Raw genomic sequence first — 115343 nt, 5'->3', positions numbered from 1 at the left:
CCCCGGGACCAAGTCACCGCAGCCGAGCTGGTCGACCTCGGTTTAAAACGTATTGACCAAGTCGCCGGCAGCGATGAGGAACTGAAACTTGAGCTTCTCATAACTGTGTCAAATATATACTACAATATGTCTCAATACGATAAGAAGCTTATGATTATTAAGAGGGTGGTTGATGAGGAAAGTAAGTATCACGGCGAGAGGTCGCCAGAATATTTATACGCTGCACTGGAATTGTTTGCTGCGCTTAATTTGGTAGGTCAAGCTGACGCCGCCAAGGCCTTGCTCGATGATCTGGATGGAGCCATCACCCGTGCTGGTCTGGACCATACGGAACTGCGGGCGATCTGGTGGAGTCATAAGGGGGCTGAACTGGTCTATTCCGCCAACAGCCCTGTGGAGGGGGCGGCCGCTTACGAGAAGGCGATCGCCCTATTTGCCGAGGTGGCGCCCCATAGTGACGCCTATCCCGACGCGCTCAACAACGTGGCGGCGCGCCGCAGCCTTAAGGGTGATTATCGGGGGGCGTTGGAATTGAGCCAGCGTAGCCTGTCCTTATTAAAGCAGCCGAATGTCCAGGAAGGGATTCCTGGTGCCTTGGCCCAGGTCTACAACATGATAGGCAACGAACAAAGAATGCTCGGGAGAATCCCGGAGGCCAATGCCGCTTATCAGGAATCGGCGAAGCGGGCGCTGGAAGTCGAGGGAAGCTCCAGCCGTAAGTATTGGTCGGCGCTTACGCGCCAGGCTGAAACACTGCATTTCTCCGGTGATCGCGAGAAAGCCGCGGCCCTATTCGAGAGCATACTTCCCCTTCTTTCCCGAAACCCCGACGAGGCCGCCATTGAAAGAATGGCTTATGGCCAATGCCTGGTGAATGAAGGGAACGCCCCTCAGGCGGTACCTATCCTGGAGGCCGTTCTGACGACCCTACGGAATAAGCATCTCAATAATCCAATTCTGTTCCGGGCCGAACTTGCCCTGGGTGACGCCTATGATCATGCCGGCCGCGCGGCGGATGCGCGCGGCCTGTTGGAGCACAGCAACAGCATCTTCCAGTCCGGAATGCCGGATACGATGGACGCAGTGCGCAGCGGTGAGCGCTGGGCCCGCTTCCTGTTGGATCAAGGGGAGCCGGTCGCCGCGGCTCCCTTCCTCGACCGTGTCATCGCCGTCCAGGACCATTGGGGGGATACGCAGACGGCACCCGCGCTGGCATGGGGTGGACGGGCGCGCGTGGCCCTGGCCGCCGGCGACGTCGCCCAGGCGGTCAAGGCCGGCGATGCCGCGCTGGCGGCTTATGACAAGGTCGTGGCCTATCACAATGTCCGCGACCACGCCTATCTGCTGCTGATCCATAGCCGGGTGATGCTGGCGGCGGGGAACCTTGACCAGGCGGCCAAGGACGCCGAGGCCGCCCTCACCGACAGTCGACGGACGGACGTACCGGAAAGCCCGGCCATCAAGGCGGCGGAGGCGGCTTTGGCCGCGGCGCGAGACGCCGGCCAAAAATAAAATTCAAAGGATGCTTCGGATCGGCGCGGAGCCGGGTAGAACACCTGACCCCAAGCGCGATTTGAGCCGCGATGGGGGCGTGGCTCACCAGATGAGAAGGGGTGATCGTGGTGTATGTGGCCGAAAAGCTGTCCGGCGAGTGGTCTGAGGTGGAGGCGCTATTCGACCGCCTTCTGGATCTTCCCCTGTCCGAGCGTACCACGATGCTGCGCGGTATCGCGCGCGTAAGCGCGCGGATGAGTGAGGAGTTGGCGGAACTGCTGGCCGCCGCCGGACAGGACGGCACGCCGCTGGACCAGCCGGCCTACGGCACGACCCCGGTGGCGGCCCCGCTGGGCATGGCGGCAGGGCTCCAGGTCGGTGCCTATCGCATTGTCTCGGTGCTGGGCCAGGGCGGCATGGGCGAGGTCTATTTGGCCGAGCGTGCCGATGGGCAGTTCGACCAGCAAGTGGCGCTGAAGATCATCCGGGCGGATGCGGTGGAGAACCTGGCGCGCTTCCAGTTCGAACGCCAGACGCTGGCGCGCCTCGACCATCCCAACATCACCCGCATCTATGACGGTGGCGTGCTGGCGGATGGCCGTCCCTACATGGTGATGGAACTGGTGGCGGGCGTGCCCATCACCGCCTGGTGCCGTGACCATGCCAGCTCCTTGGCCCAGCGGCTGGATTTGTTCCTGGCTGTCTGCCGGGCGGTGGCGCATGCCCACCGTAACCTGGTGGTCCACCGCGATCTCAAGCCCGGTAACGTGCTGGTGACGGGCGACGGCACGGTGAAGGTGCTGGACTTCGGCATCGCCAAGCAGATCACCGATGGCGCTTACCTGGAAACCCAGGTGGCGCCGGTGACCCCGGCCTACGCGGCGCCGGAGCAATTGACGGGGGCGCCCATCAGCACGGCCACCGATACCTACGCACTGGGCATGCTGTTATACGAGCTGCTGGTGGACCAGCGTCCGCTGCACGTGGACGGTATGCCGTTGCTGGCGATCATAGACAGGATCGTCAGTCAGCCTTTGCCGGCATTATCCAAATTCGCGGCCGGCCTGTCGTCTCCACCCATCGCGCCCAAGGCCCTGGCGGGCGACCTCGACGCCATCGTCGCCAAGGCCCTGCGCAAGGAACCGGAGCGCCGCTACCAGACGGTGGAGGCCCTGGTCGACGATCTTCAGCGCCATCTTGACGGACAGCCTGTGGCGGCCCGGGGCGGCGCGCGCGGCTATGTGCTGGGCCGCTTCATCCGCCGCCACCGGCTGCCCATCGCCGCCGCCACGGTAACGCTGGGCGCCATCCTGGCCGGCTTGGGCGGCATCAGCCTGCAATATGTGCGGGCGGAAAGTGAGGCCAAGCGGGCCATGGCCATCAAGACCTTCCTGCAGGACATGTTCAGCGACGCCGATCCCAATTTCCCGGCCAACAAGCCACGGGATCAGGTCACCGCGACCGAACTGGTCGATTTGGGCTTTCACCGCATTGACCGTATTGCCGGTGATGATGTGGCTCTAAAAACCGAGCTGATTAAGGCGGTGTCGTCCATATATTTCAATTTGTCTGAATATGATAAAGGGAAAGTGGCTAGTGAAAAGGGGGTGGAAGAAGCGAGAAAATATTACGGCCCTCTTTCCAAAGAATATCTGGACGCCATGATAGAGTTGGCGAGTTGGCTGAATACAGGCAATGATGCCGAGAGTTTTAAGAAGGCACTCAAAGATCTGGACGGGGAGATCAGTCAAGCGGGTTTGGATCGCTCAGAAATTCGAGCGAAATGGTGGGATCTCAAAGGGCAGGAGTTGAGGGACGTCTCCAATAATTTCGAGGCGTCCGTTTCCGCCTTCGACAAAGCGATCGCCCTGTTCGCCGACGTTGCCCCCCGTAGCGAAGGTTATTACTCGGCATTGAATAACGCCGCCGGCATGCACCTTCTTCAAGGGGATTATCAAGGGGCGTTGGCGCTGAACCAGCGTAGCTTGGCCATTCTGAAGGACCCTAAAACTTCAGTCGTGATTCCAAGAGCTATAGTTCAGTCATATACGATGATCGCGAATGAACAACGAATGCTCGGAAGGATATCCGAAGCCGATTCATCTTATCAGCAAGCGGCGAAAGCCGCGCTCGAATTTACAGGCGTTGGCAATCTTGATTATTGGATCGCAGTTGGTAATCGAGCCGTAATGGCGCATTCCATGGGGGATCGCGATAAGGCCATGACCTTGTTCGCGACTTATATTCCTTACCTACCTGATGACCTGAACGCGAACCTGATGGCCGCGACCCAGAAGATGAATTACGCCTTTTGTCTGGCTGACGAGGGCCGGGCGCCGCTGGCGGTGCCCATCCTGGAAGCGGTTGTCGCGGCGATACGCGCCAATCATATGGAAAATACCCTCGCATATCGGGCGGAGCTCTATTTGGGTGACGCCTATGACCGTGTCGGCCGCACGGAAGACGCGCGGGCGCTGCTGGAACACAGCAGCACTATCTTTCAAACCAAGATGTCGAGCACGATGGATGCCGTCCGCAGCGGCGAGCGGTGGGCGCGCTTCCTGCTGGACCGGGGGAAACCGCCGCCGCCGCGCCCATCCTCGACCGGGTCATCGCCGCGCAGGACCATTGGGGGGAGACCCAGAACGCGCCGGCGCTGGCATGGGGCGGACGGGCGCGCATCGCGTTGGCGGCGGGCGATATTCCCCAGGCGGCCGCGGCCAGCGATGCCGCGCTGGCGGCGTATGACAAGGTTGTCGCCTATCACAACGTCCGCGACCACGCCTATCTGCTGCTGATCCATAGCCGGGTGATGCTGGTGGCGGGGAACAGGGCCCAGGCGATCAAGGATGCGGAGACGGCCCTGGCGGACAGCCGCCGGACCGACGTGCCGGAAAGCCCGGCCATCAAGGCGGCGGAGGCGGCGTTGGCGGAGGCGCGGGACGGCGGTCGCAAATAAATCGCCGGGCGATGTCCGGATCCAGGCCGAAACCGGGTTATGGGAGTGAGCCGGCAGAATGGCGCGGGCTCACCGACACCGGATCCCTGGACCGTGGAGCACGCGATGACCTTGGCAGAACATTCCCTATATGATTGGCCCTCTGACTGGCAGGGCGGGCCGGCTGGTGCTGGCCGCACCTCCGCGATGGCGGAGGAACCCTTGCGCTTCGACGGCTTCCAGCTGTTCCCCCGCGCGCGCCTGCTGCTGGACGGCGGGCAGCGCGTGCGCATCGGCGACCGGGCGCTGGACATCCTGATCGCCCTGGTGCGGCAGGCTGGCACCGTGGTGTCGAAGGCCGACCTGATGGCCGACGTCTGGCGCAACGTGCGGGTGGATGAGGGGGCGCTGCGCGTTCACCTTGTCGCCTTGCGCCGTGTGCTGCGGGATGGCGAGCGGGGGCGGCGCCTGATCGTGAACATCATGGGCCGGGGCTACGTCTTCGTGGGCATCCTGCTCGACAATCCCCAAAATTTCCGATGACCCCGATGATGATGGCAAGGCGCGGTGCGCTGGCCTTCGCGCTTACCGTGGCGTGCGGGGGCGAACACTAGCGGCCCTGTCCGCCAACTGGCCCAGGGCGTCACTACGCCCGACCGGCGGCGGTGGTTCGCCATCGCCGAGGAAAAGGACGGCGCGCCGGCCCAGGTGGTGCAGGTGCAGCGGCCTTAGGGCTGGGGGGCGGACAGCGCGCAGCGTGCCGCTGTCGCCGCCGCCGCATTCCAGGCCGGATATCCCGGAAGGGGGCGGCGAGGGTGGACGGCACCTGGCCGGCGGTCAGCCGATCCAGCGCGCATCTGGGGCAGCCACCGCGCCGAAAAGATGATATGAACCCTTCTGCCCAAGTAAAGATTGGCTGGCGGAAGCCTTGAATTACCTGGGAACGGGCAGGCGCCAGGGTTTGGTCAAGTAACATAAGAATTTTCGGAAGAGGGATTTTAATGTTTTGTGATCAAGCCGCCGGCGGTGCCGCGTGAGCGAAGTGTCGGAAGGGCTGGTTCGCGGCCTCAAGAACCGTCATGTGCAGATGATCGCACTGGGCGGCGCCATCGGGTCGGGATTGTTCCTAGGATCGGCGCAGGCCATCCACAAGGCCGGTCCCAGCCTGCTGCTGGCCTATGCGCTGGGCGGCATGGCGGTGTTCTTCATGGCGCGGGCGCTGGGGGAGCTGCTGCTCTACCGCCCCGTGGCGGGTTCCTTCGCCACCTACGCCCAGGAATTCGTGGGCCCCTGGGCCGGCTTCGTCTCCGGCTGGTCCTACTGGTTCCTGTGGGTGATGGTCGGTATCGCCGAACTGACGGCGGTTGGCGTCTATATCCGTTACTGGTTCCCCACCCTGCCGCAATGGGTGCCGGTTCTGGCCATGCTGGGCGTGCTGCTGGCGGCCAACCTGCGCAGCGTCAAGGTGTTCGGCGAGTTCGAGTTCTGGTTCGCCCTGATCAAGGTGCTGGCGGTCGTCGCCCTGCTGATCTTCGGCGTGGCGGTGTTGGGCTTCGACGCCGGCGGCCTCGGCACCCACGCCAGCGTCTCCAACCTGTGGACCCACGGCAGCGTCTTCGCCAACGGCACCATGGCGACCCTGCTGGTCTTCCCCGCCGCCCTGTTCGCCTTCGGCGGCATCGAGCTGATCGGCGTGACGGCGGGCGAGGCGGAGGATCCGGGCAAGACCCTGCCGCGCGCCATCAACGGCGCCTTGCTGCGCATCCTGGTGTTCTACATCGGCGCCATCGTGGTGATCATGTCGCTGGTGCCGTGGGACCAGATCTCCCCGGATTTCAGCCCCTTCGTCACGGTGTTCGACCATTTCGGCATCCCCGCCGCCGCGGGTGTGATCAATTTCGTCGTGCTGACGGCCGCCGCCTCGGCCTGCAACAGCGGCATCTTCTCCTGCGGCCGCATGCTGCATACCCTGGCGAACGCGAAAGAGGCGCCGGCCTATTTCGCCACGCTCAGTGATCAGCGTGTGCCTACGCGCGGCATCGTTGCTTCGGTGGTCTTCATGCTGGCCGGCGTGCTGGTGAACTACGTGGCGCCCGAGCAGGCCTTCATCTATGTGATGAGCACGGTGGTGGTGATTCAGCTCTGGACCTGGTCCATCATCATCATCTCCCACCTGTTCTATCGCCGCGCCGTGGCGGCGGGCCGGGTGGCGCCCTCGCCCTATCGCATGCCCGGCGCACCGTGGACCGGGTATCTGACGCTGACCTTCTTCGCGCTGACTCTGGTGCTGCTGGCGTTTGACGACAACACCCGCCTGGCCGTCTACGTCGCGCCCGCCTGGGTGGTGGCGATGGTCATCGGCTGGCAGGTGGCCAAGAGGGGATGACCGCCGGGCGGGAAGCCCGGTCCCCTCAGGGTCGGGCTTTTCCCCGTCGCCGCACGTTCTTGCCGATGATGGCGGCGATGATCAGCGAAAAGGCCACCAGCCGCAGGCCGAACGCCCACAGGTATTCCCCCTGCGCCACATCGGCGAAGGTGGTGATCGCCTGGTTGATGGCCAGCAGCCCGAAGGCGGTGGCGAAAGCCAGGAACAGCGTGTCCCGCACCCGGACCCAGAACCGCAGGAAGAAAAGGCTGACCAGGAAATAGCCCAGCGTCACGCCGCCGGACAGGTAGCTCAGTATCTTGACGGACTCTTCCACCCCCGCGGCCATCACTCCGTCTCCCAGATAAGTCCGACCAGAAGGATGCCGACGGAAACCAGGGCGGTCACGGTGCGCAGCGGACGCAGGTCGGTGTCGGGCAGCACGACGAAATCCAGGAACAGCAGGAAGTTGTTGATCGCCAGGCCGGTGAAGCAAAGCGCGCTCCACAGCAGCAGGCGCGACCGATCCTGCAGGTATTTGCGGATCAGGAGAACCATGCACAGGAAGCTGGTGGCCCCACACAATAGGTAAACGGCCGCTGCGAGCATGGGCATGGCCTCAATCCTTGCTCAGTTTGAAGGCGTCGGCGAATGACTTGATACGCGAGTTCGGGGTCGAGAGGATGGCTTTGATGATGGACAGCGGCTGTTCGGCATAGGCGGTTTCAAGATCGCGCACGAAGGCTTCCAGGAGAGGCCCGGCCGGCTGGAACCTGTGGGCGTCGTCTTCGGCGACAACCAGGCCCGCTTGGGCCAGGGGCGCCAGCGCCCCCTCGATCGCGGCGGCGCTGCTGCGCAGGTGCAGGACCAGTTCGGGCACCGTCCACGCCCGGTCACGTCCCCGGTACAGGAACAAGAGGGTCTCCAGCGCCCAGACGGAGGGGATGGAGAGACGCAAGAGCTGAAGGTGCCGTTCGGAGAGCATGGCCGTTACCGTCTAGTCCCCGGTGGACAGTGGCCGCCCGCGGCGTCGCCGCAGGCCCGGGGTCAGCCTCCAATGATGGGGGTGGAAATGTCAGGCGAGACTGGCGACCTGCCCGGTGGCGAAGACACGCATAGGGGGTGACGCGGCCGGGCCGACGAGCGTCAGCAGGGCGCGTTCCAGGTCGGACAGCCGCACTGGCTTCTGCAGCACCGGCGCGCCCTGATAGCGGCCATCCATCGTCACCTTGTCGTACCCGGTGAGGAAGATGAAGGGCACGCCCGCGTCGGCCAGCAGATCGGCCACCGGGTAGATCGGCGCGCCCTGCAGGTTGACGTCCAGGATGGCGCAATCGATGCCGCCGGCCTTGGCCAGCACCAAGGCCTGGGGCAGGGTGCCGACGGGGCCGGCCACCGTCATGCCCAGATCCACCAGCGCCTGCTCAATCATCATGGCCACCATGGCCTCGTCATCCACCACCATGACCCGCAGCCCGGGGGGAAGGTGGCTGGCCGGGGCGGCGGGCCCCGGCGCTGGTGTCGCGATGGGGGCGGCGTCATCGACCACCAGCTTCCCCACCTCGCTCATGGGAATGCTGAAGGTGCAGACCAGGCCGGTGGGCAGCCAGTTCATCTCGACCCGGCCGGACAGTTGCCGTTCCACGCTCTCGGTGATGGCGCGGATGCCGAAACCGCGCGACCGCGGCGCCGTCGCCGAGGGGCCGCCGGTTTCCCGCCACGTCAGGGTCAGGACGTCCGCCCGGCTGTGCCACGTCAGCCGGACGCTGCCGGTGGGTACGGACAGGGATCCGTATTTGGCGGCGTTGGTGGCCAGCTCATGGATGCTCAGCGCCAGGGACTGGGCGGTGGCGGGCAGCAGCATCACGTCCGGGCCGTCGAACACCACGCGCGGCGTGTCGCCGGACTGATAGGGGGCCATCTCCTCCCGTACCAGCCGCACCAGTTCGGCGCCCTGCCAGCGGGAATTCGACAGCAGCGTGTGCACCCAGGCGATGGCGCCGATGCGACCCTCGACCAATTCCACGAATTCAGGCACGGACGGCGCCCGCGTCAGGCGCAGCACCGACTGGACGACGGCCAGGGCGTTCTTGGCCCGATGGTCGACCTCGCGCGCCAGCATCATCTGCCGGGCCTCGGCGTCCTTGCGCTCGGTGATGTCGAAGGTGACGCCGCTCAGCCGGCGGGAGCGGCCATCCGTGTCGCCGGTGGCGGCGGCGGCCGCGAAGCACCAGCGGATGGCGCCGTCGGGCCGGATGATGCGGAACTCCTCGCCATAGCGCTGGCCGGTGGTGGCGGCCTGGCGGATGGCCTGGATCTGCGCCTCCCGGTCCTCGGGATGGAACAGGGCCCAGGCGCTGGCGGCGGTGACGGCGAAGCGGGCGGGGTCGGTGCCGAAGATGCGGTGCTGGGCGTCGTCCCACATCAGTTCATCGGTATCGGCGTTCCAGTCCCAGGACCCCATGCCGCCGGCGGCCAAGGCCAGGCTGCGCCGCCGCTCGCTCTGTTGCAGGCGGGCGGCCGTGTGCTCCAGGTCGGCAGTGCGCTCCGCCACACGGCGCTCCAGCTCCGCGTTCAGCTGCTCCAGCTGGCGGGTCTTGCGGTGCAACTCGACGAAGACGCGGACCTTGGCGCGCAGCACCTCCGGCACCACCGGCACGGGCACGTAGTCGACCGCCCCCGCCTCATAGCCGCGCAGCCGGTCGACATCCGACATCATGACCGCCGAGATGAAGATCATGGCGGTCTTCTCGAAGCGGGGATGGTTGCGGATCATCTCGGCCAGCTGGAATCCGTCCAGGTCCGGCATGCAGACATCGACCAGGATGACGGCGATGTCCTGCCGCAGCAGATGCTCCAGCGCCTCGCGGGCGGAGCCGGCCTTGATCAGGTTCTCCCCCAGTTCGCTCAGGATCACCTCATAGCTCAGCAGCTTGGCCGGCTGGTCATCCACCAGGAGTATGTTGGCCTTGGGCGTGGCGTCCATGGTGAAGCGTCCCCTCAGCGATGCAGCCACATGCGCAACGCCGACAGCAATTGCTCGGTGTTGACCGGTTTGGCCAGGTAATCAGAGGCGCCCGCTTCCAGGCATTTCTCACGATCGCCCTTCATCGCCTTGGCCGTCAAGGCGACGATGGGCAGCCGACGGAAGGCCGGGTTGGCGCGGATGACGCCCATGGTCTGGTACCCGTCCATCTCCGGCATCATGATGTCCATCAGCACGATGGCGATGTCGGGCGTCTGCTCGATCAGGGTGATGGCCTCCCGTCCCGTGGTGGCCGCCAGCACGCGCATGCCCCGGCGCTCCAGCACGCTGGACAGGGCGAAGATGTTGCGGGCGTCGTCGTCCACCAGCAGCACGGTGCTGCCCACCAGATCCTCGTCCGAGCCGTGCAGCCGTTCCAGCATGCGGCGCTTGTCCGCCGGCAGGTCGGCCACCACCCGGTGCAGGAACAGCGACGTCTCGTCCAGCAGCCGCTCCGGCGATTCCACGCCCTTGACCACGATGCTGCGCGCCATGGCGTGCAGCTTGGCGTCTTCTTCCGCCGACAGCTCGCGCCCTGTGAAGACGATCACCGGCACGTCGCACAGGTTGCTGTCGGCGCTGATGACCTCCAGCACCTCGAACCCAGTCATGTCGGGCAGCCGCAGGTCCAGGACGACGCAGTCGCACGGCTTCTCGCGCAGGGTCCGCAGCGCCTCCGCCCCGGTTCCCGCGGCCAGCACCTCGATGTCGTCGTGGCCCAGCAGCTCGGTGATGCTCATCAGCTCGGCGGCGTTGTCCTCCACCACCAGCAGGCGCTTGCGCCGCGGCTGGGCGTATTCCTTGATCCGGTCCAGCGCGCTGTCCAGCACCTCCGGCGAGGTCGGCTTGGACATGAAGGAGAAGGCGCCCCGCGCCAGCCCGTGCTGCCGGTCCTCATCCAGGGTGATGATCTGCACCGGGATGTGGCGGGTGGCGGGGTTGTGCTTCAGCTGGCTCAGCACCGTCCAGCCCAGCATGTCAGGCAGGAACACGTCCAGCGACACCGCTGTCGGCTGGTACTGGCGCGCCAGGTCCAGGGCGTCGATGCCGCGCATGGCCACCAGCACCTTGAACCCCTTGTCGCGGGCCAGGTCGACCATCACCCGGCTGTAGTGCGGGTCATCCTCGACGATCAGCAGGACGGCGTCGCCGGGGTGGATGTCCAGCCGGTCATCCACCACCTGCTCCAGCGCCCGCTCCGGCAGGCCGGCGGCATGGCGCCAGTTGGCGTCGGCCGGCACCAGGGCCGGGCGATGGTCGTTGGCGACCACGGTGCGGGCGGTATGGACGGGGGCCAGATAGGTGGCCGGGATGTAGAGGGTGAAGGTGCTGCCGGTGCCGGGCGTGCTGCGCAGGTGGATTTCACCGCCCAGCAGGTTGGCCAGCTCGCGGCTGATGGCCAGGCCCAGGCCGGTGCCGCCGTACTTGCGGCTGGTGCTGGCGTCGGCCTGCTGGAAGGCCTCGAAGATGATCTTCTGCTTCTCGGCGGGAATGCCGATGCCGGTGTCGCTGACCTCGAAGGCCACCACCTTGGGCGACTGCTTCAGGATGGGATGGTCCGACGACCAGCCGTTGGCCGGCGCCGAGACGGTGAGACGCACGCCGCCCGTCTCCGTGAACTTGAAGGCGTTGGACAGCAAATTCTTTAGCACCTGCTGCAGACGCTTGCTGTCGGTAGTGAGCGTCCGGCCCAGCGTCGGGTCCAGCTGCACGTCGAAGGCCAGGCGGCGGTTTTCCGCCTCGTGCCGGAAGGGCCGCGCCACGGTGTCCAGCAGGTTGCTGAAGAAGATCTCCTCCGCCTCCACCGAGACGGTGCCGGACTCGATCTTCGACAGGTCCAGGATGTCGCTGATCAGGTTCAGCAGGTCGGTGCCGGCGCCATGGATGGTGCGGGAGAATTCCACCTGCTTGGGCGTCAGGTTGCCGTCGGGGTTCTCGCTCAGCTGCTGGCCCAGGATGAGGATGGAGTTCAGCGGCGTGCGCAGCTCGTGGCTCATGTTGGCCAGGAACTCGGACTTGTATTTCGAGGTCAGGGACAGTTCCGTCGCCTTTTCCTCCAGCGCGCGGCGGGCCTGTTCGATCTCCTGGTTCTTGCGCTCCACCTCGACATTGCGCTCGGCCAGCTGCTGCGCCTTCTGTTCCAGCTGTTCATTGGTCTGCTGCAGCTCGCCCTGCTGGGCCTGCAGTTCGGCGGCCAGCTGTTGCGATTGCTTCAGCAGGCCTTCCGTCTGCATCGTCGCCTCGATGCTGTTCAGCACGATGCCGATGCTGGCGGTCAACTGTTCCAGGAAGGTCATCTGCAGGCCGGTGAACGCCGTCATGGACGCCAGTTCGATGACCGCCTTCACCTGGCCTTCGAACTGCACGGGCAGGACGACGACGCTTTGCGGGATGGCCTTGAACAGGCCGGAGGAGATGGGCACGACGTTGGCCGGCATCTCCGTGATCAGGATGCGGCGCTTGTCGGCGGCGCATTGGCCGATCAACCCCTCGCCGATCTGCAGGCGCTGCGGGTGGCCGTGGGTGGCGTCGTCGGCATAGCCGGAGACCAGCTTCAGGCTGCGCGGGCCCTCCTCATCCATCTGGTAGATCACGCCCTGGTGGGCGCCGACCAGGGGCGTCAGCTCGGTCAGCAGCATGCGGCCCACGGTCGATAGGTCGCGCTGGCCCTGCAGCATGTTGGTGAAGCGGGCCAGGTTGGTCTTCAGCCAGTCCTGTTCCGTGTTGCGGTCGGTGGTCAGCCGCAAGTTGTCGATCATCGTGTTGATGTTGTCTTTCAGCTCCGCCACCTCGCCGCGAGCGTCCACCTGGATCGACCGGGTCAGGTCGCCCTTGGTCACGGCGGTCGCCACCTCGGCGATGGCGCGCACCTGGGTCGTCAGGTTGGCGGCCAGCAGGTTGACGTTGCCGGTCAGGTCCTTCCAGGTGCCCGCCGCGCCCGGCACGTTGGCCTGGCCACCCAGGCGCCCTTCCACGCCCACCTCGCGCGCCACGGTCGTCACCTGGTCGGCGAAGGTGGCCAGGGTGTTGGTCATGTTGTTGATGGTTTCGGCCAGGGCCGCCACCTCGCCCTTGGACTTCACCGCCAGGTTCTGCTTCAGGTCGCCGTTGGCGACGGCGGTCACCACCTTCACGATGCCGCGCACCTGTTCCGTCAGGTTGGCGGCCATGACGTTCACGGTGTCGGTCAGGTCCTTCCAGGTGCCGGCGACGCCGGGCACCTGGGCCTGGCCGCCCAGCTTGCCTTCGGTGCCGACCTCGCGGGCCACGCGGGTCACCTCGCCGGCGAAGGCGTTCAGCTGGTCCACCATCGTGTTGATGGTGTTTTTCAGCTCCAGGATTTCGCCCTTCACGTCCACGGTGATCTTGCGCGACAGGTCGCCGCGCGCCACGGCCGTGGTCACCTCCGCGATGTTGCGCACCTGGGTGGTCAGGTTGGCGGCCAGCAGGTTGACGTTGTCGGTCAGGTCCTTCCAGGTGCCGCCCACTCCGGGCACCACCGCCTGGCCGCCCAGGCGCCCCTCGGTGCCGACCTCGCGGGCCACGCGCGTCACCTCCGCCGCGAAGGAGCGCAACTGCTCCACCATCGTGTTCAACGTTTCCTTCAGCAGCAGGATCTCGCCGCGCACGTCCACGGTGATCTTCTTGGACAGGTCGCCGTTGGCGATGGCGGTGGCCACCTCGGCGATGTTGCGCACCTGGGCCGTCAGGTTGCCGGCCATGAAGTTCACGCTGTCGGTCAAATCCTTCCAGGTGCCGGCGACGCCGGACACCTGGGCCTGTCCGCCCAGCTTGCCCTCGGTGCCCACCTCGCGCGCCACGCGCGTCACCTCGGCGGCGAAGGCGTTCAGCTGGTCCACCATGGTGTTGATGGTGTTCTTCAGCTCCAGGATTTCGCCCTTCACGTCCACGGTGATCTTGCGCGACAGGTCGCCGCGCGCCACCGCCGTGGTCACCTCGGCGATGTTGCGCACCTGGTCGGTGAGGTTGGAGGCCATGAAATTGACGCTGTCGGTCAAATCCTTCCAGGTGCCGGCGACGCCGGGCACCTGGGCCTGGCCGCCCAGGCGCCCTTCGGTGCCGACCTCGCGGGCCACGCGCGTCACCTCGCCGGCGAAGCGGTTCAACTGGTCCACCATGGTGTTCAGCGTTTCCTTCAGCTGAAGGATCTCGCCGCGCACGTCCACGGTGATCTTGCGCGACAGGTCGCCGTTGGCGATGGCGGTGGCGACCTCGGCGATGTTGCGCACCTGGCCGGTCAGGTTGCCGGCCATGGAGTTGACGCTGTCGGTCAGGTCCTTCCAGGTGCCGGCGACGCCAGGCACCTGGGCCTGTCCGCCCAGCTTGCCGTCGGTGCCGACCTCGCGCGCCACGCGCGTCACCTCGGCGGCGAAGGCGTTAAGCTGGTCCACCATCGTGTTGATGGTTTCCTTCAGCTGCAGGATTTCACCGCTGACGTTCACGGTGATCTTCTTGGACAGGTCGCCCTGGGCCACGGCGGTGGCGACCTCGGCGATGTTGCGCACCTGGCCGGTCAGGTTGCCGGCCATGGAGTTGACGTTGTCGGTCAGGTCCTTCCAGGTGCCGGCGACGCCGGGCACCTGCGCCTGTCCGCCCAGCTTGCCTTCGGTGCCGACCTCGCGCGCCACGCGGGTCACCTCGGCGGCGAAGGCGTTTAGCTGGTCCACCATGGTGTTCAGCGTTTCCTTCAGCTGAAGGATCTCGCCTTTCACGTCCACGGTGATCTTGCGCGACAGGTCGCCGTTGGCCACGGCGGTGGCGACCTCGGCGATGTTGCGCACCTGGTCGGTCAGGTTGCCGGCCATGGAGTTCACGCTGTCGGTCAGGTCCTTCCACGTGCCGGCCACGCCGCGCACCATGGCCTGTCCGCCCAGCTTGCCCTCGGTGCCGACCTCGCGCGCCACGCGGGTCACCTCGCCGGCGAAGGCGTTCAGCTGGTCCACCATCGTGTTGATGGTTTCCTTCAGCTGCAGGATTTCACCGCTGACGTTCACGGTGATCTTCTTGGACAGGTCGCCGTTGGCGATGGCGGTGGACACCTCCGCGATGTTGCGCACCTGGGCCGTCAGGTTGCCGGCCATGAAGTTCACGTTGTCGGTCAGGTCCTTCCAGGTGCCGCCCACGCCTGGCACCACCGCCTGTCCGCCCAGCTTGCCCTCGGTGCCGACCTCGCGGGCCACGCGGGTCACCTCGCCGGCGAAGGCGTTCAGCTGGTCCACCATGGTGTTGATGGTGTTCTTCAGCTCCAGGATTTCGCCGCGCACGTCCACGGTGATCTTGCGCGACAGGTCGCCGCGCGCCACCGCCGTCGTCACCTGGGCGATGTTGCGCACCTGGTCGGTCAGGTTGCCGCACATGGCGTTGACCGAGTCCGTCAGGTCCTTCCAGGTGCCGGCGACGCCGGGCACGATGGCCTGTCCGCCCAGCTTGCCGTCGGTGCCGACCTCGCGCGCCACGCGCGTCACTTCCGACGCGAAGGACCGCAGCTGGTCCACCATGGTGTTGATGGCTTCCTTCAGCTGCAGAATCTCACCGCGCACGTCGACGGTGATCTTCTTGGACAGGTCGCCGTTGGCCACGGCGATGGTCACTTCGGCGATGTTGCGCACCTGGGCCGTCAGGTTGGACGCCATGGAGTTCACGGACTCCGTCAGGTCCTTCCACACGCCCGTCACCTCACGCACCTGGGCCTGGCCGCCCAGCTTGCCGTCGGTGCCGACCTCGCGCGCCACGCGTGTCACTTCCGAGGTGAAGACGTTCAACTGCTTGATCATGGTGTTGACGATGGTGGCGGAGCGCAGGAACTCGCCCTGCAGCGGCCGGCCGTCGACATCCAGCGGCACCGTCTGCAGCAGGTCGCCGCGCGCCACGGCCGTGATGGCGCGGGTCACTTCCGTCGTCGGCCACAGCAGGTCGTCGATCAGCGAATTGACCGACCCCTCCATATCGCCCCATGAGCCGTTGGACAGGTTGAACTTCACGCGCTGGCGCGTCTTTCCCTCGCGCCCCACCACCTGGCCCACCCGTTCCAGCTGCTGCGCCATCCGTTCATTGGCGGCGACGATCTCGTTGAAGGTGTCGGCGATCTTGCCCAGGACGCCGCCATGGTTGCCGGACATGCGGACGGAGAAGTCACCGACCCTCACCGCCTGCAAGGCCTCCAGCAACTGGTACAGCTCCGCCCCGCCGGGGGAGGGCTGTCCAACGCCACGGTCGAGACGGGGACGGCGTCAGCGGTGTCGTGCTGGAGCTGCAAGGAAGCCTCCCGGCGTGGGCCCGGCTGGGCCACGGATTGATGACGCTCGGCCCCGGGGGTGGCCGGGGCCCTGTTCTTCCCTGAGGGAGCGCCGCATCCGTTCCTGCCGTGGAGTCGCCGACCGGAGCACCCCTATTGGGCTGATTTCACAAGTACGGATAGTTCACGGGTGTGGTTTGGCATGTCGTTCTATTCATATGGTCTAGCAGTTCCCAAGAGTTCGATACAGCTTCTGTCCGTCTATGCCGCCCTATAACTTAGGTAAGTGGGGTAATGCGGGAATATATATCTGTTTTGAGTACGCCTTCGGGGGTTCGGCGACGTCATGGCGGACGCCGCAGATCCGGGCGCGCGGCGTCCCGGCCCCTGTTCAAAGGGCTCCCGCGCCATCCGGCGCCGTGTCGCCATGGTGCTCAGCGCGGCCCGGCTGGGCCCTTTATCCCAGGCGGCGGCCGGGCACGACGTTCCGCTGATGGGCGCGGCGCCAGACGCCCGGGGACTGCCCGCACAGGCGGGAAAAGACCTGGGTGAAGTGGCTCTGGTCGGAGAAGCCGCAGCGCAGGGCGATGTCGGCCAGGGGCAATTCGCCCGCCGTCAGCAGTGCTTTGGCCAATTCCACCCGCCGACGGGTAAGCCAGCGGTGCGGCGGTTCCCCCACCGATTGGCGGAAGGCGCGGGCGAAGTGCGCCGCCGACAGGCCGCAGGCGTCCGCCAGCTGCTTCAATGTCACCGGCGATCGCAGGTCCGCCTCCATCATCTCCTTCGCCCGGCGTTCCTGCCACAGGGCCAGGCCGCCCCTGCGCCAGCCGTCGGGCAGCTCCCGGCCCATGATGCGCACCAGATAGGTGCAGAAGGCGTTCAGGATATAGTCGACGAACAGGGCCGGGGCCCGGCCGGGCGTGGCCAGCGGCGCCATCAGCGCCAGGCCGAAATGGGTGATGACGTCGTCGATCATCGTCAGGCCGGATTCGTATTCCAGCCCGTGGAAGCCGCGCAGCCCCGCGTCCTGGGCCCAATGGTTCATGGCGCCGCGCGGCAGCTCGAAACTGATGATGTCCACGGGGTGGACGATGCGCCAGACGCAGGGGTCGCGCATGTCGCGGAAGGAGCATTCCATGGGCGCCCGGGGCGCCAGCTGCAGCATGCGCCGGCCCTGCCGCATGGTGCAGGCGGGGGTGGGCTGCAGGTAAAGCCGCGCCAGATGGGCGTCGATGCCGCCGTAAGCCATTTCCACATCCGGCAGCGCGCCACAGGTGGTGCGCCGGACGCTCAGCCGTTCGCCCTCATCCGTCAGTTGCGAGTGCAGGATGGTCGCGGAAATGAAATTCGCTTCCGCCACGTTGCGGGCGTTGGAGGCGGAGGACGCGGACAGGGCGGGCGGCTGCATCTCCAATTTCCCCTCGGCAGGATGGGCACCGGTCCAATTACGGTTCGGAACGGTGGCAGGGTAGCAGCCAAGGGTCTAGAAATATTATCGAATTTAACCCGATGGAGCGCGGTGGGCGATGGCGCTCCCTCTCGCGGCCACCATACGGGGCGGCCGGGGCGCGGTCTCACCTCACCGCGCTGTCGCTGCCGGGGGCCGCCATTCCGGCGCTGGCCAGTTCGCGTTCGGATTGGATGAAGGCGTGGGCGGGAACGAGGTCGCCGGCGCGGTCGGACAGGGCGTCCCAATGGGACACCACGGCCTCCGCCGCGCCGTCGCCGTCGCCGATGTGGCGGCCGATGGTCAAGGTGATGTGCGCGCGGGCGAAGTGGCCGGCGCCGGCGCACAGGATGGCGCGGGTGGGGGCGTCATCGCCCACCAGGGCCAGCAGCCCAGGGCTGACCAAGGCGGGGTCCAGCCGCGCCAGGCTGGCCTCGGCCATGACGCCGTGCGTCATGGCCGTCGCGGCGGTCGGCGCCAGGCAGTTGACGCGGATGCCATGCTTCTCCCCCTCGATGGCCAGCGTCTGCATCAGACCCACCAGCGCCATCTTGGCGGCGCCATAGTTGGCCTGGCCGAAATTGCCGTAGAGACCCGAGGATGAGGTGGTCATGACGATGCGGCCGTGGCGCTGCGCCCGCATGATCTCCCACACCGCCTTGGTGCAGATGACGGCCCCTATCAGGTGGACGTCCACCACCAGGCGGAAATCGTCCAGGGTCATCTTGGCGAAGCTCTTGTCACGCAGGATGCCGGCGTTGTTGACCAGGATGTCGATGCGGCCCCACGCATTCATGGTGCGCGTCGCCAGGGTGGCTATCGCCGCTTCGTCCGTCACCGACGCGGCCAGCGCCAGGGCGTCACCGCCGGTCGCCGTGATCTCCGCCGCCACGGCGTCCGCCGCGTCGACGCTCAAGTCATTGACGACGACCTTGGCGCCCTGGCGGGCCAGGAACAGGGCATGCTGCCGGCCCAGGCCGGCGCCTGCCCCGGTCACGATCGCGACACGTCCCGTCAACGGCATGTCAGCAACCCTCCGCATGCGGGGGCAGCACGGGCGACACGATGCCCGTGTTCCAGTTCCAGGGCAGGTTGCCCGCCGCCCGCCGGCGGCACACGGTGGCCTCGTGCAACGCGTACATGCCCTGCATCACCTTGCGCCCCGGTTGCGCCGTGTCGGTGAACGCCATGTAGCCCTCATCCGTGCCGAAGACCGGCCAGGCGGGCAGGCCCGCCGCCACCGGCTTCCCATCGCGGGCGAAGCTGGCCCAATAGTCACTCATGGCGGCGGTCAGGCGGCGCTCGACCGGACTGTCCGGCGCCTTGGGCCAATAGGATGGGGTGTGCGCCATGGTACCGAAGACATAGGGGATTTCCGAGGCGTGGAAGCTGTGCAGCCCCTTGTCGTCCATGGTCGGATAGCCATGGTCGAACAGGTAGAGATAGCCCTGTTGTCCCAGCTTGGTCTGGTCCCGCACCAGCCGCTCCGCCGTCCAGCCGTACAGCGCGTCGCGGGTGGCCGCCAACTCGGCCTCCTCCAGCTTGCCGCTGGCGGGATAGAGCCGCAGGAATTCATCGGCCAGGTCGCCGTAGCGTTCGCGGATCATCGCCTCATAGGCCTTGGCGTCGGCCGGCGGCGGGGCGATCAGCCAAGGCAGGGACCGGATCTCCCCGCTGTTGAACCCGGCCAGGATGGGGACGGGCGCCTGCTCCCCCTTGTCGAACACATCGACCAGCTGCCCGGTCAGCACCTTGCCATCCACCGTGCCCAGAGGGAAGTAGTTGACCTTGGCCGCCGCCTGCACCAGCGTTTCCGCGTCCATGGCGCGCAGCGCCGCCACATCTGCCGCCCCCACCTGGCCGGCGATGTAGGATCCGATGGCCTCCGCCGCGAACTCGCCGTGGTTGGGTTGCTTCAACTCGGGCATGGAGATCATGTAGCCGCTTTCCACCACCGCCTTGGCGAACAGGCCCTTCGCCTTGGGCGACGCCATCAGGTACATGACCGACAGCGCGCCGGCGGACTCGCCCGACACCGTGACATTGGCCGGGTCACCGCCGAAGGCGGCGATGTTGTCGCGGATCCAGCGCAGGGCGGCGATCTGGTCCAGCAGGCCATAGTTGCCGGAAACGCCGTCGGGATTTTCCGCGCTCAAGCCGGGATGGGCCATATAGCCCAGGACGCTCAGCCGGTAATTGATGGACACGACAATGACCCCGCGCCGGGCCAGGGCGGCGCCGTCATACATCTCGTTGAAGCCATAGCCGTTGAGCAGCGTGCCGCCATGGATCCAGACCAGGACGGGGGCGTTCCTCGCCCGCTTCGGCGCCGTGATGTTCAGCGTCAGGCAATCCTCGCCCATCGCCGGGGGCGGGTTGGTGTAGATGGTGGTGCTGGCCGCCCTGGGTTGCACGCAGGCCAGGCCCGGCGCCCCGGCGTCGCGCACGCCCGTCCACGACGGCAGCGCTTCCGGCGCCTTCCAGCGTAGCGGGCCCACCGGAGGCTTGGCGTAGGGAATGCCCTTGAAGACGTTCAGGTCGCCGTCGCTACGGCCCGCCACGGTTCCGGCCGGCGCCCGCACCGTGGGATTGTCCTCGGCCATGGCGCCGAAGGATAACAAGGCGGCCGCGGCGCAAACGCCCAGGCGTAGGAAAAGACGCATCAGTGACCTCCGGTCCGGTTGGCTTCCCCCTTCAGCACCCGCGCCAGCGCCAGGAACAGCGCGATGGCCAGGAAATAGAAGGGGACAAGGGTGTAGAAGGCGAGTTGCAGGGAATTGCCGGGATGGACGGCCCGGAAGTGATCGCTGGCGGCGCCCAGGTAGGTGGGGCCGAAACCCAGGCCGATCAGGTTCATGACCAGCAGCAGCAGGGCGCCGGAAAGGACGCGCTGGTTGGGCCGTACCTCCTCCTGCACCAGGGTGACGGCGGGGGAGAGGAAGAAGTAGTTGAGGATGGTCGGGCCGACCAGCAGCAGCAGCGCCAACGGCCAACCCGGCGCCCAGACGAAGCCCACGAAGAAGGGCACGGCGCCCGCCAGGCCCAGCGCCGGCACCAGGGCGTAGGCCTGCTTGGATCGGCGGGTGAACCGGTCGATCAGCCGGCCCGAGACGTACATGCCGATGGAAATGCCGATGCCGATCAGCAGGGCGTAGTACAGCGCCACCTGCTGCAGGCTCATGCCCTTTTCCCGCATCAGGAACAGGACGGTGAAATTCATGACGGCATAGGTGACGAACTGCGTCGCCCCGCAGGCCAATGCCATCAGCAGCAGGGCCGGCCGCCGGAAGAACATGGCGACGGTCTCAAGGAATCCGGCCTTGGCCGGGGCGGGCTCGGTCGGGTGGGCGCCGGCCGGCACTGCATCCAGACCGCCGCGCTTGGGCTCCCGGATGGTCGTCCAGACGATCAGCGCCGCGGCGACACCGAACATACCCAGCACCAGGAAGGCGCGGCGCCAGCTGTAGGCGGCGGCGATGGAGGCGCCGAAGGCCACGCCCAACGCCTGGCCCAGCGGCGGGCCCAGGTTGAACAGGCCCAGGGCGGCCCCCCGTCGCCCGGGTGGGAAATAATCGGTGATGATGGCATAGGAGGGCGGTACCCCGCCGGCTTCGCCCACGCCCACCGTCATGCGGGCGATGACCAGCTGCGGATACGTGGCGGAAAGGCCGCAGGCCACCGTGGCCGCACTCCACAGGGCGCAGGCGATGGACAGTACCCGCACCCGGTTGCCGCGGTCGGCCAGCCAGGCCACGGGGATGGAGATGAAGCAATAGAACAGGGCGAAGTACAGCCCGCTGATCAGGCCCAGTTGGCCGTCGGTGACACCCAGATCATCCTGGATGGGCTTGGCCAGGATGGACAGCAACTGCCGGTCCAGGAAATTCAGCACATAGACGAAGCACAGCGCCGCCAGCACGTACCAGGCGCGGGCATCGGGCGGCGGCGCCGTGCCCAGGGGCGAAGTCGACACCGGCTTTGGCGCCGGGGAAACGATGGTCATGTCTTATACCTGTGACTGGTGCCGATGCCCGACGCCGCCCTGCGATGTCGCCGCGGGGCCGGCCTGCGGCGACGTCAGGAGCGCGACCCACTGCCTAGAAGCCTTTTCTTATATTGAGGGCGACGAAGCGGCCGATGGGATTGTAGTTGCTGCCGATGCCGTCCGTCGCGGGGAAGTAGGGCGGCCGCTTGTCCAAGAGGTCGTTGATCTGCAGGGCCAGTTCGGTCTTTGAGGTCATGCCGCTGTCAGGCAGGGTCCAGGTGACGCGCAGATCGACCGTCGTGTACGGGTCGGCGCTGTACACACCGGTGCCGGTGGGGGTGGCGAAGCTGTTGGTCACGCCGTCCTGGTAATTGACGAAGGTGACCACGCTGATCGCGCCGACGGTGGCGCCCAGCGAGGCGCGAAAGGTCCACTGCGGCAGGCCCAGCCGCAGACTGTCCGACACCGGGGCGGCGGGCGACAGCTGCGTGTCGAACTTCAGGATGTAGTTACCGGCCAGGCCCGCGAACACGGTGCCGAAGCCCACGTCCCGGTGATAGCCGAAGTCGAAGTCCAGGCCGTTGGTGGCGCGGATGCCGAAGTTGCCCAGCCGCTCGTCCAGCAGGTTGCCGATGGGTGGCAGGGGGGTGGGCAGGTTGACCGGTGTCGCCACGCCCAGCAGCTTGGCCAATTGCGCCGGGGTTGGGTTGCGGTAGACGACGGAGGCGAACGTCGGGTCGGTGAAGACCAGCGACGACGGCGGCGTGCCGATCGCGCCGTCGAACTTGATGTCGTAGAAGGTGGCGCTGGCACGGAAGTCCGGCAGGAAGTGCGGCTGCCAGTCCACGCCGATGGAATAGGTGCGTGCCGTCTCTGGCTGCAGGTCGCGGTTGCCGCCCAGCAGATAGACCGTGTTGACCTGCGCCGCCCCTCGCGACGGGTCGCGGGCCAGGACGGCTGCGCTGGCGGCATCGAGATAGTAGGCGCCGACGGTGGCGCCCACCTGGCGCATGCCCGGCGCCCGGAAGGACTTGCCGTATGATCCGCGGATCGTCAAATCCTCCACCGGGTCCCAGTTGATGCCGACCTTGGGGTTGCTGGTCGATCCGAAGTCGCTGTAGTGGTCGTAGCGGCCGGACACCGACAGCGACAGGCGGTGCAACAGCGGCGCCTCGTTGCCGGCACCCACGATGGGCGCGAAGATTTCGCCAAAGGCGGAATAAATGTCCCGGTCCAGATCCTCCGGCACCGGGGCGGCGCCGACGAAGCCCCGCTGGGTGAAAGTCTCGTTCCGGAACTCCGCGCCCGTGGCGAATTTCAGCGGCCCGCCCGGCAGGTCGAACAGCGGGCCGTCCAGCTTGATGGCGCCCAGGTTGGTGCCCTGCTTGACGGTGACGCTGGTGGGGTAGGTGGTGATGGCGGCGGCGACGGCGGGGGCGGTGCGCTGGCCGAACGGGTCCAGGGCCGTGGCTGTCGTCGTTCCCGCCGCCGCGACCGCGAGGGCCACGGGGTTGACGCCGGGGATGAAGGCGTCGTTCGTCGCCCAGTCGAAGGTGCCGTAGACGCTCAAATTCAGGTCGGCGGGCAGCTGCACGTCAACGCCCACCGACGCATTGCCGACCCGGGTGTTGTCGGTGTTGTTCAGATGGTCGGCGCCGAAGAGGTTGTCGGTACGGAACAGCACGGTTTCCACCGTCGCCCCGGTGCCGGGCGGTTGCACGAAAAATGGGTTCGCCCGGGTGATGGTCAGCGTTTCGACCGGCGGGGCCGCCTGGATGATGTCCTTGCGGTCCGAATACAGCAGGTCGGCCCACACGGTGACACGCTCGCCCAGTTCCTGCCGGCCGGTCAGGAAGCCGCTGTGCAGGCGTGATCGGGGAACCAGGTCGACCGCCGCGTTGTTGTCGCAGTAATTGATCGTACCCGGCGCGAAGTTGGGCGCCGCGTAGGTCAGCGCACCGGTCTGCGGGATCACCACGTTGGCGGAAGGGCAGTTGTACGACCGCGTGTCGACACCGCCGGACGGCCGGAAGTCCTGGACACGATAGTCCCGTTCACCGCCGGTGATGTTGGTGTTCCGCATGAACTCGTAGGCAGCCAGGAAGGAGCCGGTGGCCCAGGTCCGCCCGATCACCCCGCTGGCCGATACCGAGTGATATCCATCGGACATGCCGTAGCGGATATCGGCCTCCGCGCCCGAGTAATGCTGGCGGGTGATGAAGTTGACCACGCCAGCGATGGCGTCCGACCCGTAGACCGATGACGCGCCGTCCGGGACGACCTCCACCCGTTCCAGCGCCAGGCTGGGGATGTTGGGGTAGTCGGGGCCTGTGTCGTTCGCTGCGGCGCTGGCCAGCCGGTGGCCGTTCATCAGCGTCAGCGTGGCGCTGGAGGGCAGGCCGCGCAGGCCTGGCGCGAAGGTGCCGAACCCGGCGCTGCTGGCGCGCGGGGCGGTGTTGAAGCTGTTCAACTGCGGCACGGTGGCCAGCAGGTCCGCCGTCGTCGTGGCGCCGATGGTCTTGATGTCGTCGTTCGAGACGCTGATCAGGTTCGAGCCCACGGGCGGGACGCCGCGAATTCTGGACCCGGTGACGATGATCTCTTCCAACTCGCCGCCCGACGTCGCGGCCGTCTCCGCCGACGTCTGGGCCCATGCTGGGCCGGCCGCGAAAAGCATGACGGTAAAGAGTGATGTGCTGGTCAGCGCGGCGCGCCTCGCGGGTTTCCAGGTCCCAGGCATGCGTTCCCCTCCCTTATTTAATTATAGGTTTCTCAAAGCGATATCTGATGGCCCGTGGGCCGTCAAGTTCATTCATTTAGTGGTAAATGAAAAAGTTTGGCGGATCACGTCACCGCTTGACCAGACAGGGCGGGCACCCCATCGTCCCTGCCGAATGAAGGGGTGGATGGCGTCTTTTCCCGACGCGTCCAATCAGGAAGGCCGGAGAATATGGCAGCAGAGCCGAAGCCTACGGGCCGCCGCACGCGGGCGGAGCAGCGGGCCGCGACCGTGAAGTTAATCCTCGATACCAGCGAGGACCTGTTCGCCCAACTCGGGTACTTCGGGGTGACGATCAAGGATGTCGCCGACAGGATGGGCATCCATCCGGCGCTGATTCACTATTACTTCGATGGCAAGAAGGCCTTGTTCGACGCCGTCTTTGAACGCCGCGTGCAATATGCGGTCACCACCCGCACCGCGGCGCTGGACGCTTATGAGGCGGCGGCTGGGGACCACCCCACCGTCGAGGGGATACTGCGCGCCTATTATGAAGGGGCGTTCGACATCTACATCAGCGGGGGCGACGGCTGGCGCCACTTCGGACGGATCTTCGCGCAGGTGAACAATGCGCCGGGCTATGGCGCGGAGTTGATGGACACCTATTTCGACCCCCTGGCGCTACGGCTCATCAGCCTTCTGCAGAAGGCCTTGCCCGACGCCACGCCGGAAGATCTCTTCTGGAGTTTCCAGTTCACCTCCGGCGCCTACACGCTGATCCTGTCACGCACCGGCCGTATCGACCGCCTGTCGGACAATTTGTGCACGTCCGAGGATTTCGAGGCTGCCCGTCATCGCTTCGTGACCTTCATGGCGGGCGGCTTCGAGGCCCTGTACAAGCGCGCGAAGTAGGCTGGTCAAGACGGGGAGGGCGTTTCCCCCAGCCGGGCGTCGCGAAGGGCGGCCCGGCGCACCTTCCCTGCCTCATCCCGCAAGGGTTCGCTGGTGAACTCGATGCTCTTGGGCAGCTTGAAGCGCGCCAGCCGCTCGGCCACGAATTCCAGAAGGTCCGCGTGGTTCAGCGCCGCGCCCTCGACCGGTTGGACGATGGCGTGGACGCGGGCGCCCCAGTCCTCGTCGGGCAGCCCGACCACCGCGCTGGTCCGCACCGCCGGATGCGCGTCCAATGCCGCCTCAACCTCCGCCGGATAGATGTTGGCACCGCCGGAGATGATCAGGTCGTTGCGGCGGTCGGACAGGTAAAGATAGCCGTCCTGGTCCACGGACCCAAGGTCGCCGGTCGACTCCCAATCACCGATGCGCCGGGAGGGACTGCCCAGATAATGGTAGGTCGACCCGGGGCCGCCTTGTGGCCGGAAATAGATTTCGCCCACCTCGCCCGGACGGCGGCGGTGCCCGTCGGCATCCAGGATGGCAAGCTCATATCCCTCGCGCACCTGGCCGACCGAACCGCGATGCGCCAGCCAGTCCGTGCCGGAGATCATGGTCGATCCGATGCCCTCGGTCGTGCCGTAAAATTCCCAGACCCGCTCGCTGCCCAGCCAGCCGATCCACGCCTCTTTCAGCCAGCCGGCGCAGGGGGCGGCCATGTGCAGCATCATGCGCAGGCTGGGCAGGGTGAAGCGCGACAGGGTTTCCGGGCCCAGGCGCCAGATGCGGTGCATCATGGTGGGTACCATGGTCACCCAGGTCACGCCGTGGGCCTCAATAAGCTCCAGCGCACGCAGCGCGTCGAACCGCCCCATCTCGACGATGGTACCGCCGACGAACAGGCCAGTGAAAATGCAGTGGAAGGGGGCATTATGGTAGAGCGGCCCGGGGTTCAGGATGGTGTCGCCGGGATGTTGGCATAGAAAGCCTTCTTCCGGTTTCCAGCGTGCCGGCATCGCATCCACGATCACCTTGGGGCGCCCGGTGGACCCGCCGCTGGTCATCGCCTTCCAATGGGGTGAAACCACCTCCGGCAACGGATCAGCCGAATATTGGCCCAGCGCCGCCGCTTGGTCAGGGGGCAGCACCGGGCTCCCGGCCTGGGGCAAATGGCCGACGATCAGCCGGGGGCGGACGATGTCGAGGATCGCATCCATTTCCAACCGTGGAAGCTTGGCCGACACGATGTTGGGGATGGCGCCCAGTTTCCAGATCGCGAAGGTGGTCTCGTAGAAGTCGAGGCCATTGGGCAGCGCCACCGTGACGAAGTCGCCGGGGCCCACGCCCCGCGCCGCCAGCAGGCGCGCGCGCGCGTTCGAGCGCGCATCCAGTTCGTCATAGGGAATGGAGACGCCTTCAATGACCAGCGCCGCCCTGCCGGGCGACCAGCGCGCGTGGTGGGTCAGAATGGAACTGAGTGCAATACCATCGTTCGACATAGCGACAACGCCTCTTGGGAAGCCCTTTCCCCAACCCCTCCTCGTCTTTGATGCGCTCGAATGGGGTTGGGAATGAGAACCACCTACCGCGCGGGCGCCGGCGGGTCAAGTTCATTCACTTACTGCTAAATGAAAATTATATATCGGGCCGTAACCCGCACCCTAATCCAGCCCCTGACGCGACCGCCGTGGTTCAACGCGACAACAGGCGGGCCGTGCGGGAAAGGGGCGATGTTCACGGCCCGACCAGGCAATTGACGACAAGCCTGACGCGCTCGGCCCGTGCGCCCTGTCTGATCCGGCCGGAACGCTCCAGATCCGCCAACCCATGGAGCGCCGCCCAGAACGTCTCGGTCGCGACCTCGACATCGGTCCTCGCGGGCCCGACAGCCGCGGCCAGCGCCGCGAAGGCATCCTTCAACTCGGGTCGGGTATCCGCTTCCGCGAAGCGCAGGCCGGTCGCCATGGTGAACATCGCCTCGTATAGGGCTGGGTGCGCGCGCGCGAAGGCCAGATAGGCCATGGCGACGCTCTCAAGCGCGCCTTGATGATCGATCGATTCATGCGCGGCCTGGCGGAGCGCCGCCGCCAGTTCGCCAAACCCCTCGACGGCGACTGCCGCCACGATGGCGTCCCTGTTCTCGAAGTGCGCGTAGAGGACGGGCTGGCTGTATTCGATCTCATCCGCCAGGCGCCGGATCGTGACTGCGCTCCATCCTTCGTTTTCCGCGATCAGGCGTGCCGCCGCCGTGATGCGCTGTTCGCGCTCGGCCCGCTCCCGGCCCTTTCTCTCCGCGATACCCACGCGCCGCCTCCTTCGTCATGGTCTCCAGAATTTATAGCGTGGCTTGACAAGTTAGCAATGCTAGAATATATAACGATCAGAAAAATGGAGGTTAACATGCACGGGTTCTCAATCTCGGTGGCGCTGCTGGCGGCTTTCGGAATCATGGTCATCGGCGTCCTGTATCTTTTCAGCCCAAGGTCCGCGACCCCGAGTTTCGGCCTGCCGCTGCCTGAGGAGGGCGTGAACATCACCTGGTGGCTGCGCCTCAAGGGGGTGCGCGACATCGCCTCTGGATTGGTGGTTCTCGCCCTGATGGTTTGGGGCGGGCCGCGTATGGTCGGCGTCGCCTTGCTGGTCGAAGCGATGATCCCGCTGGGCGACATGTCGCTCATCCTCGCGGCGAAAGGCTCGACCGGGCGGGCACTGGGCATCCATGGCGTCACGGCGGCGCTGATGGTCCTGGCCGCGGTCCCGCTGCTCGGGGAAGGGGCCTGAAATGCCGCCCATGCTCCCGATCTGGTTCCTCGCCGCCGCCTTCCTTGGCGCAGGGGTGTTCAACGCCATCGGCACGGCCGGCGTGCGCATGAGTTTCGTCCGCTGGGGATTTCCGGGGTGGTGGTGCCGCGTGACCGGCGCCCTGGAGATTTTGGTCGCGCTTCTGATCGCGTTACCGGCCGGCCGCTCGGCGGGCCTCATCCTGGGGGCGATTGTCATCGCGTCGGCGAGTCTCACGGTTGTGCGGCGCCGTGAGTTCTCCCACCTCGCGCCCCTCGGCCTGTTCGCCGTCTTGCTCGCCGTGGCAGAACACTCGTTCTGACCCCGGAGGGGCCCTCCAGCGGCTTCCCGGCCGCCAGCCTCAGGCCGTCATTCCGCTTGCCGCGGCAGGCGCGGCTTGATGCCTTAAGGGATGTAACTCTTTTCAAATTTCCCCAGTCGCGTGCGCCTTTGCCGCCGGGACCTTGACGATATCCGCTAAAACCCGGTCGCGCGCGACCGTCGGTTCGACAAGAGTCACGACACTTTAATAATAACTTTCCCGCCATCCTGGGCGGTCGAGCGCCTTTATCGCAGAACCATCGCGATCACGACGCCTTACCCTAACCTTAGGGATAGCGGGCGGCATGGCGCTTGCGCTGCCGGGTAGCCTACATATAGTGGATTTTGCACGTATTTTTCGCGAAATATCATTCTTGTAAACGTTTATTTAAGATACGCGGATTATGGTAGCAGCCGATAATAGCCATAATATTTTGGTGCCAAGTTGCGGATACTGAGAACGTTGCTTGCCGCGACTGCCCTGGTTCCCTTGGCGATGGCCAAGCGGTCTCACGCTCAGGATGCCGGCCAGATATTGCGCGATGTCGAGCGCAATATTCCGCGCGCCGCGCCGCAGGCTCCCCCTCTGCCCGACTTGGCGCCCCCCGCCGCCGACGGGGAATTCCTGAAGGCGGGTGAGACGGTGCGCGTCACCGGCTTTCACATCATCGCCACCCTCATCCCCGAAACGGAATTGCGGGATCAGTTGACGTCCTACGTCGGGCGCGACTGCACCTTGGGTGACCTGCGCGAGGCGGCGGCCCGCATCGGCCGCTACTACGCGCAGCATGACCTGCTGGCCCGCGCCGTCCTGCCGCGCCAGAGCCTGGAAGGCGGGGTCGTCACCATCCAGGTGCTGGAAGCGCGCATGGGGCGGGTGCTGATCGACCCCTCCAGCGACGTCCGCCTGGATGCCGACCAGGCGGCGGATTTCATCTTTGCCCAGAACCCGAAGGGTGACCCGCTGCAGCCCAGCGCCGTCGCCACCGGCGTGTCCAACCTGGGTTTGATCCCCGGCATGCAGGCGCTGGGCGTGCTGGACGCCGGCGCGGAAGAGGGGACGACCGACGTCCACCTCAAGATGCGCGAGCCGCCGCTGCTGACAGCCACCGCGCTGGTGGACAACAACGCGCCGCGCGAAATCGGCGGCACGCGCGGCCTGGCCATCGTCACCATGACGGACGCGGCGGGCATCGGCGACCAGGTCGCCCTCACCGGCCAGGCCAGCCAGTCGTCGAAATATGGCCAGATGCTGGTCGGGGCGCCCATTTGGCATGAAGGCCTGTGGCTGGAGGCCAGCGGCGCCGTGCTGAAGTACGACGTGCCGGAAGACATCAACGCCAGCACACCCGCCGGCGACGCGCAGACGGCGGCCCTGACATTGCGCTGGCTGGCGCTGCGCAGCTCGGCGGCACCGGTGAATCTGGCGTTCGGGCTGGAGCACAAATGGACCAGCGACAAGCTGGCCGACGTCGTCACGGCGTCCAATCGGCTGGGCGCCGTGATCCTGGCCGCCCATAGGCTGATGCGCGACGACTGGCAGGGCGGCGGCGCCTTCACGTTCGACGTGCAGGTCAAGGCCGGCAACGTTGATCTCTCGCACAACGCCGCCAACCAGGCCATCGACCAGGCCACCGCCCGCACCCAGGGCCACTATGTCAAGGCCAGCGCGTCGGTCAGCCGTGCCCAAGCCCTGTGGCGGGGCGGGGACCTGCTGGCCACCCTGGCGGCCCAGGTCGCGTCCAAGAACCTCAACAGTTCCGAACAGTTTTCCCTGGGCGGCCCCACCGGCGTGCGGGCCTATCCCTTGAACCAGGGCGGCGGCGACCAGGGCGCCATGTTGAACCTTGAGGTGGGGCAACAGGTGTCCACCACCGTCCGCTTTTCCGCCTTCTGGGACGGCGGCTGGGTGGAGCAGCACAAGGAAACTTGGGGTGGCTGGGAAGGCGTGGGGTCGCCGCACAACCACTATTTCCTACAGGGGGTTGGCGCCAGCGTCCAGTGGACGCCGGCCAGCAACGTGCAGATGAAGGCCACCGTCGCCCATCGTATCGGTTCGGACTCCGGGCGTACCGCCCAGGACCTGGACCTGGATGGCCGGCGGCGCGAACTGCGGGCCTGGATGCAAGTGGTGTTATCGGTCTAGGGGGAATAATGGCCAGCCGCTCCGCGCTTCCGCTCCGTTTCCCCCTGCGCGCCAGGCTGCTGGGATGCACCGCCGTGCTGTCGGTGATGCAGGCGCTGACCATGCCGGCCATGGCCGGCACACCGGCACCGGGCACGCTACCCACGGGTGGGCAGGTCCAGTCCGGCACGGCGGGCATCAGTTCCGCCGGTCCGGTGATGACCGTCACCCAATCGACGGACAAGGCCATCATCAGCTGGCAGCAGTTCAACGTGGGCGCCGGCGCCACGGTGAATTTCCAGCAGCCCAACAGTTCGGCCATGACGCTGAACCGCGTGCGCGGCGGCGACCCCTCCCTGATCGAGGGCGCGATCAAGGCGCCCGGCACGGTCATCCTGGTCAATCCCGGCGGCGTGGTCTTCGGCGGCGGCGCCACGGTGGACGTGGGCGGCCTGGTCGCGTCGACCATGGACATCGCGGATGAGGATTTCAAAAAGGGCCGGCTGGTCTTCAACCGGGGATCGGCCACCGGCTCGGTGGTCAACGGCGGCACCATCACCGCCCATAACGGCTCGGTGGTCCTGCTGGCGGCGCAGATCCGCAACCAGGGCCTGATCCAGGCGCAGCTGGGGTCGGTAGTGTTGGCCGCGGGTGAGACCGTGACGCTGACGCCGGACGGCGGCGCGCCCATGAAGGTCGATCCCGCCACGGTCCAGGCGCAGATCGATGCCGGCGGCATCATCCGGGCCCCGGGCGGTGCTGTGTACCTGACGGCCCAGGCGCTGAACATCGTCGCGGGCGGCGTCATCAAGGCCACCGGCGTCATCGAGGCCGATTCCCTCACCCGCGAGGGGGAAAGCTGGTCCTGGACGCCAACGGGCCCATCACCCTGCAGGGGGCGACGCTGAGCGCCAAGGGCGCCATCGGCGGCGGCGCGGTCGCGGTGGGCACGGCGGACACGGCGTCCGTCACCATGGACGCCGCCAGCCGCGTCGACGCGTCGGCGACGGAGGGGGGCAAGGGCGGATCGGTCACGGTCAACAGCCAGGACACCGCCGTGCACGGTGTGCTGCTGGCGCGGGGCGGGGCGCTGTGGGGCGACGGTGGCGCCATCGAGACCTCGGGGCACAAGCTGGCCTTCGACGGGGTGACGGTGGATACCGGGTCGCCCAAGGGCAAGGGTGGCACCTGGCTGCTGGACCCCGTCGACCTGACGGTGAACACCACCTATGCCGCCGCCATCCAGACGGCGCTGGCCAGCGGCAGCGTCACGCTGCAAACCACCAACACCAGCGTCGGCTACACCGGCGTGACCGCCGGTGGCGGCACCAACGCGGCCGGCCTGGGCGACATCGTCGTCAATGCCGGCATCACCTGGTCCTCGGCCAACAGCCTGACCCTGGACGCCTATCACGGCGTGTCCATCAATGCCGCGCTGTCCGGCACCAGCCTGGTGGTCAAAACCAACGACGGCGGCAGCGGCGGCCTGTTCCGGGTGACCGCCCCGGTTTCGCTGACGACCAGCCTGACGATCAACAGCACGGCCTACACCCTGGTGACCTCGGCGGCGGCCCTGGCCGCCATCACCGGCAGCGGCAACTACGCGCTGAGCAGCGACCTGGCGCTGACCGGGACCTGGACGCCCATCGGCTACAGCGCGGCCGGCAACAATGCCTCGCCCACCGCCTTCACCGGCACGCTGGAGGGACTGGGCCACACCATCACCGGGCTGAGCGTCAATGCCGCCGGCGGCGGCGCGGGCAATCTGGGCCTGTTGAGCGCCATCGGCGGTGGCGGCCTGGTGCAGAACCTGACGCTGTCCGGTGGCAAGCTGTTCGGCGGCACGGGCGCCGACTTCGGCCTGCTGGCCGGCCAGAACCAGGGCACGGTGCGCAATGTCGCCGCCACAGGCACCGTGACCGCCGGTGACGGCGGCAGCGCGGTGGGCGGCCTCATCGGCACCAACAGCGGCACCGTCACCGCCTCTTCCTCCGCCGTGGCGGTCTCCGTCGGCAGCGGCGTGTCCAAGGTGGGCGGGCTGGTGGGCGCCCAAACGGCGGGCGTCATCGACGCCAGCTACGTCACCGGCGCGGTCACGGCCGGATCCGCCGCCACGGCGGTGGGCGGCCTGGCCGGCTGGGTGGGCGGCGGTATCGTGACCGCCAGCTATGCCGACAGCAGCCTGACCGTCGGCAACGGCGGCAACCAGGTCGGCGGCCTGGTGGGCTATGGCGATGCCCTGATCACCCAAAGCTACGCGAACGAAACCATTTCTGCTGGCAACGGCGTGCAGTATGTCGGTGGCTTGGTGGGCTATGGCGACACCGCCAACACGGTCAGCGCCGTGTACGCCACCGCCCCCATCTCGGTCGGCACGGCGTCGGACAGCATCGGCGGCTTGGCCGGCTACAACGCCGGCACCATCAGTGCCGCCTATGCCACCGGGTCCATCACCGCGGGTGCGGCCACCACCAACATTGGCGGCTTCATCGGGTCCAACACCGGCTCGGTGACGGTGTCCTTCTGGGACACGGCCACCAGCGGCCTGTCCGTGGCATTCGGCAGCGATACCGGCACGGCGACCGCCACGGCCATCGGCGCCAACACCCTGACCATCGGCACCTATGCCGGGTTCGACTTCAGCAACGACTGGTATGCGATCGACGGCCGCACCCGGCCTTTCCTGCGTAGCGAACACACCACCACCATCGTCAATGGCCACCAGCTGCAGATGATCAGCCTGGACCCGACGGCCAACTACGCCCTGGGCGCCAACATCGACATGAGCGGTGCCGCGACGCAGGGGGGCCTATGGTCCACCACCGGCTTTACGCCCATCGGCCTGACGACGGTCAGCTTCAACGCGTCCCCCACGGTGTTCACCGGCTCCCTGGATGGCCAGGGCTACACCATCAGCAACCTGAACCTGCGGCCCAGCGGGTACAACTTCGTCGGCTTGTTCTCCAGCATCGGGCCCGCCGGCTCGGTTTCCAACCTGGGGCTGGTGGGCGCCGTCATGAGCACCGGCGTCACCACCACGGCCATCAGCGGCTGGGGCATCCTGGCCGGAAAAAGCTCCGGCACCATATCCAACAGCTACGCCACCGGGTCGATCGCGGCCACCAAGGTGTCGAACGTGGGCGGGCTGATCGGCTATATGGCGGGCGGCAGCGTCCTGAACAGCTACACCGGCGTCAGCATCCTGAACGGCACGGCGGTGACGGCGGTCGGCGGCCTGGCGGGCATCGCCAACACGGCCGCCTATATCAGCGCCAGTTACACCACCGGCGGCATCAGCCTCAACGCCACCAACCAGCGCATTGGCGGGCTGGTCGGCGATTCCACGGCGTTGACCGTGCTGAATTCCTACGCCACCGGCGGCATCAGCACTGGCAACAGCGGCGTGCAGTATGTCGGCGGCCTGGTCGGCCTTCTCACCGCCGGCACCGTCCTCAACAGCTACGCCCAGGGCAACCTGCTGCTGGGCAGTGCCACGCAAAGGATCGGCGGGCTGGTCGGCTCCAACTCCGGCACCATCAGCGGCAGTTACGCCACCGGCACGATCAGCGCCACCGGCACCGGCAACCAGTATATCGGCGGCCTGGTCGGGCTGCTCGCCCAGCCCACCTCCGGTGCCGCCTCCGCCCTGGTCGCCGCCAGCTACGCCACCGGCAACGTTTCCGTGGGTACGGCGACGGCCAGCATTACCTCCGCGTTGTATGTCGGCGGGCTGGTCGGCCTGATGCAAAACGGCGTCGTCACCGCCAGCTATGCCACCGGCAACGTTTCCGTGGGCCGGCTGGCCTCCTACGTCGGTGGGCTGGTCGGGTCGGCGGACGCGTTTAACGTTACCGCGTCATCGGTGCTGGGCAGCTACGCCAGCGGAACGGTCCTGACGGGATCGTCGGCCACCGACATCGGCGGGCTGGTGGGCCGCAACAACGGTGGCCTGATCAGCGGCGCCTATGCCACCGGCGGCGTGCGCGCGACCGTCGCGGCCAGCGGCGTCGGCGGTCTGGTCGGTGAGAATGTCATCAGCGGCTCGGTCATCTCCATCGTAACCCAGGCCTGGGCCAGCGGCACGGTGTCCGCCCCAGCCGGCATTAGCGTGGGCGGCCTGGTCGGCAAGATGACCAGCGGCACGGTGATCGCCAGCTATTGGGACACCGCCGGCACCAACCAGGCCAATGGCTATGGGACCAGTGCCGCCGGCACCTTCTCCGCCACCGGCTTCAGCGGCGCCGCCGACTATTCCACCGCGACCTACAGCGCCTTCGACTTCGCCTCCACCTGGTACATGGTCGACGGCTACACCCGTCCCTTCCTGCGGGCGGAAAGCCGGGCCACCATCATCAACGCCCACCAGCTGGAACTGATCGGGGCCAACCCGACGGCCAGCTACACCCTGGGCGCCAACATCACGATGACGGAGCTGGCGGTCACGGCCGGCCTGTGGAACACCGCCACCGGCTTCGCCCCCATCGGCATCACCTCCGCCAGCAACAACGCCAACCCCACCGCCTTCACCGGCACCCTGAACGGCCAGGGGTACAGCATCAACGGCCTGACCATCGTCAACGCCAGCAGCGATAGCATCGGGCTGTTCAGCAGCATCGGGACCGGCGGCACGGTGGCCAACCTGACCTTGACCAGCGCCCGGGTCAGCGTCGGCGCCGTCAGCGGCGTCGGCCTGGTGGCCGGCAGCAACAGCGGCACCATCAGCGGCGTGCAGGCCGGCGGCACCGTGCTCGCCGCCTCCGGCGCGCAGCGGCTGGGCGGCATCGCCGGCGTGAACGCCGGGCTCATCACCGCCAGCTATTCCTCCGGCAGCATCTCCGCCGTGGCCGCGCAAAGCGTGGGCGGCATCGCCGGCTACAACACGGCCACCATCGCCAACAGCCACGCCCTGAACGTGGTGACCCTTGGCGACGGCGCCCAGTCGGTCGGCGGCGCCGTCGGCTATGACGCCGGTACCATCAGCGCCAGCGACGCCGTGGGCCTCATCCAGGTGGGCAGCGGCGCCCAATCTATCGGCGGCCTGGTGGGCTATGAGGCGGGATTGGTCACCGCCAGCTATGGCGGGGGGGCCGTCACCGTCGGCAGTGCCGCGCAGTATGTCGGCGGCCTGGCGGGCAGCGTCGCCGCGACCGGCGTGGTCAGCGCCAGCTATGGCGCCGCGACGGTCGTGGCCGGCGCGGGCGCGCTCGACATAGGTGGCCTCGTCGGCGTCAATGCCGGCTTGGTCACCGCCGCCTATGCCATCGGCGGCGTCCTGGTGGGCAGCGCCGGCACGGCCGTTGGCGGCCTGGCGGGCGCCAACACCGGCACCGTCACCGGGGTCTATGCCACGGGCGGCGTCACCGTCAGTTCAGGCACCACCGCGGTCGGCGGCCTGGTCGGCCAGAACACAGGCACGCTGGCCGGCTACTGGGATACGGCCACCACCGGCCTGACCGCGGGCTATGGTTCCAACAGCGGCAGCGCCGCGGTCACCGGCATCAGCGGCTCCTCCGCCTATCTCAGCGCCAGCTATTCGGCCTTCGACTTCGCCAGCGTCTGGTACATGGTCGATGGCTATACCCGCCCCTTCCTGCGGGCGGAGTACAGCACCACCATCGTCAACGCCCACCAGCTGCAGCTGGTGAACCTGAACCTGACGGCGTCCTTCACCCTGGGCCGGGATATCGACGTCAGCGAGGCGGCCAGCGCCTCCGGCCTGTGGGCGACGGCCACCGGCTTCCTGCCCATCGGTTTCAGCACCAGCGGCAACAACGTCAGCCCCGGCACCTTCACGGGCACGCTGAACGGCCAGGGGCATGCCGTCAACAACCTGGTCATGACCAATGCCGCGGCCAGCAACGTGGCCCTGTTCAGCGCCGTCGGCTCCACCGGCGTGGTGCGCAGCGTGGGCGTCTACAACGGCACGGTGGTCGGCGGCGGCGGCACCGTGGCGCTTCTGGCCGGCAGCAACGCCGGCACCATCCTCAGCGCCTATGCCACCGGCAGCGTGACGGCCGGCAGCGGCGCCCAGTATGTGGGCGGCCTGGTCGGCGGCAACACGGGCGCCATCAGCGTGGCCTATGCCACGGCGGACGTCACCGCCGGAGCCAATGCCGGCAGCGTCGGCGGGCTTGCCGGCTACAACAGCGGCGTCATCTCCACCGTTTACGCCAGCGGCCTGGTGACGGCGGGTGCCGGGGCCGGAACCGTCGGCGCGCTGCTGGGCGGCAACGACGGCCGGGTGGCCGGCGCCTACTGGGACAGTGGCAGCAGCGGCCAGACCGTCGGATATGGCGGCGGCACGGGCACCTTCTCCGCCGCCACGGTCAGCGGCGCGTCCAGCTATGCCTCGGCCAGCTATTCCAACCTCGACCTGACCGGCACCTGGTACATGGTCAGCGGCTACACGCGGCCGATGCTGCGCATGGAATACAGCACGGTCGTCGGCAACGCGCATGAGTTGCAGCTGATCAGCCTGGCCATGTCGGCCAGTTATGTCCTGGGCGCCAACGTGACCATGAGCGAGCTGACGCAGGCCGGTGGCTTGTGGGCGGCGACTGGTTTCGTGCCCCTGGGCTTCAACACCGCCGGCGTCAACAACAGCCCCACCTTGTTCACGGGCGTGTTGGACGGTCTGGGGCGCAGCATCAGCGGCTTGACCATCAACAACACGGTGGCCAACAACCTCGGCCTGATCAGCAACAACAGCGGAACCCTGCGCGGTCTCAGCCTGTTGAACGCCCATGTCACCGTCGCGGCCAACAGCGACATCGGCATCGTGGCCGGCCAAAGCGTTGGGACCATCACCAGCGTCTATGCCAATGGCACCATCATCGTCACCGCTGGCGGCACCTATGTCGGCGGCTTCGTCGGCTACCATGGTGGCACGATGGCGGGCAGCGGTGCCGCCATCACCATCCAAGCCGCCGATGCGGCCCAGCAGGTCGGTGGCCTGGTGGGCATCAACGTCGGCCTGATATCCGCGACCTTCGCCACCGGCGCGATCACGGTGGGCACCGCGGCGGTCAATATCGGCGGGCTGGTCGGCCAGAACAGCGGGACCATCACCAACAGCTATTCCATGGCCGCCGTGTCGGTCAGCAGCGGCTCCGACATCGGCGGTCTGGTCGGGACCAACCAGGGCATCGTCGCCGGCAGTTATTCCACCGGCAGCGTGACGGCCGACAGCGCCTCGGTTTCCGTGGGCGCGTTCATCGGCTCCAATCAGGCGTCGGTCAGCACCAGCTATTGGGACACGACCACATCGGGGATGACCGTGGGCATCGGTGACGGCACGGTCGCGGGCGCCACCGGATTGGCCACCACCGCCTGGCGGACCGACGGCCCCCTGGCCCAGTCCGTGTTCAGCACGACGGATTGGCTGGACGGCGCCCCCTATCCCGTCCTGCGGGCCCTGCCGTACCTCATCGTCACGGGCTCGGGCAGCAGTGTCTATGGCGGCACCACGGGAACCGGCTCCGTCGTCAGCGTCTATGACCAACAGGGCAGAAGCATCGGCAGTGGCCTGTCCAGCTCTGGCATGTCCTGGACGTCGCTCGTCACCGGCACGACGGTGGGCTCCTACGGCCTCATCACCACCGGTGGCGCTACTTACACCGGTTCCGGCGTTTATCAGCTTGCCTACACGGGCAACTATTCCATCACCCCCGCACCGCTGACCATCACGGCCAGCGGGGCCACCAAGACCTACGGCACCAGCGCCAGCCTGACGGGCTACAGCAGCAGTGGCCTGGTGAACGGCGACAGCATCAGCGCCGTGACCCTGGCCAGCTCCGGCAGCGGCACGGCGGCGTCGGTGGGCAGCTACAGCATCACCGCGAGCGGCGCGACCGGGACGGGGCTCAGCAACTACTCGGTGAGCTATGCTGACGGCACGCTGACGGTGACCCCGGCGGCGCTGACCATCACGGCGAGCGGTGCGAGCAAGACCTACGGCACCAGCGCCAGCTTGACGGGGTACAGCAGCAGCGGGCTGGTGAACGGCGACAGCATCAGCGCGGTGACACTGGCCAGTTCCGGCAGCGGCACGGCCGCTTCGGTGGGCAGCTACAGCATCACCGCCAGTGGCGCGACCGGCACGGGCCTCAGTAATTACTCGGTGAGCTACGCCGACGGGACGCTGACGGTGAACCCGGCGGCGCTGACGATCACGGCCAGCGGTGCGACCAAGACCTATGGCACCAGCGCCAGCCTGACGGGCTACAGCAGCTCTGGCCTGGTGAACGGCGACAGCATCAGCGCCGTGACCCTGGCCAGTTCTGGCAGCGGCACGGCCGCCTCGGTGGGCAGCTACAGCATCACCGCGAGTGGGGCGACCGGGACGGGGCTCAGCAATTACTCGGTGAGCTATGCCGCCGGCACGCTGACGGTGAACCCGGCGGCGCTGACCATCACGGCGAGCGGGGCCACCAAGACCTATGGCACCAGCGCCAGCCTGACGGGGTACAGCAGTTCCGGCCTGGTGAATGGCGACAGCGTCAGCGCGGTGACCCTGGCCAGTTCCGGCAGCGGCACGGCGGTGTCGGTGGGCAGCTACGGCATCACCGCCAGCGGCGCGACGGGGACGGGGCTCAGCAACTACTCGGTGAGCTACGCCGATGGGACGCTGACGGTGAACCCGGCGGCGCTGACCATCACGGCCAGCGGGGCCACCAAGACCTATGGCACCAGCGCCAGCCTGACGGGCTACAGCAGTTCCGGCCTGGTGAATGGCGACAGCATCAGCGCGGTGACCCTGGCCAGTTCCGGCAGCGGCACGGCGGTGTCGGTGGGCAGCTACGGCATCACCGCGAGCGGCGCGACCGGCACCGGCCTCAGCAATTACTCGGTGAGCTACGCTGCCGGCACGCTGACGGTGAACCCGGCGGCGCTGACGATCACAGCCAGCGGGGCGAGCAAGACCTATGGCACCAGCGCCAGCCTGACGGGGTACAGCAGCAGCGGGCTGGTCAACGGCGACAGCGTCAGCGCGGTGACCCTGGCCAGTTCCGGTAGCGGCACAGCGGCCTCGGTGGGCAGCTACAGCGTTGTGGCCAGTGGCGCCATGGGGACGGGACTCAGCAACTACTCGGTGAGCTACGCTGACGGCACGCTGACGGTGACCCCGGCGGCGCTGACCATCACGGCGAGCGGTGCGAGCAAGACCTACGGCACCAGCGCCAGCTTGACGGGGTACAGCAGCAGCGGGCTGGTGAACGGCGACAGCATCAGCGCGGTGACCTTGGCGTCCAGCGGCTCTGGCACGGCGGTGTCGGTGGGCAGCTACAGCATCACCGCCAGTGGCGCCACCGGCACGGGCCTCAGTAATTACTCGGTGAGCTATGCCGACGGGACGCTGACGGTGAACCCGGCGGCGCTGACCATCACGGCGAGTGGGGCGACCAAGACCTACGGGACCAGCGCCAGCCTGACGGGGTACAGCAGCAGCGGCCTGGTGAATGGCGACAGTGTCACGGGCGTGACCCTGGCCAGTTCCGGCAGCGGCACCGCCGCCTCGGTCGGCAGCTACAGCGTTGTGGCCAGCGGGGCGACGGGCACGGGGCTCAGCAACTACTCGGTGAGCTACGCCGCTGGCACGCTGACGGTGAACCCGGCGGCGCTGACCATCACGGCCAGCGGTGCGAGCAAGACCTACGGCACCAGCGCCAGCCTGACGGGGTACAGCAGCAGCGGTCTGGTGAATGGCGACAGCATCAGCGCGGTGACGCTGGCCAGTTCCGGCAGCGGCACCGCCGCTTCAGTGGGCAGCTACAGCGTTGTGGCCAGTGGCGCCACCGGCACGGGCCTCAGCAACTACTCGGTGAGCTATGCCGCCGGGACGCTGACGGTGAACCCGGCGGCGCTGACCATCACGGCGAGCGGGGCCACCAAGACCTATGGCGCCAGCGCCAGCCTGACGGGGTACAGCAGCAGCGGCCTGGTGAATGGCGACAGCGTCAGCGCCGTGACGCTGGCCAGTTCCGGCAGCGGCACGGCCGCCTCGGTGGGCAGCTACAGCGTTGTGGCCAGTGGCGCCACCGGCACGGGCCTCAGCAATTACTCGGTGAGCTATGCCGATGGCACGCTGACGGTGAACCCGGCCAGCCTGACGATCACGGCCAGCGGCGCGAGCAAGACCTATGGCACCAGCGCCAGCTTGACGGGGTACAGCAGCAGCGGGCTGGTGAATGGCGACAGCATCAGCGGCGTGACGCTGGCCAGCTCCGGCAGTGGCACCGCCGTCTCTGTTGGCAGCTACGGCATCACCGCCAGTGGCGCCACCGGCACGGGGCTCAGCAATTACTCGGTGAGCTACGCCGACGGCACGCTGACGGTGAACCCGGCGGCGCTGACGATCACGGCGAGCGGCGCGAGCAAGACCTATGGCACCAGCGCCAGCTTGACGGGGTACAGCAGCAGCGGGCTGGTGAATGGCGACAGCATCAGCGGCGTGACGCTGGCCAGCTCCGGCAGTGGCACCGCCGTCTCTGTTGGCAGCTACGGCATCACCGCCAGTGGCGCCACCGGCACGGGGCTCAGCAATTACTCGGTGAGCTACGCCGACGGCACGCTGACGGTGAACCCGGCGGCGCTGACGATCACGGCCAGCGGGGCGACCAAGACCTATGGCACCAGCGCCAGCCTGACGGGGTACAGCAGCAGCGGCCTGGTGAACGGCGACACCATCGGCGCCGTGACGTTGGCCAGCAGCGGCAGCGGCACGGCGGTGTCGGTGGGCAGCTACAGCATCACCGCCAGTGGGGCGACGGGCACGGGGCTCAGCAACTACTCGGTGAGCTACGCCGCCGGCACGCTGACGGTGACCCCGGCGGCGCTGACCATCACGGCCAGCGGGGCGAGCAAGACCTACGGCACCAGCGCCAGCCTGACGGGCTACAGCAGCAGTGGCCTGGTGAATGGCGACAGCGTCAGCGCGGTGACGCTGGCCAGCTCCGGCAGCGGCACGGCGGTGTCGGTGGGCAGCTACGGCATCACCGCCAGCGGGGCGACGGGCACCGGCCTCAGCAACTACTCGGTGAGCTACGCCGCCGGGACGCTGACGGTGAACCCGGCGGCGCTGACCATCACGGCCAGCGGGGCGACCAAGACCTATGGCACCAGCGCCAGCCTGACGGGGTACAGCAGCAGCGGCCTGGTGAACGGCGACAGCATCAGCGCGGTGACGCTGGCCAGCTCGGGCAGCGGCACGGCCGCCTCGGTCGGCAGCTACAGCGTTGTGGCCAGCGGGGCGACGGGGACAGGGCTCAGCAATTACTCGGTGAGCTACGCCGACGGGACGCTGACGGTGAACCCGGCGGCGCTGACGATCACGGCCAGCGGGGCGACCAAGACCTATGGCACCAGCGCCAGCCTGACGGGGTACAGCAGCAGCGGCCTGGTGAACGGCGACAGCATCGGCGCCGTGACCCTGGCCAGCTCTGGCAGCGGCACGGCGGTGTCGGTGGGCAGCTACAGCATCACCGCCAGTGGCGCCACCGGCACGGGGCTCAGCAATTACTCGGTGAGCTACGCCGACGGGACGCTGACGGTGAACCCGGCGGCGCTGACGATCACGGCCAGCGGGGCGACCAAGACCTATGGCACCAGCGCCAGCCTGACGGGGTACAGCAGCAGCGGCCTGGTCAACGGCGACAGCGTCAGCGCGGTGACCCTGGCCAGCTCGGGCAGCGGCACGGCGGTGTCGGTGGGCAGCTACAGCATCACCGCCAGTGGGGCGACGGGCACGGGGCTCAGCAACTACTCGGTGAGCTACGCCGATGGGACGCTGACGGTGAACCCGGCGGCGCTGACGATCACGGCCAGCGGCGCCACCAAGACCTATGGCACCAGCGCCAGCCTGACGGGCTACAGCAGCAGCGGCCTGGTGAATGGCGACAGCGTCAGCGCGGTGACGCTGGCCAGCTCGGGCAGCGGCACGGCCGCCTCGGTCGGCAGCTACAGCGTTGTGGCCAGCGGGGCGACGGGGACAGGGCTCAGCAATTACTCGGTGAGCTACGCCGATGGGACGCTGACGGTGAACCCGGCGTCGCTGACGATCACGGCCAGCGGCGCCACCAAGACCTATGGCACCAGCGCCAGCCTGACGGGCTACAGCAGCAGCGGCCTGGTGAACGGCGACAGCATCAGCGGCGTGACCCTGGCCAGCACGGGCAGCGGCACGGCGGCGTCGGTGGGCAGCTACAGCATCACCGCGAGCGGGGCGACCGGCACCGGCCTCAGCAACTACTCGGTGAGCTACGCCGCCGGGACGCTGACGGTGAACCCGGCGGCGCTGACCATCACGGCCAGCGGGGCGACCAAGACCTATGGCACCAGCGCCAGCCTGACGGGGTACAGCAGCAGCGGCCTGGTGAACGGCGACAGCATCAGCGCGGTGACCCTGGCCAGCAGCGGCAGCGGCACGGCCGCCTCGGTCGGCAGCTACAGCGTTGTGGCCAGCGGCGCGACCGGGACGGGCCTCAGCAACTACTCGGTGAGCTACGCCGATGGGACGCTGACGGTGAACCCGGCGTCGCTGACCATCACGGCGAGTGGGGCCACCAAGACCTATGGCACCAGCGCCAGCCTGACGGGGTACAGCAGTTCCGGCCTGGTGAACGGCGACAGCATCAGCGCGGTGACGCTGGCCAGCTCGGGCAGCGGCACGGCCGCCTCGGTCGGCAGCTACAGCGTTGTGGCCAGCGGGGCGACGGGGACAGGGCTCAGCAATTACTCGGTGAGCTACGCCGATGGGACGCTGACGGTGAATCCGGCGGCGCTGACCATCACGGCGAGCGGCGCCACCAAGACCTACGGGACCAGCGCCAGCCTGACGGGGTACAGCAGTTCCGGCCTGGTGAACGGCGACAGCATCAGCGCGGTGACCTTGGCCAGCACGGGCAGTGGCACGGCGGTATCGGTGGGCAGTTACACCATCACCGCGAGCGGCGCGACCGGGACGGGGCTCAGCAACTACTCGGTGAGCTACGCCGACGGCACGCTGACGGTGAACCCGGCGGCGCTGACGATCACGGCGAGCGGGGTGACCAAGACCTATGGCACCAGCGCCAGCCTGACGGGCTACAGCAGCAGCGGCCTGGTGAACGGCGACAGCATCAGCGGCGTGACCCTGGCCAGCAGCGGCAGCGGCACGGCGGTATCGGTGGGCAGCTACAGCATCACCGCGAGCGGCGCGACCGGGACGGGGCTCAGCAATTACTCGGTGAGCTACGCCGACGGCACGCTGACGGTGAACCCGGCGTCGCTGACGATCACGGCGAGCGGGGTGACCAAGACCTATGGCACCAGCGCCAGCCTGACGGGGTACAGCAGCAGCGGCCTGGTGAACGGCGACAGCATCAGCGGCGTGACCCTGGCCAGCAGCGGCAGCGGCACGGCGGTATCGGTGGGCAGCTACAGCATCACCGCGAGCGGCGCGACCGGGACGGGGCTCAGCAATTACTCGGTGAGCTACGCCGCCGGCACGCTGACGGTGAACCCGGCGGCGCTGACCATCACGGCCAGCGGTGCGACCAAGACCTATGGCACCAGCGCCAGCCTGACGGGGTACAGCAGCAGCGGGCTGGTGAATGGCGACAGCATCGGCGCGGTGACCTTGGCCAGCTCCGGCAGCGGCACGGCGGCGTCGGTGGGCAGCTATGGCATCACCGCCAGTGGTGCCACCGGCACCGGCCTCAGCAACTACTCGGTGAGCTACGCCGCCGGGACGCTGACGGTGAACCCGGCGGCGCTGACCATCACGGCCAGCGGGGCGACCAAGACCTATGGCACCAGCGCCAGCCTGACGGGGTACAGCAGCAGCGGCCTGGTGAACGGCGACAGCATCAGCGGCGTGACCCTGGCCAGTTCCGGCAGCGGCACCGCCGCCTCGGTCGGCAGCTACAGCATCACCGCGAGCGGTGCGACCGGCACCGGCCTCAGCAATTACTCGGTGAGCTACGCCGCCGGCACGCTGACGGTGAACCCGGCGGCGCTGACCATCACGGCCAGCGGGGCGACCAAGACCTATGGCACCAGCGCCAGCCTGACGGGTTACAGCAGCAGCGGCTTGGTGAATGGCGACAGCATCAGCGCGGTGACCCTGGCCAGCACCGGCAGCGGCACGGCCGCCTCGGTGGGCAGCTACAGCGTTGTGGCCAGCGGCGCCACGGGCACGGGGCTCAGCAACTACTCGGTGAGCTACGCCGACGGCACGCTGACGGTGAACCCGGCCAGCCTGACGATCACGGCCAGCGGGGCCACCAAGACCTATGGCACCAGCGCCAGCCTGACGGGGTACAGCAGTTCCGGCCTGGTGAACGGCGACAGCATCAGCGCGGTGACCTTGGCTAGCACGGGCAGCGGCACGGCGGCGTCGGTGGGCAACTACGGCATCACCGCGAGCGGCGCGACCGGGACGGGCCTCAGCAACTACTCGGTGAGCTACGCCGCCGGCACGCTGACGGTGAACCCGGCGGCGCTGACCATCACGGCCAGCGGGGCGACCAAGACCTATGGCACCAGCGCCAGCCTGACGGGGTACAGCAGTTCCGGCCTGGTGAACGGCGACAGCATCAGCGCGGTGACCTTGGCTAGCACGGGCAGCGGCACGGCGGCGTCGGTGGGCAACTACGGCATCACCGCGAGCGGCGCGACCGGGACGGGCCTCAGCAACTACTCGGTGAGCTACGCCGCCGGCACGCTGACGGTGAACCCGGCGGCGCTGACCATCACGGCCAGCGGGGCGACCAAGACCTATGGCACCAGCGCCAGCCTGACGGGTTACAGCAGCAGCGGCCTGGTGAACGGCGACAGCATCAGCGCGGTGACCTTGGCCAGTTCCGGCAGCGGCACGGCGGTGTCGGTGGGCAGCTACAGCATCACCGCGAGCGGGGCGACGGGCACAGGGCTCAGCAATTACTCGGTGAGCTATGCCGCCGGCACGCTGACGGTGAACCCGGCGGCGCTGACCATCACGGCGAGTGGGGCCACCAAGACCTACGGCACCAGCGCCAGCTTGACGGGCTACAGCAGTTCCGGCCTGGTGAATGGCGACAGCATCAGCGGCGTGACCCTGGCCAGCAGCGGCAGCGGCACGGCGGTATCGGTGGGCAGTTACACCATCACCGCGAGCGGCGCGACCGGGACGGGCCTCAGCAACTACTCGGTGAGCTACGCCGATGGGACGCTGACGGTGAACCCGGCGGCGCTGACCATCACGGCGAGTGGGGCCACCAAGACCTACGGCACCAGCGCCAGCTTGACGGGCTACAGCAGTTCCGGCCTGGTGAACGGCGACAGCATCAGCGGCGTGACCCTGGCCAGCAGCGGCAGCGGCACGGCGGTATCGGTGGGCAGTTACACCATCACCGCGAGCGGCGCGACCGGGACGGGGCTCAGCAACTACTCGGTGAGCTACGCCGACGGCACGCTGACGGTGAACCCGGCGGCGCTGACGATCACGGCGAGCGGGGTGACCAAGACCTATGGCACCAGCGCCAGCCTGACGGGCTACAGCAGCAGCGGCCTGGTGAACGGCGACAGCATCAGCGCGGTGACCCTGGCCAGTTCCGGCAGCGGCACGGCGGTGTCGGTGGGCAGCTACGGCATCACCGCCAGTGGCGCGACCGGCACGGGCCTCAGCAACTACTCGGTGAGCTACGCCGATGGCACGCTGACGGTGAACCCGGCGTCGCTGACCATCACGGCCAGCGGGGCCACTAAGACCTATGGCACCAGCGCCAGCTTGACGGGGTACAGCAGCAGCGGCCTGGTGAACGGCGACAGCGTCAGCGCGGTGACCCTGGCCAGTTCTGGCAGCGGCACGGCGGCGTCGGTGGGCAGCTACAGCATCACCGCGAGCGGGGCGACCGGCACCAGCCTCAGCAATTACTCGGTGACCTACGCCGCCGGTACGCTGACGGTGAACCCGGCCAGCTTGACCATCACGGCCAGCGGCGCCACCAAGACCTACGGGACCAGCGCCAGCCTGACGGGGTACAGCAGCTCCGGCCTGGTGAACGGCGACAGCATCAGCGCGGTGACCTTGGCTAGCACGGGCAGCGGCACCGCCGCCTCGGTGGGCAGCTACAGCGTTGTGGCCAGTGGCGCCACGGGCACAGGGCTCAGCAATTACTCGGTGAGCTATGCCGCCGGCACGCTGACGGTGAACCCGGCGGCGCTGACGATCACGGCGAGCGGCGCCACCAAGACCTACGGGACCAGCGCCAGCCTGACGGGGTACAGCAGTTCCGGCCTGGTGAACGGCGACAGCATCAGCGCGGTGACGCTGGCCAGCTCCGGCAGCGGCACGGCGGTGTCGGTGGGCAGCTACGGCATCACCGCCAGCGGGGCGACGGGCACGGGCCTCAGCAATTACTCGGTGAGCTATGCCGCCGGCACGCTGACGGTGAACCCGGCCAGCCTGACCATCACGGCGAGCGGCGCGACCAAGACCTACGGCACCAGCGCCAGCCTGACGGGCTACAGCAGCAGCGGGCTGGTGAATGGCGACAGCATCAGCGGCGTGACCCTGGCCAGCACGGGCAGCGGTACGGCCGCCTCGGTGGGCAGCTACAGCATCACCGCCAGTGGCGCCACCGGGACAGGGCTTAGCAATTACTCGGTGAGCTACGCCGCCGGGACGCTGACGGTGAACCCGGCGGCGTTGACGATCACGGCGAGCGGCGCGACCAAGACCTACGGCACCAGCGCCAGCCTGACGGGGTACAGCAGCAGCGGCCTGGTGAACGGCGACAGCGTCAGCGCGGTGACCCTGGCCAGTTCCGGCAGCGGCACGGCGGTGTCGGTGGGCAGCTACGGCATCACCGCCAGCGGGGCGACGGGCACCGGCCTCAGCAACTACTCGGTGAGCTACGCCGCCGGGACGCTGACGGTGAACCCGGCGGCGCTGACCATCACGGCCAGCGGCGCCACCAAGACCTATGGCACCAGCGCCAGCCTCACCGGGTACACCAGCTCCGGCCTGGTGAACGGCGACAGCATCAGCGGCGTGACGCTGGCCAGTTCCGGCAGCGGCACGGCGGTGTCGGTGGGCAGCTACGGCATCACCGCCAGCGGGGCGACCGGCACCGGGCTCAGCAATTACTCGGTGAGCTACGCCGCCGGGACGCTGACGGTGAACCCGGCCAGCCTGACCATCACGGCCAACGACGCGACCAAGACGGCGGGCTTGGAGCTGATTTTGGCGGGCTATGGCATCAGCGGATTGCTGAATAGCGATAGCGTGACGCAGGTGACGTTGAACAGCCCGGGCGCCGCGGCATCGGCGGCCCCCGGCACCTATACCGTCACCCCCAGTGCTGCCGTGGGCACGGGGCTCAGCAACTATGACATCCGCTACCAGACCGGGGTGCTGAGCGTCGCGGCGTCCGCCGCGCTGACCACCAGCACCTTGCAGCGTCAGGTGGTCTCGGCCGTGGTGCCGACCGCCAGCCTTGCGGCGGTCACGTCGGTCGTGGCCACCACCTCCAGTTTGGGAAGCACGGCGTCGCTGACCAGCACCAGCGTTGCGACCACCACGGCGGCGACACCGTCCGCGGCCAGCACGTCGACCAGCACGACCACCACAGCGCAGAGCACGTCGGGAACGTCCTCAAGCACGCCCTCTAGCACATCCGGGACGAGCACAACCTCGTCCAATGACAGCGCCTCCACGTCATCGTCCGGCACCGCCGTCTCCTCCAACACCTCGTCGCGCGGCGGGGAGAGCGGTGGAAGTAGCGGCGGCAGCCAGGCGGTGGCGCAGACGTACGCGGTTTCTTCCGCCGGTACCGAAGGCGGTGTCTATAATCAGCTACAAATGACCTCAGCCCCCATTCAAGGCACGAAGCAGGATGAGCGGAAACAATAGCGGCGACTTTTCCATCCCGGTGGTCGAACGCAGCGGCGACGTGTTGAGGGAGATCGGGCGTCGCGTCCCCGCCTTCGCGCAGGGCCTGCAATTGCAGTCGTCGGGGCGGACGGCCGAGGCCCGGCAGGTCTTCCTGCAGCTGACCGAGCGTCCGGAGTTGACGGCGCCCAGTTTGCACCAGCTGGGCGTCATGGCCGCGTATGAGGGAGACAATTTGAGGGCCGCCGGCCTGTTCGAACACGCCTTGAAGATCGAACCCGGCGAGCCTCTTTACTACTGCTCGCTGGGCACCGTGTTCGAGCGCATGGGGGATCTGCCGCGCGCCGCCGCCGCCATGCTGAACCTGGCGGTGATGCTGCAGACCCGTGGTCAGCACCCGGATGCCCTGCCTCTCTACCGCCGCATCCTGGCGCTGTCGCCCTTGAACTATTCCGCCTGGGTCAACATGGGCACGGGATTGGCCTGGATGGGGCAATCGCGCGAGGCGGTGGTGCCGCTGATCGTGGGCGTCATCCTCTTTGGCCGGGTGCTGCCGGAGGCGCGGGATCTGGGCAAACAGCTGGTCGATGAAATCAGCGACCGTCTGCCGGAACTGACGGCGGCGCTAGCCACCCTGCCGGAGGGAATGCCCGACGGCCGGCTGGAACGGCTGGAGGAAGTCCTTCAGACCCTGGACAAGGCCCTGCGCACTGCTGGCTTCATCGACGCCACCGTGATGGCGTTGGACGTGGCGCTGAAGCTGGCCCCCGGCAACGCGCTGGCCCGCTGGAACCACTCCCTGGCCTGCCTGGCGCGCGGCGACTTCGCCACGGGCTGGGCGGACTATGAGTGGCGCTGGGTGTGGGACCAGTTTCCCGAGCCGCGCCGCATCCTGGCCGCGTCGCAGTGGCGCGGGGAAGAGCTGGCGGGCAAACGCATCTACGTTTGGGGGGAGCAGGGCTTCGGCGACATCCTGCAATTCGCCCCCCTGGCGCGCATCCTGATGGACCGCCATGCCCCGGCGGAGGTGGTGCTGGAGGTGTCCTCCCCCTGGTGGGGATCCTGGGTATCGCCATGGCCCGGCTTGGCATCCGTGTCGTGTCGCGGCCCGATAACCCGCACCGGTTCGGGATCGATGAGACCTTCGATTTCCACATTCCGCTCCTGAGCCTGCCGCACATGCTGTCGCTGCGTGTGCCGGATCTGCCCTTGATGCCCGGCTGGCTGACCCTGCCGGAGGATCAGGTGGCGCGCGGTCGTGACCTGCTGCCCCCGCCCAGCGGCAAGCGCCGTATCGGCGTGGTATGGGCCGGCCGGCCGCAGCATTCGGAGGATGCGCGCCGGTCCTTGCCCCTGGCGCACCTGGGGGCCGTGCTGGATTCCATCCCCGATGCCGAATGGTTTTCCCTGCAGGTGGGCGCGCGCGCCAGCGATGCGCTGGCCTTCAAGGGACGCCTGCACGATCTCAGCTCGCAGCTGAAGGATTTCATCGACACCGCCGCCATCATCGCCAATCTTGACCATGTGGTCGCGGTCGATACCGGTGTGGGCCACTTGGCCGGTTCCATGGGCAAGCCGGTCTCGCTGTTGCTCGCGCATTCCGTTGACTGGCGGTGGGGCATCGGCGACACGACATCGCCGTGGTATCCCAACCACCGTGTGCACCGCCAGCCCGCCCTGGGTGACTGGTTGAGCGCCATCGCCTCCTTGAAGGAGGAACATGCGCGATACGGGATGAACCTCCCGGCGCCAGCCTCCGACACCCCGCCACTTCAGGCGAGCCCGGGGGCGAAGCCCGTCAAAGCGAACCGGAAGGCATCTGTCACCGCCACGGCCAAGCCGTAAGGGGCCATCCTGTCCTTGTCCGCTTCAACGGGACGCGATGGCCACGCGCCGAGGCGCGGCGGCGTGATGCCGCCTTCCGCGTCACTGTCCTCGCGTCACGCCAGGCGGGTCTCACCTGATCGGCCGCGCTGAGACGGCCCACTGGTGACAAGGTTAATTGACATCACGTCGGTTTTAAGCGGACAGGGGAAGCCTGGCGCCGGCATCACGCCTGGCGCCGGCTGCGACGGTAGAACGCCGCAGCAATAAATACTGACTTACTCGTCAGTCAGTATTGTCCTTCCGCGGTGGATATGAGAAGGTTCCTCCGTTCGCGACAACGCGTCACCAAGACGCGGCCGCAACAGGGAGGGACACATGAACCGCTTAGCGTACGCGGCGTCGCTGATGGCGCTGCTTGCCGGCGCATCGACTGCCGTCGCGCAGACCGTGCCGGTGCCGGCCGCACAGGATTCGGACCAGAAGCGCGACAACTCCACCGGGCTTGAGGAAATCGTGGTGACGGCGACCCGTCGCGCCGAACGCCTGCAGGACGTGCCGATCAGCATCACGGCCTTCTCGCAGGACGAGTTGACCCAGAAGGGCATCGTCGGGGTGGAGGGCATCGCGCGGGAGACGCCCGGCGTCGTGCTGGATCACCGCAGCGACAACAATCTCAGCGTCACCACCCGCGGCATTTCCGTGAACGGTTACGAGGCCGGCCTGCAGAGCACCACCACCGTCTATCTCGACGATCTGCCGCTGACCACCATCGGCAACTCCGTGACGCTGGACCCCAGCCTGTTCGACGTGGAACGCGTGGAGTTCCTGCGCGGGCCGCAGGGCACGCTGTTCGGATCGGGCTCGCTGTCCGGCGCGCTCCGCATCCTGACCAAAAGCCCCGACCTGAACCGGGTGGACGCTTCCGTCCTGACCGACACGGGCTATACCCCGGACGCCGGCGCCGTCCGCCAGCGCTACAACGGCATGGTCAACGTGCCGTTGGTGGATGACAAGCTGGGGGTGCGCGTCGTCGGCTTCTACCGGCACGAGGATGGTTACGTCGACAACGTCGGCACGGGCGTCAAGAACTCCAACACCCTGAAGGATTGGGGCGGGCGGGGGATCATCCTGTGGAAACCGACGGATCGCCTCAGCGTCCGGCTGATGGGCCTCTACGAGGACAGCCATCCTGAGGACGCGTCGCTGGTGACACCCTCGCTGGGCGATCGCAAGCGCTACACCACCATGCCCGACCTTTATACGTCGAAGTCGCAGCTCTACAACGCCACCATCGACTATCAGTTCGATTGGGCGCATCTGACCAGCTCGACCAGCTACGGCTACCAGGACGGGCTGTTCGACGTGGACTTGGCCGGCACGTTCGCCCTGGCCCTGCCTTTCAACCTTTTCGACCACGGCATTTGGAAAACCGTGGTCCAGGAAACGCGGTTGGTTTCGGAAAAGGGCGGCCGGTTCGACTGGACGGTGGGTACCTACTATCTGCATCGCGACCAGTACCTGGCCGCGCGTGAGGCGTCGACCCCGGCCTACCTCGGCACACACGGCATCACCGGCCTGCCCGCCGACGGCACCTTCTACTCCAATGTCAGCAACTCCAGTTCCTATGAATTGGCGGGCTTCGGTGAGTTGACCTACCACATCACCGATACGCTCTCGGCGATCGGCGGCCTGCGCTACGGCAAATACGCCACGACGGTCGATGTCGCCCCGGGGTTCAACTCGCTTTACTTCGCCTACGCCTTGGGCGGCATCCGGGCGCCGCTGGCCCTGACGCCGACACCGGCGTCCAGCACCGACTATCCCGCCGCCGAGAAGGCATCTTGGAAAGCGAGCTTGACCTATGAGCCATCGCATGACTTGACGCTCTACGCCACCGTGTCGACCGGCTACCGCACGCCCGTGTACAATGCCCGCGCCGGCAGTGTCAGCACGGTCAATCCCAACGATCTGGTCATTCCGACGGGGGCGAGTTCGGACGACCTCACCAACTATGAAATCGGATTGAAGGGCCGCTGGTGGGATGGACGGCTGACCGCCAACCTGGCGGCCTATTACATCGACTGGCAGAACCTGCAGGTCCAGGCCAACCGCGTCTCCGACTCCGTGCAGTTCGCCACCAACATCGGCGGCGCGGAAAGCAAGGGGCTCGAGGCCGAGGTGACGCTGGAACCGGTGCGCGGGCTGGTCCTGGGCCTGAACGCCGCGCTGAACGACGCCAAGGTGACGGGGCTTTCCGCGCAGGAGGCGCAGATTTCCGGCGCCGTGAACGGGGCCAGCCTGGCCTCGCCCCATCTGCAGGGATCGTTCTTCGGCACCTACGGCTACACCCTGTTCGGCAACATCCCCGGGTTCAGCGGGTTCCAGGTGCAGCACGTCGGGTCGTTCCCCGTCGGCTTTCCCAACACCCCCGGCGCGCTGGGCAAGCCCAGCGCGCTCTATGACCACACCGACAGCTATACCTTGCTGAACCTGCAGACGGGCGCCACGTTCGGCAAGGTCACGGCCACCCTCTACGGCGAAAACCTCACCAACAGCCGGGCCATCACCTACGTGCATCCGGAAGCCTTCGTCTACAGCCGCTACGCCATCGTGCGGCCGCTGACGTTCGGCCTGCGGCTGGCGGCCGACCTGTGAGGACGACGATGCGAAAAGCGCGAAGGGGCCAAGGGCACCGCCGCTGGCTGGCGGCGGCCTGCCTGGGACTGGCCCTGATGTCCTGCGCCAAGACGGCGCCGGTCGGGCCGGCGGACGCCCCGCCCCGGGCGCATGTCAGCGGCGGCGACCTGCGGGGCGCCATGGTACCGGGAACCAAGGTGGCGGCCTTCAAAGGCATTCCCTACGCCGAGCCGCCGGTGGGCGATCTGCGCTGGCGCGCGCCGGTGCCGGCCCGGGCTTGGACGGGGGTGCGCGACGCCCGCGATTTCGGGCACGCCTGCCTGCAGCCGCCGCCGTCACCCACCGGCATCTATTCGGGCGGCATGGCCCCGGTCGGCGAGGATTGCCTGACCCTGAACGTCTGGGCGCCGGCCGGGGCAGAACACCTGCCGGTCATGGTCTGGATCCATGGCGGCGCGCTGGTGGGGGGCAGCAGTTCCGAACCGCTGTATGACGGCGCCAGCCTGGCACAGCGCGGCGTCATCGTCGTTTCCATCAATTATCGCCTGGGTTTGCTGGGATTCCTGGCGCATCCGGCCCTCAGCGCGGAATCGCCGCAGCACCTGTCGGGCAACTATGGGCTGCTGGACCAGATCGCGGCGCTGCGCTGGGTGCGCGACAACATCGCGGCGTTCGGCGGCGACCCTGGCCGCGTCACCATCGCCGGGGAGTCGGCCGGCGGCCTCAGCGTCATCGCGCTGTTGGCCAGCCCGTCGGCCCGCGGACTGTTCGCCGGCGCGATTTCGCAAAGCGGGTATATGCCGTCCTACCGGGCCCTGCATGAGGAAACGCTGGGCCTGCCGTCGGCGGAGACCGCGGGCGCCGCGTTGGCCACCGCGGTGGGGGCCACCGATGCCGCCGCGCTGCGCAAGGCTGACCTTGTCGCCCTGTTCAAGGCTGGCCTGGCCCAAGGCTGGCAGCCGGAACCGGTGATCGACGGCGTCACGCTGACGCGGCAGTTCGCCGACACCTTCGCCCGGGGGGAGCAGGCAAAGGTGCCCGTGCTGGCCGGCTTCAACGAGGGGGAAATCCGCTCGCTGCCCTTCCTGATGCCCAAGGCGCCCGACACTTCGGCGGCGTACGAGGCCGACGTCCGCCGCCGCTTCGGTTCCCAGGCGCCCGCCTACCTGGCGGTCTATCCCGGCACCGATCCGCGGGCCGATGTGATGGCCTCCATCCGCGACGGGCTGTACGGGTGGGCCGCCCAGTACCTGGCGCGCCAGCAGGCGGCGGCGGGACAGCCGTCCTATCTCTATTATTTCCGGCACGGCACCCCGGCGGAACGGGCGCGCGACCTGGCGGCCTTCCATGCCAGCGAGCTGCCCTACGTCTTCGGTCAGGTCGGCCCGTCCGGGGCGCTGGGTCCCAACTGGCCCCGGCCGCCACTGACCGAAACGGAGGCCCGGCTTTCGGACGCCATGATGAACTACTGGGTCAGCTTCGTCCGGGATGGCGCACCCACCGCCCCGGGGGAGGCGGCATGGCCCCGGTACACGGCCGCGCAGGCCGGCTACCTCGATATCGATGACCGTCCGGCCGCCCGGCGTGGCCTGCAGCCGGCCGCCTTCACCTACGCCGATACGCTGGTCGCCACCCGCCGCCAGCAAGGGCGCGGCTGGCGGCTCGACATCGGCTTCTCGGCCTTTTAACCGTACCTGGACAGGCCAAGGCGGCATGGCGAGGCCGCCGTGGCATCCAGGTCGGGAGTTTGGAAACCAATGAGCAATACTGATCAACCCACGCGCGCCCGCAACCACAAAGCCCGTGCCCGCGAGGCATCGATCGAACGCATCCTGGACGCGGCGGAGCAATTGTTCGCCGAATTCGGCTACCACGGCTTCACGCTGAAGGACGTGGCCGCCCGCGTCGGCGTCAGTTCCACGCTGATCCACTACCACTTCAACGGCAAGGACAGCATCTGCGAGGCGGTCTGGGCGCGCAAGGCGCCCATTTCCGCCCGCAACCGGCTGGAGTCCATGCGGCGCTATGCCGAGGAGGTGGGCGACGCCATCACGGTCGAGGGGGCGTTGAGCGCCTGGATCGACGCCGATCTGAACGTGCAGATCGACGATGTGGAACAGTGGGCCACCTTCGGCAAGATCGCCGCGCAGGCCAACAGCGCCGCCGGCTGGGGCGCCGAAAAGATGACCAAATACTTCAATCCCGTCGTCTTGGCGCTGATCGACCTGCTGAAGAAGGCCATGCCGGAGTGTGACGAGGAGACGATCTTCTGGGGCTACCACTTCGTGTCCGGCGCCATGACTCACAACATGGCGCGAACCGGCCGCCTTGACGAACTGTCCCACGGCCTTTGTTCTTCCAACGACTTCGTCTCCATCAAGAAGCACATGGCCAAGTTCATGGCCGCCGGCTTCCTGGCGATCTGCCAACAGAACAAGTCACCCTAGCATGCTTGAGCCGCCCACACCGACGAGCAGCCCTTCGCCCCCCGGGCCTTTGCCGGCCGGCGCGATGCAGCCGTATGCCCTGACCCTGGATCGTTTCATCGACCACGCGGCCAAATGGCACGGCGGCGCCGAGGTGGTGACGGCGGGTGGGGCCGGTGCCCGCATCGGCTATGCGGCGTTGCGGGACCGCAGTCGGCGGCTGTCGGGCGCGTTCCAGGCGCTGGGTTTGGGCCTGGGGGACAACCTGGGCCTCCTGGCCTGGAACAGCCAGGCGCATCTGGAATGCTGGTATGGCGCCGTCGGGGTCGGCATCGTGTGCCACACCCTGAACCCCCGCCTGGCGCCCGCGCACTTGGCCGGCATGATTCGGCAGGCGGCCAACCGCGTGCTGGCCGTCAGCCCGGATCTGACCATGCTGGCCAGTGCGCTGGCGGCGGCCTGCCCGACGCTGGAGCATGTCGTCGTGCTGGACGAGCCGGGCGCCGAGATCCAGGGTCCGCACCCGGGCCTGCCGGATGACGGCCCTGTCCGCGTTTGGCGTTACGGGGAATTGCTGGCCGGTCTGGGCCGGGAGACGGGCTGGGGCGGGTTCGACGAGAACACGCCGGCGGGCCTGTGCTTCACCTCCGGCACCACGGGCATGCCCAAGGGCGTCACCTACACGCACCGGTCCAACTACCTGCACACCGTCCACCAGCTTCAGGCGGACGTCAGCGGCCTCACCGCGCGCGACAGCGTCCTGGTCGCGGTGCCCATGTTCCATGCCAACGGCTGGGGTTTCCCATTCTCCGGGCCCGCCGTGGGGGCCAAGCTGGTCCTTCCCGGCCGTCACCAGGACGGCCCCAGCCTGGCGGCCATGATCAACGCGGAGGGCGTCACCGTCGCGGCCGGCGTGGCGACGGTCTGGCTGGGGCTGGTGGACCATCTGGACCGGACGGGTGGGGACACGCCGTCGCTGAGCAGGGTCATGCTGGGCGGCGCGTCGGTGCCGCAGGCGCTTATGGACAGGCTGGAAAAGCGCCTGGGCGTCGTCGTGCAGACCAGTTGGGGCATGACGGAGCTGTCGCCGCTGGGCACCACCACACCCCCGGGCGCGCCGGTGCGGCTGGCCTCCCGTTCCGGCCGCCCGCCCATCGGCGTCGATTTGCGGCTGACCGACGCCGACGGCGCGCCGCTGCCTGAGCAGCGGGGACGCGAGGGCCGGCTGCGCGTGCGGGGTGCTGCCGTGGTCGAACGCTATTTCGGGCAGGGCGAACCGGCCGTCGACGCCGGCGGCTGGTTCGACACCGGCGACTTGGCCGTCATCGACGACGATGGCCAAGTCAGCATCACGGGTCGGGCCAAAGACCTGATCAAGTCGGGCGGGGAATGGATCAACCCTGTCGAGATCGAGGCCATCGTGGGCGCCTTGCCCGAGGTGGCGCAGGTGGCGGTGGTGGGCCGGGCCGATCCCAAATGGGGCGAGCGTCCCGTCCTGGTGATCGAGGCGCGCCAGGGCGGGGACATCACCGACGAGGCGCTGCTGGCCGCCCTGCGCCCGCGCATACCGTCCTGGTGGCTGCCCGACGCCATCGTGCGCGTCGGCGCCATGCCGCTGGCGGTGACGGGCAAGATCGACAAGGCGCGCCTGCGTGCCGACCACGGCTGAGCCGGGTCGGGTCGCGGGACGCGGGGAACAGAGGCGAAGAATTCAAGGAGGAAGGAATGGCGACCACACGGCGGACGATATTGGCGGGGCTGGCGGCGGCGACCGCCTTGAACGCGATTCCCGCGCGCGCGGCCCAGCGTCCGGCCATGCCGAAGGGCTTCCTGTGGGGGGCCGCGATCTCCGCCCACCAGAGCGAAGGCAACGACCTCAATTCCGACAGCTGGCTGTTGGAGCACCTGCCGGAGACGGTCTACAAGGAACCGTCGGGCAACGCCTGCGACAGCTATCATCGATACGAGCAGGACTTCGCCATCGCCCGCGCCATCGGGCTGAACTGCTATCGCTTCGGTATCGAATGGGCCCGGATAGAGCCGGAGCCGGGTCAGTTTTCCCAGGTGGAGCTGGACCATTACACGCGGGTGCTGGCCGCCTGCCGGGCGCACGGCCTGCTGCCCATCGTGACGTACAACCACTTCACCGTGCCGCTGTGGTTCGCCGCCCGCGGTGGGTGGGAGGCGCCGGACAGCCCCGACCTGTTCGCCCGCTTCTGCGATCGGGCCACGCGCGCGCTGGGCGGCCAGATCGGCATGGCCTCGCCCTTCAATGAGGCCAACATCCACCTGCTGGTGAAGGTCCTGCGGGGGGCCGCCACGCCCGAATACCGGGCCGCGCGCACCGCGATGATCGCCGCCGCGGCGCGCGCCACCCAGTCCCCGTTATTCTCTTCCATCCTGTTCGCCGATCCGGACCGCATCGACGCCCATCTGCTCGACGCGCATGCCAAGGCCTACCAGGCCATCAAGGCGGGACCCGGCGATTTCCCCGTGGGCGTCACGCTGACCACGCAGGCGGTGGAGGCGGTGGGCGATGACAGCCTCGCCCCCACCGTCGAGGCGACGTTGTACGGTGGCTGGTGGGATGCGGTGAACGCCAGCGATTTCGTGGGCGTGCAGGCGTACACACGCCTGCGGGTCGATGCCAAGGGCCTGACGGCCGCGCCGCCGGGGGCGGAGATGACGGCGGCGGGATACGAATATTACCCTCAGGCCCTGGGGCAGGTGATCCGGCTGGCCGCGCGCAAGACCGCCAAGCCCATATTCGTCACCGAAAGCGGCATCGCCACGGATGACGACACACGCCGGGTCGCCTGGCTGGACGCCAGCGTCGCTGAGGTCCAGGCGTGCCTGCGCGCGGGCATCGATGTGCGCAGCTACATCTACTGGTCGTTGCTGGACAATTTCGAATGGACGCAAGGGTACGGCCAGCGTTTCGGCTTGGTGGCGGTCAACCACGACACCTTCGCGCGAACGCCCAAGCCCAGTTCCCAACACCTCGCGGACATCATCCGCAGGGGGTGAGGGGGCCCCGCTGGCCGCAGGGGTCCGAGGGTTTTGGCGGCGCGATTCTGACAGCGACCGATAAAACGGCAAACCGATAAAACGGGAGGCGTCATGAACGGGTTTTGGAAAGGCGCGGCGCTGGCGGCCGCCCTGTGGGTCGCGGCCGTGCCGTGCCGGGCGCAAACCGCCGTGCCGGCGGCGCCCGACTACAGCCAGGATGCCAACTGGCTCTGCCGTCCCGGTCGGGCCGACGCCTGCGCGCAGGACCAGACCGCGACCGTCATCACGGCGGACGGCCACATGGCGCGCGAGGCCTTCAAGCCGGCCAGCGATCCGCCGATCGACTGCTTCTACGTCTATCCCACCGTTTCGCTGGACCCGGGTGGCAACAGCGACCTGACACCCGGTCGGGAGGAATTCACCGTCGCGGCCGGTCAATTCGCCCGCTATGCTGCCCAATGCCGGACCTTCGCGCCGATGTACCGCCAGGTGACCCTGACCGCGCTGCATGCGCGCATGGGCGGCGCAGCCGGCCCGCCGCCGGACCGGGCGATGCCGTACGCCGACGTCCTGGCGGCGTGGCGCCACTATATGGCGCACGACAATCAGGGGCGTGGCGTGGTGCTGATCGGGCACAGCCAGGGTTCCGTCGTGCTGACGCAACTGATCCAGGAAGAGATCGATGGCAAGCCGACCCAGGCGCGCCTGGTGTCGGCCATCCTGCTGGGCACCAACGTCGTGGTTCCCGACGGGGCCGACGTCGGCGGCACCTTCCAGCACATTCCGGCCTGCCACGCCGCCGACCAGACGGGCTGTGTCATCTCCTACGTTTCCTTCCGGGATGCGCCGCCGCCGCCGCCGGGCGGCCTGTTCGGCCGGGCCCTGGACCCGTTGTCCCAGAAGACGTTCGCCAATTCCCACGCGCTCTGCACCAACCCCGCCGACCTGGCAGGGGGGACCGGGCCGCTGCGCAGCTATTTCGCGGCGGATTTCGGCGCCTGGGCGCCGCCTGGCTTCTCCTGGACCAGGACACCCCGCACGATCGACACCCCCTTCGTCACCACCCCCGGCCTGCTGACCGCCCGGTGTGTCAGCAACGGGGCCAACACCTACCTGGCCATCCACGTCAACGCGGGCACGGACGACGCGCGGACGCGGGACATCCCCGGCGACGTGATCGTGGACGGGCGCCTCTTCCCCGACTGGGGGTTGCATCGCATCGACATGCATGAGGCGATCGGCGACCTGGTCGACATCGTCGGCCGCCAAGGGGCGGCCTATGCCGCCGGGCGCCGCTAGAATGGACAAGAGGATGGAGCGGAAGGGGGCAATGACGGACAAGGTGCCCGCGCCTGGCGCGTCCATCGTCAAGGTGGCGGTCACCGCCGCGGCCGCCGCGGCCATCGAGTGGTACGACTTCTTCATATACGGCACGGCGGCGGCCCTGGTGTTTCCGGCGCAGTTCTTCCCCGCCGACCTGCCCCCGCTCGTGGCGCAGATCGCGGCGTTCAGCACCTTCGCGGTGGGATTTATCGTGCGGCCCCTGGGCGGCGCCGTGTTCGGGCACCTGGGGGATGTTTTCGGCCGCAAACGGGCGCTGTCGGGTGCCTTGCTGCTGATGGGATTGGCGACCACGGGCGTCGGCCTGTTGCCGGGCTATGCCCATGCCGGCGTGGCCGCCCCCTTGGCGCTGGTGGCCCTGCGGTTCGCGCAGGGCCTGGCGGTGGGCGGGCAGTGGGGCGGCGCCGCGCTCATGGCCATCGAGAGCGCGCCCAGCGGCCGGCGCGGATTCTACGGCAGTTTCGTCCAGATCGGCGTGCCCGTGGGCCTGGTGCTGGCGAACGTCGTCTTCCTGCTGGTGGGCAAGGGCCTGACGCCCCAGGCCTTCCAGGCGTGGGGGTGGCGCCTGCCGTTCCTGCTCAGCGTCGTGCTGGTCCTGATCGGCGGCTATGTCCGGCGGCACCTGGAGGAACCGCGCGAGTTCGAGACCGCCGGGGCGGGTGCCGTCCAGGGGCCACCCCTGGCCAGGGTCCTGCGTGACCACCTGGGGGACGTGCTGCTGGCGGGTGGCGCCTTCGTCGCCAACAACACCTGCTTCTATATGGCGATCACCTACGTCGTGGCCTATGGCACCGCCACCCTGGGCATCGCGAAGGAGACGTTGCTGGCGGCCGTGATGCTGGCCAGCGCGTTCATGCTGCCGGTCCTCATCGCCTGCGGGGGCGTTTCCGACAAATTCGGCCGGCGGGGCATATTCATGATCGGCGCCGTGCTGGCCGGTCTCTGGTCCTTCGCCTTGTTTCCCCTGATCGAAACGGCATCGCCCGTCCTCATCACCCTGGCGATCGCGGTGGAGATGCTGTTCCTCAGCCTGATGTACGGGCCGCAGGCCGCCCTGTTCGCGGAATTGTTTCCCGTCGAGGTGCGCTATTCCGGCGCGTCGCTCGGCTACCAGGTCGGTTCCGTCGTCGGCGGCGGCTTCGCCCCCATCATCGCCACGGCGCTGTTCGCGCGCTTCCAATCAACGATGCCCATATCCGTCTACCTGGCCGTGATGTGCGCCGTTTCCTTCCTCAGCGTTCTTGCCCTCAGCCGCCGGGCGAGGGCGCGCGGATCGCGCGCTACGGCTGGGTGAGCCCGGGGCCCGGTGGCGGCCGGCCCCGCTCTTCGACCAGCCAATCGACGAAACCGGCCAGAAGGTTGCCGGTGTCGGCCTGGCGCGGAACGACGGCGACATAACCCCGGCGGGGAACCTGGATCCGTGGCAGCGGCGTCATCAGCCGTCCGCCGGCGATGTCGATCTCCAGCATGGGCAGCGGGCCGATCCCGATGCCCAGCCCGTCCTCCACCGCCTGGCGCGTCACGAAGAAGTGATCGAACACCTGGCGCGGAAGGCCGGCCAGGTGGTGCAGGTCCGCCGCGTCCAGCCAATCGGCCCAGTCGCCGCCGCGCGTCTCGGTCGCCAGCAGGGTGTGCCCCTCGATATCGGCGGGCCGCAGGATGGGGCGCCGCGCAAACAGCGCCGGGCTCATGATCAGCGTGTCGACGTCATCCAGCACCGGAACGACGTGGTGCTGCGGCCACGCGTGCTCCCGCGCGGCGCTCCGCCGGATCGCCACGTCGACACCCCCGCGCAGCGCCTCAAGCACTGTTGAAACGGTGGTGACCACGACCTCGACATGCGGATGATCCGCGTGATAGCGGCCGAGGCGCGGGATCAGCCACCGCATCGCGAAGCTGGTCGGCGCGCTGACACGCAGGATGCGGCGCGCGCTGGGCCGGCCGCAGGCCTCGGCGGCGACGGCCAGGCGGTCGAGGGAAAGGCCGACCTCCGCCGCGAATATGCCCGCCATGGGCGTCGCCACCATGCGGCGGCCTTCCCTCGTGAACAGCCTCTGGCCCAGCCAGCTTTCCAGGGCGGTGATGTGCCGGCTCACCGCGCCGTGGGTTACGCCAAGCTCCGCCGCCGCCTCGGCGTAACTGCCGGTGCGGGCGGCGACCTCGAAGACGCGCAGGGCGTTGAGGGGTGGCAGGCGGCGCATGGGAACCCGTGACTAAAGCTGACGCATATCGTGATCAATGACAGGCTAGTTGAAAATTTATCGCCTATCTACCATCGCGCCATGACATCCTCGACCAGCCTTGCCGCGACGGTGGGCGACCCAAGGCCCCCGGCGCCCACGAAACTGCGCAGCCTGCTGGCCGCGTGCCTCGCCCATGCGCTCCATGACGGCTATACCGACGGGCTCTATGCGTTCCTGCCGGTTTGGCAGGCGCAGTTCGGCCTGTCCTACGCGGCGCTCGCCTTTATCCGCGCGCTTTATTCGGGGACGATGGGCGGGCTGCAACTGCCGGCCAACCGCCTTCTGCGCGGCTTCTCCCCCCGGTCGGCTCTGATCCTGTCGACCCTGATCGCGTCCGTGGGGCTGCTGGTCATGGCGCTGCCGCTTGGTTTCGCCGGCCTTTGCGCCGGCCTCATCCTGGCCGGTGTCGGGTCCAGCATCCAGCATCCCCGCGGGTCGATGCTCGTCGCCGACAGTTATGGCGGGGCCTCGCGCCGCCCGCTCGGTATCTACAATTTTTCGGGCGATCTCGGGAAGGCCGTGTTGCCGGCGCTCGTCGCGGTCCTGCTGCCGGTCCTCGCCTGGCGGGCGGTGCTGGGCCTGATGGTGGGGCTTGGCGTCGCCGTCGCGATCGCGTTGATATCGCTGGCGCCGGGGGCGGCCGCCCGGGGAAGGGCCGCGCCAGGCGGGCCTTCCGGCCATCGTGGTCGCGGCGGCTTCGGGGTTCTGACGGCGATAGGCGCGCTCGATACGGCGACCCGTATGGGCTATTTGCTGTTTCTGCCCTTCCTCATCCACGGGCAGCGCGGGGACTCGCCCACCGTGGGGTTGGCCCTTGCCCTGCTGTTCATCGGCGGCGCGTTCGGAAAGGCGACGTGCGGCTGGCTGGGGGAACGGCTGGGCGTGGTCGGGACCGTCATGGTGACCGAGGCCGCGACCGCCGTGCTGATCATGGCGACGCTGTTCACGCCCTTGACGCAGACGCTGATCCTGCTTCCGCTGCTTGGCGTCGTGCTCAACGGCACCTCTTCGGTGCTTTACGGCACCGTGCCCGAGCTTTCGGGCGCCGATACGGGCCGCGCCTTCGCCGTCTTCTACACAAGCGTGATCGGCTCCGGCGGCGTCGCGCCCATCCTTTACGGCGCGGTCGCCGACCACAGCAGCCAGACCGTCGGCGTGGTGGCCGCCGCCGCGACCGCCGCCGTGATCGTCCCGCTTGTCCTGGCGTTGCGACCCCATCTGCGCGGCGCGCCCCCCATGAAACAGGAAGGTTGATCCAATGAGCACTGTCTCTGACGCGCCGCTTATGCTGATAACGGGGGGAAGTCGCGGCATCGGCGCGGCGACGGCCCGGCTCGCGGCGGCGCAAGGCTACGACGTGGCGATCAGCTTCCTGTCCGACGAGGCCGCCGCCCTGGCGGTGGCGGCCGATGTGGAGGCGGCCGGGCGCCGGGCCCTGCCTGTGCGCGCCGACAGTGCCGACCCGGCGCAGGTCGCCGACCTGTTCGCCGTGATCGATCACGCGTTCGGGCGGATCGATGTCTTGGTCAACAACGCCGCCATGCTGGCGCGGCAATCCCGGCTGGAGGATTTGGCGTTCGAGCGGATGCGGCGCATCTTCCTGGTCAACGCCATCGGCCCCATCCTGTGCGCGCAACAGGCGGTGAAGCGCATGGCCTATCGCCACAACGGGCGGGGCGGCGCCGTGATCAACATCTCATCGGCGTCGGCCCGCCTCGGCAGCCCCAACGAATATGTCGACTACGCCGCGTCCAAGGGCGCCGTCGAAACCTTCACCACCGGCTTCGCGAAAGAGGTGGCGCGGGAGGGAATCCGCGTCAATTGCATCCGCCCTGGACACATCTACACCGATATACACGCCAGCGGTGGTGAGCCGGGACGGGTGGATCGTGTCAAGGACACCATACCCATGGGAAGGGGCGGCCAGCCGGAAGAGGTCGCCCGCGCCATCCTGTGGCTGGCCAGCGCCGAGGCGTCCTTCATCACCGGCACCTTCCTCGATGTGACCGGCGGCAAATAAGCGGCGAGGCGCGCGTGATCCTCACGCCAGCCGCCATCACGGCAGGGGCCGCAACAGCGCCGTCAGGCGATCGGGCGTGCCGGCGACGCGTTCCAGGCGGGGGTAGCGCAGGGTCCCGTGATAGTCGACGGCGGCGGTATGCTCAGCCCCGTCGCTGTCGAAGCGCAGCTCCACCGGACGGGTGGCGGCGTGCCGGACCTCCTCGATCAGACGCTCGCTGCTGAAGGGTTCGCCATTCACAGCCAAGAGGCGGCTGCCGACGCTCACGCCGGCGCGGAAGGCCGGGCCATTCCAGGCGACGGCGCGGGCCTGGCCCTTGGCGTCCACCACCAAGCCGATGGAGTAGCTGAGGTCCGTGCCGCCGCCGTCCGTCTCCGTCTGCCGGAAATAGTCGGTGGGCGTGTCGGTGTACACCAGGCGATAGCCGCCACGCGTCAGGCCATCCAGCAGCCCGGTGTCGTCATGCGCGTCCAGCCGCCGGCGCAGGAAGGCGGCCCAATCGAATGGCAGCACGCTGTTGAGGGCGGCACAGACGTCATCAAAGCCATAGGTGCGGATCACCCGGTCCCCGGCCGGACCGCTGAACAGGGCGCGCGCCACGTCATCCAGGCCGCGCTTGCCGCCGGTGCGTTCGCGGATCAGGCTGTCGGCGTCCAGCCACAGCAGCACGCCCTCGCCGTAATAATCCTCCCGCCGCTGCCAGTCGCGCCACACCATGGGCCGGCCGATGGCGATGGACGGGTCGTTGGCGCTGTCCTGCAGCGACTTCCACGCCCGGCCGACGCGGGATTGGGCGACGGCGGCGTCGATCGCCAAGGCATCCAGCGTCTGCGCCGTCGTCCTCAGGCCGGTGCGCGCCGCCAGCACCCGGCCCCAAAACTCCGTCTGCCCTTCATAGACCCAAAGCAAGCCGCCATCGATCGGCTGGTTGTAGGTCGGGGCCCACAGGCCGGCCGGCTGGCGGTAACGGCCGTTCCAGGAATGGACGAACTCATGCGCGAACAGGTCCTGGTAGATGGCGTAGCCGCCGGCGGCCTGGAAGAAGTCCGGCGGCACCGCGTTCTCGCTGGACTCCATGTGCTCGAACCCGCCGGGGCCCGGCAGCTGGTCGTTGAGCGCCACGATCAGCGCGTAGCGGCGATAGTGCGCCGGGCCCAGCAGTCGGTGGGTCTGCGACACCATGCGGGCCAGGCCCGCGATCTGCGCCGGTGTTGTCTCCAGATCCTCCGCCTTTTCCGCCAGCAGCGCCAGGGTCACCGGCGCCGCCGTGTCCTGTGACAGCGGAACCTCGCGCACGTGGCGGCCGGCATAGACCGGCGAATCGACCAGGTCCTCCAGCGTCTCGGTCGCGAAACGCAGCCTTCCCTCCGCGTCCGACGCGGGCGCCAGGGTGGGCGCCAGGGTGGTGGCCGGCGTCATGCCGGCGGGCAGGCGCAGGCTGGCCGCGACGGGAATGTCGCGGGTGAACCAGCCGGCCGGGTACAGCAACAGGGTCTGCCAGGCGACGGTGACCATGCCGGGCGTCATGCGCAGGGGTCCCTGGCGTGGGCCGGTGGGGGACAGGAATTGAAAATCGGCTTCGACGGCGGCGGCGCCCGCCGGCACCTCCACCGCGAAGGCATAGGGGTTCAGCGGGTCGCGACGCCAGGCCAGGGGCTGGCCGCCCGCATGCAGCGTCAGGCCCGCCAGCGCCGCGATGGAGGCGGTGGCGGCGTGGCTGCCCGTCTCATATTCCGGGTACAGCAGGACCATGCGGCCCGCCTGCTGCACCGGGATGGTTTCATGGACGGTGAAGACCTTGTGCACGGTGTCCGTCGCGTCCACGTCCAACCGGATGATGCCGTTGAAAGGCCTGTCCTGCGGTGCCGGGGCGAATGGCGCCGGCGTCACCGGCTGGGGGCCGGCGCCGGGTTGCGCCCAGGCGGAACCCGCGATCAAGAGAAGGGCGGCGGTGGCGGAACCTAAGGTCTTCAACGCGGATCTTCCTTGCGTGTCGGGGCCAGCCTTATAAGGGCCACGCCTACCTGTAGCGCAATGGCGCAGAGCGCACCCGGTCAATGCGGCAGCGCCCGGCCGGCCACCGTGAGCATAATATTCACACACGTGAGAGTGAATGTTGACATCGGAGTGCGCCTGCCTCATGGTGACGTCCATACGCCGACGTTCGATCGGCGACGCACGGGAGGTTTACCACGTCATGAGAGCCAAGCTGCTCGTGTCCGCGTGCGCGGCCACGTTACTCACGTCCACTGTTTCGGCCCTGGCGCAGGATACCGCGTCAACGCCGCCAAAGGCGTCCGCCTCCGATGCCTTGCAGGAAATCGTCGTCACCGCCACCCGCCGGCCCGAGCGTCTGCAGGACGTGCCGTTGAGCGTCACCGCGTTCTCGCAGGAAGAACTGACCAAGCAGGGCATCGTCGGTTATGAGGGGCTGGCGCGCGAGACGCCGGGCGTGGTGTTGAACAAGCCCACGGCCAACTTCAACAATTTCACGGCCCGCGGCATCGCCACCAACGGCTATGGCGCCAACCTGCAAAGCAGCGTCGCCGTCTACATCGACGAACTGCCCATCTCCACCACCGGCAACACCACCGTCCTGGACCCCAATCTGTTCGACGTGGAACGCGTGGAGTTTTTGCGCGGCCCGCAGGGGACGCTGTTCGGGTCGGGCTCGCTGTCGGGCGCCCTGCGCATCCTGCTCAAGAGCCCCGACGTGACCCAATACGACAGCAGCGCCCTTGCCGATGTCGCCCTGACGGGGTCGGACTCCTGGCGCCAGCGCTACGACGCCATGGTCAACGTGCCGCTGGTGGAGGACAAGCTGGCGCTGCGCATGGTGGGTTTCTACCGCCATGAGGAAGGGTGGGTCGACAACCTGGGCACCGGCGTGCACAACGCCAACACCCTGATCGACACCGGCGGCCGCATGAGCCTGTTGCTCAAAGGGTCGGACCGCCTGCAGATCAAGCTGCTGGCCTCGTATGAGGACAGCAACCCCCATGACAGCGCCCTGATCGATCCCCGGCTGGGCAAGTACAAGCGCAACTCCAACGAGCCGGACCTGTTCACCGGCAAGCTGGGCACCGTCAACGGCACCATCGACTACCAGTTCGACGGCGCGCACTTCACCAGCTCGACGACCTGGTCGGAATTCGACCAGCAGTTCTTCGTGGACCTGGCCGGCACCTTCGCCGGCGCCATCCCCTTCGGCCTGGACGCGTCCGCCTTCCAGAACACCTTCGTGGAGGAGGCGCGGCTGTCGTCCGACCCCGGTGGCAAATGGGATTGGACCATCGGCACCTTCTATTTGGATCGCCGGCTGGACATCAACTACCTCTACCGTTCCGACATCGCCTACCTGAGGGCGCACAACATCACCGGCGTGCCGGACCAGTATTACCAGCGCCTTTACACCTACACGAATTCGCATGAGCTGGCCGGATTCGGTGAGCTGACCTACCACGTCACGGACGAATTCTGGCTGACCGGCGGCTTGCGCTATGGCGGTCTGGACGCCCAGGCGTTCACCACGGGCGGCTACAACTCCAACTACCTGACGAACGCCTTGCTGGGCAGGTCGGGGCCCTTGACCATCACCTCGACGCCGCCGGCCACAGGCACCAAGGCGGAGGGCAGCCAGCCGTCCTACAAGGTCAGCGCCTCGTTCAAGCCCATCCCGGAACTGACGACCTACGCGACCATCGCCACCGGCTTCCGCGCCCCCGTGGTCAACGCCTACGCCGGGCGGCCCAGCACGGTCAACGCCAAGGACCTGATCATTCCCAACGGCGCGGATTCCGACGACCTGACCAACTATGAGGTCGGTGCCAAGGGACGGTGGTTCGACGGCCGGCTGTCGGCCAACCTGGCGCTCTACCTGATCGACTGGAGCAACATCCAGGTCCAGGCCAACCGCGTGTCGGACTCGGTGCAGTTCGCCACCAACATCGGCGCGGCGCGAAGCAAGGGCATCGAGTTCGAGATCGCCGCCGTGCCCGTGACAGGCCTCACCATCGGCCTGAACGGTTCGTTCAACGATGCGCGGGTGACGAAGCTCAGCCCGGCCGAGGCGGCCATTTCCGGCGCCGTGCTGGGCGCCAGCCTGTCGTCACCGCATTTCCAGGGGTCCGCCTACGCCCAATACGCCTTCGACGTGACGCCGGACATGATGGGCAACGTCGCCATCAATTTCCAGCACGTGGGGTCCTTCCCCAGCGAGTTCCCACGGGTGCCGGGGCAGCCGCAGACCATCAACCCCACCTTCGGCTACACCGACAGCTACAACAACGTGAACATGAGCTTCAGCGTGGCCCGCGATAAATGGACGGCCACGGCCTATGTCGAGAACCTCTTGGACGACGCCTCCATCACCTACATCCATCCCGAGGCGTTCCTGGCCAGCCGCTACGGCACCATGCGGCCGCGCACTGTCGGCATCCGGCTGACCTACGGGATTTGAGGCGATGGCGGTACCCGAAACGCTTGCGCCGCCGGCGGCTGACGCCGGCATCCTCTCCCCGGCCGCGCCATCCGCGCGGCCGGGGCCCCGCGCCTGGTTCGTGCTGGGCATGCTCTGCTTCGTCTATGTCCTCAATTTCCTGGACCGCCAGTTGCTGTCGATCCTGGCCAAGCCCATCCAGGATGACCTGAAGGTCACCGACGGCCAGCTGGGTCTGATCAGCGGGCTCTACTTCGCGCTCTTCTACTGCTTCATCTCCATCCCCGTGGCCTGGCTGGCCGACCGCACCAACCGTGTGCGGGTGCTGTCCATCGCCTGCGCCCTGTGGAGTGCCGCCACGGTGGCTTGCGGCATGGCCTCGACCTATCCGCAGCTGGTGCTGGCGCGCATGACCGTCGGGGTGGGGGAGGCGGGTGGCGTGCCGCCCTCCTACGCCATCATCTCCGACTATTTCGGCCCGGGCCGGCGCGGCACGGCGCTGGGGCTGTACAACTTCGGCCCGCCCCTGGGCCAGGCCCTGGGCGTGGCCTTCGGCGCCGCCATCGCCGCCGCCTACAACTGGCGCAGCGCCTTCCAGCTACTGGGCGCCGTCGGCGTCGTCACGGCGCTGGCCGTGTACCTGCTGGTGCGCGAACCACGCCGGGGGGGCTGGACGCCGGCCCGGTGATTGCGGGCCACGTCACGGCGGGCCCGGTCACGACGGCGGCGAAGGCCGGGTTCTGGGAAACGGTGCGGATGTTCTTCACCCGCCCGGCGCTGCTGCTGGTGGCGCTGGCGACCGGCGCCACCCAGTTCGTCACCTATGCCCTGCTGAACTTCACCACCCTGTTCCTGATGCGGGAAAAGGGCATGGCCCTGGGTGAGGTGGCGATCTACTACGCCCTGCTGATCGGTATCGGCGTCAGTGCCGGCATGTACGTCTCGGGCCGGCTGATCGACCGGTTCGCCGCCCGGGCCCGGCAGAGCTACGCGCTGGTGCCGGCGCTGGCCCTGTGCGCGGCGGTGCCCTTTTTCGTCGGCTTCATCTGGGCGCCGTCCTGGCCCCTGGCGCTGCTGTTCCTGGCCGGCCCCACCTTCTTCAACTACTTCTACCTGTCGCCGGCCGTCGCCCTGGTGCAGGAGGAGGTGCGGCCCGACCAGCGCGTGCTGTCCGGCGCCCTGCTGCTGCTGGTCATGAACCTGATCGGCCTGGGCTTCGGCCCCACCTATCTGGGCGCGGTCAGCGACCTGTTCCGCGCCACCCACCCCGACCACTCGCTGCAACTCGCCTTCTACACGCTCGTCCCCTTCTATGGCCTGGCCGTCCTGCTGTTCCTGGCCTTGGCGCGGGTGTTGCGGAAGGAAGGGACCCGGACTGGAGATCGATGATGCGTCCGCTTCCGCGCATGGGCGTCTGTGCCGCCATGCTGCTTCTCGCCCACGGCATTCCCGCCGGCGCCGCCACCGGCGGGCCCGTCGTCAACGCCCCGGTGGGCGCGGTGGAAGGCCAGGTCGCCGGGGATCTGGCCGTGTTCAAGGGCATACCCTACGCCCAGCCCCCGGTCGGGCCCCTGCGGTGGAAGCCGCCGGTGCCGGTCCAGTCCTGGACGGGCGTGCGACCGGCCCATGATTTCGGCGCCGCCTGCGTGCAGCCGCCGCCCCGCCCGGGCAGCCTCTATGCCGACCCGCCGGCGAAAATGGGCGAGGACTGCCTGTCGCTGAACGTCTGGGCGCCGACGGCGGCGAAGAAGGCGCCGGTGCTGGTGTGGATCCACGGCGGCGCCCTGGTCGGCGGCGCCAGCAGCGAGGGGCTGTACGACGGCGCCCGCCTGGCGGAGCACGGCGTGATCGTCGTTTCCATCAACTACCGGCTGGGCGTCCTGGGCTACCTGGCCCATCCGGGCCTGAGCGCCGAATCCCCGGATGGCGTTTCCGGCAACTACGGTTTGCTGGACCAGATCGAGGCCCTGCGCTGGGTTCAGCGCAACATCGGCGCCTTCGGCGGCGATCCCGCCAACGTGACCATCGCCGGTGAATCCGCCGGGGCGCTCAGCGTCATGTACCTGATGGCGTCGCCACCGGCCCGCGGCCTGTTCGCCAAGGCCATCGCGCAGAGCGCCTACATGATCTCCACCCCGACGCTGAAGGAGGCGCGCTTTGGCGAGCAGTCGGCGGAGGAGAACGGCCGGCGGCTGGCGACGGCGGTCGGCGCCGCCGACGTCGCGGCGCTGCGCGGCATGGACGCGGAAGCCTTGACCGTCGCGGCCGTCAAGGCCGGCTACGGCCCCTGGGGCAACATCGACGGCCATGTCCTGACCGGACAACTGGTCGACGTGTTCGACCAGGGGCGGCAGGCGCCGGTCCCCCTCCTGGTTGGCTTCAACAGCGGAGAGATCCGGTCGCTGCGGTTCCTGGCGCCGCCACCGCCGGCCGACGCGGCGACCTATGAGACGGCCATCCGCCACCAGTACGGCGACTTGGCCGATGCCTACCTGGCCCTATATCCCGCCAGCGACATGGGCGAGAGCATCCTGGCCAACACCCGCGACGCGCTCTACGCCTGGACGTCGGAGCGCCTGGCGATCAAGCAGACGGCGCAGGGCCAGCGGGCCTTCCTCTATTTGTTCGACCACGGCTATCCCGAGGCGGACGCCAAGGGCTTGCACGGCTTCCACGCCTCGGAAATCCCCTACGTCTTCGGCACCGCCCACGGCACGCCGCCCTACTGGCCCAAGGTGGCGGATACCCCGGCCGAAGCCCGCTTTTCGGATGCGATGATGGACTACTGGACTTCTTTCGCCCGCACCGGCACGCCCAGCGCCGCCGGCCAGCCGGCGTGGCAACCCTATGACGGCGCCGCGGCGTATATGCGTTTCGCCGCCACGCCGCAGCCGGAAACCCACCTGATGCCGGGCATGTACGAGTTGCATGAGGCGACGGTCTGCCGCCGCCACGCCGCCGGCATCCTGCCCTGGAATTGGAACACCGGCATCGTGTCCCCGGTCCTTCCGGCCAAGAGCGCGGGTTGCCCGTGATGCGGGGAGCGATGCAGGACTACGCCCTGACGCTGGACCAGTTCCTGCGCCACGCCGCCAAGTGGCATCCCCGCGCCCAGGTTGTCACCGCCCGGGAGGGCGGCGGCGCCGACCGGATCGGATACGCCGACCTGAAGACGCGCAGCCTGGCCGTGTCATCCGTACTCGCGGGTTTCGGCATCACGGCCGGCGACTGTGTGGCGACGCTGGCCTGGAACAGCCAACGCCATGTCGAGGCGTGGTACGCCATCATGGGCATGGGCGCCGTTTGCCACACGCTGAACCCCCGCCTGACGGCGGACCAGCTGGCCGCGATGCTGATGCAGTCCGGGGCCCGGCTGCTGGTCGCCAGTGCCGACCTGCTGCCCCTGGCGCGCCAAATACAACAGGGCGCGCCAGGCCTGGAACGCATCCTGGTCATCGATGGGGACGCGGAGGGGCCGGGGGGACCATCCGGCGGGCCGCCGGTTTCCCCGCTGGAACCTCTTATCGCCGAGGCGCGGCATGACGTCGCCTGGGGCGACTTCGCGGAGACGTCACCCTCGGGCCTCTGCTTCACCTCCGGCACCACCGGCGCGCCCAAGGGGGTGATGTACACCCACCGGTCCAGCTTCCTGCACACCTTGCGGGTGTTGCAAACCGACGTCATGGCCATATCGGGCAGCGACAGCGTGCTGGCGGTGGTGCCCATGTTCCACGCCAACGCCTGGGGGCTGCCCTTCGCGGCGCCGGCGGTGGGGGCGAAGCTGGTCCTGCCGGGACGCCATGCCGACGGCGCCAGCCTGGCCCGGCTGATCATGGCGGAAGGCGTGACCGTCGGCGTGGGGGTGCCCACCGTCTGGCTGGGCCTGGTGGAACATCTGGAGGCAACGGGCGGCGAATTGCCCACGCTGAAGCGCATCCTCATGGGCGGCTCTCCGCTGGCGCCCGCCCTGATGGAACGGATCGAGCGGCGCCTGGGCGTGGCGGTGCAGACCAGCTGGGGCATGACGGAGATGTCGCCCACCGGCACGGTGACACCGGCGCACGATCCCGGGCGGTCGGCCACCCTGGCGGGGCGGCCCGCGGTGGGGGTGGACCTGCTGTTGACCGATGCCGAGGGCCGGCCGCTGCCGGAGCAGCGCGAGGTCGAGGGGCATCTGCGTGTCCGCGGCTCCGCCGTCATTTCCCGCTATTTCGGCCACGACGCGCCCGCCACCGATGCCGACGGCTGGTTTCCCACCGGCGATCTGGCGCGCATCGACGCCAACGGCAACCTCATCATCACCGGCCGGGCCAAGGATTTGATCAAGTCCGGCGGCGAATGGATCAACCCGGCGGAGATCGAGGCCATCGTCGGCGCGCTGCCCCAGGTGTCCCTGGCCGCCGTCATCGGCCGGCCGGACCCGAAATGGGGCGAGCGGCCCATCCTGCTGGTGGAGACCTGCGGCGACATCAGCGATGAGGCGCTGCTGGCGTCCCTGCGCGGCCGGGTCGCGGCCTGGTGGATACCCGACGCGGTCATCCGCGTGGAAAGCATGCCCCAGGCCGCGACGGGCAAGATCGACAAAATCCGGCTGCGTGCCCAATATGGAGGCTGATTGAAGGAACGGGTGGCAGGCGAGCCGCCCGGACACATGTCAGGACGGAAGATTGAGTGAACAGGTGAAACCGCGTCGACGCTCGACCAAGGCCGAGCAGCGCGCCGAGATGATGGAGCAGATCCTCGATGAGGCCGAGTATCTTTTCTCCAAGCACGGACTTTACGGCGTCACGCTGAAGGACGTGGCCAAGCGCGTCGGCGTCCATCACACGCTGTTGAACTATTACTTCGAGGACAAGAAGAAGTTGTTCGACGCGGTCTTCGCCCGGCGGGCGGAGGTCACCAGCACGCGGCGCATGCAGGCGCTGGATGAGTATGACGCGGCCACCGGCGGGAAGCCCACGGTGGAGGGGGCGCTGCACGCCTTCCTCGACACCGACCTGGACCTGTACATCAAGGGGGGCGAGGGCTGGAAGAACTACGCCGCCCTGGGCGCGCAGGTGGCCAACACGCCGGAATGGGGGGCCGAGCTGATGGACCAGCATTTCGACCCCGTCGTGCTGCGCCTGATCGGCCTGTTGAAGAAGGCGCTGCCGGACAGTCCGGAGGAGGACATCTTCTGGGGCTATCACTTCGTCACCGGCGCCCTGTTGCTGACGCTGGCGCGCACGGGCCGCATCGACAAGCTGTCGGGCGGCTTGTGCAAGTCCGACGACTTCGCGGCGGTCAAGGCGCGCATGGCCTCGTTCATGGCCGCCGGCTTCCTGGAGGTGTGCAGGCAGCGGCGGCAGGGGACCTGAGGGCGGGGGCGGCATTCCGGCGACCCGCCCGATCATTTTATTCACTAACCAGAGAGTTAATTTCTAATGCCAAGGACGGAGAACGCAATGGCGGAGGGGGAATGGATGTCGCTTGAGGGTCGGGTCGCCATCATCACCGGGGCCGGCGGGGGCCTGGGGCGGGCCCATGCCCTATATCTGGCGGGGCAGGGCGCGCGGGTGGTCGTGAACGACCTGGCGCAGGCCGCCGCCGACACGGTGGCGGCGGAGATTGCCGCGCAGGGTGGGCAGGCCATCGCCGTCGCCGCGTCGGTGACGGACGAGGCGGGGGTGGCGGCCATGGTGTCGCAGGTCATGGACACCTGGGGCCGCGTCGACATCCTGGTGAACAACGCCGGCATCCTGCGTGACAAAAGCTTCGCCAAGATGAGCCTGGATGATTTCCGCCTGGTGGTGGATGTGCACCTGACGGGGGCGTTCATCTGCGCCAAGGCGGTGTGGGACATCATGCGGGAGCAGCGTTACGGCCGCATCGTCATGACCACGTCCTCATCCGGCCTCTACGGCAATTTCGGCCAAGCCAACTATGGCGCGGCCAAGATGGCGCTGGTGGGGCTGATGCAGACCCTGGCCATCGAGGGTGAGAAATACGGCATCCGGGTCAACTGCCTGGCGCCGACAGCGGCGACGCAGATGACCCACGGCGTGCTGTCGGAGAACAGCCTGGACTTGTTGGCGCCCAGCCTGGTCAGCCCCGGCCTTTTGGCACTGGTGGGCGACGACGCGCCCACCCGCGCCATCCTCTGCGCGGGGGCCGGTCATTTCGCCACGGCCAGCGTCACCCTGACGGCCGGCCGCTACATCGGGGCCGGCGGCAGCGCGGGCGAAAAGGTGGTGGCCAATTGGGACGGCATCGCCGACCGCCGCGACGAGATCGTGCCGGCCTACGGTTTCACCCAGGCGGAACGCGAACTGGCCAGCGCCGGCCTGGGCGGCGACAGGGTGATGGCCGTGCCCCGCTAGAGTGCGATCCGGCGCCCACGGCCTGCCGGTCACGCCGGCAGGCCGTTGCGGATGATGTCGGCGCCGATGTTGAGGTGATCGGCCAGCGGCCGGTCGTCGCGATAGCGGCCGACGCAGGCGCGGACATGGTCGTGGATGGCGGCGGTGCCGGGCGCGCGGTCCGCCGGGTCGACCGCCAGGTCATGCGCCTCGGTCGCCGCCAGAAGCTCAATCCCCAGGATGTATTCGGTGTTGTCGATGACGGCCAGAAGCTTGGTGGCCGCCGCCGTGGGATGGGCCAGGTAGTCCTCCTGCAATGCGGAGTTGATGCCGCCGTCCAGGCTGGCCGGCGCGCACAGGCGGCGGTTGTCCGCCACCAGGGCGGACGCCGTGTACTGCGCGATCATGAAGCCGGTGGTGGCGCCGGGATCGCTGGCCAGGAAAGGCGGAAGGCCGCTGACCAGCGGGTTGACCAGGCGGTCGGTATGGCGTTCTGAGATGGATCCCAGGTGCGCGACGGCGATGGCCAACGAATCCAAGGCGATGGCCAGCGCGGGTGCCACGGCGTGCGCCTCGGACTCGACGACCGGCGCCGCCGGCGTGCCGGAGACGATAGGGTTGTCCGTGACGGATTGCAGTTCCCGGTCGATGACGGCGCAGGCGCCGTCGAAGGCGTCCCGCGCGGCACCGTGCACATGCGGCACGGCCCGCAGGCTGAGCGCGTCCTGCAGCCGGGTCCCCGCGACCCGTTCCAGGCGGCGGCTGCCCGCCAGGTAGTTCCGCAGGGCGGCGCCCGTGCGGTGCAGCCCGTTCGACACCCGTATCCGCAGCACCTGGGCCTCATACGCCGACATCTGGGCGCCCAGCGCCTCCAGCGTCAGCGCCGCGACGGCGTCCGCCGCGGCCAGCAGGCGTTCGATCCGCGACAGCGCATAGCCGCCCAGGCCGGTGGCGCAGGGCGATCCATTCACCAGGCTCAGCCCTTCCTTGGAATCAAGCACCAGGGGGGACATGCCGATGGCGTCCAGCGCCTCCCGCCCCGACAGGCGCCGCCCGCCCATGTAGGCCGAGCCGGCGCCAATGAGGACCAGGCCGATATGGGCCATGTGGGTCAGATAGCCCACCGACCCGCGCGACGGCACCTCCGGTATGCAGCCCCGGGCCAACAGCGTCAGCAGGCCCTGCACCAGGTCGGGCCGCACGCCGGAGCGGCCATGCGCGAAATTGTTGATCTGCGCGGCGATGATGCCCCGCACGGCGGCCGTCTCCAGAGGCTGCCCCATGCCGCAGGCATGGCTCATCACCAGGTTGCGCGACAGGTCGCGCTGCTTGGCGCGGTCCACCACCGTGCTCACCAGCGCGCCGACACCGGTGTTCACGCCATAGGCCCGGATACCCTGCGCCACGATGGCCTCGACCACGGCATGGGCATTCCCGATGCGGGCCCAGGCATCCGGGGACAGCACCAGGTCGCTGCCCCGGGCGACGGCGCTGAGGTCGCGCCAGCTCAGGGGACCATTCAGCAGGACGGGTGGCGTCATTGTTTGCTCCTTGGGTCCATAAGTCGCAAGATTCATGCGGGCGGCAGCGCGATCTGGCAATTATGTATAGACTAAATCGAAGCGGGAATGTATAGACAATATGAATGAACGGGCAGCGCCGGCAACGGAACCCGGCCCAGCGGGGACAAACGGGCCATCCCAGACCAAGCAGGAGTTGGCATTCCATGTCGGACCTTGCATATCCCTCCCATCCGGGGCCGCAGGCGAGGGCCGCATGACCGGCGCCGCGCCGTCCCTGGTTTCCGTCGATACGGCCCTGGACCACGCGGCCACGCTGGTCGACCGCGCCCCGGCCCTGGCCATCGCGCAGGTGGCGGAAGTGCTGGGCGCGGTACCCGACCACCCGCGCGCGCGGCTGATCCAGGGGCGCGCCCTCAGGCTGACGGGAGATGCCCAGGCGTCGGCGGAGGTTCTCCGTCGGCTGGCGGTGGCGGAGCCGAAGTCGGCCGCCACGGCACTGGAACTGGGCCTGACGCTGCGCGACCTGGGTCAGCTCACCGACGCCCTCATTGAAATGCGCCGCGCCGGCGCGCTCAGCCCCGACCTGGCCGCCGCCTGGCGGGCGCTGGCCGACACGCTGGCCCTCGCCGGCGAGCCTGAGGAGGCGGAGCGGGCCCATTTGGCCGGCGTGAAGGCCTCTACCCGCGATCCCGTCCTGGCCCAGGCCGCCGTGGCCATGATCGAGGGCCGGTTGAACGTGGCGGAACGGGCACTGCGGGACCGGTTGCGCGCCCAGCCCACGGACGTGGCGGCCATCCGCATGATGGCCGAGCTGGCGGTGCGCCTGGGCCGGTACGACGATGCCATCACCCTGCTGCGGCGCGCGCTGGAACTGGCGCCCGCCTTCACGGCGGCCCGCGAGCTGCTGGCCCGCACGCTGCAGCGGCACAACCGGCCGGCCGAAGCCCTGGCGGAGGTGGAGCATCTGCTGGCGGACGAGGCGGACAATCCGTCGGTGTTGATGCTCAAGGCCTCGCTGCTGGTCCGCATCGGCGACCAGGACGCCGCCGCCGCCGTGTACGCCCACGTCCTGGCCCGCCACCCGCAGCAGGCCAAGGGCTGGATGAGCTACGGTCATGTCCTGAAGGCGATCGGCCGGGTCGACGACGCCATCAACGCCTATCGCACCGCCCTTGGCCAGCAACCCACGCTGGGCGAGGCATGGTGGAGCTTGGCCAACCTCAAGACCTTCCGCTTTTCCGCCGACGACAGGGCGGCCATGGAACGCGGCCTGCGGGCCACCGCGGACGACGAAAACCGGCTGCACCTGCATTTCGCGTTGGGCAAGGCGCTTGAGGATGCGGGGGGCGATGACGCGGCCACCTTCCGGGCTTATGCCGAGGGCAATCGCCTGCGCCGGGCCCAGCTGAGCTACGACGCCGACGAGACCCATGACCAATGCGCCCGCATCGCGGCCATGGTCGACCGGGGATTCCTGGCCCGGGACCGTGGCGGCTGCCAGGCGCCCGACCCCATCTTCGTCGTCGGCCTGCCCCGGTCGGGCTCCACCCTGGTGGAACAGATCCTGGCCAGCCACAGCATGGTCGAGGGCACCAGCGAACTGCCCGACATGATGGCGATCGCCGCGCGGCTGGCGTCCCCCGGCAAAGGGGCCGCCGGCGGGCGGTATCCGGAATGCCTGGACGACCTTCCCCCCGACGCCTTGACGGCGTTGGGGGCTGAATATATCGCGCGGACGCGGGTGCACCGGCATGAGGCGAAGCCGTTCTTTATCGACAAGATGCCCAACAACTGGATGCACGTGGCGCTGATCCGCGCCATCCTGCCCAAGGCGCGGATCGTCGATGTCCGCCGGCATCCCCTGGGCGTCGGCTGGTCCGCCTACAAGCAGCATTTCGCGCGCGGCCAGGCCTTCACCTACGACCTGGCGGAGTTGGGGCGCTATTACGCGGATTACGCCACGCTGATGGCCCATGTGGACCGGGCGGCACCCGGCTGCGTGCACCGGGTCATTTATGAACGGCTGGTGGCCGACACCGAAAACGAGGTCCACGCGCTGTTGGACCACCTGGGCCTGCCGTTCGAGGACGGCTGCCTGGCCTTCTGGGACAACAGGCGCACCGTGCGCACCCCCAGCTCCGAACAGGTGCGCCAGCCCATCTTCACCGAGGGGCTGGACCACTGGCGGCGTTTCGAGCCCTGGCTGGCACCGCTGAAGGCGGCGCTGGGGACCGCGCTGCCCACGTATCCGGAAGTTGAGTTGTAGTTGTGCAAATCAATATAAAGTAAAATAACAAAACACCAAAGGGCGGAAGACCCACAAGAACAGGGACAGAAGCGGAACTTCATGGGAAAGGGCGATCATAATGAGAGTTAAGACCACGCGGGCCAGCAGGCTGGTCCTGCTGCTGGCCTCCACGGCGCTGGCGCCACTGTCGGGCATGCAATCGGCCCTGGCCGCCGACGTTCCGCCCGCCGCGCCGGCGGGCCCGGACTCGACGGGGAACGAGGGCCTGATGGAAATCCTGGTGACGGCGCAGAAGCGCAGCGAGAACCTGCAGAACGTGCCCATCAGCCTGCAGGCCCTGGGCACGGCGACGCTGGAGCAACACCAGGTCCAGTCCTTCGACGACTACGCCAAACAGTTGCCCAGCGTGTCTTTCCAGTCTTTCGGGCCGGGCCAAAGCCAGCTGTTCTTCCGCGGCATCTCTTCCGGCGGCGACGGCTTGCCGTTCGGCGCGCTGCCCACCAGCGGCTTTTACCTGGATGAAATTCCGGTCACCACCATCGGCTCCCTGCTGGACGTCCATATCTACGACGTCGCCCGGGTCGAGGCGCTGTCCGGGCCGCAGGGCACGCTCTACGGCGCCAGCTCCCTGTCCGGCACCTTGCGCATCATCACCAACAAGCCGGACACGTCCAAGTTCTCCGCCGGCTATGACGTCCAGGGCACCCGCTTCGACAAGGGCAGCCTGGGCGGCACCATCGAGGGCTTCGTCAACGTGCCCTTGAGCAACAAGGCGGCGGTGCGCATCGTCGGCTTCGACGAGCATGACGGCGGCTACATCGACAACACCTACCACCAGCGCACCTACCAGAGCCCCCACACCCTGGACGACGGCACGGTGGTCAACAGCCCCATCACCGTGGACAATTCCAAGTTCGTCAAAAATAACTTCAACGATGTCGATACCTATGGCGGCCGCGTGGCCCTGGGCATCGATCTGGACGACGACTGGACCGTCACGCCGCAGGTCATCGCCCAGCACCAGCGCTCCAACGGCTCTTTCCTCTACGATCCCAAGGCCGGTGACCTGCAGGTCCACGACTACGCGCCGGAGCGCAACATTGACAAGTGGTACCAGGCGGCCCTGACCATCGAGGGCAAGGTCTGGGACTGGGATGTGCTCTATTCCGGCGGTTATATGCAGCGGTCGATCGACACGCATGCCGACTATAGCTATTACACCGTCGCGTACGATGCCTATCCGAACTATGGATATTTCACGAATTCCATGGGTAAGCAGATCGACCCGACCCAATATTACTATGGGCATCAGGATCTGACCAAGCAAAGCCATGAGCTGCGTTTCAGCTCGCCCGCGGCCAACCGTTGGCGGGTCACGGCCGGCCTGTTCTACCAAGAGCAGACCAACCAGTTCCAGGCCAACTATTACGCCCCTGGTTACGGGTCGTCCCAACAGGGATCGCCCGTGTATCAAGACGACATCTTCCTGACCAACGTGCACATCGTCGACCGCGACTACGCGGTGTTCAGCCAGGCCTCCTACGACATCCTGCCCAGCGTCACCCTGACCGGGGGCGTGCGCGGGTTCATCGCCGACAACACGCTGACCGGCTTCTCGGGTTTCGCCAGCGACGCGGCGAAGGCCGGCTGCGTGACGCCTTTCCCGTCGCTGAACAGCTGTTCCTACCTCAACAAGAAATTCAGTGATTCAGGCGAGACCCACAAACTGAACGTGACGTGGCAGATCGACCCGGACCGCATGGTCTATGCCACGTATTCCACCGGCTACCGCCCCGGCGGCAACAACCGGCGGGCGGCGGTGGAGCCCTATGGCTCGGACACCCTGGACAATTACGAGCTGGGGTGGAAGACGTCCTGGTTCGATCAAAAGCTGCGCTTCAACGGCGCCGTCTATTATGAGGAATGGAACAACCTGCAATACGCCCTGGTGGCGCTGAATTCCGGCAGCGTGACCAATATTTACAACGCCGGCGACGCCCGGGTGTACGGCGTCGAGACGGACATCACCTGGGCCGTCACCCGCAGCCTGACCCTGTCGGCATCGGGCGCCTTCAACGACGCCCAACTGACGACCGACTTCTGCGCCATCGGCGCCAACAGCAACCCCGACTGCGCCTCCGGCATCATCGCGGCGCCGAAGGGCACGCGGCTGCCGGTGCAGCCCCGCATCAAATTCAACACGACGGCCCGCTATGAATTCCTGCTGGGGGAGGTGGACAGCTTCGTTCAGGGTTCCCTGAACCACCAGACCAGCACGCGCAGCTTCCTGGGGACCACGGCGAACGACCTCGTCGGCGACAGCCCCGGCTTCACCACCGTCGACGTCTCGATGGGCGGCAAGATCGGCAACACCACCGCCGAGTTCTATGTCCAGAACCTGTTCGACGAACGCGGGGGGCTGACCCGGAACACCTTCTCCGCCCCGGAAATCTCCGGCCAGTACGCGCGCATCTATCCCACGAAGCCGCGACTGTTCGGCGTCAAGTTCGGGCAGAAGTTCTGACGTCCCGTCCGGCCTGCGGTCCTTCGGGCCCGCAGGCCGTCACGGACGGCTGCTGCCGAACCGCGCGACCAGATGATAGGCCGTGCCCAGGAAATACTGGCGCACTGCCGTGATCCGTTCCGAACTGCGCCAAGTCTGCCGTTCCACCAGCAGGCAGGCCGTGCCGACCGGCGTCTTCAGAAGACGCGCGATCTCCCCATCGGCGGGAATGGCTGAAATGCGGGTTTCCGCTTCCGTCCATGGCACGTGCCGCAGCAGCCAGGTTCCCGGCGGCTCCTTCTCAAGGTCGGCGTCCGCGATGGCCGGCACCGCGGCCAGGCTGACCAGGCGGCGTTCCACCGCCAGGGGGGCGCCGTCGGCGGAATGCAGGCCGTCCAGCTGCAACAGCCGGCGCCCGCCGGCCAGCAACTCCTCCTCGGCGTTTCCCCGGGCGGCCGCCCGCAGCTTCCGCACCAGCAACTGATAGCCGTAGACGTGGCCGCGTTTGGCCACCTCGACCGGCAGGTCCGGGACGTCAAGGATCATGGAATGGGCGTGGGGACGCCCCACGAAGGAACCGGCGCCCTTGCGCCGTTCGATCAGACCCGCCGCCGCCAAGGCGGACAGCGCCTTGTTGACCGTCATGCGCGAGCATTGATAGGTCTGCATCAGCTCATGCTCGACGGGGAGCCGGTCTTCCGGCGCCAGCTTTCCCGACAGGATGGCCGACTCTATGTCCGTTCGAATGCGCTCATGCAGGGAAAGCGTCACTGGGTCAATCTTTCGAGGACTTGGCGGTAACGGGTGACAATGGCGTCCCGCCGCTGGTGCCGGCCAGTATTAACCACCTGCTCGCCCCGGCGCCAGACCCCGTCAATGGCCGGCCGGCCGGCGGCGAAGATCAGGGCGTCCAGCAGCGCCGGGCCCCGGCGGCCGTGCAGCGAAGGGTGCCGGGTGTCGAGGCTGACCAGGTCCGCCGCGTTGCCGAGCGCAATGGCGGCCGGCGCGCCCAGGGCGGCGGCGCCCCCCGCCAGCGCGCCTTCCATCAAATCCTGGCCCGTCGATCGTCCCGGCGCCGTCGCGACCACGTTGCGGCTGCGGCCCGCCAGGCGCTGGCCGTATTCCAATAGGCGCAGTTCCTCGGTCGCGTCGATCAGGACGTTCGAGTCCGATCCGACGCCGAACCGGCCGCCGGCGGACAGATAGGCGGCGGCCGGGAAGATGCCGTCGCCCAGGTTGGCCTCAGTGATGGGGCAGAGGCCGGCCACCGCGCCCCGCGCCGCCATGTCCGCGACCTCCGCAAGCGTCACATGGGTGGCGTGCACCAGGCACCAGCGGGCGTCCACGGCCGCGTTGGCCAGCAGCCATTCAACCGGCCGCGCCCCGCCCCAGGCCACGCAGTCCTCAACCTCCTTCACCTGCTCGGCGATATGGATGTGCACGGGGGCGGCGCCGGCCAGATCGACCACCTGATTCAGTTCCTCGGGCGTCACCGCGCGCAGGCTGTGCGGCGCCACGCCGACGACCGCGTCGGGCAGGGCCCGCGCCTTGGTCCGCGCCCCGTCCAGCAGGCGGGCGAAGCCGTCCAGGTCGTTCAGGAAGCGCCGCTGTCCATGCCCCGGTGCCGCCCCGCCGAAACCGGAATGCGCGTAGAACACGGGCAGGTGGGTCAGCGCGATGCCGGTTTCCGCCGCCGCCGCGACGATGGCGGCGGTCATTTCCGCCGGGTCGGCGAACCGCCCGCCATCCCGGTCATGATGAAGGTAATGGAATTCCCCGACGCGGGTGAACCCGCCCTCCAGCATTTCCATATAGGCCAGGGCCGCGATGGCGTGCAGATCGTCGGGCGAAAGGCGGTCGACGAAGCGGTACATGACGTCGCGCCAGGTCCAGAAGCTGTCGCCCGCCGGGCCGCGCACCTCCGCCAAGCCGGCCATGCCGCGCTGGAAGGCGTGGCTGTGAAGGTTGGGCAGCCCGGGTATGGCCACCGGCCGCCGCTCATCGCCGGCTTGGGCTGCCGCGTCCCGTTCCAGGGTGGCGATGACGCCATCCCGGACCGTCAGCCGCACATTGTCCGTCCAACCCTCGGGAAGCAGGGCCTGCTCGAAATGGAAAGCCCCGTTCGAACCGCCGTCAGTGCCCATGGTGCATTCTCCTGTTGCGCCATATGTCTATACATTCTAAGGTGCGAACGCAACCATTGAGGCGGACCTGAGCCGCCGGGAGAACGGGCATGCGTTGCGACAAGCTGTGGACAAACGCCCATTTGGCGACCCTGGTCGGGGCGCGGTCCGGGCTGGGCATCGTTCGCGATGGTGTCGTGGCCATGCGTGACGGCCTGATCGCCTACGCCGGCGCCATCGGCGACGCGCCCGATTTCGACGCCGACGTGGTGGTGGACTGCGCCGGCCGCTGGATCACCCCCGGCTTGATCGATTGTCACACACACCTGGTCCATGGCGGAAGCCGGGCGCATGAGTTCGAATTGCGGCTGGCCGGCGCCTCGTATGAGGAGATCGCCCGGGCCGGCGGCGGCATCCTTTCCACCATGCGCGCCACGCGCAATGCCGATGTGGCGGCGCTGACGGCCGGCGCGCTGCCCCGGCTGGACGCCCTGATGGCGGAAGGGGCGACGACGGTCGAGGTCAAGTCGGGATACGGGCTGAACCTGGAGGGGGAGCTGCGCATGCTGCGCGCCGCGCGGCGGCTGGGGCAGGCGCGGCCGGTCCGGATCACCACCACCTTCCTGGGCGCCCACGCGCTGCCGCCTGAATTCAGCGGTGACGCCGACGGCTACGTTGACTTCCTCTGCGACACCGTGCTGCCCGCGGCGGCGGGGGAGGGGCTGGCCGACGCCGTCGACGCCTTCTGCGAGGGCATCGGCTTCACGCCGGATCAGACGGCGCGGGTGTTCGCCGCCGCCGCCGCCCACCGCCTGCCGGTCAAGCTGCATGCCGACCAGTTGTCCAACCTGTCCGGCGCCGCGTTGGCGGCCCGGCATGGCGCCCTGTCGGCCGACCATTTGGAACATACGGACGCCGACGGCGTCGCGGCCATGGCGGCGGCCGGCACCGTGGCCACGCTGCTGCCCGGCGCCTTCTATTTCGTGCGGGAAACCAAGCTGCCGCCCGTGGACGCCTTCCGTGCGGCCGGCGTGCCCATGGCCCTGGCCACCGACTGCAACCCCGGCACCTCGCCCCTGACCTCCCTGCTGCTGGTCATGAACATGGGCGCCACCCTGTTCCGCATGACGGTGGACGAGTGCGTCGCCGGCGTCACCCGCAACGCTGCCCGCGCCTTGGGGCTGCAGCATCAGATCGGCACGCTGGAGGTGGGCAAGTCCTGCGACCTGGCGATCTGGGATATCGAGCGGCCAGCGGACCTGGTCTATCGCATGGGGTTCAACCCCCTGCACGCGCGCGTCTGGCGGGGCAACTGAGATGACGGACTGGTGAGATGACGGACTGGCTGGAAATCCACCGCGGCGACGCGCCCCTGGTCGTGACCTTCCCCCATACCGGCACGGACATACCGGATGGGCTGCTGGGCCGCTTCGTGTCGCCCTGGCTGGCGCGCAAGGATGCCGATTGGTGGATCGACCGGCTGTACGCCTTCGCGGCGGACCTGGGGGCCACCACCATCCGGACGCGGCTGTCGCGCAGCGTCATCGACGTCAACCGCGACCCCTCCGGCGTGTCGCTCTATCCAGGCCAGGCGACGACCGACCTCTGCCCCGTCACCACCTTCGATGGGGAGCCGCTGTACGCCGGGCCGGCGCCGGATGCCGCCGACATCGCCGCGCGGCGGGCGGCCTATTTCGATCCCTACCATGACGCCATCCGAGCGGAACTGGCGCGGCTGCGGCGGAGCCATGGCGCCGTCGTCCTGTACGACGCCCATTCCATCCGCAGCGTCATCCCGCGCCTGTTCGACGGCCCCCTGCCGCAGTTCAACATCGGCACCAACGGCGGCGTCACCTGCGACGGGGCGCTGGCGAGCGCCATCCACGACCGCTGCGCCGCCAGCGGCCACAGCCACGTGCTGAACGGCCGGTTCAAAGGCGGTTGGACGACGCGCCATTACGGCCGCCCCGCCGAGGGCATCCACGCCATTCAAATGGAACTGGCCATCCGGGGCTATCTCGCCGAACCCGACGAGCCCGGCCCCGACACCTGGCCGCCCCCTTCGACCCCGCATACGCGAGGCCTCTCGTCACGGTCCTGACCGGGATCCTGAACGACTGCCTCGCCTTCGCCACCAGCCTGGGAAGGACACTATGAGCCGCATCGACAACACCCGCGTCATCCGCCCCGCCACCGGCACGGAACGCACCGCCAAAAGCTGGCTGACCGAGGCGGCGCTGCGCATGCTGATGAACAACCTGCACCCCGACGTGGCGGAGCGTCCGGAGGAGCTGGTGGTCTACGGCGGCATCGGCCGCGCCGCCCGCGACTGGCAGAGCTACGACCGGATCGTGGAGGCGTTGACGCGGCTGGAGGCCGACCAGACCCTGCTGGTCCAGTCCGGCAAGCCGGTGGGCGTCTTCCGCACCCACCCCGACGCCCCGCGCGTTCTGATCGCCAACAGCAACCTGGTGCCGAAATGGGCCACCTGGGAGCATTTTCACGAGCTGGACCGCAAGGGCCTGGCCATGTATGGGCAGATGACGGCCGGTTCCTGGATTTACATCGGGTCCCAGGGCATCGTGCAGGGGACCTATGAGACCTTCGTCGAGATGGGCCGCCAGCATTACGGCGGCGACCTGTCGGGCCGCTGGCTGCTGACCGCCGGCCTGGGCGGCATGGGCGGGGCGCAGCCGCTGGCCAGCGTCATGGCCGGGGCCTCCTGCCTGGCCATCGAATGCCAGCGCAGCCGCATCGAGATGCGCCTGAGGACGGGCTATCTGGACCATGCCGCCGAAACCATCGATGAGGCGATGGCCATCATCGAACGCAGCTGCGCCGAGAAGAAGGCGGTTTCGGTCGGCCTGCTGGGCAATGCCGCCGAACTGCTGCCCGAGATGGTCCGGCGCGGCATCCGCCCGGACCTGCTGACCGACCAGACCTCGGCCCATGATCCCGTGAACGGCTACCTGCCTGTGGGCTGGACGGTCGCCGAGTGGGTCGAGCGGCGGGAACGGGAGCCGCAGGCCGTGGCCGCCGCCGCGCGTGCCAGCATGGCGGTGCACGTCCAGGCCATGCTGGACTTCCAGGCAGCAGGGGTGCCCACCGTCGACTACGGCAACAACATCCGCCAGGTGGCGAAGGACGAGGGGGTCGCCAACGCCTTCGACTTCCCCGGCTTCGTGCCCGCCTACATTCGTCCGCTGTTCTGCCGCGGCATCGGCCCCTTCCGCTGGGCAGCATTGTCCGGCGACCCCGAGGACATCTACAAGACCGACGCCAAGGTGAAGGAGCTGCTGCCGGACAACCGGCACCTGCACAACTGGCTGGACATGGCGCGGGAGCGGATCCGCTTCCAGGGCCTGCCCGCCCGCATCTGCTGGGTCGGGCTGGGGGATCGCCACCGCCTGGGCCTGGCCTTCAATGAGATGGTGGCCAAGGGCGAGTTGAAGGCCCCCGTGGTGATCGGCCGCGACCACCTGGACAGCGGCAGCGTCGCCAGCCCCAACCGCGAGACGGAAGCCATGCGGGACGGCAGCGACGCCGTGTCCGACTGGCCGCTGCTGAACGCGCTGCTGAACACCGCGTCGGGCGCCACCTGGGTGTCGCTGCACCATGGCGGCGGCGTGGGCATGGGCTATTCCCAGCACAGCGGCATGGTCATCGTCGCCGACGGCACGCCTGAAGCCGCCAAGCGGCTGGAGCGTGTCCTGTGGAATGACCCGGCCACCGGCGTGATGCGCCATGCCGACGCCGGCTACGACATCGCCCGCGACTGCGCCCGCACCATGGGCCTCGACCTGCCCGGCATCCTGGGATGAGCCCGGGGATGAGCGGTGTCCGGCTGCTTCCCTCAGCCTCCCGGCCCGCCCAGGCGTGGAAGAACGGGGGCGGCGTCACGCGAGAGGTCGCCCGTCAGGACAATGGCGCGGGCGACATCCTCTGGCGCGTCAGCATCGCGGAGGTGCGGGAGGCGGGGCCCTTCTCCCACTTCCCGGGCATCGACCGCGTGCTGGCGGTGCTGGACGGCCGCTTGCTGCTGGACTTCGACGGCGGCGCGGCCTCCGTCCTGGTGACGCCGGACACGGCACCCCACGCGTTTCCCGGCGACGTGCCGGTATCGGGAACGCCGGACGGCGGGCCCGTCACCGACCTGAACCTCATGGTGCGCCGGGGTGCCGTGCGGGGCGCCCTACACCGGCTGCCTCCCGGTTCGTCATCGCCGTCGCCCAACCCCACGGCGACGCGCATGCTGGTGGCGGCCGGCGAGGCGCAGGTGACCTGCGGCGATGAGACGTACACCCTCGGCCGGCTGGACGCCCTGTCGTTCGCCCCTGGCGCGACGGCCCCCGTCCTGGTCCACGCCGCAGCGGCCTGCTGGCTGGTCGACATCGTCCCCCTGGCCGGCGCGGATCAACCATGAGAAGGCTTTCGCGCGCGGGCATTGGTTTCGGACTGGCGGTGGCGCTTCCCCTGTCCGCCGCTTGGGGTGGGGCCGCCGGGGCGGAGGAGCTGCCCCGCGCCGTGGTCATCGGCACGGAGGGGGCTTTCCCGCCGTGGAACATCACCCGGCCCGACGGCACCCTCATCGGTTTCGAACCCGATCTACTGCAGATCCTTTGCCAGCGGGCGAACCTGCGGTGCCAGCTGGTGGCCCAGGATTGGGACGGCATGATCGGCGCGTTGCAGGCTCATAAGATCGATGTCATCGCCGACGCGTTGCAGATCACGCCGGCGCGCAAGGCCGTGCTGGCCTTCTCACTGCCGTACGCCATCACCACCGGGGTCTTCGTCACCCAGAAGGACAGCCCCCTGGCCCGCATGGACAACCGGGGCCTGGTGCTGGACCTGGACGCCAGCCCCACGCCCGAGCGCCAGACCCAGGCGCTGGCGGCCCTGCGCGAGGAGTTGCGCGGCAAGACCCTGGGCGTCGCCATCTCCAGCACCTACGACGCCTTCCTGGACAAGTACCTGGCCGACGTCATCACCGTTAAATCCTATCGCACCATGGGCGAACGGGACCTGGATCTGTTGAGCGGCCGCATCGACCTGACGCTGGATGACACGACCTACCTGCGGCCGCTGCTGGCCGCACCCGACGCGCAGGACCTGGTGCTCGTGGGGCCGGAGCTGATCGGCGGCGAGCTGGGCGCGGGTGAGGGCTTCGGCCTGCGCAAGGACGACACCGCCCTGGCGGAACGCCTGAACGCCGCCATCCGCTCCGCCGTGGAGGATGGCACCGTGCGGCGCCTCAGCCTGAAATGGTTCAAGGCGGATGCCACCCCGACCCTTGAGGCCCACCCGGGCGCCGCCGCCGGGAGGCCCCAACCGTGATGGACGATCTCACGCTCCTTGGCTTTGGGCCGGACGGCTGGGCGCCCCTGCTGCTGAAGGGCTGCCTGCTCACCCTGGCGGTGTCCGCCGCCTCCATGGCCATCGGCACGGTGCTGGGCGTCCTGCTGGCCTGGGCGCGGCTGAAGGGGCCGCGCTGGCTGCGGCGAACGGCGCTGGTTTATGGCGTGGTCCTGCGTGGGGTGCCGGAGTTGCTGGTCATCCTGCTGCTGTACTTCGGTCTGCCCTCGTTGATCCTGTCGCTGGCCGAGACCTTCGGCTGGGACGCCCCGGGGCTGCCGCCACCCTTCCTGGTCGGCAGCCTGTCCGTCGGCCTGGTGTCCGCGGCCTACCAGGCCGAGATTTTCCGGGGCGGAGTCGGCGCCATCCCCAAGGGCCAGTTCGAGGCGGCGCGGGCCATGGGCTTCGGCGACCTCCTGTGCTTCCACCGCATCGTCCTGCCACAGGTGGCGCGCGTCGTCCTGCCCGCTCTGGGCAACGTCTGGCAGTTCAACCTGAAGGACAGCGCCCTCATCGCCGTCACCGGGCTGAGCGAGCTGATGCGCACCAGCCTGGTGGCCGCCGGGTCGACCCGGCACCCCTTCCTGTTCTTCGGCGTGGCCATGGCGCTCTACCTGGTGCTCACCACCCTTTCCAGCACGGCCTTCCACTATGGCGGCCGGTATTCCAACCGGTGGAACAGGGGCTGAGCGCGATGGGGGAGCATCTGACGTTCATCGGGTCGGTCACCGCGCAGCTGGTGCGCGCCGTGCCCGTGACCCTGCTGATCCTGGCGGTGTCCGGTGTCTGCGCCACGGTGCTGGCCACCGGCCTCACGGTCTTATCGGTGGCGCGGTCGCCGCTGCCGCGCCTGATCCAGCGCACCTGGACCTTCCTGTTCCGGGGCACGCCGCTGATCCTGCAGATCTTCATGATCTACTATGGTTTCGCCATGGTGCCCTGGATACGCCACGGCATGCTCTGGGCGGCGTTCCGGGATCCCGTCTTCTGCACCTGCCTGGCCATGACCTGCTGCTGCTCGGCCTATATCGCCGAAATCTTCCGTGGGGCCCTGGCCGCCGTGCCGCGCGGGGAGATCGAGGCCGGCCGGGCCTGTGGCATGACCGGTTTCATGCTGCTGCGGCGGGTGATCGCGCCGTCGCTCATCCGCATCGCGCTGCCCAGCTATTCCAACGAAATCATCATGATGACCAAGTCGACCTCGCTGGCCAGCACCATCACGGTGCTGGACATCACCGGCGTGGCGCAGCAGGTCATCGCACACAGCTACCGAACCCTGGATGTGTTTTGCGCCGCCGCGGCGCTGTATCTGCTGATCAACGCCGGTCTGTCGGCCCTGCTGGCGGCCTTGGAACGCCGGCTGGACGTCGACCGCGCCGTCCCGTCCATCTCCGTTCCGCCCGTCGTGGAGCCGCTGTCATGACCCCGCCATCCCCCACCGTGCTGACCGCAACCAATATCCGTAAGTCCTTCGGCGACCGGGAAGTGCTGGCCGGCATCTCGCTGGAAGCGCGGGAGGGGGAGGTCATCTCCATCCTCGGGGGCAGCGGGTCGGGCAAAAGCACCTTTCTGCGCTGCCTCAACCTGCTGGAGGTTCCGGACGAAGGCCAGATCGCCATCGGCGACGTGCAGGCGCCCCTGGCGCGCGACCGCCATGGCCGCCTGGTGGTTTCCGACGGCCGCGCCGCCGCCCGCCTGCGGACGCAGACGGCCATGGTCTTCCAAGGCTTCAACCTCTGGCCCCACCTGACGGTGCTGCAGAACGTCATGGAGGCGCCCTTGCGCGTCCATCGCCGTGACCGTGACGAGGTTATGGCCACCGCGCGGACGCTGCTGGAACGGGTGGGCATGGCGGGCTTCCACGCCGCCTATCCCAAGCGGCTCTCCGGCGGGCAGCAACAGCGGGTGGCGATCGCCCGGGCCCTGGCGACGAACCCGAAGCTGGTCCTGTTCGATGAGCCGACCTCCGCCCTTGACCCGGAGCGGGTGCGCGAGGTGCTGGCCCTGATGCGGTCCCTGGCGGAGGAGGGGCGGACCATGATCGTCGTGACCCACGAAATGGCGTTCGCGCGCGATGTGTCCAGCCGGGTGGTGCACTTGATGAATGGCCGCGTCGAATCCAGCGGCCCGCCCGCCCACATGTTCGGCCCCGACGCTTCCCCGGCGTTTCGCGCCTTTCTATCCCCGGCGGCTCTTTGACGGGGCGACCGTCCCGGTCGCCCCTTGAGCCTCGAAAACGCGTCCGTCAAGCGGCGCCCGGCTTCTCGCCGTGGCGGCGCAGCACGCAGGCCAAGGCGACCAGGGCCCCGGCCAAGGCGGCACCGCCCAGCACCCCGAAAGCCCCCTGCATGGTGCCCGCCGCCCCTTTGGCGGCGGTGACGAACAGCGGGCTGGTGAACTGCCCCAGGAAGAAGCAGCCGGCCCAAACGCCCATGCCGCGGCCGCGATGCTCGGCCGGCAGTTTCGAGACGGACCACAGCACCAGCGCCGGGATGGCGATGCCGGCGCCTAGTTGCTGGACGAACGCCGCCGCCGTCATCGTCGTCTGGTCGCCGGCGATGCCGATGCCGACCAGGCCCGCCCCCAGCAGCAGCAGGTAGGTCAGGATCTGCTGCGGCCCCGTGAAGCGGCCGGACAACCATTGGAACAGCGCCGCGCCCAGGAAGACGCCGATGCTGGCGATGGAGATCAGCAGGCCCACCCTCTGGGGCGACGTCACCCCAACCTCGCCGAAGGCGAGGCCGACCTGGACGATGTAGACGTAGTACAGGCTGGCGGAGAACAGGGTGACCAGGCTGGTAAGGACGACGTCGCCCCAAGGGAACGCCACCCGGGCGCGGGCTTGGCCGGCGGCAACGGACGCCACCACCGGTTCGTAGATGTAGACCACCATGGCCAGGAAGATGGGGAAGGCCACGGCGTAGATCAGGAACGAGGCGTTCCAGGTCACGGCCGTCATGTAGCCGGACAGGGCCACGACGGAGGTGCCGAACACGGGCCCCACCAGCCCCTGGACCGTCAGCCAAGTGCGCCGCTGGTCATGGGCGAAGTAGTCGCCGATCAGGGTGTTGGTGACGGTGAGGATGCCCGCCTCCGCCAGGCCGAGGGCCAGACGGGACGCGATGATCAGCTTCAGATCGTCCAGGAAATAGGGAGCGACGCCCAGGAGGCCGTAGACGGCGGTGGCCCACAGCAGCAGCCGGCGGCGGCCGTAACGGTCCACGGCCCAGCCCATGAGCGGCGACGCCAGGGCGATAATCAGGCCGGGCGCCGTCACCAGCAGGGGCACCAGCGTGCCCGCCCCGGGAACGGCGCCGAAGCGCTCCATGATCTTGGGCACCGCCGGAGAAAGCGCCACGATGGCGAGGATGGGGAGGAAGCCGGCCAGGACGACCAGCACCCCTTGCCCGATGCCGGCTTGGCGTCTGGCCGGGGTTTCCACGGACGTGTTCACGGCCACCATGGGCCACCTCCCTCATTGTCGTTGCCGGGTGGCCGATGGCGACCAGCCGGTGGGCCTGGTTCAGAAGACGATGGTCGCGGTCCGCGTCTCGCCGATCACGCTGGGCTGGAACTCGATGGGGATGTAGGACTGGCGGATGCGCACCGCGACCTCCACCCGGTGGACGCCCACCGCCAGGCCACCGGGCTTGGCGACGATGACCGTGGCCAGTTCGTCCAAGGGCCAGCGGTCCTCGGTCTCGGTCCTGAGCGTCGCCAGGTCATACGTCTTGCCGCCGACCGCGAGGAGGTTGTCGGTGTGATCGAACCGCTCGCCGTTCACCGTCACGTCCACGCCGTCGACCAGGCTGAGACGCTGGCCACGGTAGTTCGGGAGGCGGATGCGCAGCTGGAAACCGGTGGGCGCGTCCGCGGGGCCGACGTTACGGAATCCGCTGGACTGCATAATGGATCGTTCAAGCATGGTTGGGCATCCTCGGGCTCAGTCGGGGCGGGTGGAACGGTCATAGTCCCGCTCCAGCTTGCGGATCAGCGCGTGCTGGCGGCGCACCTGCTCCAGCGCCCGCCAGGGCAGCCGTTCCCCTTCGTATTCGCTGGAGAGGTAGCCGGCGTACCCGGCCTTCTTCAGCGCCGGCACCACTTTGTCCCAAGGGATCTGCTCGTCGACCCACTGGTCGTTGATGTTGTGGAACTTGGCCTGGATGAAGACCACGTACTGGATGATGTCCTCGATATGCTCCGGCGGAACCTTGCAGCCGTCCAGGTAGCCGGGCCGCATCGCCGGATGTTCGCCGGGCTGCGGCGGCAAGGGCCGGTCCTGGAAGACGCCCGTATCCAGCAGCAAGCCGAAATGCTTCGTCCCGGTGCGCTGGATGAAGTCGACGTAGCTCTCGACGACGGGATGGCGGATCGGCGTGGGGCTGTGGATCTCCGGGCAGATGACGATGTCGTGGCGTTCCGCCGTCTCAAGCGCGCGGAGGATGGTGTCCTCCCAGATGGGGTCCGGCACCAGATCCAGGGACACGACGCCGATCTTGGGACGCACGAACTTGAAGCCCAGCCGCGCGGCCAACTCGATGTCACGCACCAGATGGCCGGCCGCCGTCACCGAATCCAGCGGCCGGTCCAGGCGCAGGCGGGTGTCGATCCAGCAGCCGTAGTTGGTCGGCTCCAACCCATACCGGTCCAGCAGGGCGAACCAGCGGTCCAACCAGGCGGGATTGGGGTTGGGATAGCCGGGGATGTGCGCCTCACCCAGGATTTCCAGACCGGTGGCGCCCAGGTCCGTGATGGCGGCCAGGGCGTCCTCGACCGTCATCACCGTGTTGAGGTCGTCGGTGAAGCTGTAAAGGGAAACACCGTATTTGAATTTGGCGGTCAATTGGTTCTCCTGCCGCGCATGGGTCGGGGGCGCCGCGATGGTCGCGGCGCTGGTTCACTGGGCCGCCTTGGCCTGGGTGGGATGCCGGTTGGCCGCCGTCTTGAAGGGGGGCGCGTCCTCGATCTCCGCCAGTTGCGACAGGATGTGGCCGGGCATGGCGTCGCCCACGAACTTCTGCAGCACCGGCGTGTGGTCGAAGACCCAGTCCCGCACCGGGCGCAGCAACCTGGGCATGTGATGGAAGGCGCGGCCGGTATGGTACGCGCCCTGGCTGACCTGGGCGGTGTGGGGCTTGCGCCGGTCTTCGAACCGCTGCAGCGCCTGGCGGACGGCCGCCGTGTCGGACAGCGGCACGGCGTCAAGCTCGCGGGCCAGGAAATACCCGTCCTCGATCGACATCCCGGCCCCGTATGCCGCATAGGGGGAGGTGGGATGGGCCGCGTCGCCGACCAGGGTCGCGCGTCCCTTGGACCATTGGTTCAGCGGCGGACGGTCGCGGATCTCCCAGCGCTGCAGATGGGCCGTCGGGGTCGCGTCGATCAGGTCGCGCACCCGCTGGGTGAAGCCCTTGGCGCGCGCCTTGCTGAAGGCCAGAAGGTCGCCGGGCGGCGGCTGGGATGGGTCGCAGGCCTCCAGCACCCACCACTCATAGCCCCACTTCCCCTCGTGCCGGATGGGGGTGTAGCTGACCTGGGTGGTGCGGTTGTGGGCGATGACCCCGCGGTCTTCGGGCGGCGTGTCGAGGAACAGGTAGCCGCCCACCAGGTGCAGGCGCTGGTGGCGGATGGGTTCATCCCCCCACAGCCACTTGCGAACGAAGGAGTTGATGCCATCCGCGCCGACCAGCACGTCGGCGGCGAATTCCTGGCCGTTGGCGAACGTCAGGCGGACCTTGTCGCCCTCATCCCGCACGCCGGTCAGGGTGTGGTCCAGGCGCAGGACGCCGGGGGGCAACGCGTCGACCATGCGCTTGTAGAGCCCCCAGCGCAGCAGGCCGATGAAGCCCCCGCCGTATTCCCGCTCCACCGCCGCCGGCAGGATCACCTCGGCGCGGACCTTGCCGTCATAACGCTCGAAGAAGGTACGGCACGGTGCGCCCAGATCCTCGGTGTCGACGCCGATGAGCTTAAGTATTTTCTGAGGCGGTGGCCAAAGGTTCAAAATATTGCCGGCGGCCTTGATCTCCGTGGCGCGCTCGAACAAGGTGACGTTGAATCCAAGTCGAATGGCGGCGAGTGCCGCGGCCATGCCTCCGGGGCCTGCGCCCACGATGGCGATGGTTCCCTTGATGGACGTGCCCATCAAGCCCTCCCGTTTATTGTCGGATTGCCCGCTTTTTTTTAGCCGGTGATACGTGCCTCAAACAATCTAAGCGATGCTTAGATTAAGCGTCGCAGGCTGTCAAGCGGGCGTGCGCGGCATGAATTGGATTTGTCAGGGCACGGTTGCCCCAGATGGTCATCCGCGGCGAGAGGGCGTCCCAAGCGGGCATGAACCCGCCGTATCCGCGCTCAGTTGCCGGCCAGGGCGATCTTGACGATGTATTTCACGACGGCGTCGGCCGCCTGCTGGTCCATTTCATAAGGCTTCACCATCTGTTTGTTGCGCAGCGTGGCGAACCCGTACAGCGTCGACCAGATCGCCAAAAGCCGGAACGAGAAGTCCTCCTCCGTCATCGACGGCACGGCGGCCACGATGGAGTCTTTCAGCAACGAGAAACCGCGGAACTGTGCCTGCCTGATGGCGGGGTCGAGCTCCGGCCGGGTGAGTTCGCTCTCGTACATCAGTTCGAACAGCCGTGGGTTCCTGATCGCGAACGTCAGGAATTGATGGCTCGTCGTGGTCAGGCTTTCCATGGGATTGGATGCGGCCTGGAACTGCTCGGCGGTCGGGCCGATCAGGCGCTCATAGCCTTCCAAGGCCAGTGCCAGCAGAAGCGACCGGCGGTCGGCGAAATGGTGGTAGGGGGCGCCGGATGAGACACCCACGATGTTCGCCAGGGTCCGCACGGAAAGCGTGTCGTGCCCATGTTCGGCGACATATTTCAGTGCCGCCTCGATCAGGTCCCGTCGCAGGTTTTCCTTATGATACTGGCTCGAAGCGGCGCTCTTCCTGGCCATTGCCTTCCCCGGTGACATGGATTGGATGGGGCCGTGCACCGCGGGTTCGCCCGTCGATCAGGGATCGGAATGCATGGTCACGCCGTCTCGCGGGGCCCTTGTTTGCTGTACCGTGCGCGATGCCAACCCGTCAACGTTCCTTGCCCGCGGTCTTCCGCAACCCCATGCGCCGCCTGGACCAGCAGTCCCCGTCCGGAAGCCCGCCCAGTTTGACCGGCGCGACACCAAGCGTTTCCGCGAGCGCCCCATCAGCAGGCCGGCCTGTTGCTAGGTCTGCTTCAATTCCGGCTGCGATATCGGAGACGCGGTATTGAGAACCCCTTGAAACACGGCGACCATGAAGCGGGTCCGGGCTTCGGGGGTTAACGGTCCACCGAACTGAATTGAAAAGCCGACGGAGGTTGAGATCAGGCCCATCGCCAGTTCCTCAGGCGAGATCGAGGGTATCAGGCCGAGGTGATCGAAAATCCGCCGGAATGACGTGCCAAGGCGCCGAAAGAATCCTTCCCGTATGATGGCGTAATCCGCCGCCAGGTCGGCGCTGCGGTTGGCATGCAGCAGAAGTTCGGTGGCAAGGGTCGCCCAGTTCGATTTTGGATTCAGGTTTCGCAGGAACGCGGTGATGGCGGCCGGCATCTTCTGTGGGTCCGTATCGTGGGGCGCGGCGATAACGTCCTCCGCCATCGCCTCCACCCGGGCCGCGACGCCTTCCAAATGGTCCGCCAGGACGGCCATCAGCATGTGGTCCTTGGTGGGGAAATTGGAATAGAAGGCGCCCTGCGTATAGCCCGCCGCCTCCGCGACGTTGCGGACGGAAGCTGCCGCGACCCCGTCACTGGCGATCAATGTCCGCGCGGCCGCGATCAAGCGCGCCCGGGTGGCAAGCTGGCTTTCCTGACGGGTTAATCTTGTTCGACCATCATCCATGGCCGACTCATGAAGCACAATCGAGGTGCCGACAACCCTCAACCTGTCGCTTGGACGCCGGAAGAGTAAGAGAAGCGCGCATGGCTGCCGGCCACGGTCCGCGCCTCATCCGTCGCCTCGATCTTGGCCAAACCGTAAACGCGGGTGGTGTCGAGTAGCCGATAGCGGACGCCATGCGGCGTTTCGTGCAGCGCCACCAGCGATTTCGCAACCAGGTTGGCCAGGATGCCCACCACCGAGTAGTCGTCGGAATCACCAAAGCCGGCGACGGCGATCACGTCTTCCAGCGTGAAGTAACCCATGAAGGTGGAAATGCGCCGAAGCACGGCACGCTCCGGCTCATTCAGCAACTCATAGCTCCAGTCGAGCGCCGCGCTCAAGGTCTGAAGCCGGGGAGGGGCGGTCCGTCGCCCCTCCCACAGCAGGCGGAAATGCCCATCCAGAAGGGCGGCCGTTTGCCTGATGCCATAGGCTGGAACACGACCGGCGGCTAATTCCAGCGCCAGGGGAATGCCATCGAGCTTGCGGCATATCTCGCCGACTAAGGGCGTATCGTCGTCTGATAATTGAAAGCCCAGCTGATTGGCCTGGACCCGATCGACGAAGAATTCCACCGCCGAGTAACGCAGGGCGGCTTCGCTTGAGGGCGGAAGTGTCGGGGGCGGGCAAGCCAGCGGAAACAGCCGGAAGACGTGTTCCCCCTCCGCTCTCAGTGATTCCCGGCTTGTCGCGAGGATGCTCAGTTCCGGAAGGCTGCTGAATAGCTTTTCGGCCAGGTCGGCGACGACATCGATGACGTGTTCACAGCTATCAAGAAGCAACAGCATTCTGCGGTCGCGGAAAATCGCCATCAGATGGTCCAGCGGGTTGTCCGCCGGCAAGGGCTGGCCCGCCGCCGCCGCGATGGCGGCAGGGACCAAGGCAGTGCCGCGAAGGGCGCCGAGTTCGACAAAGGCGACGCCATCAGGAAAATGTTCCAGAAGGTCATGGCCCAATTTGACCGCCAAGGTCGTCTTGCCGATGCCCGGCGGCCCGACCAAGGTCAGAAAGCGGCGGGCCAGCAGTTCGTTGCTGGCATCCACGGCCGCCTCATCGACGCCGATGACGCGGCGTGTGCGGAGAGGCAGTTGGGGTGCCCGGACGGCCATGGTGGCCAACGGCATATCGGGTGACGGCGTCGCGGTGGCGGTGAAGCAATAGCCGCGCCCCGCGACGGTGGTGAGGTACCGGCCGTCCTGCGCGGTGTCGCCCAGCGCCTTGCGCAAGGCGACGATATGGAACCGCAGATTCCCCTCTTCGACGATCATGTTCGGCCAGACGGCACGGGTGAGTTCAGCTTTGCTGACCACCCGGCCGGCGCGTTCCACCAAGGCAAAAAGGACGTCGAGTGCGCGGCCGCCCAGCGGAACAAGCTTGCCGTCCCGCTCCAGGCGCCTTTCGGGGCGCGATAGGCGGAAGGGGCCGAAGAGCAGTTCGTCGCCGGTGCCGTGATCCCCAAGGCTGCCGACCGCAAGTCGAGAGGCGAACGCCATCATATTGTCCTCTCACAACCTCACATCGCATTCGCAAAAACACGGAACGGCGCATAGCGCGCGCTATCCAGATAGCGAACGATATATGAGTTTTTCGGATCGGGTACACGAAAATTTGAAAGCCGGTATCAGGCAGGTGGTCAGCCTAACAGTTCGGTTTATGAGAAAGATTGAAGCTTATTGGCCCGCTTGGCCGCAAATTGTGGAAGGGTGCAGACGCGCCTTTTTTCTTGAGAATCATGAAATAAGGCGGACGACTTATGCGGCGGTGGAATGTTATTGGCGTTTCCATGGCGCGCGCCGTGATGGCGCGCGCGACCCCAGACGACCAGCCGTTCCCATGGTAAAATGGCGGGTGAGCGGATATGACGAACTGCATATCCATTCGGGGGGCTGGCGCCCCGGCAGAACGCGGTTGCACACTGCTGGGAAACCGCGAAAGCCGCCGAGGAAGTGCAAATTGGTGCGCCGCAGCGTCGGGACGACGCGCTTCTTCCAGCATCTGCCCTGAAAACGCAGCTGTCAGATTGAGCGTGAACCTCTTCCGTATTTCAACTGATTGCCGCCTGCCTTCCGGACAGGTTCGCGGTAGAGGATCCCAGTCCATGTCGGCCAGACAAACTCCGAAGGCGGTCAATTTCGAGCAGGCCCGCCAGCAACTCAGTGACCGTCCCCTGCGCGCCACCAGCGCCGGCAGGTTGTGGGAAGGAATTTCCCTGGACGAATATGGCGACTATTACATGGACGGCAGCCAGTTCATGCCACCGCGCGACCATCACATTATTACCGTCTCACTGGGGCGCTCGTCGGAGGTCTTGCAGGAGCGGCTCGGTAAAATCTATGAAAGCCCCAGCCTCTGTGGCGAGGCGACGTTGATGCCGGCAGGATATGAAACCCGCTTCCGGGGCCTGCTGCCCCAGCACATCAGAATAGGCCTGATGCCGGATCATCTGACACAGGCGGCTGATGCCTGCAGGCGCATCGGAACGGCGCCGAGGCCCCGTTTCCTCAGCAATTTCCGGACGCGTGATCCCTGGCTGGCCCGCCTGGGCGAAATGCTGTCGCTGGAACTGGGGCGGGCGCCGCATCCAGCTCAGGATCTCCTGATCGAGTCCCTGTCTGTCGCGCTGTCGGTTCATCTGGTCCGTAGTTACAGCGCCGACGTGCACGCGGTGGACATGCCCCTGGCGGCGCCGTCCTCTTCCGCCGTCAGGCGCGCCCTCGCTTATGTCGAGGATCGCGGCATGGAGAAGATCACGCTCGCCGAACTTGCCGAGGCGGCGGGTGTGAACCGCTTCCATCTGGTCAAGATCTTCAAGAAGGAAGTGGGGATGTCCCCGATGAGATATCTGGAACGGCTGAGGATCGAGCGGGCGAAGGAGATGGTTCGGGCCGCCGATCTGCCGCTCGCGGACATCGCCTACGCGGTGGGCTTTTCCGACCAAAGCCATTTCACGCGCCGCTTCCGCCATCACGCCGGCTGCACACCGGCCGTCTATGCGCGGGAAAACGGACGACGTTTCCCGCCGCCCAGTTCCAACTAGCGAGGCGCGTCGTGATCGAAGCGACCATCATGCGCCGCGTTTGCTTCTTTCATGGCATCGAACCCGTCGCGAAGGCCAGCGCGGCGGCGGCGGTGAAGACATTGGCATGCGCGTCCTCCTTGTCCGACTGGGCGCGGGCGAGCGACGTTTCCGAGTTCACCAGTTCGGTGTAGGTCCCGACACCATGACGATAGGCTTCGAGGGCGGAATCATAAGCGGTCTGTGCCGCCTTGGTGAGAACCACGGCCGCCTGGTATTCGGCGAAGCTGGTCTTCAGCGCGTCAAAGGCGTCGATCACCTGTTTGGAGGCGGTGTCGCGGGTGCGGTCCAATTCCCAATGGGCGGCGGCCAGTTCGGAATTGGCTTGCGCCACCTTGGCATCGCGCACGCCGCCGTCGTAGAGCGGCAAACTGATCCTCAGCAGAAATGAGGAGCCGGGGAGATTGACGGTGCTGTAGGGGCGGCCCTGCGAACTCAGCTGGCCCACGTTTTCATAGACCTTGGTGTCGATGCCGATGGTCGGATAGTAGGTGGCTTTCGCCGACCGGATGCGCCCCTCGGCGGCACGAACCTTTCCCAGGGCGGCCAGCATGTCGGGACGGGCATCCAGCGCCTCGCGGATCATCTGCTCGATATCTCCCGAGGGAAGCGCCGGCAGGGGCAATTCCGAACTGTCGGTGGTTTGCAGCGGTTCCGAGGGCGGCAGGCCCAGGCTGACCATCAACGCGGTGTAGGCGGCACGCTCGGCACCACGCGCCCGTTCGAGATTGAAACGCGTCTGGGCCGTTTCCCGTTCCGCCTGGTGCAGGGCGACCACGGTGGCCAGGCCGTTGTTCTGCTTCCCTTGGGTCGCTTCCTGGACCACCAGCGCGTTATCCAGGGCCTTCTGCGCCACCTTGAGCCGGCCACGGGCGGCGCCGAGGGCGAAATAGTCGCGGCTCACCTCATAGATCAGCCGCTGGTGGACGCCGTTGAAGGAGACGTTGGTGACGAATGAATTGGCCTTGGCCTCGTCAACCGCGCCGGCGCGCTGGCCGAAATCGAACAACAGCCACTTGGCCGTCAGCGCCGGAACCAGCTCTCGGCTGTTGCTGGTGAAGTATCCTTTCGGAATCAAAGAGGTCGGCGCCGGAAGCGGGGTGTGCTGGATCCCACCGATCGCCTCCGCCGAAATCTGCGGCAGGTAGGCGGCTTCCGCGAGGCCGACCCCCAGCGCCGCCTGGCGGGCCCTTTCCCAGGCGATACGGGTATCGGGGTTGTTGCGTTGGGAAAGATCGATCAGGGCGGGCAGATCGTAATGCCGGGACGGGTCGACCATCACCGACGACAGAACGATGTCCGTAGCCTCAGGACGCATCGTTGGGCTTGGTGCCGCCTGCGCCGAATAATCCGTCGGCAGCAGAATGGGGCGATCCGGACTGGACGGGGCCAGATCCAGCCTGTCGGTGGCGCAGGCGGAAACGAGCAGGGGGCAGAGGAGAAGGGCGGTGCGGAGGTACAGCACGGCTGTTCAACTCCTGGCGTCGGTTGCGAGGGCAATTTGCTGCAGGAGCAATTTGCGGGCTTGAAGCGGGATGCGGTCGTCCGCTGGGGTTACGGCGAGCAGCCCTTCCAGATCCGCCGCCGTCTGCGGGGGCGGTGGCTGGACGGGGGCGCCCGTCATGACCCGGTCGGCGCTGGCGACCAGCCAGCCGGCGGCCGCGGCGTCGGCGGGTTCCGCGGCGGGGCTCGCGGCCTGCTCGGCGATGGTGAAGGTCGCGGCGGCGATACGGTCCAGGGAAGCGAGGGTCAGCACGTCATGCCGCCGCAGCGCGCGCTTTGGCAGGGTATCCAATTCAAACATGGCAAGGCCCGTGAAGCGGTGAGCGGCGCCGAGGGCGCGGATGGCGGCCAGCCGCGTCCCCGGCGTGGCGGAACTCAACAGCCCGGCCAAGGCGCGCAAGGCTTCGGCGACGGAGGCTCGGACCCGGTCCGTGGCGCTGACCGGCCACAACAGACTGAAGACGAGGGACATCACCACGTTGCCAAGCAGAATGCCGGCGATACGGTCCCGTGGGATGGTGAGGTCGGTTGACGGGGCATAGCCCTGCAGCACGGTGAGGAAAAAGGCGAAGGCCAGCTGCATGCCGGCGTAGGACAGCCGGGCGCTGCTGGTTGAAACCCAGGCGCCCAGGGCGGCGCCCCCTAGGATCAGCAACGACAGCTGTCCGATGTCGGTCATATGGGGCAGGATGAAAACCACGCATATCCCACCCAGCAGGCCGCCCAGGATCGCTCCGCTGAGGCGCAGCGTCAGCTTGTGCATGGTTTCGCCCAAGCTTCCGAGGGCCACGAAAAAGCAGGTGGTGATCGCCGTATCGATGCCGGGCCAATCCACCAAGTTATAGGCGATGTAGCAGACCATGGCGGCCAAGGCGGTCTTCAGGGCAAATCGCGCGTGCGACGGGTTGCTGAAGGCATCGCGGACAAAGAGAGGCTTCCGCTGCTTCGGCACGGCCGCATGTCTTGAATCCCGCCGGGACAGCCCGTCCCGCAGCCGCATCATCGCCGTGTGGAACGCGGTCACGACCGCGGTCGCGTCCGGCGTCAAATCCGGCGTGGGCGACGTGCTGGCGAGCGGCTTTGGCGGCGGCCCGCCGGATAGGAAGATCGCGCAGTCTTCCGCCACCGCCGCCCAGGGCAGCCGGATCGCGGCGGGCATCTGCTGGGGCAGCAGGGGACAGAGGGCGAGCAGTTCCGCCACAGTCTCGATCAGCATGCTGTCCAGGGCATCCCGGCCGTGCAGGCCGGGTTTCAGGAAGGCTGCCTTTTGGCGCATTTCCATAAGGGTGACCGCCTCTTCCCGTCGTGCGGCCAGACCGGGGAAATCACCGTGTCGAAGGGCGTCCGCCAAGGCCTTGAGCAAATCGTGGGCGGAACGCCGTGCCAGGCGCCCGGGATCTTCCCCCGCCAGCAGATTGACCAGGATGGTTGCCATCACCGGGATCATCACCACGACCCACAGCCACAGCACCGTATGGGTCAAGGCCTCAAGGTTCGGGATTTCGTCGATCAGGGTCTGGGACAGGACGAGGACGAAGCTGGCCAGAAACATCACCGGCCCCAGCGTCATGACACGCACCAGGTACATGCCGGCAAAGGTGCTCAACGCCATCAGCGGAATGCGGAGGGCGGGCTCCGACGCGTCAAGGACGTAAAACAGCAACGACAGCCCAACGGCGAGGGTGAAAGCCAGCGCCGCCACCAGGCCGACCATCAGCGTGCTGGCCGCCTCGCTGCCGCTGACCAGGAACACCGCGTAGGCCATATAGGGGGTCAGCGGCACCTGGAAAATCTGGCCGATGACCACGACGACCGTACAGGTCACGGCGATGCGGAAGACTTGGCCTATCCGCCCCGGCCGTGGCGCCAGCTCGGCGCGCAGAAAGGCGAACAGGGCTGGCTGGTCAGTGGTGGCCATGCCGCACCACGACGGTCACCGTTTCACCGATGCGCATCAGCGATTCCGGCGGTTCGGTCAGGCGAATGCGGACGGGGAAGCGCTGCGCCACCACCACCCAGCTCAGGGTACGGCCCACCGATGGCAAGGACGGGCCGCCGCCATCCTCGGGCCGGACGCCCCAGCCGATGCTGTCGACCTTACCCTGCAGGGGCCGGCCGTTGTCCATCATCATCCAGATCGTGGCATCGTCGCCGGCGGCGACGGCGGGCAGCTCGGTTTCCCGGAAATTGGCCACCGCATACCATTCGTTGGCCTTGACCAGGGTGAACAGCGGGTGGCCGGCGACCGCGTAGGCGCCAGCGGCGATATCCAGCCCGACCACCAACCCATCGAAGGGGGCCACCACCGTGGACAGCCGCAGGTCGCGCTCCGCCAGGGCCTCGCTGGCTTCGGCGCCGGCGAGTTGCGCTTCGAGGCTGTCGGTGTCGCCCACCATCTGGCGCGCCTGCTGGGCCTGCTGGGTGGCGGCGGTCAAGGCGGCCGCCGCCGTTTGCACATTGGTGCGGGCCTCATCGACCTGCTGCGCGGTGACGTAGCCCTTGCCCAGCAGCGGGGAAAGCCGGTCGAGCGTGTCCTGCGCCAATTTGTATTGGGTCCGGGCGCGGCCGACCTGGGTCGCGGCGGCATCGGCGCCGGATGACTGGCCAGCCACCTGGCGCCCCGTCAGCGCGATTTGCGCCTTGAGCGCCGCCACCTGCGCGCGCGCCTGGCGAACCCTCAACTCGAACGGTTCCGGGTCGATCACTACAAGAACCTGGCCCTTGGTGACGCGCTGGTTGTCGCGTACTTTAAGGTCGAGGATGCGTCCGCTGACCTCAGGGGCCAGGCCCGCGCTGTCGGCGTACAGGAACGCGTCGTGGGTGCGCGGCCGGCTGCCGATGCGCACAAGGACGGCGGCGCCCAGTCCGACGGCCAGGGCCACCGTGACCACCGCGATGGCCTTTCCCACCAGGCGTTCGGTGGCGCTGGGCGGCCGCATGTCGGCGTCTAGTCCTGCCATAGCAGCCACACCGCGCTGGAAATGGCGACCGCCATGATCAGATGGACAAGCAGGGCGGCCGGCACCGCGCGCGCGATCCCAACCGCGGAAAGGATGAGCCGAATTGCCACCGAGGCGACGGCCCCGATCAGGAAGCAGATCATCCAGGACGGGAAGAATGATCCCAGAATGCTCTGGGTTGGGGCGGTGTTGCAGCTGGACAGGCAACCCGACAGGAGCAGGGCGCCGGCGGGGGCGAGCCAGCGGTCCGGGGCGGTACGGGGGTGGGGCATCGTGGGGAACCGGAGGCGAGGTGAATATCCGGACTAGAGGCTATTCGCAGTGATTTCCCCGGGATTGCATCCCATTGCGCCGGCTTGGAAGTCGTTGCTTGCGTGGGCCGGTGGGGGCGCCGACGCCGGCAACAATAATTCCCAAGGCACAGCATTGGGCTGCAATCCATTTGGGCACGATGCCGCCAGCATGCGGCCGGCGCACCATCAGGGGATTTGCGATGACCGATATGAAACGCTGGCGCGAGGTTTTCGACGGCGGGTCCGTTGAAGCGGAACAGGAGAGTTTCCAGCGCTTCGCGGAAGTCTTTCAGTCCATTCAAGAAGCGACCCGGCGCAAGTCGGGATGGGACCATCCCCAGCGAACACTCCATGCGAAGCAGATCGCCGGCATCGAGGACGCGCGCCTGCTGATCGATGAAGACGCGCCGGTCCGCTTTTGCCAGGGCCATATCCAGGCCGGCAAGGAGTTCGGGGCGACCGTCCGTTTCTCCAACGCCAGCGCGGCGCACCAGCCGGACGCGGCGCCGGATATGAGAGGGGTGGCGCTTCGTGTCGCGACCCCGGACGGTGGCGCCCACGATCTGCTCATGACGAGCTTCCCCGTGTCGCACGCCCGCAACGCGCGTCAGTTCGTCGAGTTCGCCATGATCGCCTCAAGCGGCGACAGGGCCACGCTGCGGGATCGCCTGGTCGAGCATTTCGGACCCGCGGAAACAACGCGCATGCTGGAAAACATCCAGCAAGGCGCCCGCAAATCCCCGGGACTGGCCCACGAACGGTTCTGGAGCCGCGGCGCCTATCTTTGGGGGAGGCGGGGCCCATTCGCTTCAACCTGCGGCCCTGGCCGTATGACGCCGCCCGGCCCGTTGGACAGGAACCCGACGACCTCAACGCCGATTTCGCCGCGCGCCTGGCCCAGGGCCCGGTGACCTTCAAATTGGCGCTGCAGCCCTTCGTCGATGAGGAACAGACCCCGATCGAGGACGGCGCCATCGAATGGCGCGAAGCCGTCACGCCGTCCATCGACATCGCCACCCTCGTGATCCCGGGGCGCCCCGGCCTTGATACGGAGGCGGCCGCCCGGGTCGATGGCTTGGCCTTCAATCCTTGGAACGCGCCCGAAAGCTTCCGGCCGCTCGGAAATCTCAATCGCGCCCGTGGTGCCGTCTACAGCGCCAGCGCCGCGCTATGGCGCAAGTGACTTCCTTTTCAGAGGAGTATCTTCCGGAATGAGCAAGAAAGTAGCCCAGATCATCGTCGAAACCCTGGAGCAGGCTGGTGTCAAGAACTGCTATGGCGTCGTCGGCGATACTCTCAATCTGATCGCGCACAATCTCTCCACCAGCTCGATCGATTGGATCCACATGCGCCATGAGGAGGCCGGCGCCTTCGCGGCGCAGGGCGAGGCGTTGCTGACCGGCAGGCTCACCGCCATCGCCGGCAGCTGCGGTCCTGGCAGCCTGCACTTCATCAATGGAGTGGTGGAGGCCAATCGCAACCGGGCCCCGGTCATCGTGATCGCCACCCAGGTCGTCCGCGACGAGCTGGGGTTCGACTTTCCGCAGGAGGTCGATTTCAAGGCCATCTACGGCAGCTGCACCGTGTACTGCGACATGATCCTCACGCCCAACCAGGCCAGGCGCAAGACCGTCATGGCCTGCCAGGCCGCCTTGGCCAAGCGCGGCGTCGCGGTCCTGATCGTGCCGGTCGACATCTCGCATTCCGATGCGCATGACGACGTGCCCTACGCCGTGCACACCAGTGAGCCGCTGGTCCGTCCAAACGACGCCGATCTTGATCGCGCCGCCGCCTTCCTCAACACCGGGCAGAAGGTGGCGATCTATGGCGGGTCGGGGTGCCGCGACGCGCATGAAGCGATCATCCGCCTTGCCAGCCTTCTCAAGGCGCCGATCGCGCATACGTCTCGGGGTAAGGATTCGCTGGCCTACGACAACCCCTACAACGTTGGTATGACCGGCATCATCGGGACCGAGGCCGGCTACCAGGCGCTGCACGACTGCGACACGCTGCTGCTGCTGGCGGCGGATTTCGCCTGGCGCCAATTTTACCCCAAGCATGCGCGGATCGTTCAGATCGACCTCGATCCGACGCATCTCGGCCGACGCCATCCGATCGCGCTGGGCCTGACCGGCGACATCAAGGCGACCGTCGAAGCGTTGATACCCAGGGTCCAGGAGAAGACGGACACGCATTTCCGCGACCGCCTGGTGACGCGCTACCATGAGGTGATCACCTCGCACATGGCCAAGGCGGCGCCCAAGCGGCGCGACACCATTTCCGGCATCCATCTCACGGAAGTCATCGACCGCCTGGCGGCCGACGATGCGCTGGTGACGGCGGACGATGGCACCCCGACCGTCTGGATGCATCGTTATTTCACCGCCACGGCCCAGCGCCGCTTCTTCGGAAGCCTGCTGCACGGCACGATGGCGTCGGCGATGCCCACCGCCCTCGGCTTGCAGAAGGCGGCGCCTGACCGGCAGGTGATCGCCCTGTCCGGGGATGGCGGGATCGCCATGCTGTTCGGCGACCTGCTGACCGCGGTTCAGGAGAAGCTGCCGATCAAGATCGCCGTCTACGACAACGGCAAGCTGGGCTTCATTGACATCGAGCAGAAGTCGGAAGGCCTGCTTCCGCTTTACACCCACCTGCAGAACCCGGATTTCGGCAAGGTGGCCGAGGCGATGGGGCTATGGGGACGATCCGTTTCCCGCGCCGACGAGTTGGAGGAGGCGGTCGAGGCCTGGCTCGCCCACCCAGGGCCGGCGTTGCTCAACGTCAAGGTGGAAAGCATGACGCTGGTCATGCCGCCGGTGATCGAGTTCGGCCCGGCCTATGGCATGGCGCTCTACTCCGCCCGGGCCATCCTGGGGGGCAGAGCCAGGACGTCATCGAGATGATTCAAGAAAACTTCCTCTGATTGGGGATTGGTCGACGTGCGCTTTCATTGAAAGCGCACGTCGAAAATCTCGACGTCCAAAAGGGAATTGGTGCCAGGACGTCCGTCAGGTTCGATGGCGAGAGCCCGCCGCAGGGTGGCGACGAGAATGCCGTTGAAAGAGACATAAGCCGACAGCATGTCCGCCAGGACACCGGGGTGGACATGCGGCATCTGATAGTCGCAGCGGTGTGCCACGCCATCGCCTCTGGCCAACAGCCGCCGACGGGGGCATAGGGGATCGGCGTGCGGGGGCAGGTGAATATCCAGTTGCCCCGCCCCGACGGTCACGGCCTTCGCGCCCGGGACAAGTCCCGCGAAAGGACCGGCGATGGCGCTCCAAAGAACGTTTCCGGTCAAGAATAAGCCCTGGGCCTCGTCCAGGGGGCGGCCCAGGGGACGGCCCAGGGGACGGCCAAGACCGTTTGCCGCCAGGGCGGCAGCCGGGTGGTCGACACCCATGATCAGGGCGTCCCTTCTGGTCCGGATCTCGATCCGGTCGGGGCGATAGAGGACGTACCGGTCCGTGTCGGTGGAGCTGAACAATTTCAAGCGTGGACTGCGGGTGTCGCCTTCAAGGGCGAATTCCCGCGACATCGGACGGCCGCCCGGCGCTCCCGCCCAGTCCATCCCCAACAGCGAGCCGCCGATCGAGACATGGGCGGAAAAGGTTGTCAGTCGATTCCAACGTCTTTTCCCCCCGTAGGCTTTGAAGACGTCTCGGGCGAGAAACATGACTGGCTCCAGACTATGACGTCTGGGCAAGACTAGGGCTTGGACTCTTCCGCCTCTAGAAAGCCAGTGCGGCAATTTGTATCACTTTGCTTGAGTGGCCTTACAATTCCACCATGATTTCTCGCAACGCCAAACAAGCGTTTGCGAGGGCGGGCAAGGCATCATCCCCGGGTAATTCCGACGGGACTGGAAAGATGCCGCACCTGACCGCCGCCGCCGCACCGCCGAACGAGATTGGAGAAGAGCCGCTCGTTCAAAGCCTGCTTGATCTCCTGGAGAGCGCCGGGGGCGATGTCGACTGGAACCCCGAAGCCGCCAAGTATGCGATAAGAAGGGCGTCGGCGATCCTGAGGGTTGAGCTGGAAAGAAGCGCCGTCGCGTGCGGCACGGACGGCGGCGGGCTTGCGCCGTGGCAAGTGCGCCGTGTCACCGCCTATATGGAAGAGCATCTGTCGGAACATATTTCCGTAAAGAAGCTGGGGGAGGTCGCGCGCAGGAGCGCCTCTCACTTCTGCCGGGCGTTCAAACGCACCATGGGTGAAACGCCGTACAGCTTCATCACGCGGCGGCGCTTGGCGTTGGCCCAGCGCATGATGCTGACGAGCGACGCGCCCCTCAGTGAGATCGCCATCAGCTGCGGATTTTCCGACCAGTCCCATTTCAGCAATCGCTTCCGCGACGCCACCGGGCAAAGTCCGGCCGCCTGGCGGCGTGAACGCCGTGAGCGCGCCGGGCGACTGAAGGAGCCGTATCCGATCGTGGCGCCTGTCCTGGGGCCGGCGCAGGACGCGCCGGATGTCCCAAAGGTTGCCGCCATTTCGGGGGCGATGATCGGTCTAGAGATGGGCAGGGACCAGCCTGCCGGCTGGTGAGGTGGCGCGTGCGCGCGCCCCGCTGGTCCCTGGCGTCGGTGCCAAATCGACGAAGGGTTTTTTCCCCGGCCCCGGAGGGCGGGGCTGGCCGGGCCACCCTTGCACGCGCTCGGGCTGACGCCCAACACATCGGAGAACGCCGAATGAGACAGATTCCTTTCCGGGCCTGCCTGCGCATGGCGGCGGTGGCCGTGCTCGTGGCTGGCGTGGCGGGCTGCTCCGAGGGGGTCCTCCGGCCCCACGGGCCTGTCGGAGAGGCGGAGAAGACCATCTTCCTCAATTCCCTCGGGATCATGTTGGCGATCGTCGTGCCCACGATCCTGGCGACCCTGGGGGTGGCTTGGTGGTTCCGCGCATCAAACCGCCGGGCGCGCTATTTGCCGACTTGGCAGTATTCGGGCCGCATCGAGATGATCGTCTGGTCGATCCCGGCGATGGTCATTCTTCTTCTGGGCGGCATCGCCTGGGTTGGCAGTCACGACCTGGACCCGCCCAAGGCCCTGGTCTCGCCTGAGAAGGCGGTGCGGGTCGAGGTGGTTTCGCTCGATTGGAAGTGGCTGTTCATCTACCCCGATCAAGGTGTCGCCAGCGTGAACCGCCTGGTCGTTCCGGTCGGCGTGCCGGTGAGCTTCCGTCTCACGTCCGAGACGGTCATGAACAGCTTCTTCGTCCCCGAGCTGGGCAGCCAAATCTACACCATGAACGGGATGGTCTCCCGCCTGAACCTCAAGGCCGATCAGCCTGGACTCTACCCGGGCTTCTCGGCGCAGTTCAGTGGCGACGGCTTTTCCGGCATGCGCTTCACCGTCGACGCCGTTGGCAAGGAAAAATTTGCCAACTGGGTGGAAGAGACCAAGGGAAATGGGCGGTCTCTGGCGATGGAAAGCTACGAGGACTTGGCCAAGCCCAGCAAAAATGTCGAGCCCTACACTTTCGGATCGGTAAAGGCCGGCCTCTTCGACTTGATCGTCAATAGGCCGACTGGCGCTATCGCAAAGGGGAATTGATATATGTTCGGAAAATTGACGTGGAGTGCGATACCGCTCAGCGAACCGATCCCGCTGGCCGCCGGCGGTGTGGTGATGGTGGTTGTCGCCACGGTTCTGGCCTGGATCACCATCAAGGGGCATTGGCCCTATCTATGGCGCGAGTGGATCACGTCGGTCGATCATAAGCGGATCGGCGTCATGTACTGCCTGCTGGCACTCGTGATGCTGCTGCGCGGCTTCTCCGACGCGATCATGATGCGCTCCCACCTGGCCTTCGCGGGCGGGGATGGGCAGGGGTACCTGCCGCCGGACCACTACAATCAAATCTTTTCGGCCCATGGCGCCATCATGATTTTCTTCACGGCCATGCCCTTCATGGTCGGCCTGATGAATTTCGTGGTGCCCCTGCAATTGGGCGTCCGCGACGTCGCTTTCCCGACGCTGAATTCGGTCAGCTTCTGGCTGACAGCCTCGGGCGCGCTGCTGATCAACGCCAGCCTGGTGATCGGCGAGTTCGCCCGCACGGGTTGGCTGGCCTATCCGCCCTTGAGCGAGCTGCGGTTTTCGCCCGGCGTCGGCGTCGACTATTACCTGTGGTCGCTTCAGATATCAGGCGTGGGCACGTTGCTGTCCGGGGTCAACCTGGTGACGACCATCCTCAAGATGCGGGCGCCGGGCATGACCTACACGCGCATGCCCGTCTTCTGCTGGACGGCCCTGGCCTCCAATCTGCTGATCGTCGCCACGTTCCCGGTCCTGACCGCCACCTTCGCCCTGCTCACGCTGGATCGTTATCTGGGATTTCACTTCTTCACCAACGATCTCGGCGGCAACCCCATGATGTATATCAACCTGATATGGATCTGGGGCCATCCTGAAGTCTACATCCTGATATTGCCGGCCTTCGGCGTTTTCTCCGAAGTGGTCTCGACGTTTTCGGGCAAGCCGCTGTTCGGCTATCGCTCGATGATACTGGCCACGATGGTGATCTGCGTATTGTCATGCGTGGTGTGGCTGCATCATTTCTTCACGATGGGCGCCGGGGCGAACGTCAACGGCTTCTTCGGCATCATGACCATGGTCATCGCCGTGCCCACCGGCGTGAAGGTGTTCAACTGGCTGTTCACCCTCTACGGCGGGCGCGTCCGCTATGAGGTGCCCGTGCTGTGGTCGATCAGCTTCATGGTGACCTTCGTCATCGGCGGTCTGACCGGTGTCCTGCTGTCGGTTCCCCCGGTCGACTGGGTCCTGCACAATTCCCTGTTCCTGGTCGCGCACTTCCATAACGTGGCCATTGGCGGTGTGCTGTTCGGCGCCTTCACGGGGTACACCTACTGGTTCCCCAAGGCGTTCGGCTTCAAATTGCACGAAGGTTTCGGCAAGGCCGCGTTCTGGTGCTGGACCATCGGATTCTATCTCGCCTTCATGCCGCTCTACGCGCTGGGGCTCATGGGCATGACGCGGCGCGTGCAGCATTGGGACGACCTGACTTGGCGTCCCTGGCTGCTGTGCGCGCTGGGCGGCGCGGTCGTGATCCTCATCGGCATCGGTTTCCAGGTTTTGCAGTTGGTGGCCTCCATTCGCCAACGCCGCACCAATCTCGATCTTTCCGGCGATCCCTGGGACGGCCGTTCGTTGGAATGGGCCACCGCCTCGCCGCCGCCGGTCTTCAATTTCGCGGTCATTCCCGATGTTGTGGGCGAAGAGGCCTATTGGGGCATCAAGCAACGCGCGATCGAGACCCAGCAACTCCCCGCCGAGGCCAGCTACCAGGCGATTGAGATGCCTCGCAACACGGCCACCGGCTTTGTTTCGGCGTTTTTCTCCACACTCATAGGGTTCGCGATGATCTGGCATATTTGGTGGATGGCCTGTCTGGGCCTTCTCGGGGCCTACGCGGTGTTGGTGGCGTTCGCGTGGCGGCGTGAGGTCGAATTCGTCATCCCCGCGACCGAGGTCGCCCGGATCGACCGGGAACGCCGCCGCATCCGCGAACAGTTCCTCCTGACGCTGGGCAAGCCGTCATGAGCGCCGCGGTCAACGAGCACCTCGGCGCGCGGCCGATCGATCCTCACAAGCTGGGACATTTCGGTCATGAGGGCCGGGATATCACCGGGCGCGGGGGTGGGGGGCCGGCTGACAAGCGGATTATCGTCGGCTTCGGCTTCTGGATTTTCCTGCTCTCCGACATCGTCCTCTTTTCGGCGATCTTCGCCACCTACGCGGTCCTTGCCGATGCCACGGCCGGCGGCCCGGGGGGTGCCGACCTGTTCGACCTCGGGAATGTGGGGCTGGAGACCGTCTGCCTGTTGCTCTCCAGCTTCGCTTGCGGCGTGGCGATGATCGCGGCCAGCCGGCGTCACGCCCGCTTGACCCAGCTCGGCTTGCTGGTTACCGGCGGCCTGGGCCTGCTGTTCCTGGTTCTGGAGATCCACGAATTCGCGGGGATGATCACGCAGGGCGCCGGTCCGGAAAGATCGGCCTTCCTGTCCGGCTTCTTCGCCCTGGTGGGATGCCACGGGCTGCACGTGCTCTGCGGGCTGCTCTGGCTGGGAACGATGATGGCGCAGATTCGGGCATTCGGCTTCACGCCCCCGATCCAGCGCCGCCTGATGTGCTTCAGCCTCTTCTGGCATGCGCTCGACATCATCTGGGTCGGGTTGTTCACAATCGTCTATCTCATGGGAAGCATCCAATGAGCGAGCATCCGCACGGCGACTATGCGGGCGACGCCGCGCCCGGTGACGACCACGGCGGCATCCTTTCCAGCCTTGGCGGCTATCTGATCGGCCTGATGTTGGCGCTGGGGTTAACGGCCACGTCGTTCTGGGTAGCCTGGACCCATTCGCTATGGGGGCCAGGGGTCCCGATCGGGCTGTGTGTGCTGGCGATCGCGCAGATGGGCGTTCACCTCGTCTTCTTCCTGCACATCACCACCGGACCCGACAACACCAACAACGTCCTGGCCCTGGCCTACGGCCTTCTCATCGTATTTCTCGTAATGGCGGGAAGCCTGTGGATCATGTCGAACCTCAACCACGAGATGGGGCCGATGAACCAGATGATGGACATGACCAGGCAATCATAAATGGCGGAGCCAATTCCTGAATGGTTCTTGAGGCCTCGGTCGGTGGGTGTGCGATGCGCCCCTGCACCACGCCCCTGGTAAGGCGCGAGCTTCAGAACAGGTCGAAGTATTCGCGGTGTTCCCAATCGGTCACCGTGCTGTTGTAGCGGGCGACCTCGGCGCGCTTGATCATCAGGAAATGATCGACGAAGCCTTCACCAAAGCCCCGGCGCAGCACCTGGCTGCCGTCCAGCAGCACCAGCGCGGATTCCAGGCTGGTGGGCAGGGCGTCGGCTTCGGCCATGTAGGGGCTGTCGACCGCGGGCGGGGGTTCCTCTCCGGCCTCGATCCCGGCCAGGCCGGTCAGCATCTGGGACGCCAGATAGAGGTAGGGGTTGGCCGCCGGTTCCCCGATGCGGTTCTCGATGCGGGTGGCCCCAGGTTCCCCGCGGGCCAGCACGCGCAGCAGGGCGCCCCGGTTGTCTTCCCCCCAGGCCACCCGGTCGGGCGCCAGGCTGTTGGCGCGGTAGCGCTTGTAGCCGTTGATGGTGGGGGTGCTGAACGGGGTGGCCGCGGCGGCGCCGCGCAGCAGGCCGGCCAGGAACAGACGGCCGACGCGGGACAGCCGGGGCGCGCCATCCTCCGACGCGAAGGCGTTGGCGCCGGTCTTTTGGTCACGCAAGGACTGGTGTAGATGCCAGCCGCTGGACATGGCGTTGGGCAGCTGCGGCCGGCACATGAAGCTGGCGTGATAGCCGTGACGGCGGGCGATCTGCTTAACCGCGTTGCGGAACAGGATCATGTCGTCGGCCGGCTGGATACCGCCGCCCGGGCTGAAGACGAATTCACACTGGCTGGGCCCGAACTCCAGCTCCAGCGAATGCAGGGGCAGGCCCAGGGCCTCGCAGTCGCGCCGCAGGATGTCCAGCACCGGCTCGATCTGGTCGAAGCGCTGTTCGGTCAGGTAGGCGTAGCCCTGGTGCAGCAGGGTCACCTCCGGCGGCGTGCCGGGCTGGCCCGCGTCGGTTGGCGCCAGCTTCGGGTCGACCAGCCGGGTCAGGTGGAATTCCACCTCCAGCCCGCTGACATAGTCGAAGCCGAGATCGGCCAGACGCGCCGCCGCCCGCTGGGCGATCCGCCGGGTGGACAGGGCCACGGGGCGGCCGTCGGCGTGGTAGAGGTCGCACATCATCCAGGCGGTGCCGGGCGCCCAGGGCAGGAGTCTGAAGGTGGCGGGATCGGGCACCATGACCACGTCGCCGCCGCCTTGCAGGTCGGCGTTGCCGATGCCGGCACCGGCGGTGAAAACCGGCACCACGGTGCGGTGCGCGGTATCCTTCAGCAGCAGGGTGGAGGTGATGGCGCAACCGTCGCGCAGGGCCCCCGGCACGGCGCCGGGCAACAGCGTCTTGCCACGCAGCAGGCCGTGCATGTCGGGAAAGGACAGGCGCACCTGCCGCACACCTTCACCCTTGATGCGCGCCAGCACCTCATCCGCCTGGCGCCGCTGGTCATCCGTCCACAGGCCGTGGCGTTCGATGAAGGCGGGCATCAGGCAGTCGCCTTGGCGGGGGGCCGCGTCCACGGCGCACGCTCCCGGCGGCGGGCGTCGGTGCGCTGCCAATAGGCCTGGATGTCCTCGCCCGCCTTGGCGACGCCGTCCACGGTGGCGGGGCCGGTGACGCTCGCCGCACCGGCGGCGTCCAGCACCAGCAGTGGCGCCTCGCCCTGGTCGGACCTGCGCATCTGGCTCATCAGCATCATGCGATAGGCGACGATGGCCTTGTCGGTGGTGCCCAGGTGCTCCCGCGTGCGGTCCTGGATGCGGCCTTGGCTTTCCACCGCCCACTGGTCGTGGACGTTGATGTCCTCCCCCATGCCGGTGTAGGTGCGACTGCGCTGTTCCACCACGTCATAGCCGTAGTCGTTGTGACGGCCCAGGCGCGGCTTGTAGTCGGGTAGGGTGTACAGTTGCAGGCGCTGGCGGCGCATCTCCTCCTTGTTCACCGGCTCGGCGAAGCCGGTGAAGGCGGCGTACCAATAGCAGCTGACGTCGTCGATGGGCACGTGCCATTGCGTGATGGTCATCGTCTCCGACAGGGGGATGACGAAGGCCTGGGGGAACAGCAGGTTGGTGACGCGGACATGGGTGTCGCCGGTGTTCAGCGCGCGCAGGGAGGTCAGGCGCAGGCCGATGTCGCTCTTCTCCACGGTGATGTCGGGATTCTCATATTCCCGCAGCACCTGCGTCATGGTCATTTCGCTGTCGGCGGACTGGGCGCGGAACTGCCGGCCGTAGCTGCCGGCCGCGTCCTCATCCTCGAAGAAACGGTGCAGGAAGCTGGCGTGCGCGGGGTCGATGCCGACCTCCAGCGCCTGCAGCCAGTTGCAGTCCAGATAGCCCTTGAAGGCGAAGACGTGGCTATCCGGGGCGATGAAGCAGTCCAGGTCGGGGAAGGCCGGCGCCTCGCCTTCACCCAGATAGCCGAAGATCATGCCGCTCTTCTCCACCACCGGGTAGGCCCGCTGGTGGATGCGGGTGCACAGCTTGCTGCCCGCCGGTTCGCCCGGGGTCTCGATGCAGTTGCCCTGCACGTCGAACAGCCAGCCATGGAACAGGCAGCGCAGACCACCGCCTTCCAGCCGGCCGAAGGCCAGGTCGGCGTTACGATGGGGGCAGTCGCGGTCCAGCAGCCCCAGGCGGCCGGCCTCATCGCGGAAAAGCACCATGTCCTGGCCCAGCACGCGCACC

At 67.5% G+C, this 115343-nt stretch carries 79 protein-coding genes (2 of these 79 cut by a window edge); 48 read left to right on the top strand and 31 right to left on the bottom strand.

Annotated features, from left to right (window positions below; all coding sequences use genetic code 11):
• The 5 genes from UAJ10_RS05985 to UAJ10_RS05965 all read left to right on the top strand — a co-directional run.
• A protein-coding gene (locus tag UAJ10_RS05985; protein WP_322914440.1) for a protein kinase domain-containing protein crosses the window boundary here: on the top strand, positions 1-1512 show its 3' portion. 1335 nt of this gene lie to the left of the window's left edge; 1512 of the gene's 2847 nt are visible here — the last part of the coding sequence; the start codon falls outside the window, past its left edge; its stop codon occupies positions 1510-1512.
• A gap of 101 nt (positions 1513-1613) precedes the next feature.
• A complete protein-coding gene (locus UAJ10_RS05980; protein ID WP_322914439.1) occupies positions 1614-4292 on the top strand; it encodes a serine/threonine-protein kinase in 2679 nt (892 codons plus the stop codon).
• A 20-nt stretch (positions 4293-4312) separates the two neighbouring features.
• Positions 4313-4453, top strand: a complete 141-nt coding sequence (locus UAJ10_RS05975; RefSeq protein ID WP_322914438.1) for a hypothetical protein — start codon at positions 4313-4315, stop codon at positions 4451-4453.
• A 105-nt stretch (positions 4454-4558) separates the two neighbouring features.
• Positions 4559-4975 carry a winged helix-turn-helix domain-containing protein gene (locus UAJ10_RS05970; protein WP_322914437.1) on the top strand — a complete coding sequence of 139 codons (417 nt, stop codon included), beginning with the start codon at positions 4559-4561 and terminating at the stop codon, positions 4973-4975.
• Positions 4976-5465: 490 nt separating this feature from the next.
• On the top strand, positions 5466-6818 hold the full coding sequence (locus UAJ10_RS05965) for an amino acid permease (RefSeq protein ID WP_322914436.1): 1353 nt from the start codon (positions 5466-5468) through the stop codon (positions 6816-6818).
• A 25-nt stretch (positions 6819-6843) separates the two neighbouring features.
• On the opposite strand, the gene UAJ10_RS05960 is transcribed toward UAJ10_RS05965, so the two are convergent.
• The 10 genes from UAJ10_RS05960 to UAJ10_RS05915 form a co-directional block, all read right to left on the bottom strand.
• Positions 6844-7146, bottom strand: a complete 303-nt coding sequence (locus UAJ10_RS05960; RefSeq protein WP_322914435.1) for a DUF5985 family protein — start codon at positions 7144-7146, stop codon at positions 6844-6846.
• The gene (locus tag UAJ10_RS05955; protein WP_322914434.1) at positions 7146-7412 is read right to left on the bottom strand and encodes a DUF5985 family protein; all 267 of its coding nucleotides are present in this window, start codon (positions 7410-7412) and stop codon (positions 7146-7148) included. Before UAJ10_RS05955 ends, UAJ10_RS05960 begins: the two co-directional genes overlap by 1 nt.
• Positions 7413-7416: 4 nt before the next feature.
• Positions 7417-7782: a hypothetical protein gene (locus UAJ10_RS05950; RefSeq protein WP_322914433.1), complete on the bottom strand. Its 366-nt coding sequence runs from the start codon at positions 7780-7782 to the stop codon at positions 7417-7419.
• Positions 7783-7872: 90 nt separating this feature from the next.
• The gene (locus tag UAJ10_RS05945) at positions 7873-9783 is read right to left on the bottom strand and encodes a response regulator (RefSeq protein ID WP_322914432.1); all 1911 of its coding nucleotides are present in this window, start codon (positions 9781-9783) and stop codon (positions 7873-7875) included.
• Positions 9784-9797: 14 nt separating this feature from the next.
• Positions 9798-16010 (bottom strand): HAMP domain-containing protein, encoded by a 6213-nt coding sequence (locus tag UAJ10_RS05940; protein WP_322914431.1) that lies wholly within the window; start codon positions 16008-16010, stop codon positions 9798-9800.
• Positions 16011-16535: 525 nt separating this feature from the next.
• The gene (locus UAJ10_RS05935; protein ID WP_322914430.1) at positions 16536-17486 is read right to left on the bottom strand and encodes a helix-turn-helix transcriptional regulator; all 951 of its coding nucleotides are present in this window, start codon (positions 17484-17486) and stop codon (positions 16536-16538) included.
• Positions 17487-17652: 166 nt separating this feature from the next.
• The gene (locus tag UAJ10_RS05930; RefSeq protein ID WP_322914429.1) at positions 17653-18522 is read right to left on the bottom strand and encodes an SDR family NAD(P)-dependent oxidoreductase; all 870 of its coding nucleotides are present in this window, start codon (positions 18520-18522) and stop codon (positions 17653-17655) included.
• A gap of 28 nt (positions 18523-18550) precedes the next feature.
• Positions 18551-20188, bottom strand: a complete 1638-nt coding sequence (locus UAJ10_RS05925; RefSeq protein ID WP_322914428.1) for a carboxylesterase/lipase family protein — start codon at positions 20186-20188, stop codon at positions 18551-18553.
• A complete protein-coding gene (locus tag UAJ10_RS05920; RefSeq protein ID WP_322914427.1) occupies positions 20188-21528 on the bottom strand; it encodes a spinster family MFS transporter in 1341 nt (446 codons plus the stop codon). The genes UAJ10_RS05925 and UAJ10_RS05920 overlap by 1 nt, the downstream gene beginning before the upstream one ends.
• A 94-nt stretch (positions 21529-21622) precedes the next feature.
• Positions 21623-24250 carry a TonB-dependent receptor plug domain-containing protein gene (locus tag UAJ10_RS05915; protein ID WP_322914426.1) on the bottom strand — a complete coding sequence of 876 codons (2628 nt, stop codon included), beginning with the start codon at positions 24248-24250 and terminating at the stop codon, positions 21623-21625.
• 210 nt (positions 24251-24460) lie between these two features.
• On the opposite strand from UAJ10_RS05915, the gene UAJ10_RS05910 reads away from it, so the two are divergent.
• Positions 24461-25141: a TetR/AcrR family transcriptional regulator gene (locus UAJ10_RS05910; RefSeq protein WP_322914425.1), complete on the top strand. Its 681-nt coding sequence runs from the start codon at positions 24461-24463 to the stop codon at positions 25139-25141.
• A 5-nt stretch (positions 25142-25146) separates the two neighbouring features.
• On the opposite strand, the gene UAJ10_RS05905 is transcribed toward UAJ10_RS05910, so the two are convergent.
• Positions 25147-26619, bottom strand: coding sequence for an AMP-binding protein (locus UAJ10_RS05905; RefSeq protein WP_322914424.1), 1473 nt, complete (start codon positions 26617-26619; stop codon positions 25147-25149).
• 235 nt (positions 26620-26854) lie between these two features.
• Positions 26855-27424 (bottom strand): TetR/AcrR family transcriptional regulator, encoded by a 570-nt coding sequence (locus UAJ10_RS05900; protein ID WP_322914423.1) that lies wholly within the window; start codon positions 27422-27424, stop codon positions 26855-26857.
• Positions 27425-27520: 96 nt separating this feature from the next.
• Here UAJ10_RS05900 and UAJ10_RS05895 point away from each other — a divergent pair, with 96 nt between their 5' ends.
• The 14 genes from UAJ10_RS05895 to UAJ10_RS05830 all read left to right on the top strand — a co-directional run bounded on the left by UAJ10_RS05895 (position 27521) and on the right by UAJ10_RS05830 (position 60732).
• The gene (locus tag UAJ10_RS05895; RefSeq protein WP_322914422.1) at positions 27521-27901 is read left to right on the top strand and encodes a DUF4267 domain-containing protein; all 381 of its coding nucleotides are present in this window, start codon (positions 27521-27523) and stop codon (positions 27899-27901) included.
• 1 nt (position 27902) lies between these two features.
• The gene (locus tag UAJ10_RS05890) at positions 27903-28223 is read left to right on the top strand and encodes a DoxX family protein (protein WP_322914421.1); all 321 of its coding nucleotides are present in this window, start codon (positions 27903-27905) and stop codon (positions 28221-28223) included.
• Between the two features lie 495 nt (positions 28224-28718).
• Positions 28719-30368 carry a ShlB/FhaC/HecB family hemolysin secretion/activation protein gene (locus UAJ10_RS05885; protein ID WP_322914420.1) on the top strand — a complete coding sequence of 550 codons (1650 nt, stop codon included), beginning with the start codon at positions 28719-28721 and terminating at the stop codon, positions 30366-30368.
• An 8-nt stretch (positions 30369-30376) separates the two neighbouring features.
• Positions 30377-31255, top strand: coding sequence for a filamentous hemagglutinin N-terminal domain-containing protein (locus UAJ10_RS05880; protein WP_322914419.1), 879 nt, complete (start codon positions 30377-30379; stop codon positions 31253-31255).
• Positions 31256-31290: 35 nt separating this feature from the next.
• Positions 31291-48219, top strand: a complete 16929-nt coding sequence (locus tag UAJ10_RS05875) for a beta strand repeat-containing protein (protein ID WP_322914418.1) — start codon at positions 31291-31293, stop codon at positions 48217-48219.
• Complete coding sequence (locus UAJ10_RS05870; RefSeq protein ID WP_322914417.1) at positions 48203-49366, top strand: tetratricopeptide repeat protein; 1164 nt, start codon at positions 48203-48205, stop codon at positions 49364-49366. Before UAJ10_RS05875 ends, UAJ10_RS05870 begins: the two co-directional genes overlap by 17 nt.
• On the top strand, positions 49297-50043 hold the full coding sequence (locus UAJ10_RS05865; protein WP_322914416.1) for a glycosyltransferase family 9 protein: 747 nt from the start codon (positions 49297-49299) through the stop codon (positions 50041-50043). The genes UAJ10_RS05870 and UAJ10_RS05865 overlap by 70 nt, the downstream gene beginning before the upstream one ends.
• 357 nt (positions 50044-50400) lie before the next feature.
• Positions 50401-52680 (top strand): TonB-dependent receptor, encoded by a 2280-nt coding sequence (locus tag UAJ10_RS05860; RefSeq protein ID WP_322914415.1) that lies wholly within the window; start codon positions 50401-50403, stop codon positions 52678-52680.
• 8 nt (positions 52681-52688) lie between these two features.
• Positions 52689-54350 (top strand): carboxylesterase/lipase family protein, encoded by a 1662-nt coding sequence (locus UAJ10_RS05855; RefSeq protein WP_322914414.1) that lies wholly within the window; start codon positions 52689-52691, stop codon positions 54348-54350.
• Positions 54351-54419: 69 nt separating this feature from the next.
• On the top strand, positions 54420-55109 hold the full coding sequence (locus UAJ10_RS05850; protein WP_322914413.1) for a TetR/AcrR family transcriptional regulator: 690 nt from the start codon (positions 54420-54422) through the stop codon (positions 55107-55109).
• Positions 55110-55173: 64 nt separating this feature from the next.
• A complete protein-coding gene (locus tag UAJ10_RS05845; protein WP_322914412.1) occupies positions 55174-56757 on the top strand; it encodes an AMP-binding protein in 1584 nt (527 codons plus the stop codon).
• A 56-nt stretch (positions 56758-56813) separates the two neighbouring features.
• Entirely contained in the window at positions 56814-58115 is a 1302-nt protein-coding gene (locus UAJ10_RS05840; RefSeq protein WP_322914411.1) for a glycoside hydrolase family 1 protein, read from the top strand.
• Between the two features lie 93 nt (positions 58116-58208).
• Positions 58209-59396: a DUF3089 domain-containing protein gene (locus UAJ10_RS05835; protein WP_322914410.1), complete on the top strand. Its 1188-nt coding sequence runs from the start codon at positions 58209-58211 to the stop codon at positions 59394-59396.
• A gap of 31 nt (positions 59397-59427) precedes the next feature.
• Positions 59428-60732, top strand: coding sequence for an MFS transporter (locus tag UAJ10_RS05830; protein WP_322914409.1), 1305 nt, complete (start codon positions 59428-59430; stop codon positions 60730-60732).
• Here the strand turns inward: UAJ10_RS05830 and UAJ10_RS05825 are convergent.
• Complete coding sequence (locus tag UAJ10_RS05825; RefSeq protein WP_322914408.1) at positions 60719-61639, bottom strand: LysR substrate-binding domain-containing protein; 921 nt, start codon at positions 61637-61639, stop codon at positions 60719-60721. The genes UAJ10_RS05830 and UAJ10_RS05825 overlap by 14 nt on opposite strands.
• A gap of 81 nt (positions 61640-61720) precedes the next feature.
• On the opposite strand from UAJ10_RS05825, the gene UAJ10_RS05820 reads away from it, so the two are divergent.
• Both UAJ10_RS05820 and UAJ10_RS05815 read left to right on the top strand, forming a co-directional pair.
• On the top strand, positions 61721-62935 hold the full coding sequence (locus UAJ10_RS05820; protein WP_322914407.1) for an MFS transporter: 1215 nt from the start codon (positions 61721-61723) through the stop codon (positions 62933-62935).
• A 4-nt stretch (positions 62936-62939) separates the two neighbouring features.
• Positions 62940-63701: an SDR family oxidoreductase gene (locus UAJ10_RS05815; protein WP_322914406.1), complete on the top strand. Its 762-nt coding sequence runs from the start codon at positions 62940-62942 to the stop codon at positions 63699-63701.
• 36 nt (positions 63702-63737) lie between these two features.
• On the opposite strand, the gene UAJ10_RS05810 is transcribed toward UAJ10_RS05815, so the two are convergent.
• Positions 63738-65675, bottom strand: coding sequence for a M61 family metallopeptidase (locus UAJ10_RS05810; RefSeq protein WP_322914405.1), 1938 nt, complete (start codon positions 65673-65675; stop codon positions 63738-63740).
• Positions 65676-66012: 337 nt separating this feature from the next.
• Between UAJ10_RS05810 and UAJ10_RS05805 the strand changes: the two genes are divergently transcribed.
• The 7 genes from UAJ10_RS05805 to UAJ10_RS05775 all read left to right on the top strand — a co-directional run bounded on the left by UAJ10_RS05805 (position 66013) and on the right by UAJ10_RS05775 (position 74498).
• Complete coding sequence (locus UAJ10_RS05805; RefSeq protein WP_322914404.1) at positions 66013-68160, top strand: TonB-dependent receptor; 2148 nt, start codon at positions 66013-66015, stop codon at positions 68158-68160.
• A 4-nt stretch (positions 68161-68164) separates the two neighbouring features.
• Positions 68165-68827 (top strand): MFS transporter, encoded by a 663-nt coding sequence (locus UAJ10_RS05800; RefSeq protein ID WP_322914403.1) that lies wholly within the window; start codon positions 68165-68167, stop codon positions 68825-68827.
• A 68-nt stretch (positions 68828-68895) separates the two neighbouring features.
• Positions 68896-69528, top strand: a complete 633-nt coding sequence (locus UAJ10_RS05795; protein WP_322914402.1) for an MFS transporter — start codon at positions 68896-68898, stop codon at positions 69526-69528.
• Positions 69525-71174 carry a carboxylesterase/lipase family protein gene (locus UAJ10_RS05790; protein WP_322914401.1) on the top strand — a complete coding sequence of 550 codons (1650 nt, stop codon included), beginning with the start codon at positions 69525-69527 and terminating at the stop codon, positions 71172-71174. The genes UAJ10_RS05795 and UAJ10_RS05790 overlap by 4 nt, the downstream gene beginning before the upstream one ends.
• On the top strand, positions 71174-72754 hold the full coding sequence (locus tag UAJ10_RS05785) for an AMP-binding protein (protein WP_322914400.1): 1581 nt from the start codon (positions 71174-71176) through the stop codon (positions 72752-72754). The genes UAJ10_RS05790 and UAJ10_RS05785 overlap by 1 nt, the downstream gene beginning before the upstream one ends.
• A 64-nt stretch (positions 72755-72818) precedes the next feature.
• A complete protein-coding gene (locus UAJ10_RS05780) occupies positions 72819-73496 on the top strand; it encodes a TetR/AcrR family transcriptional regulator (protein WP_322914399.1) in 678 nt (225 codons plus the stop codon).
• Positions 73497-73601: 105 nt separating this feature from the next.
• On the top strand, positions 73602-74498 hold the full coding sequence (locus UAJ10_RS05775) for an SDR family NAD(P)-dependent oxidoreductase (protein ID WP_322914398.1): 897 nt from the start codon (positions 73602-73604) through the stop codon (positions 74496-74498).
• Positions 74499-74527: 29 nt separating this feature from the next.
• Here the strand turns inward: UAJ10_RS05775 and UAJ10_RS05770 are convergent, their stop codons facing one another.
• Positions 74528-76018, bottom strand: a complete 1491-nt coding sequence (locus UAJ10_RS05770) for an HAL/PAL/TAL family ammonia-lyase (RefSeq protein ID WP_322914397.1) — start codon at positions 76016-76018, stop codon at positions 74528-74530.
• Between the two features lie 235 nt (positions 76019-76253).
• Between UAJ10_RS05770 and UAJ10_RS05765 the strand changes: the two genes are divergently transcribed.
• Both UAJ10_RS05765 and UAJ10_RS05760 read left to right on the top strand, forming a co-directional pair.
• On the top strand, positions 76254-78266 hold the full coding sequence (locus tag UAJ10_RS05765; RefSeq protein WP_322914396.1) for a tetratricopeptide repeat-containing sulfotransferase family protein: 2013 nt from the start codon (positions 76254-76256) through the stop codon (positions 78264-78266).
• 100 nt (positions 78267-78366) lie between these two features.
• On the top strand, positions 78367-80772 hold the full coding sequence (locus UAJ10_RS05760) for a TonB-dependent receptor (protein WP_322914395.1): 2406 nt from the start codon (positions 78367-78369) through the stop codon (positions 80770-80772).
• A 39-nt stretch (positions 80773-80811) separates the two neighbouring features.
• On the opposite strand, the gene hutC is transcribed toward UAJ10_RS05760, so the two are convergent.
• Positions 80812-81522 (bottom strand): histidine utilization repressor, encoded by a 711-nt coding sequence (hutC, locus tag UAJ10_RS05755; RefSeq protein ID WP_322914394.1) that lies wholly within the window; start codon positions 81520-81522, stop codon positions 80812-80814.
• Positions 81519-82895, bottom strand: a complete 1377-nt coding sequence (locus UAJ10_RS05750) for a formimidoylglutamate deiminase (RefSeq protein WP_322914393.1) — start codon at positions 82893-82895, stop codon at positions 81519-81521. Before UAJ10_RS05750 ends, hutC begins: the two co-directional genes overlap by 4 nt.
• Before the next feature lie 89 nt (positions 82896-82984).
• On the opposite strand from UAJ10_RS05750, the gene hutI reads away from it, so the two are divergent.
• From hutI to UAJ10_RS05710, 8 genes are read left to right on the top strand one after another with little or no spacing between them, the layout of a single operon-like run.
• Complete coding sequence (gene hutI / locus UAJ10_RS05745; RefSeq protein ID WP_322914392.1) at positions 82985-84190, top strand: imidazolonepropionase; 1206 nt, start codon at positions 82985-82987, stop codon at positions 84188-84190.
• 17 nt (positions 84191-84207) lie between these two features.
• Positions 84208-84975, top strand: coding sequence for an N-formylglutamate deformylase (gene hutG / locus UAJ10_RS05740; RefSeq protein ID WP_322914391.1), 768 nt, complete (start codon positions 84208-84210; stop codon positions 84973-84975).
• 52 nt (positions 84976-85027) lie between these two features.
• On the top strand, positions 85028-86695 hold the full coding sequence (hutU, locus tag UAJ10_RS05735; RefSeq protein ID WP_322914390.1) for a urocanate hydratase: 1668 nt from the start codon (positions 85028-85030) through the stop codon (positions 86693-86695).
• Between the two features lie 8 nt (positions 86696-86703).
• Positions 86704-87297 (top strand): HutD/Ves family protein, encoded by a 594-nt coding sequence (locus tag UAJ10_RS05730; protein WP_322914389.1) that lies wholly within the window; start codon positions 86704-86706, stop codon positions 87295-87297.
• On the top strand, positions 87294-88208 hold the full coding sequence (locus UAJ10_RS05725) for a transporter substrate-binding domain-containing protein (protein WP_322914388.1): 915 nt from the start codon (positions 87294-87296) through the stop codon (positions 88206-88208). Before UAJ10_RS05730 ends, UAJ10_RS05725 begins: the two co-directional genes overlap by 4 nt.
• The gene (locus UAJ10_RS05720) at positions 88208-88915 is read left to right on the top strand and encodes an ABC transporter permease (RefSeq protein ID WP_322914387.1); all 708 of its coding nucleotides are present in this window, start codon (positions 88208-88210) and stop codon (positions 88913-88915) included. Before UAJ10_RS05725 ends, UAJ10_RS05720 begins: the two co-directional genes overlap by 1 nt.
• Positions 88916-88920: 5 nt before the next feature.
• Positions 88921-89649 carry an ABC transporter permease gene (locus tag UAJ10_RS05715; protein ID WP_322914386.1) on the top strand — a complete coding sequence of 243 codons (729 nt, stop codon included), beginning with the start codon at positions 88921-88923 and terminating at the stop codon, positions 89647-89649.
• A complete protein-coding gene (locus tag UAJ10_RS05710) occupies positions 89646-90425 on the top strand; it encodes an ABC transporter ATP-binding protein (protein ID WP_322914385.1) in 780 nt (259 codons plus the stop codon). Before UAJ10_RS05715 ends, UAJ10_RS05710 begins: the two co-directional genes overlap by 4 nt.
• 46 nt (positions 90426-90471) lie before the next feature.
• On the opposite strand, the gene UAJ10_RS05705 is transcribed toward UAJ10_RS05710, so the two are convergent.
• The 7 genes from UAJ10_RS05705 to UAJ10_RS05675 form a co-directional block, all read right to left on the bottom strand.
• On the bottom strand, positions 90472-91689 hold the full coding sequence (locus UAJ10_RS05705) for an MFS transporter (protein ID WP_322914384.1): 1218 nt from the start codon (positions 91687-91689) through the stop codon (positions 90472-90474).
• Between the two features lie 60 nt (positions 91690-91749).
• Positions 91750-92151, bottom strand: coding sequence for a C-glycoside deglycosidase beta subunit domain-containing protein (locus UAJ10_RS05700; protein WP_322914383.1), 402 nt, complete (start codon positions 92149-92151; stop codon positions 91750-91752).
• An 18-nt stretch (positions 92152-92169) separates the two neighbouring features.
• Positions 92170-93069 (bottom strand): sugar phosphate isomerase/epimerase family protein, encoded by a 900-nt coding sequence (locus tag UAJ10_RS05695; RefSeq protein ID WP_322914382.1) that lies wholly within the window; start codon positions 93067-93069, stop codon positions 92170-92172.
• A 54-nt stretch (positions 93070-93123) separates the two neighbouring features.
• Positions 93124-94371 carry an FAD-dependent oxidoreductase gene (locus tag UAJ10_RS05690; RefSeq protein ID WP_322914381.1) on the bottom strand — a complete coding sequence of 416 codons (1248 nt, stop codon included), beginning with the start codon at positions 94369-94371 and terminating at the stop codon, positions 93124-93126.
• Between the two features lie 209 nt (positions 94372-94580).
• Positions 94581-95189: a TetR/AcrR family transcriptional regulator gene (locus UAJ10_RS05685; RefSeq protein ID WP_322914380.1), complete on the bottom strand. Its 609-nt coding sequence runs from the start codon at positions 95187-95189 to the stop codon at positions 94581-94583.
• Between the two features lie 267 nt (positions 95190-95456).
• Complete coding sequence (locus UAJ10_RS05680; RefSeq protein WP_322914379.1) at positions 95457-96116, bottom strand: TetR/AcrR family transcriptional regulator; 660 nt, start codon at positions 96114-96116, stop codon at positions 95457-95459.
• Positions 96117-96154: 38 nt separating this feature from the next.
• Positions 96155-97651 (bottom strand): ATP-binding protein, encoded by a 1497-nt coding sequence (locus tag UAJ10_RS05675; RefSeq protein ID WP_322914378.1) that lies wholly within the window; start codon positions 97649-97651, stop codon positions 96155-96157.
• Between the two features lie 602 nt (positions 97652-98253).
• Between UAJ10_RS05675 and UAJ10_RS05670 the strand changes: the two genes are divergently transcribed.
• Positions 98254-99192, top strand: coding sequence for a helix-turn-helix transcriptional regulator (locus UAJ10_RS05670; RefSeq protein ID WP_322914377.1), 939 nt, complete (start codon positions 98254-98256; stop codon positions 99190-99192).
• A 49-nt stretch (positions 99193-99241) separates the two neighbouring features.
• Here UAJ10_RS05670 and UAJ10_RS05665 read toward each other — a convergent pair whose 3' ends face one another.
• From UAJ10_RS05665 to UAJ10_RS05650, 4 genes are read right to left on the bottom strand one after another with little or no spacing between them, the layout of a single operon-like run.
• Positions 99242-100696, bottom strand: coding sequence for a TolC family protein (locus UAJ10_RS05665; protein WP_322914376.1), 1455 nt, complete (start codon positions 100694-100696; stop codon positions 99242-99244).
• 6 nt (positions 100697-100702) lie between these two features.
• Positions 100703-102652, bottom strand: a complete 1950-nt coding sequence (locus UAJ10_RS05660) for an FUSC family protein (RefSeq protein ID WP_322914375.1) — start codon at positions 102650-102652, stop codon at positions 100703-100705.
• Positions 102639-103673 (bottom strand): multidrug transporter subunit MdtN, encoded by a 1035-nt coding sequence (gene mdtN / locus UAJ10_RS05655; protein WP_322914374.1) that lies wholly within the window; start codon positions 103671-103673, stop codon positions 102639-102641. The genes UAJ10_RS05660 and mdtN overlap by 14 nt, the downstream gene beginning before the upstream one ends.
• Positions 103674-103681: 8 nt before the next feature.
• Complete coding sequence (locus UAJ10_RS05650; RefSeq protein ID WP_322914373.1) at positions 103682-103966, bottom strand: YtcA family lipoprotein; 285 nt, start codon at positions 103964-103966, stop codon at positions 103682-103684.
• A 221-nt stretch (positions 103967-104187) separates the two neighbouring features.
• Here UAJ10_RS05650 and UAJ10_RS05645 point away from each other — a divergent pair, with 221 nt between their 5' ends.
• The 3 genes from UAJ10_RS05645 to UAJ10_RS05635 are packed head-to-tail and all read left to right on the top strand — an operon-like array spanning position 104188 to position 106890.
• Complete coding sequence (locus tag UAJ10_RS05645; protein ID WP_322914372.1) at positions 104188-104898, top strand: catalase; 711 nt, start codon at positions 104188-104190, stop codon at positions 104896-104898.
• An 8-nt stretch (positions 104899-104906) separates the two neighbouring features.
• Entirely contained in the window at positions 104907-105170 is a 264-nt protein-coding gene (locus tag UAJ10_RS05640) for a catalase family protein (RefSeq protein WP_322914371.1), read from the top strand.
• A 28-nt stretch (positions 105171-105198) separates the two neighbouring features.
• Positions 105199-106890: a thiamine pyrophosphate-dependent enzyme gene (locus tag UAJ10_RS05635; protein WP_322914370.1), complete on the top strand. Its 1692-nt coding sequence runs from the start codon at positions 105199-105201 to the stop codon at positions 106888-106890.
• A gap of 44 nt (positions 106891-106934) precedes the next feature.
• Here the strand turns inward: UAJ10_RS05635 and UAJ10_RS05630 are convergent, their stop codons facing one another.
• On the bottom strand, positions 106935-107663 hold the full coding sequence (locus tag UAJ10_RS05630) for a hypothetical protein (RefSeq protein ID WP_322914369.1): 729 nt from the start codon (positions 107661-107663) through the stop codon (positions 106935-106937).
• A 194-nt stretch (positions 107664-107857) separates the two neighbouring features.
• Here UAJ10_RS05630 and UAJ10_RS05625 point away from each other — a divergent pair, with 194 nt between their 5' ends.
• The 5 genes from UAJ10_RS05625 to cyoD all read left to right on the top strand — a co-directional run bounded on the left by UAJ10_RS05625 (position 107858) and on the right by cyoD (position 112612).
• Positions 107858-108535 carry a helix-turn-helix domain-containing protein gene (locus tag UAJ10_RS05625; protein ID WP_322914368.1) on the top strand — a complete coding sequence of 226 codons (678 nt, stop codon included), beginning with the start codon at positions 107858-107860 and terminating at the stop codon, positions 108533-108535.
• Positions 108536-108678: 143 nt separating this feature from the next.
• Positions 108679-109542 carry a ubiquinol oxidase subunit II gene (gene cyoA / locus UAJ10_RS05620; RefSeq protein ID WP_322914367.1) on the top strand — a complete coding sequence of 288 codons (864 nt, stop codon included), beginning with the start codon at positions 108679-108681 and terminating at the stop codon, positions 109540-109542.
• Positions 109543-109545: 3 nt separating this feature from the next.
• Positions 109546-111552, top strand: a complete 2007-nt coding sequence (gene cyoB, locus UAJ10_RS05615) for a cytochrome o ubiquinol oxidase subunit I (protein WP_322914366.1) — start codon at positions 109546-109548, stop codon at positions 111550-111552.
• Entirely contained in the window at positions 111549-112223 is a 675-nt protein-coding gene (gene cyoC, locus UAJ10_RS05610; RefSeq protein ID WP_322914365.1) for a cytochrome o ubiquinol oxidase subunit III, read from the top strand. Before cyoB ends, cyoC begins: the two co-directional genes overlap by 4 nt.
• Positions 112220-112612 (top strand): cytochrome o ubiquinol oxidase subunit IV, encoded by a 393-nt coding sequence (cyoD, locus tag UAJ10_RS05605; protein WP_322914364.1) that lies wholly within the window; start codon positions 112220-112222, stop codon positions 112610-112612. Before cyoC ends, cyoD begins: the two co-directional genes overlap by 4 nt.
• Positions 112613-112703: 91 nt before the next feature.
• Here the strand turns inward: cyoD and UAJ10_RS05600 are convergent, their stop codons facing one another.
• Together UAJ10_RS05600 and UAJ10_RS05595 are read right to left on the bottom strand one after the other, a co-directional pair.
• A complete protein-coding gene (locus UAJ10_RS05600; protein ID WP_322914363.1) occupies positions 112704-114176 on the bottom strand; it encodes a glutamine synthetase family protein in 1473 nt (490 codons plus the stop codon).
• Positions 114143-115343, bottom strand: partial view of an aromatic ring-hydroxylating dioxygenase subunit alpha gene (locus tag UAJ10_RS05595; protein WP_322914362.1) — the 3' portion only. The gene runs 128 nt beyond the window's last position; only the last 1201 of its 1329 coding nucleotides appear in the window; the start codon falls outside the window, past its right edge; its stop codon occupies positions 114143-114145. The genes UAJ10_RS05600 and UAJ10_RS05595 overlap by 34 nt, the downstream gene beginning before the upstream one ends.

This window comes from Nitrospirillum guaranorum, assembly GCF_034653275.1.
Classification (GTDB): Bacteria; Pseudomonadota; Alphaproteobacteria; order Azospirillales; family Azospirillaceae; genus Nitrospirillum.
Note: the sequence above shows the minus strand (reverse complement) of the source record. Positions and strands in the feature narration are given on the sequence as shown.

Bases quoted from the DNA above. Each gene is read 5' to 3' on its own strand.
- UAJ10_RS05700 (WP_322914383.1), bottom strand. From the start codon at position 92,151: ATGCTTGAACGATCCATTATGCAGTCCAGCGGATTCCGTAACGTCGGC.
- UAJ10_RS05630 (WP_322914369.1), bottom strand. From the start codon at position 107,663: ATGTTTCTCGCCCGAGACGTCTTCAAAGCCTACGGGGGGAAAAGACGT.
- UAJ10_RS05955 (WP_322914434.1), bottom strand. From the start codon at position 7,412: ATGCCCATGCTCGCAGCGGCCGTTTACCTATTGTGTGGGGCCACCAGC.
- UAJ10_RS05890 (WP_322914421.1), top strand. From the start codon at position 27,903: ATGCCGCCCATGCTCCCGATCTGGTTCCTCGCCGCCGCCTTCCTTGGC.
- UAJ10_RS05795 (WP_322914402.1), top strand. From the start codon at position 68,896: ATGTTCTTCACCCGCCCGGCGCTGCTGCTGGTGGCGCTGGCGACCGGC.
- UAJ10_RS05945 (WP_322914432.1), bottom strand. From the start codon at position 9,783: ATGGACGCCACGCCCAAGGCCAACATACTCCTGGTGGATGACCAGCCG.
- mdtN (WP_322914374.1), bottom strand. From the start codon at position 103,673: ATGCGGCCGCCCAGCGCCACCGAACGCCTGGTGGGAAAGGCCATCGCG.
- UAJ10_RS05750 (WP_322914393.1), bottom strand. From the start codon at position 82,895: ATGGGCACTGACGGCGGTTCGAACGGGGCTTTCCATTTCGAGCAGGCC.
- cyoA (WP_322914367.1), top strand. From the start codon at position 108,679: ATGAGACAGATTCCTTTCCGGGCCTGCCTGCGCATGGCGGCGGTGGCC.
- UAJ10_RS05800 (WP_322914403.1), top strand. From the start codon at position 68,165: ATGGCGGTACCCGAAACGCTTGCGCCGCCGGCGGCTGACGCCGGCATC.
- UAJ10_RS05915 (WP_322914426.1), bottom strand. From the start codon at position 24,250: ATGCCTGGGACCTGGAAACCCGCGAGGCGCGCCGCGCTGACCAGCACA.
- UAJ10_RS05860 (WP_322914415.1), top strand. From the start codon at position 50,401: ATGAACCGCTTAGCGTACGCGGCGTCGCTGATGGCGCTGCTTGCCGGC.
- UAJ10_RS05730 (WP_322914389.1), top strand. From the start codon at position 86,704: ATGAGCGGTGTCCGGCTGCTTCCCTCAGCCTCCCGGCCCGCCCAGGCG.
- UAJ10_RS05705 (WP_322914384.1), bottom strand. From the start codon at position 91,689: ATGGTGGCCGTGAACACGTCCGTGGAAACCCCGGCCAGACGCCAAGCC.
- UAJ10_RS05685 (WP_322914380.1), bottom strand. From the start codon at position 95,189: ATGGCCAGGAAGAGCGCCGCTTCGAGCCAGTATCATAAGGAAAACCTG.
- UAJ10_RS05770 (WP_322914397.1), bottom strand. From the start codon at position 76,018: ATGACGCCACCCGTCCTGCTGAATGGTCCCCTGAGCTGGCGCGACCTC.
- UAJ10_RS05710 (WP_322914385.1), top strand. From the start codon at position 89,646: ATGACCCCGCCATCCCCCACCGTGCTGACCGCAACCAATATCCGTAAG.
- cyoD (WP_322914364.1), top strand. From the start codon at position 112,220: ATGAGCGAGCATCCGCACGGCGACTATGCGGGCGACGCCGCGCCCGGT.
- hutI (WP_322914392.1), top strand. From the start codon at position 82,985: ATGCGTTGCGACAAGCTGTGGACAAACGCCCATTTGGCGACCCTGGTC.
- UAJ10_RS05910 (WP_322914425.1), top strand. From the start codon at position 24,461: ATGGCAGCAGAGCCGAAGCCTACGGGCCGCCGCACGCGGGCGGAGCAG.
- UAJ10_RS05885 (WP_322914420.1), top strand. From the start codon at position 28,719: ATGGCCAAGCGGTCTCACGCTCAGGATGCCGGCCAGATATTGCGCGAT.
- UAJ10_RS05835 (WP_322914410.1), top strand. From the start codon at position 58,209: ATGAACGGGTTTTGGAAAGGCGCGGCGCTGGCGGCCGCCCTGTGGGTC.
- UAJ10_RS05950 (WP_322914433.1), bottom strand. From the start codon at position 7,782: ATGCTCTCCGAACGGCACCTTCAGCTCTTGCGTCTCTCCATCCCCTCC.
- UAJ10_RS05715 (WP_322914386.1), top strand. From the start codon at position 88,921: ATGGGGGAGCATCTGACGTTCATCGGGTCGGTCACCGCGCAGCTGGTG.
- UAJ10_RS05970 (WP_322914437.1), top strand. From the start codon at position 4,559: ATGACCTTGGCAGAACATTCCCTATATGATTGGCCCTCTGACTGGCAG.
- UAJ10_RS05830 (WP_322914409.1), top strand. From the start codon at position 59,428: ATGACGGACAAGGTGCCCGCGCCTGGCGCGTCCATCGTCAAGGTGGCG.
- cyoC (WP_322914365.1), top strand. From the start codon at position 111,549: ATGAGCGCCGCGGTCAACGAGCACCTCGGCGCGCGGCCGATCGATCCT.
- UAJ10_RS05960 (WP_322914435.1), bottom strand. From the start codon at position 7,146: ATGGCCGCGGGGGTGGAAGAGTCCGTCAAGATACTGAGCTACCTGTCC.
- UAJ10_RS05645 (WP_322914372.1), top strand. From the start codon at position 104,188: ATGACCGATATGAAACGCTGGCGCGAGGTTTTCGACGGCGGGTCCGTT.
- UAJ10_RS05670 (WP_322914377.1), top strand. From the start codon at position 98,254: ATGTCGGCCAGACAAACTCCGAAGGCGGTCAATTTCGAGCAGGCCCGC.
- UAJ10_RS05845 (WP_322914412.1), top strand. From the start codon at position 55,174: ATGCAGCCGTATGCCCTGACCCTGGATCGTTTCATCGACCACGCGGCC.
- UAJ10_RS05690 (WP_322914381.1), bottom strand. From the start codon at position 94,371: ATGGGCACGTCCATCAAGGGAACCATCGCCATCGTGGGCGCAGGCCCC.
- UAJ10_RS05675 (WP_322914378.1), bottom strand. From the start codon at position 97,651: ATGATGGCGTTCGCCTCTCGACTTGCGGTCGGCAGCCTTGGGGATCAC.
- UAJ10_RS05725 (WP_322914388.1), top strand. From the start codon at position 87,294: ATGAGAAGGCTTTCGCGCGCGGGCATTGGTTTCGGACTGGCGGTGGCG.
- hutU (WP_322914390.1), top strand. From the start codon at position 85,028: ATGAGCCGCATCGACAACACCCGCGTCATCCGCCCCGCCACCGGCACG.
- UAJ10_RS05765 (WP_322914396.1), top strand. From the start codon at position 76,254: ATGACCGGCGCCGCGCCGTCCCTGGTTTCCGTCGATACGGCCCTGGAC.
- UAJ10_RS05820 (WP_322914407.1), top strand. From the start codon at position 61,721: ATGACATCCTCGACCAGCCTTGCCGCGACGGTGGGCGACCCAAGGCCC.
- UAJ10_RS05625 (WP_322914368.1), top strand. From the start codon at position 107,858: ATGCCGCACCTGACCGCCGCCGCCGCACCGCCGAACGAGATTGGAGAA.
- UAJ10_RS05775 (WP_322914398.1), top strand. From the start codon at position 73,602: ATGTCGCTTGAGGGTCGGGTCGCCATCATCACCGGGGCCGGCGGGGGC.
- UAJ10_RS05905 (WP_322914424.1), bottom strand. From the start codon at position 26,619: ATGTCGAACGATGGTATTGCACTCAGTTCCATTCTGACCCACCACGCG.
- UAJ10_RS05855 (WP_322914414.1), top strand. From the start codon at position 52,689: ATGCGAAAAGCGCGAAGGGGCCAAGGGCACCGCCGCTGGCTGGCGGCG.
- UAJ10_RS05925 (WP_322914428.1), bottom strand. From the start codon at position 20,188: ATGCGTCTTTTCCTACGCCTGGGCGTTTGCGCCGCGGCCGCCTTGTTA.
- UAJ10_RS05935 (WP_322914430.1), bottom strand. From the start codon at position 17,486: ATGCAGCCGCCCGCCCTGTCCGCGTCCTCCGCCTCCAACGCCCGCAAC.
- UAJ10_RS05840 (WP_322914411.1), top strand. From the start codon at position 56,814: ATGGCGACCACACGGCGGACGATATTGGCGGGGCTGGCGGCGGCGACC.
- UAJ10_RS05880 (WP_322914419.1), top strand. From the start codon at position 30,377: ATGGCCAGCCGCTCCGCGCTTCCGCTCCGTTTCCCCCTGCGCGCCAGG.
- UAJ10_RS05870 (WP_322914417.1), top strand. From the start codon at position 48,203: ATGAGCGGAAACAATAGCGGCGACTTTTCCATCCCGGTGGTCGAACGC.
- UAJ10_RS05650 (WP_322914373.1), bottom strand. From the start codon at position 103,966: ATGCCCCACCCCCGTACCGCCCCGGACCGCTGGCTCGCCCCCGCCGGC.
- UAJ10_RS05920 (WP_322914427.1), bottom strand. From the start codon at position 21,528: ATGACCATCGTTTCCCCGGCGCCAAAGCCGGTGTCGACTTCGCCCCTG.
- cyoB (WP_322914366.1), top strand. From the start codon at position 109,546: ATGTTCGGAAAATTGACGTGGAGTGCGATACCGCTCAGCGAACCGATC.
- UAJ10_RS05720 (WP_322914387.1), top strand. From the start codon at position 88,208: ATGGACGATCTCACGCTCCTTGGCTTTGGGCCGGACGGCTGGGCGCCC.
- UAJ10_RS05825 (WP_322914408.1), bottom strand. From the start codon at position 61,639: ATGCGCCGCCTGCCACCCCTCAACGCCCTGCGCGTCTTCGAGGTCGCC.
- hutG (WP_322914391.1), top strand. From the start codon at position 84,208: ATGACGGACTGGCTGGAAATCCACCGCGGCGACGCGCCCCTGGTCGTG.
- UAJ10_RS05760 (WP_322914395.1), top strand. From the start codon at position 78,367: ATGAGAGTTAAGACCACGCGGGCCAGCAGGCTGGTCCTGCTGCTGGCC.
- UAJ10_RS05850 (WP_322914413.1), top strand. From the start codon at position 54,420: ATGAGCAATACTGATCAACCCACGCGCGCCCGCAACCACAAAGCCCGT.
- UAJ10_RS05680 (WP_322914379.1), bottom strand. From the start codon at position 96,116: ATGGATGATGGTCGAACAAGATTAACCCGTCAGGAAAGCCAGCTTGCC.
- UAJ10_RS05790 (WP_322914401.1), top strand. From the start codon at position 69,525: ATGATGCGTCCGCTTCCGCGCATGGGCGTCTGTGCCGCCATGCTGCTT.
- UAJ10_RS05895 (WP_322914422.1), top strand. From the start codon at position 27,521: ATGCACGGGTTCTCAATCTCGGTGGCGCTGCTGGCGGCTTTCGGAATC.
- UAJ10_RS05635 (WP_322914370.1), top strand. From the start codon at position 105,199: ATGAGCAAGAAAGTAGCCCAGATCATCGTCGAAACCCTGGAGCAGGCT.
- UAJ10_RS05660 (WP_322914375.1), bottom strand. From the start codon at position 102,652: ATGGCCACCACTGACCAGCCAGCCCTGTTCGCCTTTCTGCGCGCCGAG.
- UAJ10_RS05785 (WP_322914400.1), top strand. From the start codon at position 71,174: ATGCGGGGAGCGATGCAGGACTACGCCCTGACGCTGGACCAGTTCCTG.
- UAJ10_RS05815 (WP_322914406.1), top strand. From the start codon at position 62,940: ATGAGCACTGTCTCTGACGCGCCGCTTATGCTGATAACGGGGGGAAGT.